The sequence below is a fragment of the Shewanella sp. GD03713 genome (assembly GCF_029843705.1).
Lineage (GTDB): Bacteria > Pseudomonadota > Gammaproteobacteria > Enterobacterales > Shewanellaceae > Shewanella.
Genome location: NZ_JAOCIW010000001.1, coordinates 2,304,185 through 2,419,527, shown reverse-complemented (window position 1 = coordinate 2,419,527; position 115,343 = coordinate 2,304,185). Strand labels below are relative to the sequence as shown.

The following is a 115,343-nucleotide window of genomic DNA, read 5'->3' as shown; positions in this document are numbered from 1 at the left end:
GCGCCCGTTTGGGTATCCACCAATAACGCGCGAACTGAATCTGAGCCGTAATCAAGCCCCAACGCGTAAGCCCCTAAAACATTCGACATTTGCATCCCCGTACATTTTATCTGCGTCCGATCCGGTTTACGCAGGTAGAGTGAATATTATTTAGTACTACAATATTACTACAGCTCAATAGTAATACAATATGATTTTAGTTATTGAGTGATAAAATTTTTAACATTAAGGCTGAGCATGTAACGATTTAGGGGATGAAGCGTAAGGGAGGTAGAAGTAGTGCTGAGCTTGACTCGAGCATGAAGAAGTCGAATAATGGCGCCAGGTTGCAGAGACGCCTATCCGCAGAAGATGACATCACTCTGACTCATATCTCGATGTTCGCATCACATGTATGACACAACAATTGATTAGGTTTGGCTAAGCGGAGATGCCAATAAAACTTAGGAGAATTGTTTGTGATACAACAAATTACCCCAGCACCACGCGCCTTAACCGAAGTTAAAATCCTCGCTAAAAAGCACCTTAAAGCCTGCCAAGCTGGCGATGCAGTGGCGCTAGATAAATTCGCTCCCTTGATGAATAAGCAAGGTTTAACCCTGCAGGATATCCAGCTTAAGCATTGCCAAAGCCTATTGGCTCGTGAGCTCGGTTTTACTGATTTTAATCACTGTCAAAGAGTGTTATCGGGTCAAGCACAAATCGGTGAAGACCTAGGTACCCTCTTCCATAGCAGGCGCTGCGATAGCTTGCTCAATCACTGGTTCAGCGGTTTTGATGAGGCGCAGGCTTTTTTACAGCAATCACCTCAGATGGTGTTGTTGCCCTACAAAAAGCAGTTCTTTGTGGTTAATGGCGCCGACTATCTTGACGCTCTTGGGCTTAAATTGAGTAATCCAGCCAGCATCTACTGTATATCGGTGGGGAGTGAAACGGTTGCTGCCTATGAAGCTTTTTCGCTAAGTCTTATCAGGCATAAGCTCACTTAGCCTAGCCTTAGTTAACCTAGCCTTTAACCTAAGCTGCTTTGCTATTTAAACAACTAGGCTAATAGGTAAACGAAATCCATTGTGTCTCGTCCTAAGATAGGTTGACAGTTTTTAGGCCAGCTCCAGTAGCTGGCCTTTTCTATTGTGCACCTGATTAGGGGAGTCCATATTCAAACTCAGATGCGGTCTCATATTGTTGTATATTGCTATCGATTCTCTAACAAGTATCTTCAGCTCCGCAAATGTCCTACATCGGTGCAGTAAAAACTCCTGCTTCAGTATGCTATTCACTCTTTCTGCTAATGCATTTTGGTAGCAATCATAACCATCCGTCATTGACGGCTGGATTTGGCTCGCCTGAAGCGCATTCTGATAAACGGCTGAGCAGTACTGTAAGCCTCTGTCTGAGTGATGCACCGCGTTGCCGATATAGCGCTTATCTTTGATGGCCATTTTTAACGCTTTCACCACACTCTCGGCTTTCATGTCTTTACTCACGTGATGACCGACTATTTTACGAGAACTGGCATCGGTGATCAGTGACAGGTAGTGCACACCTTGGTCTGACTCAAGATAGGTGATATCGCTGACCAGTACATGCCCTGCATCGTGCAGTCCCTCCTCTTTCAGCAGATTAGGATGCTTCTTCATCCAGTGTTTGCTGAACGTGGTTTTTGTGTAGCTTTTCTTCGGTTTAACCAGTAAACCTTCACTTCTCAAATAGGTAAAGAACCCATCTCGCCCGAGCTTAATATCGTGCTCAACCAGCTTGGATTTTATCAACGTGTAGAGCTTACGGGCCCCTAACCTTGGCATATATTTACGCCAGTACTGGACCCAGTCTTTGATAACCGATAGCTCAGCTCTACGACTTTCCATTCGAGCAACTGCCTGATAAATACCTTGCCTCGACATACCCGCAGCACGACATGCGGCAGCGAGGTTTATTTCTCCGTTGCCTTTTGCTTGCCAGACGTACCGGATAAGTACTTTTTTCTGAGGCCTGCTCCATATTCATTGTCCATGATATCAACCATGCCATTGAGGATTTGGTTACGCAGTTTCTCTTCTGCTAACTCACGTTCAAGGCGCTTGATCGTTTCGGCAGGTGTTTCTTTTGACTTAGTCATAAGAGGATGCTGAAAAGGTTTCGACCAATCGAGTCTACCATGTTTTCTAAGCCAAACGAGTACCGTTGAACGGCCTTGAATACCAAAATGGGCTTGGGCTTGTTTGTACGTCATTTCGCCTTTTTCAACACGCTCTACAACGCCTAATTTAAAGGCTAAGGTGTAATCTCGTTGTGTGCGCTTACGGCTTGAGTTAATTGATGTTGTCATAAAGAAATCCTCTTTATGTCAACGTATTTCAGGACGGGACATTGTGAAAGAAAAAGGCCGCTAATCATTAGCGGCCTTTTTATCTGAATTGGGTGAAGGTACTGTGGTTAGCATGAGGAACCCTAGGGTTTAACTTCCGAAATTTCAAAAACAGAAAAGTCACCATAACAGATGACAAATCTGTGGAATATTGGGCAGGAGCTGCACTTAGCATAAGGAATCCTGGGGTTCAACTTCCGGAACTGCAAAAACAAAAAAGCCATCATTGCTGATGGCTTTTCCGTAGAATATGGCGGAGGAGCAGGGATTTGAACCCTGGGTGGGCTATAAACCCACGCCGGTTTTCAAGACCGGTGCATTAAACCACTCTGCCACCCCTCCGAACGATGCGCATCATATAAGTTAGTTTACTGACTGTAAAGCACAAACTGATAATTCTGCGCTAACTGCTCGTATTACATTCAATCTGCTTGATTTTGCTTCGTATCTGCATTGATCCCAAGACGAGCAGGATCCGGCGCCGTAAAGTGTTTGGCAAAATCAGCCCAAGTTTGTTCGGTTTTTAACAGGTAACCCAAGATCACTACTAATGAACAGCTCAGAATGCCCCAACCTATGGCGACTTCTCCTGAACTTGCCCAGAGTGCGACTAAACTTGAGGTGCCAAAGGCGATGGTGATTTGCAAAAAGTTCTGTAATCCTGCCGCCTTAGCCGCATTTTGAGTGAATTGTTGTAAAGCACTGTTCACCACAATAGGATAAATCGCCCCATTCGCCGCTGCGAGTATCGAGAAGGAAATCAGCAGAGGGAAAATGGTTTCCGCCTTCATTAATAAGGTGAAAAACACAATCGAGATAACGCAGAGTCCAAAAATGGTCAGCAATACGTTGAGTGTACGGTCGGCACCAATGCGTTTTATCAATAACTTACTCGCGTATCCACCCACAATAAACATAATGGTTTGTGGAATAAAGCTCAGCCCAATCTCAGTTGCCTGATAGCCGTGTTGCTCCATCACAATCGGCCATACAGTAAGATATGCGAAAAACGCACCCGAACAGGCACCAAAAATCACCACATTGCCTAGGTAACGGGTATTTTTCAAAATCTGCCCGTAAGAAACAGCGCTTGGCTTAGCATCCTGATGCTCTGCATGGCTCGGCACGAAGTATAAGGTCATCAACACCAATAAAAAGGCAATCACACACAATGAGATAAAGATTGCACGCCATCCAAAATCGTTCAGAATATAAGCGCCAAGGATGGGGGCTAATGCGGGTGATAATGCCACTAACGGCATAATGTTACTGAAAATCCCCTGTGCTTTTTCGGCATCATATTGCTCGACCACAATCGCTTGCCAAATGACCCCTGCGCTACAGGCGCCTACGGCTTGGAAGAAGCGAGCGATGTTTAACATCAATATCGAGTCGCTATTGGCGATGGCCACACTGGCGAGCGCAAAAATGCCAAGGCCGATGATAAGAGCGTAACGTTTGCCTAATTTACTGACCAAAGGGCCATAAATCAGTTGCCCTAATGCTAAACCAGCCAAGAAACAGGTGAGCGACATCGCCACTTGAGACGGTGAAGAATTGAACGAACTTTCAATAGCTTTGAAAGCAGGCAAATACATATCAGTGGCAATAAAGCCTAACATGCTTAATAAGGCCAAATAGAATAAGAATATAAAAAACTTCATATTTACAAAGATATTACTAGACGTTTTCATAAAATAATCATGTCAAAAGACTTAAGGCGTGCAGTCTAAATACTTGTTAATTTGATTGGAAACGTTTATTTTTGACAGATGCTATCAATTATTTTCATCACAATGGATGTCAGCTATGCTCTCGGAACAAGCGTTAGAACTCATTGATATCGTAGCCCGTGTTGGGAGTTTTACGGCGGCAGCCAATCGACTGCACAAGGTCCCTTCTGCGGTCAGTTATGCTGTTAAACAAATCGAAGAAGAACTTGGCGTAGTGTTATTTGAGCGCCACCACCGCAGCGTGACCCTGACCCCCGCAGGAGAGCATTTTGTTAAGCAAGCCAGAAACTTGCTGACTCAAATGGATGAGATGAAACGTGGCACCCAGCGTGTGGCCAACGGCTGGCAACCCACATTGTCTATCGCCTTAGATAACATAGTGCGCGCCGACAGAATTAGCGTATTAATTGCCGACTTTTACCGTCATTTTCATGATATTGAGCTTATCATCCGCATCGAGGTCTTTAACGGTGTGTGGGAGGCGCTTGCGACCGGTCGCAGTGATATCGCCATTGGTGCGACAACGGCGATCCCAGTGGGAGGCGTATACCAATATAAGGACATGGGCGATATTCAATGGGCATTCTTGGTGAGTAAAAACCATCCCTTAGCCAGTATTGACCGGCCCTTGACCGATGATGAACTGCGTCCCTTCCCCTCCATTTGTTTGGAAGATACCTCGCGGGAAATTCCTAAGCGCATGACCTGGTTATTGGAGAATCAACGCAGACTCGTGGTGCCGGATTGGATCCGCGCAATTAACTGCTTTAGAGAGGGATTAGGTATCGGCTATATGCCAGTACATTTGGCCAGCGTATTTATTAAAGCGGGCGCCTTGGTTGAAAAGCAGCTTGAAAATCCGAAATTAACCAGCCCCTGTTGCCTCGCTTGGAACGCAGATAAGATGTCGCCCGCCCTAGCTTGGGTGCTCGAGTATTTAGGGGATACCGATAAATTACACCGTGAATGGCTGGCGTAATATTTCGGTATTACCACAGGATTAAGCTTGTTTTAAAGTCTTTGTGTTGCACTGGTGTAATTAAATACGCCTTAAGCGTTAGGCCGCACAGAAAAATCAGTCATTACAACTTGTTATTTGTGGCGTGAATCCTTTAAGCACAGCGCTGTTTTCGGTAGTATTCACCCAGTTTTACTGGATTTTCGATATTGATGGGAACTCTCGTCCCCGTTAAAAATCAAAATGATCAGTTTGGATTTAAAAGCTAATGGAGAAAGATATGACTCAGCAAACCTTGTACTCAGCGAGTGCATCCACCTTAGAAGTGAATAAACTTCTTAAAAATACCTATTTATTGTTGGCCATGACGCTCGCCTTCTCTGCATTGTGTGCAGGCTTAGCGATGGCACTCAATATCAGCCCTCTGATGTCACTCGGTTTATCTATCGGTGGTTTAGTGCTGTTGTTCGTTACCCTACGTAAAGCCGACTCGGCTGCGGGCATCTTCTGGGTATTTGCCTTTACTGGTATGGAAGGCGCCTCATTAGGTTACATGCTTAACCACTACGCTGGCATGACCAATGGCTCTGAGCTTATCATGCAAGCTTTAGGATTAACCTCGGTTATCTTTATTGCGCTCTCGGCCTATGCTGTCACGACGAAGAAAGATTTCTCTTTCCTACGTGGTTTCCTGTTCGCCGGATTGATTGTGGTGATCGCCGCTGCGCTGATTAATATTTTCGTGGGTAACAGTGTGGCCTTTATGGCGATTAACGCGGGTCTTGCGCTGTTAATGACCGGCTTTATCCTGTTCGATACTAGCCGTATCGTGAATGGTGGCGAGACTAACTATATCCGCGCCACTATCTCCTTGTATCTGGACTTTTTAAACCTATTCATTGCCATTTTGCATTTGCTTGGTATTGGTAACGATGATTAATCCCCTTTTCGGGAAACTTACGCTAAAATGGCCCTACTTTTAGGGCCATTTTTTTTATGATGAGCAAATTTATTATCCAAGTAAACGGGCCAGCCTATGGCACGTCGGCAAGTGTGAATGCCCTACGTTTCACCCAAGCCTCCTTGCAAAGCGGACATGAGATTGTCTGCGTGTTTTTCTATCAGGATGGCGTGTATAACTCGACGGACTTTAACTTACCCACATCCGATGAATATGATGTGGTTAAAGGTTGGAAACAACTGGCAGCCGAGCATCAAGTCTCGTTAGTGAACTGTGTTTCAGCGGCATTACGACGTGGCATAGTCTCGCAGCAAGAGGCGCAGGAAAACGGGCTAAGCCACTGGAATGTTGAACATTCTTTTATCATGGGTGGACTGGGTGAACTGGTCACGGGAATTGAATCAGCCGATCGTTTGATCTGCTTTTAAGCTTCGGAAATGTTATGAAAAAAATCTGTATATTGTTCCGAAGCGCGCCCCATGGCACCACTAAGGGCCGTGAAGCCTTAGACTTTGCCCTGTTAAGCGCCAGCTTTGAGCAAGAAGTGAGTTTAGTGTTTGTCGATGAAGGCGTGCTACATCTGCTCAAAGATCAACAACCCGAGCTAATCGGCGGTAAAGATTACCTTGCGGCGCTAAAAGCGCTCCCGCTGTACGACATCGAATCAGTGTTCGCCTGCAAACAGTCCTTAGGTGACTACGGCTTAAGCCATAGCTTGCTGTCGATTCCGGTGACTATCTTAAACGATGAAGCCATCTCGGCTCACTTAAAAGCCGTCGATGAGGTCTTAGTATTCTAATGATTTTACATCATATCCAAACCTCGCCAAGCCGAGACAATGCCCTCAAACTTTGCCTGCGTTATGCTTGCAAAGAGGATGCGATTTTACTCTCGAGCGATGGCGTTAACGCATTATTACTGCGCCAATGGGCCATGGCGCTTTCGCCCTTTAAGGTGATGGTGCTGAAAGACGATGTCATCGCCCGCGGCTTAACGGAACGTCTTAAAAACATTAGTCAGATTGATTACAACGAGTTTGTCGCTCAATCTTTGCAGCACGATAAGGTGATCACGTGGTAAATCCGCTTATATTCAATGGCGTCGAAATTGAACGCGACCATCAAGGCTATTTGAAGAATATCGCCGACTGGCAGCCGGATATGGCGCCGCTGTTAGCCCAAGAAGAACAGATTGAACTGACCAGTGCCCACTGGGAAGTGATCCATTTTGTTCGAGATTTTTATCTGGAATATAAAACCAGCCCTGCGATCAGGGTGTTAGTCAAAGCCATTGGTCAAGCCTTAGGGCCGGATAAAGGTAACTCTAAGTACCTCTATACCCTCTTTCCGGTTGGTCCTGCCAAACAGGCGACAAAGATTGCGGGTCTGCCTAAACCTGCCAAGTGTATTTAAGGTTTAATCACTTCTGCTAACAAAAAAGGTATATTCCAGTGGAATATACCTTTTTATTTGAGTCGTGCTATTTCACGTTTTCTAACACAACCCAGACGGCTTTACCTAGGGTGGCCAACATCACAGCGCAAAACACGGCGATGACAGCGGTGTAGGAAAGCCAACGAAGATAACGTTGACCTTTATCCATGGTGTTGTGTTACGCCAATTAACCGATCTGAGTCAGTCCGCCCATGTATGGACGCAGTGCTTCAGGAATGGTCACGCTACCATCGGCATTTTGATAGTTCTCTAAAATCGCCACTAAAGTACGACCTACCGCTAGGCCTGAGCCGTTTAAGGTGTGCAGCAAGGCTGGCTTGTTATCGGCCTTAACGCGGTAACGGGCTTGCATACGACGGGCTTGGAAGTCTTTCATATTTGAACATGAAGAAATCTCGCGGTAAGTGTTTTGGCCTGGTAACCACACTTCGATATCGTAGGTTTTGCTTGAACCAAAGCCCATGTCACCAGTACACAGGATCACTGTGCGGTATGGCAGACCGAGGCGTTGCAGTACGGTTTCAGCGTGGCCCGTTAGTGCTTCGAGCGCTGCCATTGAGTCTTCTGGCTTAACCAATTGCACTAATTCCACTTTATCGAATTGGTGCTGACGGATAAGACCACGGGTATCTTTACCGTATGAGCCGGCTTCACTGCGGAAACAGGCGGTATGCGCGGTTAACTTAATCGGTAATTCGTCTTCATCGACAATGCTGTCACGCACTAAGTTCGTTAATGGCACTTCTGCGGTTGGGATCAGGCTTAAACCTTGGCCTTCTTCGGTCGCAGGTTTAGTGTGGAACAAGTCTTCACCAAACTTAGGCAATTGGCCAGTACCCAGTAAGCTTGCTTCGTTAACCAGTAATGGCACGTAAGCTTCGGTATAACCGTGCTCAGTGGTGTGCAGATCTAACATGAACTGACCTAATGCGCGGTTTAAACGGGCGATTTGGCCTTTCATAACGATAAAGCGTGAGCCAGTAATTTTCACGGCGCTCTTAAAATCTAAACCGTTTAGGCCTTCACCTAAGTCAATATGATCTTTAACAGGGAAATCGAAGCTGCGTGGTGTGCCCCAACGGCGGATCTCGACGTTTTCAGTCTCGTCAGCACCGATAGGCGCTGACTCATCCGGCAGGTTTGGCATCGACATGGCAATCGCGTTCACTTCTTCAAGTACCGCAGCCAGCTCGACTTTCTTCGCATCTAATTGCGCACCTAAATCGCCAACCTGCGCCATGATGGCATCCACATCTTCGCCGCGGGCTTTTGCTTGTCCGATGGACTTGGAAATAGCATTACGCGAAGCTTGTAGCTCTTCAGTCGCCACTTGCAGTGACTTACGTTTTTCTTCTAATTGAGTGAGATGAGCGACATCTAAAATAAAACCACGGGTAGCTAATCGCTCAGCGGTAACTGCTAATTCGTTGCGCAAAAATTTAGGATCTAACATGTGATATATTCTTAATAGTTAAATGCGAGAAAAAACCAGTTGTTGGCCTAAGTAAACCATAAACAAACATAGACTTAGGTTCAACACCACATTCAAAGCCGCCTTCAACCAATCTCCTTCTTGCATCAGCAATAAAGTTTCGTTTGAGAAAGTTGAAAACGTTGTCAAAGCGCCTAACAGGCCAACGCCGATCAGGGCTTTGAGTTCTGGGCTGATATGACTCATTTGTCCCAGTGCGTAAATGACGCCCATTAAAAATGAACCGAGGACATTGACCAACAGTGTACCAAAAGGAAAACTGCTGCCAAATACTTGGATCATGAATATTGAAATAAGATAGCGAAAAACCGCACCAATGGAACCACCTAAGGCCACAAGTAGGAGATTATTCATACCTTTTTCTCCCACTGGCTTGATCTAATTGCGCTAATTGCGCCAATTTGTCCTTAATTCGCTTCTCAAATCCGCGTTCAGTCGGGAAATAAAATTGCGATGCTTGTAAGGATTCGGGGAAATAATTCTCGCCGCTGGCATAGGCATTGGGTTCATCGTGGGCATAGCGATATTCGGCGCCAAAACCCATTTCCGCCATGAGTTTGGTCGGCGCATTACGCAGATGATAAGGCACGGCCTCTTGGCCGGTTTCGCGGGCGAGCGCCCTCGCCGCTTTAAAGGCGGTGTAAACGGCATTACTCTTAGGCGCACTGGCTAAATACACAATCGCTTGGGCAATCGCCCGCTCACCTTCGGCAGGTCCGACGCGGTGGAAACAATCCCAGGCATTGAGCGCGACTGTCATGGCATTAGGATCGGCATTGCCCACATCTTCCGAGGCTATGGCTAATAAGCGTCTGGCGACATATAACGGATCGCCGCCGCCTTCAAGAATACGGCAGAACCAGTACAGTGCGGCATCGGGCGCCGAGCCGCGAATCGATTTGTGTACCGCCGAAATCAAATCGTAAAACTGATCGCCATTTTTATCGAATCCCGCCACTTGATGGCCAGCGACTTGTACCAGCATCTCTGTGGTAAAACTGCCGCCATCGGCCACCATATCGCTCATTAACTCAAGCAGGTTTAGCGCTTTGCGCGCATCGCCGTCACAGAGCTGCGCCAGCTTATTGAGCACATCCGTTGGCATAATTAACTGACGCTGTCCTAAACCACGCTCGGCATCCGTTAAGGCTTGGGTGATGATATGCACTATCTCGTCTTGGCTTAAGCGCTTGATAAGATAGACACGTGCCCGCGACAGTAAGGCGTTATTGATTTCAAATGAAGGGTTTTCAGTGGTCGCCCCAATAAAAATCACAGTGCCATCTTCAATAAATGGCAAAAAGGCGTCCTGTTGACTCTTATTAAAGCGATGCACTTCGTCGACAAACAGCAAGGTGCGTTGTCCACGGGATTGAGCAACGGCCTGGGCCTGCTCGATGGCGGCGCGAATGTCTTTTACCCCCGAGGTGACCGCCGAGATGCGTTCAACATGGGCATTGGAATAATGGGCGATAAGTTCGGCAAGAGTCGTTTTACCTGTGCCCGGCGGTCCCCATAACATCATCGAATGGGCACGGCCCGCTTCTAATGCTTGGCGCAATGGTTGGCCTTCCCCCAACAAATGGGCTTGACCGATATACTCGGCAATCGTCCTTGGCCGCATACGCGCGGCTAAGGGACGAAAATCAGGCGCAAAATTAAACGATAAACTGCTCACGCGCTAACCTACTGGGTTTTAAGACGTTGATCATCCACATCAACGTTCTCTGGCAACACAAACTTAAACAGCGCTTTATCCGCAGCGCTAATGCTGTGTTGATTGCTCAAGTCAAACTGGCTCAGGTTGCCTTTATCATCGAGCACATTAAATTTATTCAGTGTGCCTTTGTTAAAACAGACATTGACTGAGGTAATCCCGGCATCCGTGGACTTAGGTTTGATTTCATAACAGTCTTGCTTTTTGGTCACGCTATATTGCGACCAAGTGGCGTCATCGCGGTGAACCAATAAGGCGATGGGCGATGCATTAATGGCTTCGGCAAAATCCATAATCACCACTTCTTCGGCGAAGGGATTGTAGATCCATAAATCTTTACCGTCGGCGACAATTTGGGATTCATCGGGCGCGGTTAAATGCCAATAGAACTGGTTTGGGTGGGCCAGTGCGAATACACCCGCGCCCGTTTGGATAACCTTTTTATTGATATCGGTAACGGTTTGCTTGAAATCCGCCTTGAGTGACTCAGTGCCGTTTAAGGTTTCGCGTAATTGCTTTGCGTCATCGGCCAATACTGCATTGCTGTATAACAATGGTGATAACAACACAGCACACAACAGTTTTTTCATAGGTATCCTTTGGACTAAAAGTTGAACTCGCCGCATTATGGCGAGTTCAAACTGACATCTAGCTTAACATTAATAGTGTTTCGGGGCCGGCGGTGCCAGCACTTCGCGGTTACCATTATGGCCCTGAGCCGAGACCACACCCTGCATTTCCATTTGTTCGATAATACGCGCTGCGCGGTTATAACCAATCTTAAATTTACGCTGCACGCTCGAAATTGAACCACGGCGGGTTTCGGTCACGAAGGCGACGGCCTCATCGTAAAGCGGATCGTATTCTTCATCGGATTCGGCGGTTTCACCCGGCAAGAGCACTTGTTCGCCCTCACTCACGCCATTGAGGATTTCATCAATGTATTGTGGCTTACCACGGGCGCACCAATCGGCCACCACACGGTGAACTTCATGGTCATCGATAAAGGCACCATGAACACGGTTTGGCACTGCGGTTCCGGGTGGTAAATACAGCATGTCACCCATACCCAATAAGGTTTCAGCACCCTGCTGATCCAAAATGGTACGGGAGTCGATACGGGAAGACACTTGGAAGGCCATCCGTGTCGGGATGTTGGCCTTAATTAAGCCTGTGATCACATCCACCGATGGACGTTGGGTCGCGAGAATTAAATGGATACCCGCAGCACGAGCCTTTTGGGCGATACGGGCGATCAGTTCTTCAACTTTTTTACCGACAATCATCATCATGTCGGCAAATTCGTCGACGACAACCACAATCGATGGCAGTTTATCTAAGGCTGGCGCCTCTGGCTCCATGCTGTCAGATGACTTCCACATGGGATCTAAAATCACTTCGCCATTCGCTTTCGCTTCGGCAATCTTGGCGTTATAGCCCTTGATGTTACGAACGCCCATCATAGACATTAGCTTGTAGCGGCGCTCCATCTCACCTACACACCAGCGCAGCGCATTGGCCGCTTCTTTCATGTCGGTAACCACTTCACAAAGTAAATGTGGGATGCCTTCATAAACCGATAATTCCAGCATTTTCGGGTCGATCATGATAAAGCGAACGTCTTCAGGGCCAGACTTATACAATAAGCTGGTGATCATCACGTTCACCCCGACCGATTTACCCGAACCCGTGGTACCGGCTACCAGTAAGTGCGGCATTTTGCCTAAATCAACCACCACAGGCTCGCCGGAAATGTCTTGGCCAAGCACCATGGTCAGGTTCGATTTGCTTTCGGTAAAGGCTTCACAATCGAGTACATCGCGCATGTACACGGTTTCGCGGAACTTATTCGGCAGCTCTAGACCCACATAGGATTTACCAGGAATGACTTCAACCACACGCACACGCTCAGCCAGTAGCGAACGCGCTAAGTCGTTTGCGAGGTTTGAAATCTTAGAAGCTTTAATACCTGGCGCTAAATCTAGCTCAAAACGGGTGATCACAGGACCGGGATAAACCCCCACCACAGTGGCCACAATGTTAAAGTCGGCAAGTTTGGCCTCGACTAAGCGGGCAACTTGCTCTAATTCCTCTGGGCTTATCGGATTCTTTTTACGATTAGGCACATCCAGCAAGCTGATGCTTGGCAGCGGATCCATAGGTTTTGCTGGAACAGGTTTATCTTCTTGTCCCGGTAAAACCACAATACCATCGACAATCTTCGCCTTTGGCGCTTCTTTTTGACGTTGCGCCTGAGTCACAGCGCCCGTTGAGGCTTTAGTATCAAAATCGATGACATCTTCATCGTTGAAACCTAACTCGTCTTCATCCTCGTCATCGAGCATGGTTTCACGATGGAATACGGGTTCATCGTCATCTTCATCTTCGAAAACGTGCGCCTTGAACTCAGTTTCATCATCTAAATCTAACTCGGCCTCTTTGGGCTTGGCGACCCAAGGCGGCGCTTCAAAATGACCATGCTCAGCTACGGCACTGGCTTGATCTAATTGGGGCTCGACTCTTTGTAGGCCTTTAGGTTCAGCCTTGGCTTTATTGCTGTTTAAACTTAAGATTTTTGCGAGCGCCGACAGCTTGCCTTTACTGGAGCTTGCTTCGGTGATGATTTCGTCACTGGCCTCTTCTTCCTTCACGGGGCGAGTCGTAAAGATACGACTCGGTGCCACCTCTGGCTCACGCACTCGGGCTTTTTCAAGTTGATGCTGTGAGTCACGGCGCTGTTTAAACTTATCAACGACCGTCATGAAGCCGCGGGTATCTTCGGTTTCACGCTCGCGTTTTAACGCCTGCGGCAGACGCTTGAGTTTTCTGAAACACCAAATGGAGACAAAGCCAACCTTCTCGACCACTGTCAACCAGCTGATCCCTGTTAACAGCGTAAAACCCGAGCCTAAAAAGCACAGCAGCAACAAGGTCGTACCGAGCTTATTAAAATACGGCAACATGGCTTGGCCGATAACATCCCCTGCCACGCCGCCTGCGGAAAACTCATAGATATTATTGGCATTCATGCTGGCTAATGCTGAAAAACCAAGAATAAGCAGTAGAAAACCTATGATGCGCAGTGCGACTGAAAAGTAGTCAATTTCCAATAAATCATGGGCGCGTTTGAAAAGCAGCCAACCTGTGGAGGCCACAATGATCGGCATGATGTAAGCAGTGACGCCAAAAAAGTACAGCAGAATGTCGGCAATCCACGCCCCGACTGCACCCGTCCAGTTTTTGATATCGCCTTGAAAATGAGACTGGCTCCAGCCCGGATCTGACGGACTAAAACTGGTTAAGGCAAGCAAAATATAGGTGGCTAAAACACAGCAAATGATGAGTCCGCCTTCGAGCAGACGCTGCAGCCCTGAGAGCGTGCGTACACTATTTCCTTGAGACAAACGACTTAATCCATAAAAATGAAAACAGGTGGGCTAACGATACCAGAATCCCACTAAATGTGGAGCATCTTAGGGCGTTTTTATCCTAAGAATTACTGGTACAAGACAAAAAATCGGCGCTAATGAGCTAAAGCACAGGTTTTCAGCACTAACTGGCTATTACGCAACCAATTTACGCGCTGTAAAGAAGATAAAAACCAGATAAAAATTCGCCCTTAAGCTGGCAAACCTAAGGGCTAAGCAAGGTCATTTTTGAGTTCGAAACGGCAAACGTAGGAATAAATAAGGGGCCTAGGCCCCTTATTGTAAACGTTCAGGGTATTAAATATCGGAGAGCAGATGGTTTATCGCGACACGGCTAGTGTGTTTCACTTCTTCCATCACCACGTAAGTACGGGTATCGGAGACTGAAGGTAATTTCAGCAGCGTCTCACCGAGTAAACGGCGGTAAGCTGACATATCAGAAACACGCGTCTTCAATAAGTAGTCAAAGTCACCAGAAACCAGATGACACTCTTGAATATCATCTAACAGTTGCACAGCGCGATTAAACTTATCAAATACTTCGGGAGTATCACGGCTCAAAGTGATTTCCACGAATACCAGTAGGGATGCACCCAAGAAATGAGGATTGACCAAGGCGGTATAGCCATTGATATATCCTTGCTTTTCGAGTCGTTTCACTCTTTCTAAACACGGAGTTGGACTTAATCCTACTCTTTTAGATAGTTCCACATTTGAAATGCGTCCATCAATTTGTAATTCATTAAGAATGTTGCGATCGATGCGATCCAAGTCTTTTACAGGACTCTTTTTATTATATGCCATTTATTTAACCTTGCTTTATCACTAAAACAACATTTTATTCTACGTATGTCAAAAGTTCAGCAGCATAAACTGCGTCGCCGATACTATACTAGATATCCCTGAATTAATCACGTTCAGGTCACGATAAAATAACAATTATGCCCATTAAAAGTGGGTTTTTCAGGCAATTGAGGCTCAAAAATGATTATTGGTGTACCAAAGGAAATTAAAAACCACGAGTATCGTGTCGGTATGGTTCCTTCAAGCGTTCGCGAATTGACCATCAAAGGTCATGAAGTGTTTGTTGAAACTAATGCCGGCACGGGAATTGGTTTTTCAGATCAGGATTATGTTGATGCAGGTGCCAAAATATTAGCAACTGCTGCTGAAGTCTTTGCTAAAGCAGAGATGATCGTAAAGGTAAAAGAGCCTCAAGCAGTCGAACGCGCTATGCTGCGTCATGACCAGATTTTATTCACTTATCTGCATTTAGCGCCAGATTTACCACAAACTGAAGATTTAATTAAAAGTGGTGCCGTGTGTATCGCTTACGAAACAGTGACTGATGACCGTGGTGGCTTACCTCTGCTGGCCCCAATGTCAGAAGTGGCTGGTCGTATGTCTATCCAAGCAGGTGCGATGGCATTAGAGAAATCCTCTGGTGGTCGCGGCATGTTATTAGGCGGTGTTCCAGGTGTTGAGCCTGCAAAAGTCGTGATCATCGGTGGTGGCATGGTCGGTACCAATGCTGCACAAATGGCGGTAGGCATGGGCGCTGATGTTGTTGTTCTTGACCGTAGCATCGATGCACTGCGTCGCTTAAACGTACAATTTGGTTCTGCAGTTAAGGCTGTTTACTCAACTGCCGATGCAATTGAGCGCCATGTACTAGAAGCTGATCTTGTGATTGGTGGCGTATTAATTCCAGGTGCTGCAGCGCCTAAGCTTGTGACACGTAGCATGATCGCACGCATGAAGCCAGGCAGTGCTATCGTTGACGTAGCAATCGATCAAGGTGGTTGTGTGGAAACTTCACATGCAACGACTCACCAAGATCCAACCTACATCGTTGATGACGTAGTGCACTACTGTGTGGCAAACATGCCAGGTGCCGTTGCCCGTACTTCAACCTTCGCTCTGAATAACGCGACTCTGCCTTATATCCTTAAGTTAGCTAACTTAGGTTATAAAGCTGCCCTGTTACAAGACAAACACTTACTGAACGGTTTGAACGTGATGCACGGTAAACTGGTTTGTAAAGAAGTGGCGCAAGCATTAAATCTTGAGTACACAGCGCCAGCAAGTTTATTAGCCTAATCATATGAGAGCCTAGGTCTTTCTGACCTACTCTGCTTTGTTCGGCCTCACTCTGTTGAGGCCGATTTTTTATGCTGATCACAAATATCTTCACCCGTGCGGGTTTTAAGCCAAAGCCTTAGTAAACTCAGGCTGACAATTTGCATTAGGATTCGATTAGCATAATCTAAAAGAATCACCAAACAGCGCTTTACCCCTACAGGTAAATTCCCTACAATCCATGCAATTTGCTAAAGGCACGGAGAGAAAAATGAGCCAAGTCAGACACAGTAACCTATTGATTTTAGGTTCAGGTCCCGCAGGATACACGGCAGCAGTTTATGCTGCGCGCGCAAACTTAAAGCCTGTGATGATCACAGGTATGCAGCAAGGTGGTCAGTTAACGACCACGACTGAAGTTGAAAACTGGCCAGGTGATGCAGAAGACTTAACGGGTCCAGCATTAATGGAACGTATGCAAAAACATGCGGAAAAGTTTGATACTGAAATCCTTTTCGACCATATCAATGAAGTGACGCTGACTGAGCGCCCTTTCCGTTTAAAAGGCGACAATGGCGAATACACTTGTGATGCGCTGATCATTGCGACAGGTGCTTCTGCTCGTTACTTAGGACTTGAGTCTGAAGAAGCGTTTAAAGGACGCGGCGTATCGGCCTGTGCGACCTGTGATGGTTTCTTCTATCGCAATCAGAAAGTTGCCGTCATTGGTGGTGGTAACACTGCCGTTGAAGAAGCACTTTATTTGAGTAACATCGCCGCCGAAGTGCACTTAATTCACCGTCGTGACACCTTCCGCTCAGAGAAAATCCTTATCGACCGTTTAATGGATAAAGTGGCTAACGGCAACATTATCCTGCACCTTGATCAAACCATGGAAGAAGTAGTTGGTGATGCTATGGGTGTAACAGGCTTGAAAATGAAAAGCACCAAAGATGGCGCTATCACAGATCTGGCCGTTGCCGGCGTGTTTGTAGCCATTGGACACAGCCCTAATACTGGGATCTTCGAAGGCCAATTAGAGATGAACAACGGTTATCTGAAGGTACAAAGCGGCCTTCAAGGTAACGCGACCCAAACCAGCATCGAAGGTGTGTTTGCCGCAGGTGACGTTATGGACCAACATTACCGTCAAGCGATTACCTCTGCGGGTACAGGTTGTATGGCAGCATTAGATGCTGAGCGTTACTTAGACGCTAAAAAGTAATTACGCGAAGAACAATCGAGTGTGATTTTTACGTGTGCTCGCCCACTCAAATGAAATAGCAGGCATCAGCCTGCTATTTTTTTATCTGTATCTTGTGACTCGCTTGAAGCAAGCCTCAACGCTATTTATGACGGGTCACAGCAGCAACAAAAAAAGGGACCAAATGGTCCCCTCTTAAGTGCGACAAACTAATTGCTTAGTTTAACGCTTCTTTTGCTTTTTCAACTAAAGTTGCGAATACAACTTTGTCGAATACAGCGATGTCAGCCAAAATCTTACGATCGATTTCGATAGACGCCTTTTTCAGACCGTTGATGAAACGGCTGTAAGACAGACCATTTTGACGAGCTGCAGCATTAATACGTGCAATCCACAGTTGACGGAATTGACGTTTTTTCTGACGACGGTCACGGTAAGCATATTGACCAGCTTTAGTTACTGCTTGAACAGCAACGCGGTAAGTACGGCTACGAGCGCCATAATAACCTTTTGCTAATTTTAAAACTTTCTTGTGACGAGCACGTGCGGTTACACCACGCTTAACTCTTGGCATTTTCTAATCTCCTAAATTAAGCGTATGGTAATTGACGCGCGATTGCTGGAACGTCAACTTTAGCAACTAAACACTTGTTACGTAAGTGACGCTTACGCTTAGTGCTCTTTTTGGTCAGAATGTGACGTAAATGGGCTTGCTTGCGCTTGAAACCATTAGCGGTTTTCTTAAAACGCTTCGCTACACCTCTGTCGGTTTTCATTTTAGGCATTACTAAAACTCCGCATTGGGATGTTAAATAAAAAGCAAGGCGAGCGAAGGCATATAGCCTTCGCTACTTTTATAGGTTGCCCTACTTATTTCTTTTTAGGCGCTAGCACCATAATGGCTTGTCGGCCTTCCATTTTCGGGAAGGATTCAACAATTGCATACTCATCCAAATCTGTTTTGATACGGTTCAGCAGATCCATACCCAGGTTTTGGTGAGCCATTTCGCGGCCTCGGAAACGCAGCGTAATTTTCGCTTTGTCCCCGTCTTCCAGAAAACGTATCAGGTTGCGTAGTTTTACCTGATAGTCGTTTTCGTCAGTTCCAGGACGGAATTTGATTTCCTTAACCTGAACCTGTTTTTGCTTCTTCTTTTGTTCCTTTTGAGCTTTCGCTTTATCAAATAGGAACTTACCGTAGTCCATAATGCGACATACTGGAGGTTCAGCGTTTGGACTAATTTCGACTAGGTCTACACCCGCTTCATCTGCCAAATTCTGAGCATCTCTGATGCTTACCACACCAATAGCTTCACCATCAATGCCAGTTAAGCGTACTTCTGGTACACCTGTGATTTCTTCATTGATTCTATTAGGGGCCAGCTGACGCCCTGCTGTTTTCTTGATCTTTATGACCTATTCCTCCAACAATTTGAGACTACGGAGCGAAATTTGTTGATGGATCTTAGCGGCGAAATCTTCAATTCGCATCTTACCTAAGTCAACGCCATCACGTGTACGCACCGCAACTTCCTTATTTTCCATTTCCTGATCGCCAACGACCAATAAATAAGGAACACGCCTTAAGGTGTGCTCGCGTATTTTAAAGCCTATTTTCTCATTCCTCAAGTCAAATGAGGCGCGAATACCTTGTTCTTTGAAGAATTTGACCACTTCTTCAACATAATCAGCCTGTTTGTCGGTGATATTCATCACGACAACTTGCATTGGAGCCAACCAAGTTGGGAAACGGCCTGCGTATTCTTCGATCAAAATACCTAAGAAACGCTCCAACGAGCCTAAAATCGCACGATGGATCATCACAGGCGTTTGACGGCTGTTATCTTCGGCGACATAAGTTGCACCTAAACGGCTTGGTAATGCGTAGTCTAATTGCACAGTACCGCATTGCCATGCACGGTCTAAACAGTCGTGCAGCGTGAACTCAATCTTAGGACCGTAGAAGGCGCCTTCACCCGGTAAAATGGTGAATTCAATGTTGTTCGCACGCAAAGCCTGCTTGAGTGCTTCTTCGGCTCTGTCCCACATGGCATCGTCACCGATACGTTTTTCTGGGCGAGTTGAGAGTTTTACAACGATGTTTTCGAAGCCGAATGTCGAGTAAGTGTCGTATACCATTTGGATACAAGAGCTCACTTCTGCTTGAACTTGATCTTCAGTACAGAAGATATGGGCATCGTCTTGAGTAAAACCACGTACGCGCATCAGTCCGTGCAGCGAACCTGATGGCTCATTGCGGTGACAGCAACCAAATTCCGCCATACGTAATGGCAGATCACGGTAAGATTTCAAGCCTTGGTTGAAGATCTGTACGTGGCCTGGGCAGTTCATTGGCTTAACTGCATATTCACGGTTTTCACTGCTGGTTGTGAACATGGCTTCTGAATATTTATCCCAGTGACCAGAGCGTTCCCACAGTACGCGGTCCATCATCAACGGACCTTTCACTTCTTGGTAAGTGTATTGATTTAACTTACGGCGAATGAAACGTTCTAATTCGAGGAAGATGCTCCAACCGTCGTTATGCCAGAACACCATGCCTGGTGCTTCTTCTTGCATATGGTAGAGGTCAAGCTGCTTACCAATCTTACGGTGGTCACGTTTAGCCGCTTCTTCAAGACGGGCTAAATGGGTGCTCAGGGCTTTTTTATCCGCCCATGCAGTACCGTAAATACGTTGTAGCATCTTGTTTTCAGAGTTACCGCGCCAGTAAGCGCCGGCAATGCTCATCAACTTGAAATGGTGGCAGAAACGCATGTTTGGCACGTGTGGACCACGGCACATGTCGGTGTATTCTTCGTGATGATAGAGTGCTGGAGTCGCATCTTTGCTGATGTTCTCATCCAGAATCGCGATCTTGTATTCTTCACCGCGGGCAGCAAAAGTATCACGGGCTTCTTGCCAGCTTACAACGCGTTTTACTACGTCGTAATTGGTTTTCGCCAGTTCAAGCATACGTTTTTCGAGGGCTTCGATATCTTCTTGAGTCAGCTTGTGCTCAAGATCGATGTCGTAATAGAAGCCGTTATCGATCACAGGACCGATCGCCATCTTGGTTTGTGGCCATAGTTGCTTAATTGCATGGCCTAATAAATGCGCGCAAGAATGGCGAAGGATTTCAATACCTTCTTCGTCTTTAGCGGTAATAATAGAAAGTTCAGCATCGGTTTCGATAAGATCGCAAGCGTCTTTGAGTTCGCCATTCACGCGACCAGCGATACAGGCTTTAGCAAGACCAGGGCCGATATCAGCGGCAACATCGAGAGTCGATACGGGATGTGCAAACTCGCGTTTGCTACCATCAGGAAGTGTAATTACAGGCATGAAATATCCTTGTCCAGTGGTGACCCACACGTAGGGCCACATGGTGATTAAGTAAAAAGAGAATGCTCGCGAGGTTAAGACAGTACAGGAGTCTTAGCCGCCTTGCGTAGCAGGACAGTTATTCTACGGGATAGTCTTTAAGGCACGCAAGTTAAATGGCCCAATTGCGAGGCTTAGCCCCCAAATCAACTCCTTTATTAACATCAATCCGCAAAGTTTGCCGTGAATTCATCATATTGCAGTCAATCGTTCATGTGGCAGTCATTTAACGCCCCTACGCTATGCGCGTTAAATGATTGCGGGTGGGTTGGAGGTTCACCTCCACGCATACCGCGCAGTCGCATCGCTGTAAATAATGAAGCCAAAGGAGTTGGTATGTTCACGAGTATCCTATTGACGGTTGCACTTAGCCATGTCGCCCAGAACCCAATCCCAGTTAGCCCCACGCCACCCACTCAACCTGAATCCCGAGCGGTTCAACGCCAAGCGGTGCAATTTGACACCATTGGTTTGCAGGACGATATCCACGCCGAGCTTTTGCTGCAGATAGAACTGCTATCACAGGCCATTAGTGACAATATAGAGGAAGGCATATTACCGACGGCGCCTGTCGAACTGATGACAGTAAAGGATTGAGTTAACTTAACTGGTGCGCATGCTTGACGGTTCTTACGCTAGATAAATATCTGTGAAAAAAGTACCAAGCGCTAAGCGGAACAGAAAAATCTAGTTAATGAGATTTTGATACCGACTTTATCTAAGTTGCAATAGCACATTCTTGTATACTCAACTAAAGCCAGTATCAAGGCTTAGCGACAAGTGTCATCCCTAGCATTCGTTAGAGAGGAGTTGCGCCATGAGGATCATGAATAAAGTGATTGTCTGTCCCCACTGCGGACACCATCAACATATAAGTATTGATGCCAGCAGCGGCGATCAGGATTATTACGATGACTGCCGAATTTGTTGTAATCCCATCCACCTGCGTTTACATGTGGATGATGCCCGCCGAACCATAGAGTTATATATTGACTCGGACGACGAGCAAATTTACTAGGCATGTTAATTAAGATTGGCCGCTAAAACGTTTGGCCAGCACGCGCTCGACGGTGTCGACTATGGCTTGGGTTTGGCTGTCAATTTCGATATTCAACTCATCTCCAACCTGACACTGGCCTAAATTGGTCAATTTGAGGGTTTCTGGGATCAAGTGCAGCATAAAACTGCTTTCGGTCACCTCGCCTACCGTTAAGCTACAACCGTTTACCCCGACAAAACCTTTATAAAGGATATAGTTCATCCATTTAGGCTCGACACTTAAGGTCAGATCATAATGCTGCTCGGTATGGCTAATGTGACTCACTTTCGCTTTAGTATGAATGTGTCCCGAGAGGATATGGCCGCCGATTTCGCTGCCAAACGTCAAAGAACGCTCGATGTTCACCCGCTGGCCAACGGTCAAATTGGCAAGGTTTGTCAACCTTAAGGTCTCTTCCACTACATCGAAAAATACCCTATCATCAACGACCTGAGTCACCGTCAGACATACCCCGTTATTTGCCACACTTGCACCAATCGCAAGTCCCTCATGCAAATCAGGTTTAAACGCTACCTCAAGGGTATTTAGGCCATCTTTCTTATGTATTGCAACCACCTCGCAGGTGGCTTGAACTATACCAGTAAACATTTTTTGCTCGCTTATTCGTTAAAGGCTGTATTTATGAATCATTCAGGCTTTCAGGCCAAACGCTTAATTCAACTCGCACTCCCAGTGTTGATCGCCCAAGTAACACAAACCATGATGGGGTTTATCGATACTGTCATGGCGGGCCGCGTCAGTGCTGTCGATATGGCCGCCGTGGCCGTAGGAACCAGTCTTTGGTTACCCGCCATCTTATTTGTCCAAGGGCTGCTGATGGCCTTTACGCCGTTATTTGCCCATCACAATGGCGCAAATAATCAGAAAGCCATTCAACCGCTGGCGTTTCAAGGCGCTTATCTGGCCTTAATTGGTGGCCTTGGCGTGATGGCGTTTCTCGCATCCGCGCCACTTGTGCTCAGCCATATGAATTTAGAGCCCCAATTGTACAACTTAACCATAGGATATATCGACGGTATTTTATGGGGCGCGCCCGCATTTGTGCTCTATCAGGTATTACGCGGTTGCAGTGAAGGGATTTCTTACACATTACCGACCATGATCATCGGATTCGTGGGGTTAGCGGTGAATATTCCGGCGAACTATATCTTTATTTATGGTCATTTCGGTGTGCCAGCCATGGGCGGTGCCGGTTGTGGTGTCGCGACCGCACTGGTGTTTTGGGCCATGTTGATAGCCATGACGATTTATATGCAGTTCCATAAAAAGTTTGCCGCATTAGCGCCCTTTAGCCAGTTCCATCGCCCCGATTTTGCCACGATGAAGAAGATGACGAAGCTTGGGATGCCGATTGCGATGGCACTCTTCTTTGAGGTAAGTCTGTTTGCGATTATCGCCCTGCTGCTGGCGCCATTGGGCGCGACTGTGGTGGCCAGCCATCAGATTGCGTTGAACTTCTCCGCCATAGTATTTATGTTGCCACTCTCGATTGGTATTGCTGTCTCGATTCGCATTGGTTACTACCTCGGCCGCGATCGTGCGGATATTTCTGCGGTGGTGGCAAAGGTCGGATTGTGGTTGGCACTTTCATTGGCCTTGTCGACGGCAATCTTAACTGTGTTATTCCGTTTCCAAATCGCCGAGTTGTATAACAGCGATCCCGAAGTGGTGGTACTTGCGGGCAGCTTGATGCTGATGGCCGCGCTGTATCAATTATCTGACTCAGTCCAGGTGGTCGCCGCCGGCGCCTTGCGTGGATATAAAGATACCCGCAGTGCATTTTACATTACCCTGTTCTCCTATTGGGGCATTGGCATGACCTTAGGTTACACCTTGGCGTATACCGACTTTATTGTACCCGCCATGGGCGCCCATGGTTTTTGGACCGGATTAATTGCAGGTCTCACCTCGGCGGCGCTGCTGTTTTTCATCCGCCTTCGTTATATTCAAAAGCATGGCGTGCATTTAAGTTTGATTGAAGGCGACAGTGTGCATCACTAAGTAGATGGAAAGATAAAACGGCGAGCTAAATGCTCGCCGTTTTATTTCGCGCAGAGTGATTTTGGCCTGCATCTCAGTCTAACTTGCCGTTTTATCAACAACTTTGCTGAAACACTGGACAAGTTGCACAGCAATTCACCATTTGGCAATAAAATTCATTTTTTTGCTTGCCAGCCTTTCGCTATCCCCCTAATATAGCGCTCGTTCCGAAGCACAACGCAAAGTAGTGTTGCCGTAACGATTAAAACAATGCACCCGTAGCTCAGTTGGTTAGAGCACTACCTTGACATGGTAGGGGTCGGTGGTTCGAGTCCACTCGGGTGTACCACTCTCTTCAAAGAGTATAAACTTAGAAATTCAAACAGTGCACCCGTAGCTCAGTTGGTTAGAGCACTACCTTGACATGGTAGGGGTCGGTGGTTCGAGTCCACTCGGGTGTACCATTTCTCGCTTTAACTCCCTATAAAACCTCAATTTAATAAACATCCATCAAGATTCTTATAAACATGCCCCACCCTTCGGCTCTGCCAGATTTTGCCTCTATTGCTTAATCCAGATTTACCGAAATTTCCCTCTAATTCACCGTTTTTCTGAATTTGTGCCCATTTCGTGCCAAACCTGTTGGCACAAGATGCTTTTGACGATTTTTTTGTTGACCCCCACCCTAGTTGGCACACAACAGCAGCTTAAAATTCAAATTAGCTTGAATCTAGCAAAGAAATTATCCAAAAAATGAATAAGGTTTTTGTTTTACCTAAATGTTTGGAAGTGAAAGTCGATTAAAAATTTGAATAACGATTCTTATTTCTTAGTAAGTAGAAATAGATTGTTATGGGCTAACCTGTACGCCACAACTTTAAGAACCAAAAGCGACATTACTTGTCGTTTCGCTGAATACTCGATGTTCATTAATAAGAAGTGTATTGGCATAGTGAATTAGGATCTGCTTTGCGTCCCAACCTTGCTTTTCAGAATGGCGACATCCATTTGTGTATCAAATACAAAAACGCCACTCATTGAGTGGCATTTGGGATTACGACAGCGCTAGCGAGAGTCTACTGTTAGTCCATTCGTTTAATTGCGAAATTAGAGTGCCAGCTTAAGGATTTTGCTCACATCATCAGGTGTGATATCTCCGTGTTCACCCAATTGAATAAATTGGTGTTCTTGCAGCTTAGCAATGATATTCGGAATGATATCTGCCGATAAACCATAATCTGCCAAACGGGTGCGTACCCCCATCGCTTCAAAAAATTCGCGACTACGTACAATTGCTTTTTCTGCTGCCACGAGATCATCGGCTTCGATAATGCCTAATACGCGACGGCCATACTGCGCCAGTTTTTCGCGTTTTTGTTCCACTTTATAAGTCCACACCGCAGGCATGACAATTGCCAAGGTTTGGGCGTGATCTAATCCATAAAGACCAGTAATTTCTTGACCAATCAAGTGGGTTGCCCAGTCTGCAGGTACCCCAGACGCAATTAACCCATTTAACGCCATTGTGGCGGCCCACATCAGGTTAGCGCGAACGTCATAATTTTCTGGTTCGATTAGTGCTCTCGGACCTTCTTCTAAAATAGTTGCTAACAGGCCTTCGGCAAAACGGTCTTGTACCTTGGCATTCACAGGATAAGTCACATACTGCTCTAACACGTGGACGAATGAATCGACTACACCATTACCGACTTGCCGCGCGGGTAATGAATAAGTGGTTTGTGGATCAAGAATAGAAAAATGTGGCCTTACGTAATCAGAATTAAAAAACAATTTATCTTGAGTATCCGCACGGGTAACCACTGCTGTAGGATTCATTTCTGAACCGGTCGCAGCCAAGGTCAACACGCAGCCAATCGGTAATGCACCTTGTACTGCGCCGCCAAAGGATTGAATGATTGCCCAAGGGTCACCCTGATGTTTTGCCGCTGCGGCAATAAATTTAGTCGCGTCTATCACCGAACCACCTCCCACAGCCAGTAGGAAGTCAACGTCTTCTTGCTTGATTTTTTCAACCGCTTTCAGGCACGTATCATAGTGAGGATTCGGCTCGATACCACCGAACTCGACCCATTTTTTACCTTCTAGGGCATTGACGACCTGATCAAAAATACCGTTTTTCTTAATACTACCACCACCATATATAATCATGACGGTTGCGTCTGCTGGGATCTCTTGTGTCAGTTGATTGATTTGACCTTCACCAAAAATAATTTTAGTGTTATTGAAAAAGCTGAAGTTATTCATATTAAATTATTCCAAATTCAGTTAGTTGAAACAGATATAAATCATGTCAATTTTAACTTTTATTAAAACCGCCGTTTAACGTTATTAGAAACCGATAACCGCTGTTAGATAAGGCGCTATACTGAATGCACAATTTGTTATAACACCGTTCAGGAGACTGTACGTCATTTAGACTATTCTGAAGCCTAATCCCTTCGGCTGGCAAGTTCAGGCACGTATCTTACGGCATGGATTAGTACCTGCCGCACTCAACAATTACGATTAAATTTCTTTATTATCAAAATGATGAGAAAGCTTTGCATCTATTGATGAGTTTTATTCATTACTGTTAGCGTTTTAATGCGATTGTTTGTTACATAGATATTTGTATGCTAGTAGCATTGCAAAAACTTTAGCATTTCAGATTACTCTCAAGGGTTATTTTCAACATTAACATCGCATATATCGAAAATATATCAATGATGATTATTTCCTTTTTTATTTAGGCGTAATAAAAACAATTGATGAAGCAACAGTCAAATCTTAAAAGGAATATTTAATATTGGATTCAACAGGCAATAAAACTACATTTTGGGCAGCGTCATCCGCTTTGGCTGCAACTTTTATAGCCTCAGCGACACCGATACCTTTATACGGCACTTATCAAAGAGTGGATGGAATAAGCTATCTGGGTCTGTCGCTCAGCTCCGTTATCTATTTTGTTGGTGCGGTAACCGCCCTACTCATTTTTGGCCGTTTATCCAATCATTTTGGTCGTAAACCCATTTCGTTGATTGCTGTCTTACTGGCGGCACTGGCAAGTAGCCTATTCCTAGATGTACACACAGTAACGCCTCTTCTTATTGGACGACTGTTCCAAGGCTTGTCATGTGGTTTAGCGTCTACCGCGTTAGCCGCCTGGATCGTAGATTGCGCAACAACGGTTCCCAAGTGGGTCGCGCCCGCGGTGATTAGCTGTGGCCCAATGACGGGGCTCACGATTGGCGGCATCGTATCCGGTCTATTAGTTGAGTATTCGGCACTTCCAAGACAATTGCCGTTTTATCTTGTACTTGCGTTACTTTTGATTTGTATTTTCACGCTGATAAAGAGTAAAGAAACAGTACGCCACACCTCAGGTGCAATCAACTCGCTATTGCCACGCTTTGCCCTTCCAGAAACAGCCAAACGTGCCTACCCGATAGCAGCCATTACTTTCGTTTGTACTTGGTCACTTGGTGGTTTTTTTCAAGCTTTTGGCCCCGCCATGGCGGCTGAACAACTACATTCAACGAATGCCGTTGCCGCGGCTCTCGTTTTTGCATCCATCATGGCACCAAGCGTCGTCGGCGCTTCACTGGCAAGTAAAATGACACCTAAATCTGCGCAATATTACGGCATGTTGAGCTTCACCGTTTTTGTATTTGCAGTTTGGCTCTCACTTTATGTAGGAATATTAACCGCTTTCCTTATTTCAAGCGTGCTTGCTGGAATTGCCCAAGGGTTAGTACTCACCGGAAGTATCCAAACCATGGTGGGCCAACTTAAAGCGGAACAACGGGCAAATGTGCTTTCCGTTATCTATGCCACCTCCTATACCGGAGCCGCAATACCGACACTCATAGCAGGGAGACTTTCTGAAAATGTTGGCTTGCTAGGTACGGCTAGTGGTTATGTCGGACTCGCTTTCATTGGCGCCGTGGCAGTCATTCGCCACACAAGATCACCAATAAAAGCATAAGGGAACGGTAATAAAAATGGGAAATGCGCGTGGTTGGTTGATGTTGCTGTCACTATTTTCAACCGTTAGCAGTGCCGAAATTACTTCAAAAAGTCAGGAGAATCTCGTGAAAATTTATATCGATATACAGGGAAACACGATTTCAGGCACATTAAAATCCGACAGTGATGCCGCCAAGAGTTTTGCTGCACTATTACCGCTACAACTCAAGCTGAGCGATTATGCGGCAACAGAAAAAGTTGCAGATTTACCTAAACCGCTATCAACACAAAACGAGCCCGCAGGCACGGCAGCTAAAGTGGGCGATATCACTTACTACGCGCCTTGGGGCAATCTGGCTATTTTTCATAAATCTTTTGGCTATGCCAATGGCCTAGTCGCCTTAGGCACTTTAGATTCGGGCATTGAGTTGATGCGTAAGCCAGGCGAGTTAGATGTAACAATCAGGCTTGCAGATTGACTTGGGTGGCTGATCATTACAAATCAAAAGAACATCAGTTAACTGTTTTTTTAATAAAGAGAAAATTATGGCGCAACCTATTCGAATTGGGTTTATCGGTCTAAATCCTGATAGCCATTGGGCTGCAACCGCACACATCCCTGCACTTTCCACCTTAATAGATAAATTTCAAGTCATAGGTGTGGCAAATAGCTCTGCGGAAAGTGCACAGAGAACCGCTAAAGCACTGAATCTACCCTATGCGTTCAGTGATGTTGATGAGTTAGTCAACTCCCCAGAAATTGACTTAGTAGTGGTAACAGTAAAAGTCCCTCATCATTTAAAGCTCGTCACCGCAGCGATTAACGCTGGCAAACATGTCTATTGTGAATGGCCACTTGCTAACGGTGTAGCTGAAGCAAAGACACTTGCTAACCTCGCGAATTCAAAAGGTGTTGTTGCGGTATGCGGCACTCAGGCTCGAATGGCGCCTGAAATTATCCACTTAACCAAACTCATCAGCGAAGGATATGTCGGAAAGGTATTGTCGACCTCGCTTATCGGATCGGGCGGTAACTGGGCTGGGGAAACGATCAATGAATACTATTACCTATTTGATGCCCAAAATGGTGCCAATATGCAGACCATTCCGCTCGCACATACCTTAGCGGCGATTAAGGACGTTTTAGGTGAGTTCGGTTCATTATCAGCTAGATTTCTAAGCAATTTTGACACGGTAACAGTGACGGACACCAACGAAATAAAGCCTAAAACGGTCCCGGATCAGTTGATGATCCACGGCTGCCTAAAAAGCGGAGCAGCAATAGCCGTTCACTACCGAGGTGGAGTTAATCGTGGGACAAATTTCCTCTGGGAAATTAACGGCACTGAAGGTGATATCCAAGTGTCGGCAGGTTTAGGCCACGCTCAAATGGTCCAATTAACCATCAAAGGTGCCCGAGGCGATGAAACAACACTGAAAACGATATTGCCAGCTCCCTCTTTATATCAGGGAAAACCTGAAGCGGCTGCCGCTCGCAATGTTGCAGGCGTCTATAATGCGCTTTATCACGATATCGTCAATGGCACTCAAACCGCTCCATCATTTAATGATGCGGTAGCGTTGCATCAGCTTATCGACAATATCGAACGCTCAGCCAAGTGCTGCGCTGAATAAATTCCCTCAGTGGTGTTTAATCTCTGTTAAGCACTCCCTTTACCGAACTAGGATACAAACATATGCCACACGTCGACTTAAAATATTTTCCGAGAAATCTGACTACGGAAGACAAAAACGCACTGGCTGATGCCATCGCGCAGGTATTGAAGGAACATCTTGGGACTTCAGATGAGGCAATCTCAATTGCGATGAATGAAATTGATGCCAGCGATTGGAAGGAACAGGTTTATGACCCCATTATTAAACCTTCGCTGGCAAGATTAGCTAAAAAGCCAGGCTATGACATGTAAGGCCCAGTTGTGCTTACAGTGAGTTTTTAGCATCTCGGATCTGAAGTCGCAATTAATGCTGAGCGAGTTTTGTAACAGGCGTTGAAATAACTCAATTCGTACGCTTTAAAATCGGGAGTTGGCTATCTAGTCATCATTTAAAATCGCCTCAGCTTTATGCCGAATATAGCAGCCCAACTCACATAAAAATCCCTCAACTGTTATCAATCAATTGATTTAACTACGGAAAAGGCCAGTGAGTATCACTGGCCTTATTGTTTGTCTGCTTGAGTAAAAAGCGATTTAGTCTTGCAACTCAATAGTTTTAATAAACTTAGCGGGTACGCCGCCCACGATTGTATTGGGCTCCACATCTTTGGTCACCACAGCCCCCGCCGCAACAACCGCGCCATCGCCAATAGTCACCCCAGCCAGCACAGTGGCATTAGAACCAATCCACACATTATTGCCAATTGTAATGGTCGCTGGAATAGTGGCTCCCCGTTTACGTGGGTCTAAATCGTGATTTAATGACGCTAAGACCACGTTATGGCCAATCAAAGCGCCATCGCCGATATCGATGCCACCTTGATCTTGAAAGCTGCAACCACTATTGATAAAGACGCCCTTACCTACGGTAATATTTTGGCCGCAATCAGAATAAAACGGCGGAAACATGGTAAATGAGTTATCTACAGGCTTGTTGATGAGTTTAGCGAACAACTCTCGCACTTCTTCGGCAGTGTGATAACGGTTATTTAGCTCGGCGGTGATTTGCATCGCACGCTGCGACAGCTCATACATTTTTTGATGAAGCGCTGAGCCACCTTCCACGCGGCCACCGCTACGCATGTAATTTAAGAATGTTTGGGTATCCATACGGTTCCTTACCGCTTAGTTTAACGCTTATATCATTTGTTCTTGAGAAGACTTTTATGAATAATCAGTCTTTGACAACTGGGTCGGTAACATACTGATTATCTTACACTGCTTCCATCCGACTGAGGACCATTGCGAGTCTCTTGAATCGCGACATACTGCATGTACGCTTTGTCAGTAGAACCGTGCAAAGACGACCACGGTTATAATCAATCAGGTCGCTTGGTCAAAGCCCTGTGCCCAGCCTTCATCTTGCGTTCAAGGCTAAACCTGCAATCGAATGATTGTGTACATGTCTTAACGTGTTAGTTCAATAATGGTGCTTTCTAGACGCTTCAAACCATCAAGGACTCGAGCACGATTCGTGGCGATATTCATCCTTAGGAAGCCCTCTCCTTCGGCACCGTAAACATTGCCATCTGTGAGCCAAAGATGCTGTTCGCTATAGAGTTTTTCTGATAACAACTTACTGCTAATCGATAATGACCGACAATCAAGCCATAACAAGTAAGTCGCTTGTAAGGGCGTGACTGTGATCATCGGTAACTGACGCTCAATAAACTCAATTACGGTTTTAACATTAGTCGCGAGATAGTCTCTGAGTGCATCTAACCATGGTGCACCGTTTTCATAGGCTGCAATAAGCGCAGTTACTGCAAAAGGGCTAATTTCACAGACTTCGTTAATGTTTAACTGCCTATCTATACGCTCTCGGAAGCCTTCATCATCGACCAGAATATTGGCCACATGCAGGCCTGCCAAATTAAATGACTTACTCGGTGAACTACAGGTTATTGAGTTTTTGAGAAATAAGTCACCTAGCGATGCAAACGGAATGTGGTGTTGACCCGGCATTAGCAGATCGCAGTGAATTTCATCTGAGAGCACAATGACATTATTTTGAAAGCAAATTTCACCCAGCTGAGTGAGCTCGTCTGCTGTCCAACTGCGCCCAACAGGATTATGTGGATTACACAGTAGCAGCATAGTGTTGTTCGGATCTGCGGCTTTAACGGCGATGTCGTCAAAATCAAAACTGAAATCTCCAGCGTCATTTTTCAATGGACTTGAGATTTGCAGGCATTTCGAATTCCGGATCGACGAGAAGAAGCAGTTATATGCTGGCATCGGCACAATCACGCCCTCGCCCGGTTTCACCAGCGCTTGGATAATGGCAGACAGCGCAGGCACGACACCGGTGGTGAATAACACAGATCCGGCGTTGAAGCGAAAATTATGCCGTGTGGCAAACCAATTCGTTACTGCATTATGGTAACGCTCAGGCACCTTAGTATAACCAAAAGCACCGTGCGCAACCCGCTCATGCAGCGCGTCGATAATCACTGGTGCCGTAGGAAAATCCATATCGGCCAACCACATAGGTAGCATTTTCTCGTCGTCGACACTGTCCCACTTATAAGAATTGCTACCTCTGCGGTTAAGCGGTTCATCAAAGTTAAATTGCATATTTATACCGCTTATCCTATCTGTATTCGCATGTTGACTGTGGTTCATGAACTGACTGTGATGTCACAAGCCCCTGGATTAACACAGTGTGCATCAATCACAATTTCACCAATGGCTTTAGCATGGATGCGCCCGCCTGTGGGATTTTTCACACTGATGATATCGCTCACGATATCAGCGTTGACAGTGCTGTATTCAAAGCACAAATCCGTGCCTTCCATAATACAGTTTTCCATCACCAAATTTTGGCAATAACAGAGTGCTTGAGTCCCGCGAATCGTGCAGTTAACTAAGCGTAGATTTTTCGAGTGCCAGCCCATAAACTCGCCATCGATGACAGAATCATACACAGTGACATTTTCTGCGCCCCAAAAGGCGTCTTTCGACGTTAAATGAGAGTTACGGAGCACGACGTTTTGCGCGTCTTGAAAACTGTAATTCCCCTCTAGAGTTAAGTTGTCTACCGTGACGTTGCGGGCATTCACAAAAAAATAATCGCCGTTTTTGACATCGACATTACGTAATTCAATATCACGACAGTTCCAGCCAGTTTCTTGCGCGTCAGCAAATCTCACATTTTCTACGTAAATGTTGTCACACTCACGGAACATCTTGGGAGCATCAACTTGGGTATTCAACACCTTAACATTTTTTGAATACCAAATAGCGGTGCGCCCGGCAATGGGAAATAAGCAGTGATCAATGACTAAATTTTCATTATGCCAGAAAGGATATTTGCCAAAAAACTCGCACTGGAATGCTTCAATGTTATGAGCGTGTTTCATCGCCGATTCACCGACTGCTTCACCAGGATAAATCTTCACACGCTCAAATCGAGTATCATGGACAGCAAAACAAGGACGTTCACCTTCAAAAAAAGTATCTTTAATTACGTTCATAATCCAACAACAGGTTACGACTGAGGGCAAGCACTGCCGATGTCAACGAGCGTGACACACTCAGTGGAGTTATTCAGCACATGCGGCTATGTGGCCGCGAGCAAGGTTTCAAATCAATTACAGAAATGCACCGTTATCCACTTGGATAACCTGACCAGTCACGGCTTTACCCATTTCACTGGCTAAGTACAGCGCGGCGTAAGCTTGGTCTATTGGTTCCGTCATCGGTACACTGGTGTTCACGTATTTATCAGAAAACTCCAGCATCACCGCTCCCCCTTCCTGCTCACCCGCAGCCCAAGCCGCTGCTGCTTCCGTATCCGTGACCCCTGGGGCAATAGCGTTACAACGGATTTTGGTACCTGATAAACGGATAGCGATGTTTTTGGTCATAGTATTAACGGCACCTTTTGTCGACGTGTAAGCAACACCACAAATAGGCAGCGTGGCATTAACTGATGAGACGTTAATAATGCGACCTTCGTTACGTGGTAAAAAATGGTTTACCGCTTCACGGCAATAGCGGAATACCCCAGATAAGTTAAGCTCCACAATTTTGGCAAAATGCTGATCAGTCGCCTCTTCTACAGCGACCATATCGCCTGAGCCTGCGTTGTTGACCATAATGTCGACCTGACCAAACGCCTCTATGGCTTGGGAGAAAACGTTGTGGGGCGCTTGTGGATCACTGGAATCCGCGACAACAGCCAAGGCCCGACCTCCTTGGGCGACGTTATTCACTTCAGATGTTGCTTTGAGGAGGTTCTCTTCGTTTCGTGCAGTTAACACGACATTCGCGCCTTCTTCAGCAAATAACTTTGCAATGGCGAACCCAATGCCTTTACTTGCACCAGTGACGATGGCGGTTTTGCCTTCCAATAATTTTTTCATCTTTACCTCCAACCAATTCAAATAAAATCGGTGAAATTAGGAAACAACTTGCCCTTGTGACACCTACCCTCAAAACGTCACATGGGTTCGCGGATAATCAGTGGTGTAGCCAGCCTTGCTGACAGAAGTTGGAATTGAGCATTTCCAGCTAGCGAAAAAAAGATTTCAATCGCTAACTAAAAACGCAGGGCCTCGCAGGGTGAAACAACGTTGACTATTTACCGAAGTATTGCTCGTCAGTGACTTTTTCTTGCCAATCCACATTTTTGCCTTCGCTTGAATAGGGTTGAACCGCAATATGTGTCATTGACGTTTTATCTGTCGCTCCATGCCAATGTTTTACACCTGATGGTGTCCAAATAGTGTCTCCAGCCTTAATTAGCTGTTTCGTTTCCCCTTCCTGTTGGATCCAGCCGGTCCCAGAAGTCACAATCAGCAATTGGCCTTTTGGATGTGTATGCCATGCTGAGCGGGCACAAGGTTCAAAAGTTACTGTAGCGGCCGACACTTCCTTCCCTGCGGTATCTTTAGGCATATAAAGTGGTTCGATAGTGGCAGCACCAGAGAACACCGCTTCAGGTCCTTTAATCGACTTCAATTCCGCTTAGTGTATGATTTCCATCTTGTCTGTTGTATTGGCGAGCACTGGCATTGATGAAATGGCGAGCCACGAACTGGCAAACAGCAGATGGTGGATAGATTTTGATAGAGTCATATACGCTCCTTACGGCTAAGAAATCAAAAATACAGATTTTCGTCTGTAAAAATTGATTAAAACTTTGTCGCAAAATTGAGCATGAATAAATTGCTATTTTACACTTACAGTTATGAATTATTTTAATAAATACACATAACGCATTAATTATAAAGATGTTTATATGTCTTTTGGCTATTTTGGTTAAATTCATCGACAGCACTAACCGCAAAAGCTTGTTAAAATGTGCCTAGTTCTTGAACGACTAATAAAATCATGGCCAAAGAAAACTATAACGAATTGATTGCTTTTATTGCGGTGGCTAGGGAGTGCAGCTTTACCAAGGCGGCTGCTCATCTGGGTATTACTCAATCAGCTTTAAGTCATACGGTTAAGGGACTTGAGAAACGACTCGGCATTCGCTTACTGACACGCACAACACGAAATGTTTCACTTACCGAAGCTGGCGAGCGACTATTAACAAGAATTTCGCCAAAGTTTGATGAAATTGATGCTGAAATCTCATTGTTAAGCGAATTACGCGACAAGCCCGCTGGCACCATCAGGATCTCGGCAAGTGATCATGCCATTGATACTGTGCTTTGGCCCAAGTTAGATAAGATCCTGCAGGATTACCCAGATATAAAACTGGAACTGTGTGTCGATTATGGCTTTACAGATATCGTCGAGCGCCGATTTGATGCAGGTGTGCGTTTCGGTGAAGCCATTTCCAATGACATGATCGCAATTCGCATCGGCAAAGACCTGAGTATGGCAGCCGTAGCGACGCCTGAATATTTCGCCAAAAATCGTAAACCCACAGTGCCAAGTGATCTGTTAAAACACAATTGTATTAATTTACGCCTACCTACTTATGGCGGCTTATATGCGTGGGAATTTGAAAAAGGTGATCGTCAAATTAACGTTAACGTGGAAGGCCAATTAATATTTAATAGCGTGTCACAAATATTAAATGCCTGTTTATCTGGCCACGGTATTGCGTTTCTCCCTGAGGATATTTTTGAATCTTACTGTAACGATGGCCGCCTCGTTAGGGTGCTAAGTGATTGGTGTCCTCCTTTTTCTGGTTACCATTTATATTTTCCTAACCGCATGCGCTCATCTCCTGCGTTTGACGTTATTGTCAATGCGCTTAAAGGTTAAATAACGCTGTTTATCTATTAAATGGCAGTCGTATTCGTGAAAACGTTTGGGCAGCTTAATCGCTTTTAATGTTTCAAAAGACAAAGCGCTTTACGGTTTTGCTATACCTATAACCTACTGTTATTTCATAAAATAACCGCGCAGCTGTGATCAAATGGAGCCTATCTAGGCAACCATTCATTTCAGCTGTGTCTTGTTATGGTCGGTGTGAAGTAATAGCGCTTGGGGCTTTGTTCGCTGAGTCGATTAAGGAAACGAAAACCGACTTCTCACAAAAGTTCACCATCCTTATCTTCGGCTACTCGATACACTGATCATGGCACTTAACCAAATATGATAAAAAGTCTTTGAGTATATTGAGGTTGATTCCTAGTAAACCAGACGGCATAGTGTTTGCGGTTATTCGATCTAATAAGGGGAAAATTCAACAATCATCTTTGACAAAAAATCCACTATAACTGGCTCAGATCAAGTGAGTGGATGCCAAATTACTGGCTTACAAGTTGGCTTACGGAATAGTAAAGCAAGCGTATAACTTCAAATAATAATACAGGCACAAAAACCTGACCTCGTAGTTACACACTAGTGAACGCTTAATATTAGGGAAACTTTATGATTAGCCATCTTTTCAAGCGCAGTAGAACGTGCACTGTGGTGCTCGGCTTATTGTCATGTGTGCCGTACCAGCAGCTACAAGCAAAAAACCTTAATGACTGGGAAAACCCAGCGGTATTTGCCATTAATTCATTGCCCGATAGGGCTTATTTTATCTCCTACCCTAGTAAGTCATTAGCCATGGCTGGGGAGGAACAAGCCTCAGATCAATACCATTCTCTCAACGGAGAATGGCACTTTAACTTTGTCAAAACGCCCGCCGAGCGGCCATTGGACTTCTTCAAAGAAGATTTCGATGTGTCTCTGTGGCCATTAATCAAAGTGCCATCCAACTGGCAACTGCAAGGCTATGATTATCCAATCTATGTTAATCACGGTTACGGCTTTCCCAAAAACAAACCTTTAGCACCAGAGTATGACCCTGTGGGCTCTTATCGCCGTGATTTTACGGTTGCCGATGATTGGCAGGACAAACGCATCGTTTTGCACTTTGGATCGGTCAAGTCCGCCTTCTATGTCTGGGTCAACGGCAAAAAAGTCGGCTACAGCCAAGATGGCAAATTGCCCGCAGAATTTGATATCACAGATTTCGTCAAAAAAGGTCAAAATAGCCTGTCGTTGCAAGTCTTTCGCTGGAGCGATGGTAGTTACTTAGAAGACCAAGACATGTGGCGCATGAGTGGTATTCAGCGCAATGTGTTCCTGCAAGTTGTCCCAAAAGTACAGTTGTGGGATTTCCATGCCGATACTTCGCTGAAAAACAGCTATCAAGATGGTTTGCTTGATCTTAGCGTTCAACTGCAAAACAGCGATAACAAAACCCAAGACGTATCACTGCACGCTGCGGTATACGACGGTGATAAATTGCTGTGGCAAAACAAAACCGATGTCACCATAGCAGCGGGAAAAACTCAGACTATCGACAAAAGCCACGAGTTTGCCAAAGTGGCTGCGTGGTCGGCCGAAGCGCCCAAGCTCTATGACTTAGTATTAACCCTTAGCCGTAAAGGCGAAGCGGACCAAGTCGTGCGCCAAGGTTTAGGCTTTCGCAATGTAAAAATCGAAAAAGGCCAGCTGTTAGTTAACGGCCAACCCATCATCATCAAAGGGGTTAATCGTCACGAGATTGAGGCGAAACACGGCCAAGTGGTTAGTCGTGAAAGCATGCTGCGTGACATTGAGTTGATGAAGCAATTTAACGTCAACACAGTGCGTAACTCGCATTACCCGACCGATCCTTACTGGTACCAACTGTGCGATCAATATGGATTGTATGTGGTGGACGAAGCTAATATCGAATCTCACGGATACGGCTTCACCCCAGAGGGCAATATCGGCAACGATCCGCAATTTAAAGCGGCGATTCTTGACCGCGTACACGGCATGATTGCCCGCGATAAGAACCATCCATCCATTATCTCTTGGTCATTGGGGAATGAGATTGGCCCCGGCCCGAATATGTCTGCGGCCTATCAGTACGTGAAATCTATTGAAGACAATCGCATCGTGCAATTTGAAACCCGCGAAACTTGGTTCAAAGAGAAGATGACCGATGTGATTGGGTGGATGTACGCCGACAGAAATGAAATCAGCACTCAATACTTGGGCAAATATCCTGAGCAACCGTTTATCTGGGTGGAATATGCCCACACTATGGGCAACGCTGGCGGCAACCTCAAGGAGCTATGGGACTTTGTCTACGAACATCCGCAAGTGCAAGGTGGTAGCGTGTGGGATTGGGTGGACCAAGGGCTAGAGCAAACCGATGCCAACGGCAATGTCTACTACGCCTACGGCGGTGACTTTGAACCCAAAGGTACCCGCAACGCCAATAACTATCTAGCAAACGGTTTGGTTGGTTCAGATAGAGAGCCTCACCCGTCGTTATATGAGCTGAAAAAGCTCTATCAAAACATTGTGGTGACCCCAAAGGATAACGGCCAATATGAAGTGCTTAATCGTAACTTCTTCAACGATTTAAGCGATGTGACAGGCATATGGACATTGCGAGAAAATGGTGTCGCGGTACAGCAAGGTGAACTGCCAACGCTGCTCACTAAACCTCAAACCACGAGCACTTTTAGTATCGATGCGCTGAAGGCATATCCGTATCAAGATGATAAAGAGTATCTGTTGGACTTTAAGTTTGTCAGCAAAGCGAAACAAGGGGTGATCCCAGCAAGCCATGTTATGGCCGCCGATCAGTTCCTCCTCAAAACGCCGTTGGCAGCACCGGTTTTAGCTAGTGCCAAACAGCTTGAACTACAACAAACCGCAGATGAAGTGAGCGTCATTAGCGATACGATTAAAGTGTCCTTTAACAAACAAACTGGCCGCCTGCAAAGCTATCGTGTTAACGGCGTTGAGCTGGTGAACGTGGGCGAAGGGTTATTCCCGAACTTTTGGCGAGCCCTGACTGATAAAGACTATGGCAACCGCCTCGGTGAACAATCAGCCATTTTTAAAGCCGCCGCAGAGACCGCCAAAATCACCAATGTGGATGTGCAGCAAACGAATGGTAAAGCAAAGGTTACTTTCTCTATTAACTTCCCTGCCCTACATAGCGATGCCAGCATCAGCTATCAAGTAGGCGCTAAAGGCGAAGTGTTAGTGGATTACCAAGCTAGGCTTGCTAAAGATCTGCCAGAAATGCCGCGTTTTGGCCTTAAAATGCAGCTACCCGATGGATTTGATCACGTCAGTTGGTATGGCCGTGGACCGTGGGAAAACTATCAAGACCGCAAATATGCCGCTGATTTAGGGATTTACCATGCCGACGTCAGTGAACTGTACACACCGTACATTCGCCCACAGGAAAACGGTAACCGCAGCGATACCCGTTGGCTGACCATCACCAATAAAGCTGGTGTGGGGTTGAAAGTGATTGGCGATCCACAGTTTGATTTCACTGCGCACCACAACACCATTGCAGATTTTGATTATCCAAAAGAAGCACAGCGTCATATCAACGATATTCAGCCACGGCCGATGACCGAGTTGATCCTTGATTTACGCCAACGTGGTGCCGGTGGCGATAATAGCTGGGGGGCAACACCGTACGATAACTACCGTTTATTGCCTGAACAACAGCAAGATTATCGTCTGCAGCTATTACTGCAACCGATTAGTCAATAAAAACCAAAAGAAACGACCCATTAGGGTCGTTTCTTTTAATCCATAGTACTGATACTTGCGACAATCACCATGTAACCCAGCATGAGTCTTTGTGATTAAATCAAAGATCGTCGAGTAGGTGTGCCCCAGGGCCTTCTTTTGCCAACTCATCGTCAGGGTTTCTAAGCGGACAGTCACTGAGTGATAAGCAGCCGCAGCCGATACAACCTTCCATTTTATCTCGAAGCATTATCAATGTTTGTATACGTTTAGTGAGCATCGCGTGCCACTCTTTACTCAGTTCACTCCATTCCTTTGCTGAAATGGCGCTATTAGGCAAGGTGTCAAGGTGCGCTTTAATTTCGTGTAGAGGGAGTCCGGCTTGCTGTGCAACACGGATAATGGCAATTCGGCGTAGGACACTTCGTTCATAGCGACGCTGATTTCCACCATTGCGTGTACTAGTGATCAACCCTTTAGTTTCATAAAAATGCAGCGCAGATACGGCGACACCGCTGCGTTTGGCAACTTCACCCACAGACAAAGCTCCGGTGTTATCCATGATGTAAAATTCCTTATTGACCTCAAGTATACTTGAGGAAATATTATTCGCGTCGGTTAACGCAATCAAGCGTTTATTCATCTCTGACAACTTATTCAGGAGCCGACATGGGTAACAATTCCTCCCTTCGTCATGACTTTTTATTCACAAGCAGTATTGATTCTTTGACTATTTTTTTCGCAGTGGGAGGCCAGCATGAGTAATGGCGTTCAACTGCCTCCTGCCCCTGTCGAAGACAACCAACATTTAAAAACCACATTGCTCATTACGGCGGTTTTCCTCGCCCTAGTGTTAGGTGGCGTTTATTACTTGAAGGCCTACCTCGCGGGTCACCAAAGCCATTGGCAGCCGCAAGCTGTGCCTGTGAGTGCAATGCAAGTCACTGCGGGGCCGTTACCTATGCAATTGACCGCTGTCGGTGAGTTAACCGCGGTGCAGCAAGTGACCTTATCCGCCGATGTGGCTGGGCGCGTAGATGCGATTAGATTTCACTCGGGTGAACACGTTAAACCACAGCAGCTACTGGTGGAGTTATATAACGGCCCCGAACAAGCCACGCTACAAGCTGCGCAAGCGCGCCTCGCGTATGCCAAACATCAACTGGCGCGCTCGCAGCAATTAGCCCCATCAGGTGCCGAATCTCTGGATGTGTTGCAAGAACGTCAATCGGCGTTTGCCCAAGCGCAAGCCGATGTGCAAGCCGCACAGGCGCAACTGCGCCAAAAGCAGATCTTAGCCCCGTTTGCGGGTGAGTTAGGGATCCGCCAAATTGACCTTGGTGAATACGTCAATCCTGGTGCTGCCGCCGTCACATTGACCGCTCTCGATAAGTTGTATGTAGAATTTACTCTTCCACAGCAAAACTTTGCCGCCATTAAGGTGGGCGGCGACATTATGCTCAGCAGTGATGTCTATCCGCAACAACAATTCAGCGCTAAGGTTCATGCCGTTGAACCGCAACTAGACAGCGATACCCGTAACATTCGCGTACAAGGTGAGTTTAATAACGCCGAGCAACTGCTACGCCCCGGTATGTACGTCAATGCAGCGCTGCAATTACCCGCAGCACAAAACACCATAGTGGTCCCTGCTACGGCCGTACAAACCTCAGCCCAAGGCTACAGCATGGTGGTGGTAAGGGGCGATAACGCCAAACAACAAGGCAAAGCCGATATCGTTGCGGTGGAGATTGGTAAACGCATCGACAATCGCATTCAAATCACCAGTGGTATTCAAGCGGGTGACGTGATTGTCGTGACTGGCCAAAACCGCGTGCAACCTGGTGCTGACGTTGTAGTACAAAATCTACTGGCCGCAGGAGAGTAAGCACTATGCACTTTACCGATCTCTTTATTCGGCGGCCGATATTATCGATCGTCGTCAGTTTGATGATCCTGCTGATTGGGATCAGCGCCACCTATAACCTGCCCATCCGCCAGTATCCGCAGATGGAAAGCGCCACGATTACCATTGATACCGCGTTGCCCGGTGCCACGCAGGACATGATGCAAGGCTTTGTCACCACGCCGATTGCCCAAGCAATCTCTACCGCAAGTGGCATCGAGTACATCACCTCTACCTCGAGCCAAGGTAAAAGCCATATCTCGGCCAAATTGGTGCTCAACGCCGATGCGGACCGCTCGATGACTGAAATTTTGTCCAAAGTACAAACGGTGAAATATCGTCTGCCTGAAGGTGTGACCGATCCAGTGATCGCCAAAATTACCGATGGTGCCTCGGCCATTCAATATCTGGCGTTTGTCAGTGACACTTTGTCACCGCCACAAATTGCTGACTTTATCTCCCGTGTGGCGCAGCCACTGATTACTTCGGTTCCTGGTGTCGCATCGGCTAACGTCGTTGGCGGCGCTTCATTTGCTATGCGTATTTGGGTCGACCCCGTCAAACTGGCCGCCCGAGGAATGACGGCGAGCGATGTTGCCAGCGCCTTGCGTAGCAACAATATTCAAGCATCACCCGGACAATTAAAAGGCGATGCCACTGCATTAAATATCACCGCGGGCACCGACCTACGCAGCGTCGATGCCTTCCGCCAGATGGTGTTAAAACAAGGCAACCAAGGTGTAGTCCGACTACAGGATGTGGCGACCGTCGAACTCGGCGGGCAAAACTACGATTCCGCGATGTTGGCCTCTAACCGCCGCGCCGTGTCTGTGGCGATTTCACCAACACCTGATGGCAACCCGCTGGATATCGTAGCTCAGATCAATGACTTGATTGATGATATGCAGAAAGTCGCTCCGCCCGGCTTAGAAGTCATTAGCCAGTTCGATGTGGCGCATTTCGTCGATGCCTCCATCGAGGAAGTCGCCCATACATTGGTTGAAGCGATTGCCATCGTGGTGGTGGTCATTTTCCTATTCCTCGGTACGTTCCGCGCGGTCATTATTCCCATCGTTACCATTCCACTATCACTGCTCGGTACTGCAGCACTGATGTTAGCGTTCGGCTTCTCGCTGAATCTACTGACCTTGCTCGCGATGGTGCTGGCAATTGGTCTGGTGGTTGATGACGCGATTGTGGTGGTGGAGAACATTCACCGCCACATTGAGGAAGGCTTATCGCCCTTTAACGCCGCCCTTAAAGGCGCACGGGAAATTGTTGGGCCAGTTATCGCCATGACCATCACCCTCGCCGCTGTGTATGCACCTATCGGCATGATGGGCGGTTTGACGGGCGCCCTATTCCGCGAGTTTGCCTTTACCCTCGCAGGTTCTGTGATCGTCTCCGGCGTGGTGGCATTAACCCTCTCGCCAATGATGAGTGGCAAGTTATTGGAATCGCGTCAATCCGAGTCGAAATTGGCGCAGTGGATTGAGCGCTACATGGAAGGTCTTACCACCCGTTACGTCAAACTGCTGGATAAAACCTTAGTGTCGCGCCCTGCCGTGCTGCTGGTTGGCGTGGTCATTCTGGCGGCGATTGGCGTGTTGTTCAGTGGTGCAAAACGTGAATTGGCGCCCGCCGAAGATATGGGTTACATCTTCGCGCAAACCAAAGGCCCGCAATATGCCAACGTAGACTACACCGCTAAATACAGCACCCAAGTGGACAAGCTATTCCAAGACTTACCCGAATTTGAACGGAGTTTCTTTGCCATTGCCAACGATGAAGCCAATGTCGGCTTTGGCGGCGTCATTCTCAAAGAATGGTCAGAGCGTGAGCGAAGCGCCGATGAAATCCAAGGCCAATTAGCGGGCATGACCGCAGGCGTGGATGGCGTCTATACCTCCCTATTCCAAGACAGTCCGTTGCCCGCTTCCACGGGTGGTTTGCCGGTACAGATGGTGATCCGCTCCTCAGGGGAATTTGGCGACCTGTACCAAACACTGATGGGGCTTAAAGGTGCGGCTTATGGCAGTGGTTTATTTGCCTTCGTTGATAGTGACTTAGCTTTTGATAGCGCCGAAGCCCATATTGATATCGACCGCGATAAAGCAGGTGAACTCGGGATCAGCATGGCCGAAATCGCTGATACGCTAGCTATTTTGGTTGGTGAGAACTACATCAACCGCTTTAACTGGTTTGATCGCTCATATGATGTGATCACGCAAGTGCCACAAACGGAGCGACTCACGCCAGATAATCTCGGTAATTACTACGTACGTACGGGCGCTGGTAAGTTAGTGCCGTTATCAACTGTGGTTAGCGTAGAGATTAAACCGCAACCGAACAAACTGCCGCAGTTCAACCAGATGAACTCTGCCACACTCTCTGCGGTATTGATGCCGGGCGTCACTATGGGACAAGCCGTGAGCTTCCTACAACAGCAAGCGTTGCCCGATGGCACCACAGTCGATTGGCTGTCAAACAGTCGCCAATTTGTGCATGAAGGCAACCGCTTGACCGTGTCGTTCGCCTTTGCCTTGATTGTGATTTTCTTGGTACTGGCAGCGCAGTTTGAGAGCTTTCGCGATCCCTTGGTCATTTTGGTGACTGTGCCACTGGCAGTTTGTGGTGCATTGGTGCCTATCTATCTTGGCTTTACCACACTCAATATCTACACCCAGATTGGGCTTGTGACCTTGATTGGTTTGATCTCAAAACACGGGATTTTGATGGTGTCGTTCGCTAACGATATGCAGTTGCACGAGAAAATGAGCAAGCTAGACGCCATTCGTCACGCTGCGGCGGTGCGGATGCGACCCGTATTGATGACTACCGCCGCCATGGTAGCGGGCTTAGTGCCGTTGCTGTTCGCGGCTGGCGCGGGCGCAGCGAGCCGTTTCGCTATCGGTATCGTGGTCGTGATGGGAATGTTGATCGGTACGCTGTTTACCTTGTTTGTACTGCCAACGATTTACACCCTGCTGGCAGCGAATCACCAACATGACCAACATCATGATGTTGCCACAACTGATAACACCACGGAGGTGGCTCATGGTTAAGTTACATTCAGCTCATAAGCTGCGTCCGTTAGCATTATTGCTACCGCTCGTTCTTGCCGCATGCAGCACGGCGCCTAATCCACAAGATTACGCACCGCACGCTGTTAATGCTGGCGAGTTTGTCAGTCGTGTTGACGGGCAAGAGTCCGTTCAACCCTTGCCAAATGATTGGTGGCAGTTGTACCACGACCAGCGCTTAAACCAGCTAGTGGCGCAAGCGCTGAGTGCCAACAACGATCTACGCGTAGCAGAAGCGAACCTTCGCCGTGCGCAAGCCGTGTTACGACAATCTAAATCAGACCGATTGCCATCGACTAACCTGTCCGGCGGTGTCAGTTATGGCGATGCCGAGCCAACAGTCACCGATGAACAGTGGTCAGAATCGGCTGGTTTGTCAGTGGCGTGGGAAGCAGACTTTTGGGGACGCATTAGCCAAGCCATTGATGCGGCCAATGCCGATGTCGCTGCGGAGCAAGCCGCACGCGATTTAGTGCGAGTCACTGTCGCGGCGCAGACGACCCGTGCTTACCTCAATCTGTGCGCCTATGGCAATCAGTTACAAGTGGTGCAAGACTCACTCGCTAACAGCCTACAGCAGCGGGACATAGTGGCGGCCCAGTGGCAAGCAGGCACAGTGACCGAATCTGCGCTCGCCAGTGCTGAATCGGTAGTGGAAACCGTAAAGTCGCAGCTTCCGATGGCGCAGGCAGCAAAACAGAATGCGCTGTTTGAGCTAGCGGCGCTGCTGGGGGTAAAGCCAGCTGAAGCCCCCGCTGACTTACAAGATTGTCGGTTACCACCAAACGTGGCACTGGCGTTGCCCGTGGGTGATGGTTCAGAGCTACTGCGCCGCCGCCCGGATCTGCGCCAAGCGGAACAAGCGTTAGCTGCAGATATCGCCCGTGTCGGCGTGGCTACGGCCGATCTGTATCCACGTATCACGTTGGGCGCATCGGCCAACTATCTGCACAACGATGTAATCAAAGGCAGCGATAGCTTTAGTTATGGAATTGGGCCGCTCATTTCGTGGAATTTTCCCAACACTTCAGCGGCAAGAGCACGTTTAGCTCAAGCAAAAGCCCAAGCAGACGCTTCGGTAGCGAGCTTTGATGCGCAGGTGTTAAACGCGCTAAAAGAAGTGGAGCAAGCTTTGACATCGTTAAACGCGGTCACAGAGCAACAGCAGGCGTTAGCACGTGCAGAGCAACAAGCTAATCGTGCCTATATGCTCGATAAAGCGCGCTTTGATGTGGGAGCGATCGCCCATGTGCAGTTGTTGGTGAGTCAGCGCAACATGCTTGATAGCCGCGCTGCAAATGCTGAGTCGCAAGTCGCGTTAACCAACGCGCAGGTCGATCTGTTTAAGGCATTAGGCGGCGGTTGGCAGCCGATATCATCGGCAAGTATTGATTCAGCTAAAGCGAATTAACGGATTGTCTGTCAACTGACATGATTAAAAGCTCTATCTTAAACACAGGATAGAGCTTTTATTTTCTCTAAAGCATCCTATTTAACCACGCTATTAAAATGACTGGTATTAAGCGACTAGCGTTCAAGGTTAATCAAGCACCCCATGTTGACTCGCCTCGATCAGCATATCGACAACATGCCTTATCTTGGGCAACATTTGGCGATTTTTAGGCCATAAAGCATGGATTGGCATTTCTCCACCTGAATGTCCCTCGAGCACCTCACAAAGATTTCCTTGGCGCAGTTCTTCTCCCACCAACCACAAGGGTAATTGCGATAAACCACAGCCGGCGAGCACAGCAGAGAGCATCGCGTCGCCATCGGATAATTCATGGGTCGGTGGCGGCGTGTATCGAGTCACTTCGCCAGTAGGTTGCTTCAGTAGCCAAGAGATGGGTTGCCCACGGCGAAAGCCAACAATACATTGATGCTGTTGTAAATCTTCAGGTTTTTGCGGTGCACCAACGCGTTTTAGGTAATTGGGCGCCGCGCAGATCACTAACTTTTGTGAGGTTAATCGCCGCGCAATTAAGCCGCTACTGTCTGCCAACTCGCCGATACGCACCACGAGATCGATCCCCTCTTCAATCAAATCGACAAAGCGCTCGCTGAATGTCACGGTTAAACTCAACTCAGGGAACTGCTGCGTCATATCCAATAGCAAAGGCAAGATACGCTTGCGGCCATACGCAGCGGGTAAATCAATACGTAATCGGCCAGAAGGACGGCTAATGTGGGAGGTGAGTTCAGCTTCGGCTTGTTCAAGAATTTCCAATGCATTCAAGCAGCTTTCAAGATAACGCTCCCCATCAGGCGTCAAACTTAAACTCCGCGTTGAACGTTGAAACAAGGTTAAACCGAGTCGTTCCTCTAAGCGCGCCACACTTTTACCTACGGCAGATTTTGTGAGTCCCAAGCGTTCAGCCGCTGCGGTAAAACTGCCATGTTGCGCTGTCATCACAAAAGCGTTGATACCGCCCATATGGTCATTTTTTCCCATGAGAAGCCTTATTGCTGTGTCATCAGTTTGGTCATTCTGAGTTTACCTGAGTGGCTAGCCTTTATTGTAGAATGAGTTTCCTCGCTGACCTAAGATTACATTCTTATTCATATTGAGTAACTTAACTAGATATAACCGTCACTAAATCAACTTAAGAGCATAGATGCGCCCGTATATGATGTTATGCAAAATCATGTAGGCATAAGATTTCGCAACCCCATTGCCCCTAGACCTTCCCCCTTTCCTTAACGCGTTTCCAGCGCTGGAATGACATAGCTCCCAAGCTCATCAATCACTTCAGCGGCTGGGCGCGATGAGGGTTTTAGGTTAAGTGCTACATGTTGAACGCCCAAGGCTTGATGACGTCGTAACCTCTCGATGAGTGCATTACGGCCAATACGCACCACATTATAAAAACGCTGATATGGTGCATTTGGATTCTTGTCCAAATCAAAAAAGGTCGAGTAACCATAAGCGGGCGCAGGATGCTCACCCGCAGCCTGTTGCAGCGACGCAATAATATCTGTAATGGCGTTATCATCATCGACCGACCAGAGCCACGCATCCACATTTTTGGCTAACCATTCAATGGGCTGCCTCGAGCGCCCTACTGCCATCATCGGCAGCCGCTGAGTCATTTTAGGATATAAATCGAGCTTGCCACTCAGTTGGCCATAATGGGTCGTTTGTACTCGAGGAAAGGATTGCTGCTGCAGATAACGTATATATTCAACGGCTTCACGATACAGCTCGCCACGGGCATCATAGTCAACACCAAAGGCGGGATATTCTACCGGGCGATCCCCCGTTGATAGACCGAGTACAAACCGCTGATGGCTAAGCAAATCGAGTGAAGCGGCTTGTTTTGCGACCGCTATAGGTTCACGCAGCGGAAGGATAATACCAGCGGTACCTAGGGTAATCTCTTTGGTCACTGCCGCTAGAAATCCTGCATATACCATGGGATCGAGCATTTGCGCGGCATCACCAAAGTTTGGGTCGTAAAACGGTACGTCTCTTAGCCAAATACTGGCGATGCCCGCCTCTTCAGCCTGTTGTGCCAAATGCTGATGTTCTACCAATGTTGGAAAGGGTGAGTCAGGATACGCCTCAAGTGGCGTTAATAAACCTATGGTTAGTCGCTGTGGCGAAAATACCCGGGTAAAACTGCGAGGCGCTTCATCTAATTTAGCGTACATGCCGCCTCCTATCGGTCTTTATTGGTTTTTACATCGCTTTCTGCGTGCGGCCAAATGACATCTAATATCGTTTTAGCAATACGCCACTCACCATTTACACGCTGATATTCATCAAGATAACGCCCTACCAGCAAGAATGGATGCAGGGCGCTTGGCCGATCTGTAACAAAATCGAGTAAGTAGCAACTACCAGTAGCAGTGTTGTTGCCTGTCAGCGTGATCATGTGATTGGTTATCGCATGCACAAATGGAAAGTGACCGCGTTGCTGACTATCAAACTCTTGGTAGGCCTCAGCAAGGCTGTGTTTGATTGCAGGCAAACCCTGCATTGAGCCAACGGTAACCACCACTTCAGCATCTTCGGTAAAGACTTCGCCCATACGCTCGGCATTGTTACCATCGAGCAGGTTACTGTAGTGCTGGCGCAGCGCACGGATCTCTTCTCGATCTAATAACGCCTGAATACGCTGACTATCGATATGATTTGACATAATTACTCCCATTAGCTCATGCGTCTGTGGCGTGTGATTACGGACCACAGACGGGTGACTCAACTGATGGGCATAGTTTATTGCTTTATTTAAGCGAGATAATCACTCTGCAATTCGTTTCATTTGCGAAAAAAACTCTACAATCAACTTGCGTAAGAAGGCACACAGTTAGGTGAGCACCAATTTTTTCTGCTACTTAAAGCGCTAGTGTGCTTTGGCACTGCCCCACATTTATCGCTGTTACTTTAAATCATGTAATAGCCAAAGTTACCTCCGTTAAAACCCAGCAAATAACTACTGTTAATTCAGCGATTAATTATTCGTTGGCATAGCGAAAGTTGAATGTGTGGCTTATATATTTATGGAGGGAATAAGCCTGCATCAGGCGCCGGATAAACACATTTGAGCATAATCATCATTGCTGGGGTTTACATGCGTAATCTAAAGATAAGTCACCTATTACTGGGCGCGTTTGCGATTCCTATTATTGCGATTCTAGGGTTAACCATGATGGCAATTAGCAAAATGCAAGTCATCAATGATCAGTCCACCGTCATATCCAACGACTGGTTGCCCTCCGTGCGGGTCATCGAGCGACTCAACGGTCAAACCGCAGATCTTAGGGTATTAGAATCCCGACATATTCTTTCGTTGGATAGTGATCAGATGCAAGAAACCGAAAGAGAGCTGGATAAAACCAAAGCGCAAATCGATGAATCTATCCGCACCTACGAGCAACTGATCAGCGGCAATGAAGAACGAAATATCTTCAATGATTTTCAGCGCTTATATAAGGAATATCTGGTGGTTCATCAGAAGTTGCTGGTACTGTCACGGGCAAATAAAAACGAAGATGCTAAGCAATTGCTGCTGACGGAATCACTCACTGCGTATAACGAATATTCGGATTTATTGCTGAAGTTATCGGATCTGAATTACAAAGGCGCGCAGGATGCAAGCAACTATGGCGATGTGATTTACGATGAATCGATCACGATAATGGTATCCATCTTAGTCATAGTGTCGCTATTAGTGTTAGCCACCTCCATCTTCATCTCAAAATTTATTATTACCTCGATTAAAACTGTGCAGAGTTTTATTGCCAAACTGGCTAATGGCGATCTTACCGACCGAATTCAGGATACAGGTAGCAATGAATTAGGACTCTTGGCTCAGGGGTGTAATGAGACAGCCGATAAAATTTCTGAGATGACAGAGCAATTGATTACCGTCGCCGACAATACCGCCACTTCGGCCGAAATTCTCGCCTCCACCATGAATCAGGTTGAACATAATTCTCAACACATGTTGGTTCAGGTCGAGCAAATCGCGACGGCGCTCAATGAAATGTCCAGCACCGCGCTAGAAGTGAGTAAAAATGCGACCGAGGCCGAAACCAGCGCCGGCGAAGCAATGGAAAACGTCTCAGAGGGCAATAAATCGCTCGGCGAGTCCGATAATATTTCAGTAAAAATCGGGGCGGCGATCCGAGATTCAGGCTCGATTGTGAATCAGTTGAAAGACTACTCTATTGAGATTGGCTCGGTTATTGATGTGATTACCAGTATTTCCGAACAAACCAACCTATTGGCACTCAATGCGGCGATTGAAGCGGCAAGGGCTGGTGAAGCGGGTCGCGGTTTTGCCGTTGTCGCCGATGAGGTTCGCTCTCTTGCTGCTAAAACCCAGCAATCCACCATTGATATCCAAGAAATTATTTCAAAATTACAGTCTCAGGCGGAAAGGGCCGACCATTATATGAAGGCTAATACCAGTTTGTTGGATGAGTCTCAAATGGTATCGGAAAAAGTGCGTAGAGCATTTCAGGGGATTTCGGCCTCAGTCAATGCGATTTCTAACGTCAATACAGTGGTCGCTACGGCCTCGAGCGAACAATCGAGTGTGACAGAGGATATTTCCAGAAATATCTCTTCTACGGTAGAAATGGTCGATCAAAACGTGGTGGGAGTCGGTAACGCCAGTAAGGCTTGCCACGATGTGTTATCAGAAGCGGGTAAGCAAAAACAATTACTCGCCTTCTTCAAGACCAAGCGTCGCCATTGATTAGGGAATAGGTTTAAGAATGTGGGTCGATTGCGAGTTACACCGAACCTCTCAGCGTTAGCTGCGCTTGAGATTTAGCGCAGCCTAGGTTAGTGGAGTCTAGATCAGTGGAGCCTAGGCTGCGCAACAAAAGAGGATAAATATCTAATCGCAGATACTTTGACGTTCAATATGGAAGCTCGCTGTTGAAGCTTTCTGTTGAAGCTCTGTGTTAACGCAAGTGTCTGCGGCTCAAATGCAGCGATTTATTAAGTTGAACGTTCCGCTTGTTCTTCCCATGTCATCCGTTTGCGATAAATGGTCGATGGGCTGATATCCAGTAGTGCTGCCGCTTTAGGAACATTACCATCACACAGGGCAATCGCCCCTTCTATCGTTTGCTTTTCGGTTAACCACAGTGGTTGGATCCGCGTCTCTTGGATGTGTTGATGCGCCTCTGGCGTGGATTCTGACACTAATTCGCTGTTCATTCGAGGGATGGTGTTATCTATGTTCTGCGAAGCGTGAAGCTGCGTATGGGTTTCAGTCTGGGCACTGTTTTGTGAAAGCATATTGGCATGAACTTGCTGATTGCTCCTCAGTTGCGAGGGCTGCTTCAGCGGTGCGGGGAGCATGCTGGGCTCGACATGACTTGCGTCATTGAGCACAACAATTTGGCGAATAACGTTCTGAAGTTGCCTCACATTACCCGGCCAATCATAGGCTTGCAGCATACTCGCGGCTTGAGGGTTAAAGTCGACAAACTGTTTTCCTTCTTCCTTGCTGTAGGTTTTTAATAATTGCTTGGCCAGTAAGAGCACATCGCTGCCCCGCGCGCGCAAAGGGGGCAGTTCAATGGGGATAACATGCAGGCGGTAGAACAAATCCTCACGAAAATGCCCAAGTTTGACTTCTTCCCAGGGCTCGCGATTGGTCGCGCTGATAAAACGAATATCCACATGCTCTTCCTTGGAGCCGCCCACCCGCTGGAAAGTCCCCGTTTGGATAAACCGCAGTAGTTTACTCTGGAGTTCTAAATCCATTTCGCAGATTTCGTCGAGGAACAAGGTGCCACCGTCGGCACGCGTCGCTGCGCCATCTCGGTTGCTGTGGGCGCCGGTAAATGCGCCCTTACAGTGGCCAAAAATTTCGCTTTCAATCAGATCCTTAGGAATAGAGGCGCAGTTTAAGGCGATAAAAGGCTTGTCGGCGCGGTTACCCACTTGGTGAATGGCCTGAGCGCACACCTCTTTACCCGTTCCGCTCTCCCCCATAATAAATACCGACGCCTTACTGTTAGCGACACAATCGATGGTTTTGTACACGCTCTGCATTGCCAGCGAATCACCGATAAACCCTTGGTAATGGCCTTTCGGTAAGCTGTTTTCATATTGAGTGACGAGCTCTAAGAGTTGCTTTTGCTTGAGTGCATTGCGAACGGTAATAGAAAGCCTTTTACTATCAAAGGGTTTGACTAAAAAATCGAATGCCCCTGAACGCATGGTGTCGATGGCAATATCGATACTGCCGTGGGCGGTGATCATAATTGTGCTGATATGGGGATAGCGCTGCTGCACTTGCTTAAGGATATCCAGCCCCGACATATCCGGCAGCTTGATATCGAGGATCAGCAGATCGGGCTGCCAGTTGGACAATTCGCTTAAGGCGTCTGCGCCGCAATGGGCATGGGTCACTTTTATATCCTCGGCACGCAGATACTCAGTGTAGAGCGCGCTGAGTGACAGGCTATCTTCGACCAATAATGCAGAATAATTCATAGCTATCCCTATTGAATAAAACGTTCCGTTAATACACTGTGTGTCTGCTTACCAAGGGCATCAATTTGTGCCATCAGCTCTGGGATGGCGCCCAGTTGCTGCTCTCGGGCGCAGGTTTCTAATTTTCGGGCAAGTACAAATAATGCTGCGGCCCCAAAGCTTCCCGAGCTGCTTTTTAGAGTGTGGGCTTGATCTTCTATCTCGTCCACTTGACTGGCCGCGAGAGTGCTTAAGTTCTCGAGCCGCTGCGCTAGCTCATCGCAAAAGATACTCATCATATTCGATAGACTCGCCTTGCCTAAGGTTTGCTCAAGCTCCGCAAGTAGCGGCTCATCGAGTAAACTGGCAGTATTTTCAGCGGGTTTTACCGGGCTTTGTAAACTGACAACGGCATTGGGCAACCACTTTTGAATCACCTGCAACAAGGTCTTTTGTTTGACCGGTTTAGCGATAAAGTCCTTCATTCCAACTTGATAACAATGCTCTATCTCTTCTTTCATCACATTGGCGGACATGGCGAGGATCACTTGCTCTGGATGCTGCTGCAAAATAATTTGTGTGGCCTCAAGCCCATCCATCTCTGGCATACGCACATCCATCAAGACGAGATCGAAGGGCTTGTTATCGACTAAGTTAACCGCCTCGACACCATTACAGGCGTAAGTGACATCAAAGCCTGCCTTGGTGAGCATAGTCCCGGCAATGATTTGGTTGGCGGGACTATCTTCCGCCAGCAAAATATGGCCTTGGAATTTCTCCTGAGCCACGTATTCCTCTTCAAATTCGTTTGCCAGCGCATCCTTACTCAAGAGTGCCAACTGCATCGCACGGCTTAACGGCTTATTAATCACTTGATCTAGACCTAAGGTCGCCAAGGTTTGGCCTATCTCAGTGCTCATCCCCGAGACTAAGGCCACCATAGAGCCATCGGGCGCTAAATGCGCTTTTCGTAATTGGTGGACATCTTTTTCATCCACCTCGAAGAAAAAGGTTTCATCGAGCAGGATAAGATTGAACAGCCCCTTAAATTGCTTGGCGCGTTTAATCGATGGCCAATCCTGCACCTCGACCGTTTCCACGCCATATTGCGAGTATTGTTTCGATACTAGCCTGAGCCAGGTCTCATCTTGATGGGCTAGCAGTACCCGCGAGTGGGCGGGGAAGTAATAGCTATGGCAGAAGTTGCTATCGAGCAGCTGCAAAGACACATAAAAGGTAAAGCAACTGCCCTTACCGAGTTCACTGTGTAATTCGATACTGCCGCCCATCATAGTGATAAGCTCGCTACAGATGGCTAAACCTAGGCCAGTGCCCTTGTAGTTGGTATTGTGGGTATCATGGACTTGGCTGAATTCTTTAAATAATTTGCTTTGAGCCTCCGCCGCAATCCCAATACCGGGATCGGTAACACGGCAATAGAGTTGCACCTCTGTTTGATGATTGTCCGGCAGCCACATTTCGACGGTAATGGTGCCAGATGAGGTGAACTTAATCGCATTATCCACTAAGTTATGCAGCACTTGGCGTAAGCGCTGCTGATCGCCAACCACAGTGCGGGGCACATTACGATTTACAAAGCTCACCAGTTGTAATCCCTTCTCAAAGGCCTTAGGCTCCAGAATTTGCAACACCTGGGCGACCAGTTTGTCCGGTTCAAATTCGTGGGACTCGAGCACCATTTGTCCGGCTTCAATCTTAGAGAAGTCCAAAATATCGTTAATGGTATGCAGCAACGCACTGCCCGCTTCCCGTGCGATATTGGCGTGAATGCGCTGATCCTTACTCAGGGATGAATCCAGCAATAATTCCACCCCGCCTAAAATTGCATTCAGTGGCGAGCGGATCTCATGGCTCATGGTCGCTAAGAAGCGCGATTTCACTCGGCTGCCCTGCTCGGCTTGTTCCTTAGCAAATTGCAACTTGAGTTCGTTGGCTTTGCGCTCGGAAATATCCCGTAAAAAGGCCGTAAATAGCACTTCATCACCAAGCTGAATAGGCACCACCTCAAGCTCAATGGGAATTTGATGACCCGCCTTGCAACGGGCCTGCAATTCAACCCGTTTATTGAGGATCTGCCCTTCACCCGTTTGTTTATAATGGACCATCCCTTGTCGGTGCCCATGGTGGTGCTCATCAGGAATGATTAAGTCTTCTAACAAGGCCCCAACCGCCTCTTCGCGGCTGTAACCAAAGAGTCGTGTGGCCGCGAGGTTAAACTCGATCACTTTCCCCGACATATCGATAGTGATCAAACAATCTTGGCTCGCCGCTAAGGTGGCAAGGAGCACGGACTCGGTTTTCGCCGCGGCAATTTCTTTGCGTTTTGCTTCGGATAAGTCTTTGACCAAACCGATAAACATTGCCCGATTGTCGATGCTCATCTGCGACACGGATAAAGCAATGGGAAATAACTGCCCATCCTTACGTTGCGCCGTTAACTCGCGGCTGGTGCCGATGATTTTGGCAACATGGGTCGTGAAGTACTGCTGAATGTAACCATCGTGCAGCGGTCTTTGGTCGAACGGCATGAAAATCGACACATTCTGGCCAATCAATTCATTGTGAGCATAACCAAAGAGTCGACTGACGGCGGGGTTGATGTCGGTGATGATGCCAAATTCATTGATGATCACAAAGCCATCGACTGCTGACTCTAGAATAGTGTTAAGACGGATATTCGCCGCTTCCAACGCCTTGGTCCGCGCATCGACCTTATCCACCATGTTGTTGAAAGCGCGAGTCATCTGGGCGATTTCATCTTTGCCCTTCACGGGGACACGCACCCCCAATTCCCCCGCTAAAATGCGTTTCGAGGCGCTGGTCAGCTGGGTTAAATTACGGGTGAGATAATGCCCCAGCAGCAGTGAAAACAAGGCCACCAGCAACATTTCTACCCCTGCTATCGAGAGGATCTGCTGTGTCACTGTATGAACGAGGTTCTCAAGGCTTTGTGTCTCAAAGCCCATACTGACTGAGCCAAAATGATAGCCGTTGACTTCAATGGATTGCACCAGATCGAAGATCCCATCAACCACTTGATCTAAGTGTTTATCCGCCTGATGGGAGACTTGAATGTATTTATCGGCGCCGCCATAGGCCAAAATACGGTTCTGATCGGACACAGTGACGTACAGCACTTCCTTGTGGCTCAGCAGCTCTTGGATCAATGACTGCAGCGTTGCGAGATCGTTGCTGATCACCGCATCCTGCGCGGCGACCGAAAACAAGGTTAAGGTGGTCTCGGCCCGTTTTTCAATTTGCGACTGATTGGACAATTTAAGGTAGTTAATGCTGGTATACACCAACAAAAACAAGAGTAAGCCTTCGATTAAGGCGATCCCTAAAATGGTTTTCAGTCTAAAGGACACACTATTTCTCCTCGAGCGGCTTGGTTAATGTTCCCAGTTTTAATTCACGAACATCATCCCAATCCTTGTCTTCTGCCGCCATAAAGGCAGAAAAGTCTACGGATTGTAGTAAGGCTTGCCCCTGTGGCGTCGTGGATAGCGCCATTAATTGTTCGAGTAACTGCTGACGCTGCGCCTTTGTCACTCTGGGATGGGTTGCAATGGCGTGGGGCGTGTAGGTTGGCGACTGCCAAAGCACATTTAGCTGCTGTTTTTGTGCATCGGTCAAATTGTTAAAGGTGCGCTGCACCCCGCCACCGGCATCAACGAGTCCTTGAAGTACTGCTAAGTAAACCGAGTCATGGGAGCCAACATATTTCACCTGCACATCGATATTGCCCTGCTTTAAATGCGCTCTCGGTAATACGCTGGCCGCGAATGCGGCAGGTGCGGGAAAAGCTAAGGTTTTGCCCGCAAGCTCGGTTAAGGACTTTATCGGCGAATCCTTACGGACAACGAGCAATCCTTTCAGTTTTTTGTCCTTTTCCCGCGCAAGCGCCTGGTAGCCAGGCGCTTCATGGAACACCACATAATGATAGGGATTCATATAGGCAATATCGTATTGCCCGTCTTTCAGGCGTTGCTCAAAGGTGGGAATATCGGGCGCCGTTGCAAATTGCAATTGATAATTTGCATTTTCGGACAAGGCCGCCAAGATTGGCGGCCACAGCTTAGCCAGTTGAATAGCCGATTGCTGGGGAACTACGCCAAAGGTCAATATGGGTTTTGTATTTTTTGCGGCGAGAGGAGCTTGAGCATTAACCGGTGAAATTAAACTTATCATAAGAATTATCAAACAGATAAATTGCCAATGACTCGCCTTATTCGGTGTCGACTGGGTGCCTAATGTCGAAAACTTATCCATGCTAAATGTCCTTTTGTTAATGATATGCAGGCTACACAGGGTGCCTCAACCTAGCGCGCCCTGAGGTGATATCAGCAACCCCTATGCCACAAAAAATACCACCAATAAAAACAATCACCTTGGAGAACATTGCACAAAAGATAAACTCACTATGGATGACGGATTTGCATTTTGCAACAAACTACAAAAAATCAGTCTTTAGCTTGGCCTTTCCAGCGCATGTAGACAGTATCAACCTCAATTAGCAGGCTTTTTTTAAATGGGCATAGCTCTTGCTATCGAAGAATATTCGCCATTATCGGAGCCAGACTATGCCGCTCTCTTCGTTGTCATCGATGCAAGCCGTTACCTTGTCTGTGCTGGTCGTGGAAGATACGGACAGTGAGCGCCTTTATATCACTCAGCTATTGAGGCAGTTTGGTTGGTTAGTCCAGAGCCTAAGCAATGGTCAGGAGGCGGTGGATTATCTCGCGCACAACGAGGTACATATTATTGTCAGCGATTGGCGCATGCCCAAGATGAATGGTATTGAGCTGTGCCAAATCGTTAAAAATCACCAATTACCGCCCTTTGTGATCCTGTTAACTTCCAATAATCAGACCGCCGACATAGTGCTGGGTATCGAAGCCGGTGCCGATGATTTTATCTGTAAACCGTTTCATCCAGAGCTACTCAAGGTCAGAATGTTAGCCGCGATGCGTATCGTGCAACTGCAACACCATCTGAGCCGCAACAATCAACTGTTACAACAAGGGCTGGCTAAGGAATCCGCCTTGCTCAGTACCCTAAAACAAGATTTAGTTTCTGCCGCGAAAGTGCAGCGGGAATTGCTGCCCCGCAGTAAAACCTTGCCAAGGGGCTGGCTGTTACACCATGAGTTTCAACCCGCCCATTACCTTGCCGGGGATTTATATCAGTGTTTTGATTTGGGTGATGATGAACTTGGGTTTTTCCTGATCGATGCCGCAGGCCATGGCGTTGCCGCCGCGCTGCAGAGTGTCAGCCTTGCCCAGCGTCTCTCGTTGGAGCGAACCGATTGGCGTGGCTTGTCGCCGCAGGAGATAGTCAATCAGCTCAATCGTGAGTTGAGCGACCCCGATAATACTGGCCGTTTTGTGACTCTGCTGCTTGGAAAGATCCATACCCAGACTGGCGAGCTGCGACTGTGCAGCGCCGGCCATCCTGCGCCGTTACTACTGAGTAAAACTGACTGCGCGCCTTTGCCTCTCGATACCGAATTGCCCCTTGGGATCCACGCCGCCGTACAGTATCAAGATCAACTCATAAAGCTTGCACCTGGGGCTCGACTCTTGCTGTTTTCTGATGGTGCCTACGAGTGCCAACACCCTAAATTTGGTTTTTTTGGCTTAGAACGATTACAAACCCTGTGCCGTAATGCCTACAGCCTAAACGACCAAGACTTGCTGCGCCATTTAAGCCACGCCTTAAAGCTGTGGCAAAGCGGCACAACCCAAGATGATATTTCCATGATGTTAATTACTTACCCATCTGCCAACTATGCCAATACGGCTCTGGAGGCCCTATGAACAGCTTGCAGTTTAATCTCACCCATGAACAGTGGCGTCAACATCCCTTCTGTGACGAGTTAGAGCAGTTTATGCTGATGCAAAATGTGCATGAGCGCCAACGCTTTAAAGTGATTACCTGCGTACTCGAAGCGGTAAGTAATGTGATTAGCCATACTCAGGACACCCATGAGCCTATTGTGTTGATCGTGCATTGTAACCACGACCGTATCGTCGTCGATTTACTCGATCATTCCCCCACAGTGCCCAAGGTTGCCTTCGAGGAGTGTCCAAACCAACTGAGCGAGCATGGCCGTGGCCTGTGGATCATGTACAACTGGATGGATGCGGTGCGTTTTCAAACCACAGTGCTTGGCTCACACTTAAGATTAACCTTACTGCGTCATCATTAAACCCACTCGATATCAAACCTAGCGGTAGGCTTACCAACCGCTAGGTTTGGTTTTCGCGTTACACAATCCCCATTGCAAATTGCAATGCATTTTCAAATCTGACTATAGCGCCCAGTTAATAAGCAAATTAACCACCTGATTTTAATCAATAAAAATCTTGGCCTGATAAATGCTATCTGAAGATGCGGTTTCAATACTAACTGGCAGGCAGAGGTGATTATCATGAAATTCTTCCCACTTGAAAAATACAACGCGAGCCTAGTGATATTTCCAACCGAGATGATGATGGCCAACACAGCTACCCATAGAGCCGCACTATTGCGCCATATGGAGCAGAATACCAACCGCTTAATCATCAATCTTGAACAAGTGAAATATATCGACTCTAGCGGGCTGTCGGTGCTGATCTCCGCCCTTAAGCGGGCGCAGCAACAAGATGGTGAAATTCTGCTGTTATCACCCTCGGCCCATGTGCGTGCCCTGATCGAACTAACGCGCTTACATCAGATATTCAGTATTTATGAAGATCAAGACGCAGCCATCGCGCACTTTAGTTGCCACTAGTCGGGCGTGAGCATCAGCTAAGAGGGAGTGACATCATGGAAACCTTATCACACCGCCATGTAGGCAAGATTGAATGCAAACGCCGTTTTTCCTTGAGCCTAGCAACCCTAGGTGCCTCTATTTGCATGTTAACGGCCTGCGTCACTCCCCAGCGCACCACTCAGGACCAACTCTGTCAGCAACAGGCCGGAGAATATTGCCACTACTTTGGGCCGCAAACCTCCTATCTGCGTCAGGCGGATCAACAGTTGTTAACCGCGCAAACGGAAAACATCAGTCTTAATCCAACAGCAGTTCAAAACGTTAGCGCCACATTCAGCGATACTGCCAGCTTAGATGTGCAGCTCTCAGTGGGTGATAAATTGCGGGTAGGCGTTTTACATGGCGAGGATTTCAGTGCCGATGTCGAAATTGATGCCAACGGTCAAATCTATCTGCCCTACTTACCGCCCATCAATGCCCAAGGCTTAACAATCGCCTCCCTCAAGCAGCGCATAAGTCAAACCTTAGTGAGCGAGCAATTGATGCAGGCCAGCAGTGTGCGCGTCAATATCAGCCCCATCGCCTGGGCACCGATTGAAGTGACAGTATTAGGTTCAGTGTTTGAACCTGGGCAGCACTTTATCAATCAGAAATCCGATACCGAAATTAAGGATGACGATAAAAGTCATAGCGGCGATCAGGCCAGTGATAGAACCATAGCCGCCGCCCTTCGCGCATCCGGAGGTGTTAGACCCGACGCCCAGATCCGCCAGGTACGCGTGATCCGCGGCCAGCAACATTTTTTACTGGATTTATCCGGGGTGATTAGCGGCACCCAAGTGCCACGCTTCCTCTTAAGTGCTGGCGATCAAATCTTTGTCCCAAGTACCCGCCGTTTTGAAGATAAACTGGTGCGTCCCTCGCAGATCACCGCGCCTGGGATCCGCGTGTTTATTTCAAACTTAACTCAACCGGCGAGCAGTAACTCACAATCTGCCGTCGATACCGAAGCGACGCGTTTCCCTTACGGCACACGTCTGCTCACAGGTGCGATTGCGGCCAACTGTGTCGGTGGCGCCCAAAGCACCAACGCCAGTCGCTATGTGTTACTGGTGACTCGCAATCCGCTCTCGGACCAAACCGATATCGTCGAACGTTCATTGGACAGCTTGATCCGTGAGTCTTGGCAGCCACAAATGAACCCCGTGTTGCTCCCCGGAGACGGCATCGCCTGTTATGACTCTGGCGTGACCAATGTGCGTGAGATTGCGCGCAGCTTAACCGACTTACTGGTGCCCGCAAGTTTACTCGGTTTGCTGTAGTACGGAACTTGTAGTACGAAACGAGCGCTTGGGTGACAGGTTATGTCACCCCTAGGATGATTCGACGAGGGGACATTGATCATGAAAGCATCTCAGGAAGGCTACCCTCTACTGTGGTTAAAGCGTGCGCTGGTCAATGGCAGCAGCCTGCCCGCCCCCGCCCGCCGTAAGTTATATCTAAAGACAGTGTTGTCGGCATTAGCGGTGATTTGGCTTATCACAGGTCTTGTCATCGTTATTACTCCAACCCGTTACACCTGCAAATGGGTGTTGATTTTACCCGGTGCGGGCGCAGGCGCTGTCGTCAGCCTAGACAGTTTGGGTCAAGCCAGCAGTTCGAGCAGTTCTCCTTATCTGAGTTCTGCCATCGATCCGCGGGAAAACTACAAGGCCATTGCCCTAAGCGATAAGTTACTAAGCGATGCCGCGGCGCAATTAGACCTTAAGGCCTCAGCGCTGGGCACGCCTAAGTTAAAGCTCCCCAGCCAAACTGGACTGATGGAATTCAGCATCAGCGCTAACAGCGCCGAGCTCGCCGAGCAAAAGGCATGGGCACACTATCGCACTCTGCAGGGCACACTCTCACACCTGAGGATCGATGAAATCCATATCCGTGAAAACGGCGTCAGAATGGGACTGGAGAGCTTTGCCGATAAAGTACATCAGAGTCAGGCCAATATTGTCGCCTTCCAATCTGAGACTGGGCTGGTCTCGTTGGATCAATTTAAGGAAGTGGCGGTTACCATTGAGCATTTACGCCAAAGCCAAGTCAATCTTACCGCTAAACTCAATGGCGGCCTTGCCAGCCAGCAACTGTTGGAGGCCGATTTGTCCCTGACGGCAACCCAATCCACTGACTTACTCAAGCTGAAAAACGATCAGCTGTTCCAACAACTCTTACTCAAATATACCGAATCGACCGCGCTACTGGTGGGGCTCAATGGTCATTATGGCGAGCAACATCCGCAAGTGCTGAGCGCCAAGACAGAGCAAAAAACCATGTTGGATGCATTGCATAGCCGCTGCCAAAAATTGTTGGCGCGTTGCGATCCTAAGTTGATGTTGATCCTCTCCGTCGATGATATCGATGGCCGCGCCGCGTTGATGCAAAAACTGATTAATATCACCACAGAAAACGAAGGCTTAGCCCATGAACTAACGTCCTTGAGTACCCAGATTGATGAATGGGAAACCCGGCTTAAACACAGTAATGACGATGCCGCTAAGCTTGAGGATTTACACCGCGACCATCAACTTGCCACCGCAGTGTTTACTTCCGCGATTGCTAAAATTGATGTGGGTAAGGCCGACATCTTCTCCGCTTACCCGTTATTACAGCTGTTTGCAGCCCCGACTCGCCCCGAAAAGCCTGACAAGCTGGGCTTGATTCTAACCTTAGTGGGTGGCATTGCCGCCTCGATGATGGTCATTGTCGGATTGAGCATACTATGGATACGCAAACCTATACTCCAGAAAATTCTGACGAACGACTAGTCTGGTTCGCCATTACGGGCACTTACTTCTTTTGGTTCTTAGGTGCCATGTATTTGATTGCCCCAGTGATTGGTTGGATCTTAGTGCTGCGAATGCTCGGCAGATTGCTGTTTTACGCCGAAGGATGCCGGATATCGTTACCGATAGTAAGTTGGATATTTGCCATGTTGTTGATGCTACTGGCATTAGTCATAGGCCATCTGGTGGAGCATTTAGGCATAGCCCAACTGATTAAATCCTCCATTGGTTGGGCTAAGGGCTGGGCGCTGCTGGCGGTATTTCCACTGATTGGCGGTCTGCACATTCGGCCACAGCTGATTTACCGCGCCTGCTGCGTGGTTGGCAAACATACCTTGATATTGTTTCCGCTGTTTGTACTCGCTTGGCTGCTCCACCTGCCGACGACCTTGTATGTCTCCCCTTTAAGCATTGTCGGCGGACCTGGGCCTGAGTTTTTTGCCGTCAGCCTGTATGAAATCGACCCTGGCAGCGGTATGCCAAGGTGGCGGCTATTTACCCCTTGGGCGCCCGCGCTTGGCATGGTAGGCAACTTTTATTTTCTGTTTGCCCTGCAGGAAACCAACAAGCGTTATCGCTTCTATGGCTTGGCTGGCAGTATCTTGATGGTACTTATCTCCCAATCCAGACTCGCCATCCTCTGCTGCCTTGCCCTCGTCTGTTATTTCAACTTTATTCGCTATGCCAAATCCCCTTGGTTGTATTTATTGGTGAGTCCATGTTTTTTATTGGCGGGCATTTTTGGCGAGGCGGTACTGTCTAGCATTGAAGCCAGTATTCACAGCGTCAAAGCCGCCAGAGCCGACTCGACTCGGGTACGTGAGGCCCTCGGCCAAATCGCCCTCGAGCGCTGGGCAAACGAGGCGATTGTCTGGGGCCATGGCATTGTCGAGCGCGGCCCCCATATGGTGGAGTACATGCCGATTGGCTCGCACCACACTTGGTACGGCCTTTTGTTTGTGAAGGGGATCGTTGGCGCCTTCGCACTGGCGTTGGCCTTGTTTGTCAGCGTGCTCTGCTTGCTACCCAGTTTGATGCAATCCAGACTCTCGGCGGTAGGAATGGCGGTACTGATGATTTTACTGCTTTACACCTTTGGCGAAAATCTTGAGATCCTCGCCTATCTCTTCTGGCCAGGACTCATAGTGCTCGGTATTGCCCACAATCAGGCAAGCCTTCGCCATAAGAGCTCATTTCTGGAACCATCGCAACAATCATCAGAAGCCACTCAACCGAGTGCTCAGTGAGATCCCTTCGCGAGTTTTTCGTTGTCCTTTCAATACTCGCGGCAATTGCATCTTGATTTGCATTTTGCAATGGGCCGCAAATCCTAAAGCTCTGCTAAATTGCAAACTAGTTAAAATAGCTATAACCACCTGTTTTTAAATTAGAAAATAAACATTAAAAAGCTGGCATAGAAACTGAATAGTTAGAGCAGGCACTCTTAACCGATAGGTGTTGCGATGAGCAGATGGGCATTGATACAACCCCTCAGGGACAACCAAGGTATTCGCCAATTGGCCAGCAGCATACTTTGGTTAGGCTCAGCCCAAGTTGGCGGGCGTATCGTGCGCCTTGGCAGCAGTATCATCTTAGCCCGTTTACTCACTCCCGAGGTCTTCGGTCAAGTCGCGATCATTTTGACCAGTTTTGAGATCCTCAGCATTTTCATCCGCAGGATCACTTCGGCGTCGCTGATCAAGATGGACGACAACGCCTTTGCCGCTCACCTTGCCAGCGCCAATCTGATCAATATTTTTGTGTGTGTACTGTCTTTTGTTGCCTTGAGCTTACTCAGTGGATTGCTCGCCCTTTACTATCAAGACGCACAGATAGTGAAACCTATGATACTCATGGCAACAAGCTATTTGCTCCTCCCCTTTGGCATGCTGCATGCCGCCGCCAACCTACGCCAAAATAAGATGCGTATCGTTGCAAAAGCCAACCTGTGGCAGACGGTGGCCGATGGTTTGCTCACCGCCCTTCTGGCGCTGTGCGGAATGGGGATTTGGGGGATTATTCTGCCCAAGGTGCTGGTGGTCTTGATTTGGATAGCCGTGCACAAGCAACATTCGGGCATTAATAATATTCACACCACCCCATTCGCGCATTGTTTCTCCAAGATAGACTTTGGCCAATGTCGCGCGCTATTTCGTTTTGGTACTCAGGTGGCGCTTGGGGATCTTTGCCTCGCCCTGAGACAAAATATTGATTATTTATTAGTGGGTTACTTTTTAGGTGTCGAAGCGCTTGGGATCTATTTCTTCGCGGTCAATACCAGCCTTGGCATGAGTCTTGGTCTTATTCAAAGCTTTGGCACCGCTTTTTACTCCCATCTTTGTCAGAGTGATGGTGAAGATGCGCTGCTAAAGTATCGCCACGCCCTGCTAAGTATCATGCTGGTAACCTTGCCTATCATAGGGTTACAGAGTGCGTTCGCCCCTTGGTACTTACCCTTTGTCTATGGCCAACACTGGCTCGACGCTGGCGCATTGCCGGTCTTTATTCTGCTCTGTTTAAGTGGTTTAACTCGCCCCTTAGGCGAGGCCGCGAGCCAACTGCTGATTTCCTGCGAGCTTAGCAAACTCAACTTAGTCGCCAATGCTAGTTTTATTGGCCTACTGGCCATGAGTATCAGCCTAGGCACCCTGTGGGGGCTAGAAGGCGTCGCCATGGGCATCTTCCTCTGTTACCTGATTTGTATGCCGCTGTTTGCTTATTTTGTGATGAAACCCACCGCACAAAAACTGCGTTTACCCACCTTATCCCCTTCATTAGGAGGTTCATTATGATCCCTACCGTCTCAGTGGTGATGCCGGTCTATAATGTGGAAGCTTTTGTATCAAAAGCTATTTCCTCTGTATTAGCTCAAAGTTTTACGGATTTTGAGCTAATCATAGTCAATGACTGTGCCACCGATAATAGCCTTGCCCGCTGTAAACAATTTTGCGACAGCCGCATTCGACTCGTGCAGCACGCCGTGAATAAGGGGTTAGCCGCCGCACGTAATACCGGCATTCGCCATGCGATTGGTCGCTATGTCGCCTTTATCGATTCGGACGACCTCTGGCATCCAGATAAGTTAAAGCTGCATGTGGATCACCTACAAAAGTCGCCTAAAGTCGGCATAAGCTTCTCGCGCTCAAGCTTTATCGATTATCGGGGCAACCCGATCAATTTTTACCAGATGCCGCAGCTCACAGACATTGATGCTGGCCATTTGCTGTGCCGCAATCCGGTGGGTAATGGCTCAGCGCCGGTGATCCGCCGCGAGACCTTAAATGACATTCGCTTCCAAGCGCTGAACCACAGCGAACATTACACTTGTTATTTCGATGAACAATTTCGCCAATCGGAAGATATCGAGTGTTGGTTTCGCATCGTGGCGACAACCCAGTGGCAAATGGAGGGGATCCCCGAGCCATTAACTTACTATCGCTTAAACCACGGCGGCTTGTCGGCGAATTTAGTGAAGCAACTGGCATCCTGGGAGCAAATGGTCACTAAAGCGCGCCGCTATGCCCCTAAGATATTGTTAATGCATGAAAATGCCGCGAGAGCCTATCAGCTTCGCTATTTAGCCAGACAAGCCATTCGCCTAGGCGATGGGCGTATGGCGAAAAATTTAGTCAATCAAGCGTTGCTGACTTCGCCGCAGATCTTAATCAAGGAAACTAATCGCACCCTGACCACACTGGTCGCGGCCTATTTGCAATGGTTAATGCCACGCGGTTTATATCAAATGTGCGAAACCCTTGGTCAAAAGTACCTAGGCTATCGCCAACGTATGCAAATCAAACGTGATGGGGTGACGGCAAGCTTACTCACGACCCAATTAAAATGAGATAAATGGCAGTATTAACCGTGACACATTTATCGTTTGCAGATTCAAGGCGGCTCACACAGCCGCCTTGCTTTTGTCGTAAGTGGCACTCTATGACTTTGATATTGATTTCTTTGATATCGATTTCGGGCGTTTGTTTTCAAGCATTGATGGTGAAGACAATAGCTACGCCTGAGATAGTCACCCCTAGCCGATACTTCCATCTCAAAAGGATTTGCAGCTTGCAAAGCAAACTGCAAAAAATCACTTAGCCTATCAAACGAAAATATCTTAGTCATTGTTTTTAAATAAGTTATCAATCTGGCCTGCATTATGCTTTGTGACTCTTGCCAAGCGGTGACTCTTACCAAGCGCACAACTAAGCCGTTATCGAGCGTCCCTACTTGGCACTAGGCGTAATGCTAAGCGAAATGCATGGAGGTCATGATGAATACTCAGAACTCGACTCAAGTACGCTGGTCTATTCGACTCTTAGATAGTGCAGTAGCGGCGTTGGCCCTCTTGATCTGCTTGCCCTTTATCTTTGGCGTTTGTGTGTTTCGTAAACTTCAGGGACAAAGCGTATTCGAACGCGTGTATGTGCATGGCGCTCAAGGTCAAGTGGGCCTGTGGCAATTTGCCTATCAAGGTGCGGGTTATCGCCTGCCGCAACTGCTGAATCTACTCAAAGGAGACATTGGCCTATTGGGCGCTGAAGCGCAATTTGCCATTGAACCTTTAGTTCATACTTCACAAGAAATCCGTATTGCTCGGCTCGGGATTTTCTCGATTAGTGCCATGCAGCGCCGCATGGGGATTGGGTTTGAGTCCAGCGAGCAAAGTTTAGTTAACGCCTATAGCAGCCTCAGTCGTTACCTCCTTGCACTAGCGAGCGCCATATTGAATCGTCTTATGACCTCAGAATCACGCTCACACGCAAGCCAAGTCACCATTTTTGGCGTGACCATGCGCAACCTCAGCATGAATCAAATGCTGAATATGCTCGTACAACAAGCGCAGCGGCCAAAGCATCACTTAACTCCGTTTGCCTTTGTGAATGCGGACTGTTTAAACAAAGCCTATTGTGATCCTCAATATCATCAAAAGCTCAATGAATGCGAGGCCGTGTTTGCCGATGGGATTGGCGTACGTATGGCTTGCCGCTGGCAAGGTGTCGATCTTAAAGGCAATTTGAATGGCACCGATATGTTGCCACTCCTATGTGAGCGCCTGATTGAGGGCAATCTGTCACTCTATCTTCTGGGCGGCGCGCCAGAAGTGGCCCACCAAGCTGCTGAACAGTTACAACGCCGTTTTCCCCAATTGCAAATTGCAGGCACACATCATGGTTATTTCCATGAGGCTGATACCAAGCAAGTAATTAAAAAGATTAATCAATCTGGTGCTGCCGTGTTGTTGGCGGCCATGGGCGCACCTAAACAAGAGCTTTGGCTTAATCAATATCAAGCCAAACTCACTCCAGCCGTTGGGATAGGTGTAGGCGGGCTGTTCGATTTTTACTCCAACCGTATTAGCCGTGCCCCGCTCTGGTTAAGACAAATTGGCATGGAGTGGATTTGGCGGTTAATGCAAGAACCCAAGAGAATGTGGCGCCGCTATATTATCGGTAACCCCCTGTTTTTATATCGGGTATACAAAGCGCAGCGCGCTAACGCTAGCCTCAAGGCGACAACTCAAGCAGAGGCACAGCCGCAAGAAACGCTGCTGTATCCTAACTTGAGTGACTCAGGCTCACTCAAACGTTGCAAACGCATCCGCTTGCATCTGCTATTAAACCGCATAGTCAAACGTTGCCTCGATATATGGGTCGCGGCCATCGCCATATTGTTGCTATCGCCTCTGCTCCTCATCGTGGCGTTACTTATCCGTTTAGAATCCCCCGGTGCTGTGCTTTTTTGCCAGCAGCGTGTCGGCAAATGGAATCAACCTTTTACCATGTGGAAGTTCCGCTCCATGTACCAAGACGCCGAGGCGCGGCTCGCTAGCCTACAACAGGCGAACGAAATGCAAGGCGGTGTCCTGTTTAAGATGAAACAAGACCCTCGCATCACCCGTGTCGGTCAATTTATCCGTAAAACCTCCATCGATGAGCTGCCACAGTTATGGAATGTGCTCAAGGGCGAGATGTCACTGGTTGGCCCGCGCCCAGCGCTGCCTAGAGAAGTCGCGCAATACAGCCCAAGCGATCGCCGCCGTTTAGAAGTGAAACCCGGCATTACCTGTATCTGGCAAGTGTCTGGTCGCTCTGACATTCCCTTCGACCGTCAGGTCGAGTTGGATGTGGATTATATCTACCAACAATCTTTAATGGCGGATCTGTACTTGCTACTCAAGACCATACCCGCCGTGATTTTCAGCCGTGGAGCCTACTAAGGGGGTTACTATGCAAGCCATTATTTTTGCCAATCGCCATGGACACGAACTGGCGCCGCTGGATAAACAATACTGTCCAGCATTACTCCCCATGGGAAACCGTGCCCTGATTGAATACACCCTAGAAGATGTCGCCAGTGCGGGGATTGTTGAGGTAAAACTGATTATCTCAAGCCATGCCAAAGCCTTAGAGCAACATCTTGGCGACGGTAGCCGCTGGGGCGTTAAGATTGATTACTTCCTCAGTAGAGAACAAGAACCTGTTAACTGCGTGATGTCGCGCTTAAAACTGGATTTCGACCAAAGCTACCTTGTGGTAAGGGGCGATATATTGCGCTCCCCCTGCATCAAACGTTTTGTCGATTACAGTGTTAACAGACCCAAGCACTTAGTCCTGCCAGTGCTGGCCGATTGCAATCCTGGCATGTTGCTATTGCCAAGTGCTTGTAATCACCTGTATCTGCTCGATTGGCCGTTGGAGCGAGATCCAAATATTACTAATGCCATGATGGAGCCGCTCCATGGACAATGCGCCATGTTGGACAACTTCGAGTCCTACTTAAATGCCAACTTAGCGATCGGCGATGGTTGCTTCGATGGACTCGTGCCCTCAGGCCGTCCTATTCCAAGTGGTCGAAGCGCCAAGTTTTTTCACCTTGGGGCTAAGGCGCAAACGGGCAAATTAGACCAACAAGCAGCTTGGGGCGCAATTGGTGAGCAAACCTGGATTGCCCCCGATGTGGATATGCACGATCAACTGATGATAGGCGATCAATGTGTTATCGAGAAAAACTGCCGTTTGAGTAACAGCGTGATCTTAACCAACAGTTTTGTCGGTGAAGGGCTGAATGTCGATAACTGCATTATCAGTAAAAACCTGCTGATTAATGTTGGCTTTAATACCGCCATTGAAGTTGAAGACCCTAGGCTTATCGCCTCAACCCAAGCACAGTTGCAGGCCAATGTGCCATGGACAAGTCGGCTTATGGCTTTGATATTACTTGGCCTTAGTGTTCCACTCTTGGTAATACTCTGGCTGTGGAGTCTGTGCAATTCATCAATGGCTGGATCATCAAGGCAGGCGCTGAGTATTACGCATCAGCCCATTACACTCTGGCGCGTCAATCTGCCGCAATCCTGCATGGGATTAGCACTGCTGCCACAACTCTATCAAGTGTGTCTGGGGCGCTTGTTTCTGCTAGGCGCGCAATCCCCCGAGGTACATTCAGCCGTCTCGATTAGCGACGCTGCGCCGCAATATGGCGTTTACGGCCCGCTGCAGCTGCTTGGCGCCGAACTGCCAGAGGAAGAACAAGCGCTGATTGAGCAGGAGTTTCTGGCCAAGCCTAAGGCAGCGCAATGGTCCCACATACTCAAACTGTGTTTCGTTTCGCTTTCAACTTCAGTGGCTTCAACAGGCTCAACCACGGCAACACAATCCAATGCAAATAAGCTTACTCCAAACCAGCAAGATATCGCCAATGAATGGGGGAACGGACAATGAAAACCATCATCACTTATGGCACCTACGACTTGTTCCACTATGGTCATGTGAGACTGTTTCAGCGCTTAAAGGCCATGGGCGATAAACTGATCGTCGGCGTATCGACCGATGAGTTTAATGCGCTCAAGGGCAAAGCGGCCTTTTTCAACTATCAACAGCGCGCCGAAATGGTGGCCGCCTGTAAGTACGTCGATGTCGTGATCCCCGAGACGCACTGGCAGCAAAAACCTCAGGATATTGTGGCGTTAGATGTCGATATCTTCGGCATGGGCGACGACTGGCAAGGCAAGTTTGATTACCTAGGCACCCTGTGCCAGGTAATTTACTTAGGCCGCACCGAAGCCATTTCGACGACGGAAATCAAAACCAACCTGGCGATACCGCAAACTCGGGGCAATTTGGCAACGCCTCTATTGGCCAAGTAAGCAGAAGCCAATTACAGGATCTCAATGGGTAAGCGAGGGATATCATGGGCACAAATCTAGCATTAGCCTTAGTGAAGAAATGCATTTTCGCCCTCTCTTGGCTGGTGCCAAGAAACGCCAACAAGGCGGTATTGGGCTGCTACAAGAACCGTTTTGCTGACAATAGCAAATACCTGTTTTTGCATTGGCAGCAGACGCACTTTATGCAAACCATTTGGATAAGCGGCGATAAAGCCCTTATCCATGCCCTCAGGCAACAAGGCTATACCGCCCATTCGCGCTGGAGCCTGCTGGGCATTTACCATGCGCTCACGGCCAAATATTATGTGTACAATAGTTATATTGGCGATATTAATCAGTGGCTTGCAGCAGGCGCGATTCGTATCAATCTCTGGCATGGCTCGCCACTTAAAAAAATCGAGTTTGATATCACCACAGGGCCATTGGCCCCCAAGTATCAAACCCAGTCCCTTTGGCAAGCTGGGCTGCAGGCGCTGCGTTATCATCAGGAATATGTCCGTCCGAGTTTGATGCTAAGCCCAAGCCCATTGGTCGGTCAGAGTTTCCAACGCGCCTTTCGGTTAAAAGAAGATTCCCTGCTATCAAGTACTAATCCGCGCACCGATTACTATCTGCGTTACCCAGAGCAACGCCAAACGTTGCCCTTAAAGGCGGATGCGACGGCCTATCGCCGAGTGATTCTCTACGCCCCTTCTTGGCGGGATGCCCTATGGCAAAATAGTCAGAATGTAGCTTCACATTCGACCCCAGATTTAACGGGAGGTCATAGCGATTCGCCCTACCAAGCCGCCTTTGACTGGCAAAGCCTGTCCCAACATTTAGTCGATACCGATACCTTGTTACTGTTACGCCTGCATCCCAATGAACGCCACTACGCAGCGCAGTTTTGTGCCTATCCCAATGTACTCGATATCAGCGATTGGGACGATGTTTATGGGATTTTGCATCGTGTCGACCTGCTGATCACCGATTATTCGTCGTTATTTATCGATGTACTGCCACTTGAGATCCCTGTCCTCTTCTACCGTTTTGACCATGAGCAGTATCTCAACCAAAGCCGTGATTGCTACGATATAGGTCAAGATCCGCTCAGTATTGGCCAGGTCGCCTATCAATTCGATGACTTATTGGCATTGCTGCAGGAGATGAGTCACCTTAACGCCAAACCCCAGCCCTGCGAGGCCTACCAACAATTACAGTGTTTGTATTGGTCGCAGCACGCTTCGGGTTTATCTGCGGATAGCTTAGCGACTGATGGTTTGTCTATTGATGGTGCATCTATGGTTGGTATATCTATGAATGAAAGGCATGATGATAGTTTTGCACGCTTAGAGCGGCATTTGCGCCAAGGGCAAACTCAATCGTTTAAGTTTGCCTTTGGCACTAATATTAAGCCTCAAATATGAAAGTTCAGATATAAAGGCTCTGGTTTAAAGCCATTTATAAGAAGGTGTCTTTAAACCAATCCCAGATCCCGAGTGAGGTTTCGGGTAGTAAATCGATACCGAGCGCCGATTTGAGCAGATATAACAGCAAGAGGCCGAACAAGGTACACAGCAAGATAAAGGCAATAAAGAACAGGCTAAACATAACCAAGGAGAAGCGTTTTTCTCGGCGTGTATAAACGCGTCTGTTTTTGCCTAAAAGGAATACATAATAAAAGCGCCATTTAATAAAAGGCAGCGCAAACGTACCTCGGTTATCAATAAAGTGTTTACCCCAAGTTCTATCCCCCAAGGCAACACGTATCCCCATTAATTGTTCTTTTGTATAACTGTCGGCAATGTGTGGCGGTAATTTGGCCAATAACTTGAGAATGGTCGGATCCTGTTTAATCTGTTCTACCGTTTCTTGATCCCATGGCTCAAATTCATTCATGCCCTATTTCAACCCGATATTGATTGTTTCTGAACAGATTATAGTCAACAAATTAAGCCGTTTAGAGATATCTCCATCAATCATTCGGTGGATATTCCCGCGCTATTCAGCTCAGGTTAACCGCGATGAAGCTATCATAACGCTAGAAATTTACGCATAGATTAAGTTTTAAAAGCGATTATTTTCATCAGGTTATAGAAAATACCGATCTTTTTTGAAATTTTTTTCAAAAAGATTAACCCTTTTTTGCTGCAACTGCGTTTACAAAGATAGGAATACAGCAAATGATGGTACAACTATCTGTGCTAGGCCTTATCAACATCACTAGGAGACTATTATGAAATTGACTCACATATTTAACACTGCGGCACTTCCCCTTGCCTTTGCATTACTGTCTTTTAATGCCGCAGCAGTGAGCCCACCACATCCAACGGGATTAAATGCACCTATGATCAGTGTCGCGAGTTTTAACCATAAAAATTATGCCGAGCAAGAAGCCACGAAAATGTTTCCTGCACCTGAGGCGGGTATGGTGCAACATATTTTGACCTTACCTAAACTCGAAAATGAAGACGATTACATGGTTGAAATCCAAATTGGCCAGACCCAATTAGTCGACTGTAATAAGCATGGTTTGAACGGCGAGTTAAAAGAACTCTCGGTTAAGGGATGGGGTTATAGCTATTATCAAGTGTCTGAAGTCTCAGAAGGCCCAAGCACTATGATGGCCTGTTTAGAGATGGCAAAAAAAGAAGCCTTTGTCCGCATTCCAGGTGAACTTAAAATGCGTTACGACAGCCGTTTGCCTAAGGTATTTTATCTACCAGAAGGCACAGAGCTGCGCTTTAGAACCTGGAAAGTCGATTCAACTTATCACTACGCTAAATAAACGTGCATCAATATAAGTTGTTTATTTAAAGGTATTACTGCGGTGATATAAAGGGCATATCTCACAAGATATGCCCTTTTTTTATCAGCAAGGTGCGTCGGCTAACTGCGCTAATTTAGCTTTAATTTCTGCATATCTGAGGTGTTCGCAGCGACCAAAACCCGATAATTTCCGTACTTGTAGGCGAGTAAACAGCGGTAATGTCATGCCGGCCAAAAACCGGCATTGAGTATCTAAGGATAATGAAGCTAAACCTTTCGACTCCGCCGTACGCGCCAATTCATGTAAATCGGCCTTAAGCTGCGCATCATCAGGCCACTTTGGCACTTCGGAATACGCCAATTTAGCCATTTGACCACGGCATACACTGCAATGACCACAGGATTGAGGCGCTGCATTATCATCAAAATAGCGGGCCAAATTGTAATTTAAGCAAGTTGTTAGCTCAAAAAATCGCACTAACTGGGCAATACGGGCGACTTCTTTCGTCTCTTTGTCGGTAAAGTATTGATGGAGTTCGTCGGCTAAATGCCCCTGCGCTAACACCTCAGTATTCACTTGATAGACATCCGTCACTCGCTTAGCTTCCAATTCGATAAGCTGTTGACTGGCAAGATATTCTAACGCCGCTAATACTCGAGTACGTTCCGCACCTGTGGCTTGGTAAAGCGCGGAAAAATCTAAACTGCCCCATACTCGTTTCATCTGAGTATGGGTAAAGATGTCATTTAAAAATGCCTGACGCTCGGGGGAAAACTGGCTCAAGATCTGCGCCTGTGGCTCAATAAAACGGTAACTGATATCGGCGTAATAAGCATAAAGCGGCTTAATCACGCCCATCATTTCAAGCTGAACTAGCAAGGTTTTAAGGGGAAGCTGCCTGATATTACTCACATTTGATAGCTGATGAAGTTGCAGCTCCCAACGTCCGTTATGGGTTTCTTCGCGAATGTTATTAATCACAGCAGTAATACTGGCCAGTTCCGGCGTATCGCCGTAAACAAAATTTTCGACCGTGTTTATGCCATCTAAATTCGCCAAAGTCACGCAATGTGAGAGCTGGCCATCCCTTCCTGCACGGCCAATTTCTTGGCAATAATTCTCTATGGATTTAGGCAGATCGTAGTGGACCACAAAGCGAATATTGCTTTTGTCTATGCCCATTCCAAAGGCGATAGTCGCAACCACGATGCGGATCTTACCTTGCATAAAATCCTGCTGAATTTGCTGACGTTTTTCATCCTCAAACCCCGCATGATAGGCACTCGCATCAAAGCCCATTTGGCACAGTTTCGCGGCAACATCCTCCGCAGTATGCTGCAAAGTCACATACACAATCCCCGCACCAGTAAAGTGATTAAGCTGCTGTTGCAATGCCGTCAGTTTGTGTTGGCTCGCTACAGGCAAGACGGTCAAGTCGAGGTTTGAACGATAAAAGCCTGTTTGAACAATATGTTGTGGCTTGATATCGAAACGCGCCGCCATATCCAGTTTCACTTTACGTGTCGCGGTCGCCGTGAGTAACAACACCAATGGAATTGCTAATTCACGGCGATAATCGGGAAGCTTTAAATAGTCGGGGCGAAAATTATGTCCCCATTCCGAGATGCAGTGCGCTTCATCGACAACCAGCATAGAGATAGGAATTGATTGAATAAATTGCCTAAAGCGCTCATTTTTAAAACGTTCAACCGATACCATCAAGAGTTTTAACTCGCCAGAACGAGCATCACGCATGACCTGTTGGGTTAATTCAGGCGTTAAGGTTGAGTCGATACTTGCCGCTTTAATGCCCTTCTCATGCAGGAAACTCAGTTGATCTTTGATCAACGCCAGTAAGGGTGACACCACTAAGGTTAAATGGGGAAGTTGCAGAGCGGTAAATTGATAACAGAGTGATTTTCCTGAGCCGGTGGGGAAAATAGCAAGGCTCGAATGGCCCGACAACAACTGCGAGACAACCTCATGCTGCCCTTGCCTGAACCCATCAAAACCAAACTGTTGCTGTAATAAAGAAGCATAATCCGCGGCGTTCGCTGACGGTGTTATTGAATAAGACATAAACAAATCCTTATGCCACCAAAAGTGTGGAGGCGGTGGCGACCACGCAAACAGATGAATGTACTAGTGAATGCGAGTAAGCGCGTCGCTATGATTTTCTGGCTAAATATAAATTGATAAAGGCGGTGAGTTTGTCATTGAAGGCTTCTTCAAAGGCATCAACATCTTGACCTAAGGTATTGAAATACTGTGTCACTTGCACGCGAGATAAACTTTTGTTGGCGATACTGTATTCCATTTCTGGCAGTGTTTTATCGTAACGGGGCACTAGCGTCCAAGTCACCATATCGGCGGCAAAGTGCTTCATCGCTTGCTGCGCTAAGGCACAAAAAGCTTCAATATGCTCACGCCCATCGGGTCCCAAACACCCAGGCTCCACGCGGCAAAGGACGGCAACAGTTCTATGCTGTGACATGCTATTCCCTGTATAAAACTCATCAAAAATAGAAAGTTACAAAAGAGGTGGCGGAAGCGAATTAGCTATATTCGCGCTTAAGCTCTCTCTTTGAGTGTATGTGCCCCCCGTAAGAAGTCACGTACGCTAAGGTTAAAAATCACACACGAATATTTTAAACCTGACTCTCGTCTTCAACCATGGCAGCTACGGCCGCGGCATGTTCCGATAATAACGTATCGAGCGCTTGATCAAAACTGTCCAAACGTTCGAGTTCCATATAACGCTTCAAACGTAAAATAATATCTTTACTGACTTCGATGTGGGATTTCTTTTGGCGCTTTTTAATTTGTGAAAGTTCTTTTCGCACCATGCGCCAGCCCAAATCACTGAAATATTGATTAAGCATTCGATTTACAGATTGTAGTTGTTGGTCAACGGGCTGATTTTTTTTGCGCAGTTGAACCAGTAAATTTAAATTAGCAATTAATTCGGTATAACTGGATTGAGACTGATTTAACTGAAACCACTCTGCCCGCTCAGTGACACTTTCGGGATGAACCATGCGATAAATTAACGGCAAGGCAAACACTAATTCAGATTTATCTAACAGTAATAATTTTCGGCCCGCGGTGGGCGCGGCATGATGATATTCCCATAGCGTGTTTGTCGTCATTGGTATCGTTTTAGACTTTCTAATAATGGTTTATGAATAGACTCATGATACCGACAAACAGTATAGATTAAAAGAATGGTTACACCATTTTATAAGTTCATTTTTACAGCACAAGGTTAAACGCGCCACTTCACAAACAAACGAGATGGAGCTCGCACTTCTCTTGTCCTCTAATCCCCTGTTTTAGCATGGCTAAATCGATATCAGTTTTACATCAGCAAATCATAAGTTAAATTTATATTCTACTTTTCAACCTTATAAAATGGTTAAACCATCTTTTAAAAATGCAGCTACTCCCCTACAAAGTTAACCGACTAGCAAAATAAATGCAGGTTGTTTTCTCGCCAAATTTAACTCGCACAGCTGTAATTGACGAAATAACAACCAATTAACCAAGTTCATCTTTATCGCTTATTAATCTGTTATCTGAGCCCACCTTATACATTTAATTCGTATTGAGCCCACCTTGCCTACTCGTCCATCTTAAATGGTGCTTTCTTTTTAACCGATACGATTAATTAAAATACAAATAACTGCTCTACCAGTGATAATGACGATTATCACTGGTAGATAAAGGCTGCTTTTACGTATAATTGCGCCAGTTTTATCGGCCGTAAAATACTCCCATGTCTAAATCGATTATCCATTATTCCACTGGTGGAAGTGCTCCTAGCCGTTCCTCTGGCATAGCATCGAATTTCACATCAAGTGATAAACAAATAGATACGCCATTTTTTGAGGAAAGCTCACTGCCCCAATCGGTCCACAGTGATTTTTTTAACGCGGCCGCCGAAACAGAATACGAAATCTCCATCAATACCCGTCGGGTTTATCGGACCAGCTTTGGCCTATTTGAGCAATATTGCGCGACGCATCAGCTGCAGTCCTTACCCGCCGATCCGCGCAGTATTATTTCTTTTATCGGTCATCAAAAAGAATTGCTCCAAGCAAGCAGTGGGACTCAGCTTTCAAAGCAAACCTTAACAACTCGGCTTGCCGCCATCCGTTACTATCATATTCAAGCAGGATTTCCATCCCCCACCGAACACCCACTGGTGATCCGTGTGATGCGCGGCCTGAGTCGTAATCACCATAGGCAAGTCCAAGATTATGATCAGCAACCAATCATGTACGATGAGGTTGAACTATTGATCCAAGCGATAGAGCAACAGCCCCATCCACTGCTGCGCTCAAGGGACAAAGCCATTATTCAACTTGGACTGCAAGGCGGATTTCGCCGCTCAGAATTGGCCAATTTAAAAGTACAATATTTAAGTTTTATGCGGGACAAATTAAAAGTACGGCTGCCATTTTCTAAAAGTAATCAGCAGGGATTAAGGGAATGGAAGAATTTACCCGACTCTGAACCCTTTGCCGCCTATAATGCTGTCAAAGACTGGTTAAATGAAAGTAAAATTACCGAAGGTCATTTATTTCGCTCAATTTCACGAGATGGAAAAACCTTAAGACCTTATCAAGTTAGCGATAATGTTACATCTAAATCATCACTCATCCGAAATAGTGGATTCTTAAACGGTGACGATATTTATCGGATCATTAAGCAATATTGTCTAAAGGCAGGATTACCGGCGCAATATTATGGCGCCCACAGTTTGCGCAGTGGATGCGTTACACAACTACATGAAAATAATAAAGATACCTTGTACATCATGGCAAGAACAGGACATACAGATCCACGCTCATTACGCCATTACCTCAAGCCAAAAGAAGATTAACCACAGTATTATCACTTAATTAACAACACTGTTTTCAGTATTTGTTTTGAGAATATTTTTATTTTTAAGTTATTTTTAATAAACAAGAAAAATTATTATATTGCAGTATTACTGTCATATAAACTCAGCTTTAGTGTCATATTGCTACTTTAGGCTTAGGTTCGAAATTTAATTCATCGAACTAGCTGGAGTAAAATATGAGCAAGGCCACCTTTGACCCGACACTTTATAATAAAAGTAATAACGAACCTTTTAATCAAGTGTTGGATAAACATTTATCCCGCCGTAATTTTGTTAAAAGTGGATTAGGCCTAGGTGCGATGACCGCCTTCGCAGGCATGGGATTAGTGGGTTGTGGTTCGGACAATTCCCCTGCCCCAACACCTATCGATCCCGTGCCGCCACTGCCACCGACTCAAAGTAGCGCCAAATTAAACTTCACATCCGTCGCTGGCGCTCGCTTGGATGCGGTTGTGGTACCCGAAGGTTACAGCGCACAAGTACTCGCCCCTTGGGGAACACCATTAAATTCTAAGGCTGCGCCTTGGAAAGCCGATGGCAGCAATACCGCCGATGACCAAGCAAACTCCGTCGGTATGCACCATGATGGTATGCATTTCTTCCCATTGAATGATGCAGGCGATGACGGTTTACTCTGTATCAACCATGAATATATAGATGAGATAGCCCTGCATCCGAATGGCCCAACCGTGGATGAAACCACTGGATTACGGACCATTATCGATGAGATCCGTAAGGAAATTAATGCCCACGGTGTGTCGGTGGTTAGAATTAAACTCGTTAATAATCAATGGGAAGTTGTTTACAACGACAGCCATAACCGCCGCTTTACCGGCGCAACTGTGATGGACATAGCCGGCCCCCTCGCCTATTCACCGCTACTCGAAACCCGTTACTCGCCCGATGGCAGTCAGGCTCGTGGCACCTTAAATAACTGTGGTAATGGTTACACGCCTTGGGGCACCTATTTGACCTGCGAAGAAAACTGGCCGGGTTACTTTGCCAACCGTGGCACTTTAGCCGCCGATCAAGCCCGCATCGGGATCAGCAAAAGCAGCACTCGCTATGGCTGGGATGATTTAGCGGGTCACGCAGAAGAACGTCTCGATGAATTCGCACGTTTTGATGTCACGCCTAAGGGCAATAGTGCACAAGATGATTATCGCAACGAGGCTAATGGCCACGGTTATATCGTTGAAATTGACCCCTACAATCCAAGTTCACGCGCCATCAAACGGACTGCCCTTGGCCGCTTCCGTCACGAGGGTTGTACCTTCGGAAAATTAGTCGAAGGTAAACCTGTGGTGTTCTACTCTGGCCACGATTCTCAATTCGAATACTTATATAAATTTGTGTCAAATGCGGTGTGGGAACCACAGGATGCCAACAGCTCAAATCGCTTGCAAATGGGTGATAAGTATATGAATGAAGGAATATTATATGCCGCTAAGTTTAACGAAAATGGCGGTGGTGTCTGGTTGCCTTTAACCTTAGATAGCCAAACGACAGTCGGCAAAACCCTAGGTGATAGGTTTGCCAGTCTGGCCGAGATTATCTTAAATACCGCGGGGGCTGCAGATTTAGTCGGCGCAACACCGATGGATCGCCCTGAATGGTGCGCGGTAGATCCCTTCACAGGTTCAGCCTATTTAACCCTGACCAACAACTCTAAACGTACCGAAGCCAACCCAGCCAACCCCAGACTCAAAAACACCTTTGGACATATTATTCGTTGGGATGAAGGTGATAAAGACACTGAATTCACATGGGATATTTTTGTCTTTGGTTCACCGAGTGATGGCAATGCCGAGACCAACCTGTCGGGCTTAACGGATCTAAACCAATTTGCCAGCCCCGATGGATTGGCCTTCGACGCCCGCGGTATTTTATGGGTGCAAACCGATAATGGTGCCAAAGAAGTCGCCGAAGAAACCAACGATCAAATGCTAGCGATTGTGCCATCAACCTTAGTCGACAGTGCTAACAAGCAAGCGAGTGTGACGGCCGAAAACCAAATGGAATTGAAGCGTTTCTTTGTTGGGCCAAACGATTGTGAAGTCACAGGCTTTGCTATTAGCCCCGATTACACTTCGGTTTTTGCCAACATTCAGCATCCGGGTAACTGGCCGTATTCGAATAATGCCGCCGAAATAACGCCTGCTGGTACCGTACTGCGCCCACGTGCGGCAACGGTAGTGATCCGCAAACTCGATGGTAAAGAAGTGGCGGTCTAATCGTCATCCCCTCCAAAACCCGATAAAAATCCCCGCCATGCGGGGATTTTTTTATTCACTGACTGCACCACCACCTAGGGCTCGGTACAAGGCAATTTTGGCCAATTGCTTATCCCTTAAGATCTCGCTGTAGGCTAATTGGGCGCTAAATAATTGCCGCTGCGCATCCATTAAATCCAGCGAAGTAGCGACACCATTTTGGTAACGCAGCCGTGCAAGACGCGCATAAGCCGATGAAGATTCGACTAATTCCCTTTGCGCTTTGATGGCCTCTTGGGCACGTTTAAGATTATTCAGCGCATCGTTCACATCAAAATAAGCGGTCAACACCACATTGCGATAACTTAGCATCGACTGCTTCGCCTCTTCGGTGGCGATATCGTATTCGGCGGCAATTTTCCCACGATTAAATATCGGCGTACTAATGCCGCCAAGGAGCGACCAAGTCACTCCATTACTATCGAAAATATCCTTAAGGTGATTATTTTCCCTGCCATATTGGCCCGAAATGGTGAACTTAGGAAAAAACGCAGCCTTGGCAATACCCACTTGTGCATTGGCGGCTATCATAGCTTGCTCCGACATTTTGACATCGGGCCTTAATGTCAGTAATTCAGAGGGTACGCCTGTGCTGAGCTCATAGGGTAACCCCATATTTTCGGGTAAGCCCTGCGGGGATGGTAAAACGTAATCGTATTCACCGAGCAAGATATGCAGCTGATTTATTTTATACTTTCTTTCGTAGTCTAATGTCGGCAAGGTCACTTTCGTACTCTGCAGCTCTACTTCTGCCTGACGCACATCGAGGCCCGAAATCACGCCATTGGCATGGCGAAGCTTGGCGATATCCAGTTCCTTCTGCCGTAAGCCCACGGTGTCGATAGACACACTATAACGCTGCTCGATATCGAGCCATTCGTAATAACGGCTGGCAATGTCACTGATAAGACTGACATAGGTGAGCCTGAGCTTTTCAACCTCCGAAAGATAATCGGCCATGGCGGCCTCACTCGCCCTGCGGTTTGCCGCCCAGAGATCGAGCTCCCACGAAACAGTGCCCGCCAGATCCACAGCGGTAGTCGGGCTGGGATCCTTACTGGTTGCACCGCTATCGAGACTGCGCTCATAGCCTAGGTTCGCCGAGACTTCTGGCCAAAGCGCACTGTCGACTACTGTCATTTTTGAACGGGCGGCGAGCAGGCGCGACTGCGCCATTTGCAGATCCAGATTGTTCGCAAGCGCATGTTCAATCAAAGAAATCAGCACAGGATCTTGGTAAAAATGCCGCCAAGATAATGCCGAAACGTCCTTTACATTTCCCTGCTCGGCAGTGGTTTGAGACAAGATTTGTGCTTGATACTGACTCGGTAACGCCAGCTCGGGTCGCTGGTAATCTGGCCCCATGGCGCAACCTGCAACACTTAATGCCGTCACTAGCCCTAGATAAAGCGGCTTTACGCGCAAACGAAAACCCAACGAAATGGACTGTATCCAAGGCTGAGTCGCCCTTGATTGAGAGTCGGATAGAGTTAGGCGATTAACCACGGCTCACCTCCTCAACGGTTTCTTGATCTAGGAGTAATTCCTCTTTTGTTTTAATAGGTTGTTTAATGGTTTTCTTTTTTACCCAGCCTGCAGTCGTCACAAAGAATAGCGGCACAAACACTATACCTATGGTGGTTGCCAACACCATTCCACCCAAGATGGGTAACGAAATTGATTGCCGACTCACAGCCCCTGGCCCTTCGGATAACACCAGCGGTAACACCCCAAGAATAAACGCCATTGAGGTCATTAAAATCGGCCTAAAGCGCATGGTCGCCGCTTCGAGCGCCGCCGAAATTCGCGTACGCCCCTGCTGGTGCAACTGATTGGCAAACTCGACAATTAAAATCGCATTCTTCGCCGCCATACCGATCAAGGCGATAAAGGCCACTTGGAAGAATAAGTTACTCTGCATACCACTGATTAAGGTCGTGACCGCCGCACCTAAGAGTGCGATGGGCGCGATCAGCAATACCGCCACCGGGATACTCCAACTCTCATAGAGCGCAGCTAAAAACAGGAATACAAATAACAGGGCTAACCCAATGGCAATACCGGTTTGGTTTGCCGACTGCACCTCTTGGTAGGTAATGCCTGTCCATTCGTATTTAAACTCATCGGGCAGGATTGGCGTTGCGACCCGCTCGATGGCTTGAATAACATCGCCTGTCGCGTAGCCCGTTGCGGGCGTCACATTGATTGAAGCGCTGGAGAATAAATTGTAGTGGGTCACGGAAGACGGCCCCACCGTATAATCATACTTTGCCAACACACCAATCGGCACCATAGCGCCGCTCGATGAGCGCACATAATAATCTTTAATTTGGTGCGGGAATTGACGGTAACTCTCTTCCGCTTGGATCTTCACCCGATACACACGGCCAAAGAGGTTAAAGTCATTCACGGTTGATGAGTCGGTTAAGGTTTTGATTGTGCTGTAGATATCACCCACATTCACCCCAATCGCCATCGCCTTTGCCTCATCGACCGTCAAATGCAATTGCGGGATTGCGCTCTGCAGCGACACGCTGGCACTGGCAACTTCAGGCTGCAGCTTTAGCTGCTCGACTAATTCGTTGGCGGTTTCAATCAAGCCATCAAAATGCGTGCCTGAGGTATCTTGGAGCTGCATTTCCACCCCAGAGCCATTGCCTAAACCGGGGACGGCCGATGGCAAATACAGGTTAAACTCAGCTTCTAAGACATTTTTCAGATCCTTATCTATCGCCTTCATCACGGATTGTACCGTGGCATGACTGGCTTCGCGCTCGGCCCAAGGCTTAAGCACCACTTCAAATTGGCCGTTAGCCTGATTCGCCCCCGAGCGGCGGTTTTCCCCCGCCAGCGTAAATGAATAGGCCACGGCGGGATTGGCGCGCACATATTGCTCGGCTTTCTTTAAAATCGCCTCAGTACGATTCACCGTAGAACCATCGGGCAATGTCATATCGATAAAGAATCGACCTTGGTCCTCATCGGGCATAAAGCTGCTTGGCAAATGGGACATGATGAAATAGGTACCACCAAACATAATCGCAAAAGCTAAGTAACTGCGTTTGGCGTATTTATTGGTTAAAGCGACTAAGCCGACATATTGGTTGGTCCCCAAGTCGAGTTTGCGATTCAACCAATGGAAGAATCCCCGCTGTGGTACCTTGCTGGGTTTTAATAACAAGGCGCAGAGTGCGGGACTTAAGGTCAGAGCCACTAGAGTAGAAATCAACACCGCGACCGTAATCGCCACCGCAAACTCGCGGTACATGATGCCGGTAATCCCCGCTAAGAATGATACGGGCACGAATACCGCGCAGAGCACTAAACTGGTGGCAACCAATGCGCCCGACAATTCTTTCATCGCAATTCGAGTCGCATCGATTGCAGTCATGCCCTTCTCATGGATTAAGCGTTCCACGTTTTCTACCACCACAATGGCATCATCAACCACGATCCCGATGGCGAGAACCAAGGCGAGTAAACTCACGGTATTAATGGTAAAACCAAAGGCCAGCATGGCCGCTAAGGTTCCAATCAAGGAAACCGGTACCGCTATGGCGGGGATCAAAGTGGCGCGCACATTCTGCAGGAACAAGTACACCACCAACACCACCAGTACTAAGGCTTCGATGAGGGTGTGGATCACCTCATCGATGGATTCTTGGATAAAGATGGACGCATCATAAAACACTTCCCATTTTATCCCTTGGGGAAACTTTTGCGACAATTCGGCCATCGCCTGTTTCACCTTATGGGTCACCTCGAGGGCATTGGCGCCGGGGAGTAAGTACACCTGTAAAATGGTGGCATTTTCACCGTTTAACTGGGATTGCAACGTATAGGCGGAGGAGCCAAGTTCTACGCCGGCAATATCCCGCAGCCGGATAATCGAGCCGTCGGGATTAGCGCGCACTATGATCTCGTTAAATGCTTGCACCGAGCTTAATCTGCCCGCCACACTGATGGGCAAGGTTAAACTGATATCGTCATTATTGGGTTGAGTACCAATGGTACCTGCGGGGGATTCTTTATTTTGTGCCTTGATGGCGTTGATCACATCTGTGGTGGTTAAGCTGTACCCCGCCATGGCATCGGGTTTTAACCAAATACGCATCGCATAACTGCGTGAACCCGTGTTACGGGTGCGGCCCACGCCGGGGATCCGCCTGAGCGCCGATTCGATATTAATGGTGGCGTAATTACTCAGGTAAATCTCATCGAACCTTTCATCGTTTGAGGTTAACGCCAGTTTTAGTAATTCCACCGACGCATCTTTAGAGACAGTCACCCCTTCGGTTTGCACATCAATCGGCAGTCCACCCGAAGCTTGTTGAGCGGAGTTTTGCACATCCACCGCTGCCAAGTCCGCATTGGTACCCACATCGAAGGTAATGGTCACACTGGTACTGCCCGAGTTAGTGCTCTTGGAACTCATGTAAATCATATTCGGCACACCATTCACTTCCTGCTCAAGCGGTGTGGCGACGGATTCGGCGGCTGTGGTAGAGCTCGCACCTGGGTATGAGGCAGAAATGGTCACCTGTGGCGGCGTGATGTAAGGATACTGATCGACGGGCAGCTTAAACATCGCAATCACCCCGAGCAGCACGATAACGATAGAGATGACGCTGGCAAAAATCGGCCGATTAATAAAAAACTGCGCCATTATTTTTGCTCCTGCTTTTGCTGCTCCAAGGCTTGGCGCTTAAGTGCCTCGGCTTTTGACATCTCATCTTCCTTCTCGGCGTATTCCTTCGCGCTTAACGGCTCGGCAATTTGCCCATGGCGTACACGGTGCATGCCTTCGGTGATCACCATTTCCCCTGCCTTGAGGCCACTTTTGACCACCACACCTTCAATCCCTTGATGATCGATCACGATAAAGCGCCGCTCTACCGTGTTATTGGGCAATACCACCATCACGTATACCCCGCCCTGATCCACCTGAGTAGCCTTTTGCGGGATGACTATCGCATTGGGGATTTCGGACAGTTTAATCCGCACATTAGTATATTGGCCGGGCAACAGCTCCTTTTCAGGATTGGGCAGAATGGCCCGTACCTCAAAGGTGCCAGTGTTAGGGTTTACCTGAGGATCGGTAAAACTCACATCTCCGAGGTAGCGATATTCACTGCTATCGGGGAGCGTTATCCGCACAAATCCCGCGAGCGCCTTACCTTCAACCTCGGCTTCCTTTTTCGCCGAGTAACTGGTCAGGCGACGCTGGGCATTTAAATAATCCAGCGCCGACATATTAAAGCTGACATAAATCGGGTCGACCTGTTTGACGCGCGTTAGGAGCGATTGGCCCTTACTGCCCACGAGTGCACCAATATCGACCTCGGAGCGGCTCACCAGTCCGGCTATTGGGGCCTTAATTTCGGTATAACTCAGCTCTAATTCGGCTTCTTCCACCTCGGCGCGACTCGCGGTGAGGTTAGAACGCGCCTGCGCCAAAGTGGAGAGCGCGTTATCGTAATCGAGTTGACTGGCGGCATCCTGCTCATACAGCGGCTTTAAGCGTTTCACATCCCGCTCGGCCTTATCGAGAATCGCCTGCTGTGAGGACAGCTTGGCTTTTAAACGATTCACCACAGCTACATAGGGTTTATTATCAATCTGATACAGCAGTTCACCCGCCTTGACCGCACTGCCTTCAACAAAACGTTTTTCCTCCACAAAGCCATCGACCCGAGCCCGAACTTCTACGTCTAATGAAGCTTGGGTCACCCCAATATAATTGCCATAGAGTGGCACGGTTGCCGTGGTGACTTTTTCCACCACAACCATTTTAGGGGAGATTTTGATGTCGGGTTCTTGGCAGCCACTCACAGAGAGACAGAGCAAAACTCCACTCAGATAAAGGGAAAATGAGCTTAAGCGTGGAACAAAAAAACGAGCTGTAACAGATGGTTGAGGCATATGCGAATCCCGCACTCTAAAGACAGTGGAACCACTCGCATAGGCAAAGTGGTCTGAACAATTTTAGTCGGTTCTAGGTAACGTCCTGTGACCAATGCAAAACCAGTGTAAGACAAACGGGATAAAATTGAAATTTTAAAATCAATAAGTTCAATGATTTGTGACGGGAATGCTAAAGCGAGAATTTAAAGGCGTTTACAAGCAAAGCACTCTCCCCAAGTGAGCGAATACGCTTGGGGCGAATGAATAAAGGTTTACAGCTTGACGGAGTTTGCGGCACTGTACGCCGCTTCGAAGGCGTCAGTAAACTCGCTGATAGGCAGAATATCCTCGCGGCAGCGGCGGTTACGCCCGAGCAATGAGGACTCCACAAACAAATCGAACCAAGCCGTTAATGCCTTACCATTGGCCTCCTCGCCCATTGCCGCCAGCGCCAGCGAGGCAACTTCCGCAGTACCCAATTGAAAGTCATGGCTGCCCTTACGTAAGGCATAGGTGGCTAAGGTGTCGGGGTCGAAGGACAGCATAGGCAAGCCCTGTAGATAGGTACTCTTGCGAAACATCTTAATCGCCTCACGCCAGCTGCCATCGAGCATGATAAGCAAAGGTCGTTTCCCCTCGCTAAGACTGGCCATGGGCACCTCAGTCAATACGGTTTGCCCTTGGTCGGCATATTGCGCCGGAAAGACTAAAAAGGGTTGATAGTCGTTTGAAGCCAATAGCGCCAACAATTCTGGGGCGGGTTCAGTACGCGACCAGAGAAAGGCATGGGTATCAGGGATAAGATCGGCAATTAAGCGGCCGCTGTTAGTGGGCTTTAACACCTCATCGTTATACATCAGAAGTAGAAAACTTACCTGAGTCGTCAACTGTTTACGCAGCGAGCAAGTACAAAATTGTTCGCCCAGTAGACACAAATGACAGCGAATGAGTTTTTTACCACGGGCGCCAAAGGGTTTAGTCGATATGGATTTACGGTATTCATATAAGCGGTGTACAGCGTGGGGAGCTAGAGCCATGGCAGCCAATTCTCAATCTATTTCGGTCGAACGGGTTATTAACGGTGGTACTCAGTGCACACCGGCTTTACGCTGCATAAGTGCAATCTGTATAAGCGCAATCTGTATAAGCGCATGCCTGCACGCGGTGGCGCAGTGTATCCTTTGGCCGAGGAAGGTGCAATTAGCCTTATTGAAAAGCGCTATTTCCTACGCTTATGAAAAATAAAAGCCCTTATCACGTTGCCCCACATTAGAACAGCCTGCAACATCAACCCACCTAGTCTGTAACGCTTTAGTACCTTAGCATTCACCGCTTGCTAAACTGTGGCTCAAACTTCAGCAGCTTGGGCTCAAACTTCAGCGGCTTGGGCTAAATCTAATAGTCAGTCGGGTTGTCTTATGTTACACCTTTCATCGGTCTCTGTTTTTAAACGTTACGATTTAACAGAGCCTACTTTTAATCTGCACGCTTTTGAATCCCAGCATTGTAGCCCATTGTCATTAAAGGAATTGTATGCCCTTTTCACCCACGAAAATCGCAAAAAATACGCGCAGCGCATCAGGCTCATTGGGAGTAAAACACTTTGCTCCACTCAGTTTAGTACTGCTCGCAGCGATGCCATTGATGCCATTGATGGCCCATGTAGCGCCGGCTGCGCAAGACGCGACACAGGTACAAGCGCAGGCCATTCAATCCCTCGTCGATTCGGCGATCAATCCCTTAATGACAGAGTATGGGATCCCAGGTGCAATCGTTGGGATCAGCCTCAATGGGCAAACGTATTTCTTCCCCTATGGTGTTAGCTCCAAGACCAGCAACCAAAAAGTCAGTACAAACACATTATTTGAGATAGGTTCTATCAGTAAAACTTTTACCGCGACACTCGCAAGTTATGCTCAAGTTGAAGGCAAACTCACACTCACGGATAAGGTGAGCGAGTATGTACCCGAATTAAGGGGCAGTGCCTTTGACCAGATTAATCTTATCAATCTCGCGACCCATACTGCGGGCGATTTGCCTATGCAAGTGCCAGACAATATCACCAACAATGTAGAACTAATGGATTACTTTAAAACTTGGCAACCCGCTTATGGGGCAGGCACCCATCGTAATTATGCCAATCCCAGCATTGGGTTACTGGGCTTGATTACCGCAAAACAGTTAGGCAAAAGCTTTGCCGACGCCATGGAACATGGTCTATTTCCGCAACTCGGGTTAAGCCACAGTTATATCGAAGTACCAGCTAAAAACATGGCCGAGTACGCCCAAGGTTATAATAAACAAGACCAGCCCGTGCGCCTCAATCCTGGCGTGTTAGCCGATGAGGCCTATGGGATAAAAACAACTGCGGTGGATTTGCTACGTTTTGCTGAAATCAACATGCAGCAGCACGCGATAACTCCTGCATTGCAACAGGCCATCGATGCCACACATGTCGGCTACTTTGATGTGGGTATGATGACCCAAGCACTGATTTGGGAAGATTATCCCTATCCAATTGCACTCGATAAGCTGCTTGCGGGACATACTCAAGAAGTGGTGTTTGGCAGCGTGCCTGTGCACGCTATGATACCACCTCAAGCACCACAAGCTGCTCAATGGGTGAATAAGACAGGCTCAACCGGTGGTTTTGCCGCCTACGTGGCTTATATTCCGGCAAAGAAATTGGCCATGGTGTTACTCAGCAATAAAAATTATCCCGTGCCACCACGCGTGACCGTGGGCTATCAAATACTCACAGGCTTAGAAACCCTGTCGAACTAAAACACTGTCGAACTAAGTCACCATCTAACCGTTTATTCCTGCCTAAATCCGGCAATCATCTTTGTGCTTTGGATGGAGAGCAAGCTCGCTCTTCATCCGTACGCTTTAGGCATCAAATATCTTGTTAATAAAAATCGGCCAATCATTAACTTAGGCTCCGTCCGACGATCAATAATTAAACCTGATTAACAGCATAAACACTAAGTGTAAACTCAGTTTTACAGTCATAAATCGATAGAAAAACTTATGGGTAAGATTAAAAAATATTCCTGTAAATCAATATGATTGCCACTTGAACTGAAATGTTTTGGGGGTAAGATGCGCGCCATCGTTCAACTCTGCTTTTTTAATGGAATTATGATGTCAGACGATGCACCGTCTTTAATCTCACAAAAAGCGCCGACACCCGCCGCAGGAAGCGCCACACAGTTACTCTTTATGCTGGTTTTTATGGTGGCCTGTGGGCAGATGGCACAAACTATTTTTGTCCCCGCACTCCCCCTTATCGCCCAAGGCTTAGCCGTGGATGCCAGTCAATTACAGGCTGTCATGGCTTGCTATTTGCTCGCCTACGGCCTATGCCAGTTTATCTATGGCCCATTATCCGACCGCGTTGGGCGTAAAATGCCGCTGCTTATTGGCATAGGTATTTTTATCGTCGGCGCGTTTATGGCGGCAGAAGCCACAAGTTTTAGCCAACTGATTTTCGCAAGCCTACTACAGGGGCTAGGTACCGCGAGTGCGGGCGCCCTGTGCCGCAGTATTCCGAGGGATCATTACTTTGGCGATAACCTAGTTAGATTTAACAGTTATGTGTCTATGGCAGTGGTATTTTTGCCCTTAGTCGCGCCCTTCTTAGGCAGCTTTGCCTCAGCTTACTGGGGATGGCAGGCTGTGTATTGGGTGCTGTTTGGATTTGGCAGTTTGGTTTGGCTACTCCTTTGCTTTGGTTTTAAGGAATCCTTACCCAAGCATAAGCGAGAGCAACAACCCATATTGGCATCCTATCGACATGTACTGCGCCACCGCAGTTTTCGGGCCTATTTGCTTTCGCTTATCGCGACCTTTGCTGGCATTGCCGCCTTCGAAGCCATTGCTGGCGTACTCTATGGACAATATTTGCAGCTCTCGCCGTTTATGGTGAGCTGTTATTTTGTGGCACCGATCCCTGGATATTTACTCGGCGCCCTGATTGCGGGTAGGCAGAAACAGGCGCAGCGTACGGTTTTGCAAGGTGTTGCACTCCTGGGCACTGGTGCATTGTTTATGTTGATCCCCGGTATTTTTCAGCTGGTCGTGGGTTGGAGTTTATTGATAGGCTCAATGTTGTTTTTCAGTGGCGCTGGTATGTTATTTCCGACATTAACCTCGGCAGCGCTAGAGCCGTTTCCACGCCAAGCAGGCATTGCGGGCGCCCTACTCGGTGGCTTACAAAATTTCGGCGCGGGACTCGCGGCCTTAACCATGTCACTCGTACCAATGGGCGGCCAGTTAAGCATTGGTTTACTGAGCGCGCTGATGGTGCTGTTAGTGATTGTCGCCTTGCATTATGCAAGGGATCAAAACGATACCCACCACACCCTATTACCGCAAAATCCATAGTTGGCAAAACACCCAATAAAAAGCCCACATTCGTGGGCTTTTTATTGGGGCAATTAGAGAATGCGTCTGAGCAGAAAGTCTGCTTTTAGCCTTCTAATACGATTCATAATCTTCTTCACTGGGGCGGGATAGCTTTGTAAGGTATCCACTTGACTGTAGTGATACAGCCGTTGCGTGTGTTCGAGGATATGGCTTTGTTCGGCCTCGAATTGCGCCTTCCAGCTACCGCTTTCATCGTGAATGAGTAACCCATTCTCTAAATCCAGCGCCCATGCTCTCGGGTTTAAGTTTGAGCCCGTGATCAAATGTTTACGACCATCGGCGCTAATCCCCTTGAGGTGATAGCTATTGATACCGTGTTTCCACAGGTGAATATTGAGCTGGCCATTATCGATTGCCCATTGCTGACGCTTAGCAAATTTTCGCAGCGATTGCTCATACAGATACGGCAAGGCCCCAATGGTAGAAAAATCCTGCTCGGGCGGAATGTAAAAGTCATTCGCCGTTTTATCCCCTACGACTATGTCGATACGTTTGCCTTTACGCAGGTGCTTAGCCAAGGCACGCACCAGAATATAGGGAGGATTAAAATAAGGCGTGCAGATAAACAGCCTATCTTTTGACTCTTCCACCATGGCAATTACGGCTTTATTCAGCAGGTTATGTTTGCGGCCTAATCCCAGTAAAGGGGTGACACGGTTGCCACTGCGGGTCGCGTTAAACTCGTACTGTGCCTGTGATAATCGCAGTTTGAAGCTGCGCACATCGGTTTTAGGCGGCAAGACTTCTTGCTGCGCATCTTGAGTGAGCGAGGCAACGGCAGGATCGGCAATAATGTAGCGCTGGATCATAGTGCGCATACTGCGCGCTAACTCGGCCGACTCAATTACATGGTAACGGTCAAAACGGTATTTATCGTTTTGCTGCAGATAAATGTTATTCAGGCTGGCACCGCTGTAAATCACCGCATCATCAATCACGAAGCCCTTAAGGTGCAGCACGCCCATAAACTCACGGGATTTGACCGGCACGCCCATAATGTCGATAGGATACTCTGCCTCGGCCATGACTTTGCGGTACATCAGATAGTTACCGCTGTCGCCCTTGTGACCAATCAAGCCGCGTCTAGCACGGTGAAAATCGACCAAAATCTTGACATCTAACGCGGGGTTATTCGCCTTAGCCGTCATCAAGGCCTGTAAAATTTCGCGCCCCGCCTCATCGTCTTCAAGATAGAGTGCGGCGATATAAATGCTGTCCTTGGCATTTTCGATACGGCTAAGCAATTCTGCCTTAAATCGGCATGGCGTAAGCAACCACGTTAAAGCCTCGGGTTGAACGGCTATTCCACCAAGCTTATCTAGCAAGGCATCCTCCTTTAAACATGCTGACCACCCCGATAGGAAGCGCTTGGGGTCAGTGACAAAAACATCACAGCAATTTGGGTTAATTCTGGATAGGCTTCTGTCACTGCCAGCCTGATCGTTTGTTCTACTTTAAGATGGATATCAGGGTCGACCGGAAACCAAAGCAATTCGATTTGGACAAAGCGTTGATCAATTCTGCCATTACGGTAGCTGATGCTTGGGATCCAATCTAATGTAAAACTCTCTGCATTACCTTTACATATAGCCGCCAAAGACTGCAGTAATGTTTGGCTAAGCTCTGCAACAACTGCCTGTGGCAAACCGCGCATACTAATATGAGGCATGGTTTTAGTGGTTACCTGAGATCCTAAAATCGTAAGGGGTAGAAATTACCGACTTCACTGCAACTCGGCAAGACTTTTCGGCGAAAAGCACGCGGGATAGCGCCTATTTTGCTGGTAATTTGACCTGAAACGACGCATTCCTCACCAGCAGGACTAAAATGCAGCAATTTAGCCCACAAACGGCAGGCTTCTATGCCTGCATTAACGGCTAACTAAATGCTTTTACTGTTTTTCCCCTGAACCTTTTGTCCACAACGGCTAATCGACGCTAGGCAGACCATAAGCAAAATGGTGTGTGAGTCACAAAACGGGGCTTCTGCCGCAGGCAAGCGTGCCTGTGATCGTTGTTTTAGCGTAAACTAAAACATCTTAAGACCCTATTGCCTAACACCATGAACAAAAAAATCCTACTGACCCTCGCCCTCACCTTAGCCTTAGCTTGGGGCATATTTCATTTTAAAGCGCAGCTCGGCTTGCTCATTTTGCCGCTTTTTATCGGATTGGTTTTATTTGTCACCCTAAGGCTGTATCGTCTAATGGAAAAAGACGATGGCAGCAATGACCGCTAATGGTAAAAAGGACATTCAGGACACCTATGACGCACTCGATAAACAAGGATAAGTTGCAGGCATCATTCACTCGCCCCAAGCTTAAGGGGTTACTCTTAGGCAGCATGTTAAGTATTCTGCTGCCAACTCAAGCGATTGCAGCAATTCATCCGCTGGATGAGTCGACATTTGCCAAGCAAATCACCGACATTGCCCCGCGCCATTCGCAAGTCGCTTTGCTGGCCCGAGATTTAAGTACCAACACACTGTTATACAGCCAGCAAGCCGATACCTTATTTATCCCCGCCAGCACGCAAAAAGTGCTGACCGCCGTGACCGCAATGGCCAACCTTGGCCCAGATTTTCGCTATGTCACTGAGCTGTGGAGTGATGCACCCATTCGCCAAGGTCATATTGCGGGCAGTGTTTATCTACGTTTTAGCGGCGATCCGACGCTGACTCAGGACGATCTCAAAGCCTTGTTTGCCCATCTACAAAAGCAAGGCATAACAAGTATTGAGGGGCATCTTTATCTTATCGGGGATAAACAAGAGCAATTACAAGCACCTGGTTGGGTGTGGGATGATCTCGGGATTTGCTTTGCCGCGCCGGTGTCGAGTTACATCATCAATCAAAACTGCGTTTATGGGCAGTTTGCACCAAGCTCAGCCAAGCATGCTTCTGAGGTCAAATTAAGGGCATCCAGTTTTGGGGTAAAAGTGAGTAGCGACGCCATATTCTCCCCCAAAGCAGGCCATGATTTTTGCCAGCTCGATTTAGTACGCCTTGGCCAGAATCAATATCATCTACGGGGCTGCTATCCCGGCAGTGAAGCGATACCACTGGCGATTGCCATTAGCGATCCCGAAAAATTTGCCATGGACACCCTAGCAGCGACGCTCAAGGGTGAAATGTCACTTTCGGGTAAAGTGAAGATAGGCAACACCATCCCTTCGAAGGCGAAACTGATTGCCAGCCATAGCAGCGCACCTTTGCCTGAGCTGTTAAAAACCATGCTGCTTAAGTCGGATAACCTCATCGCCGACAGTTTGTTTAAGCGCGTGGGGCAAAATTATTACAAAGCCCAAGGCAGCTTTACCCATGGTGCTGCGGCGATGCGCCATATTCTGACTGAGCTTGGGATTGATTTAACCAACGCCAATATTGTCGATGGTTCAGGGCTTTCTCGCTATAACCTGTTGAGCGCAAAACAATTAGCCGATGTACTCGCGCTCATTTACCAAGATGCATGCTTTCACACCCTCATTGACAGTTTGCCCGAGGCCGGTGTCAGCGGCACACTGCAATATCGCTTGGGATATACTAAACCGCCCTTAAAACATCTAGTTTTTGCCAAGACAGGCTCGATGCAAGGCGTTGCCAATTTAGCTGGCTTTATGCGTTTAGCGCAGCAGCGGGATATTCTCTTTGTGGTGCTCGAGAATGGCATTAGTCCTGAAACCAAAAAGCAACGTAAACCCGCCTTTAGCGCCGACTTTTTAACTCGGTTGCTAAGCGCTGTCGAAACTCAAACTCAGACCAGCCAAACAACGACCACAGAGCTGAGCACCGTTAAGTTAAGTGATTAATATCCAATAAGGTGCAGAGTCATATACAAAGCAATTAAAACAAAAAGCACTGAATATCAGTGCTTTTTTATTAGGTTAATGCGAACGTTTAACGCGATTAAGCTGGTTAGAACAGCTCTGCTGGCATCGCCATTGTGCTGGTATCTCCCGCGCGCACTTGTGCTAAATGATAGTCAGCCTTAGGCAGCAATTTGTCGAAATAGAATTTAGCGAGGTAGGATTTTTGCTCGGCAAACTGTTTATCTTCAGCCCCCACAGCTTTATCCAACATGGCTAACCAATAAAACCCATAGAGAGTGAAGCCGAAGGCATCCAAAAAGTCGACCGCACTGGCGTTAATGAGCGCTGGTTGAGTCAGCTTTTGCTCATTGATGGATTCGGCAACATTGACTAAGGCATCCAAACGGGCACAAACGGCGGAAACTTTCACCGCATCGACCTGAGTAAATTCACGCATTTGCGCCTTTAACTCGGCCACAAACTCCTTAAGGGTCGCGAGATTATCGCCAGTGACTTTTCGGCCGAGGAAGTCGATCGCCTGAATACCGTTAGTACCTTCGTAAATCTGCGCAATACGAGTATCACGTACTAACTGCTCAATACCGGTTTCGCGAATATAACCATGACCACCAAACACTTGCTGCGCCATGATAGTGGCATCTAAACCGCGGTCGGTTAAAAATGCTTTCGCGACTGGTGTTAACAAGCCCACATAACGAGCAGCCTTGGCTTTGACTTCATCCTCGGCATATTTTGCTAAATCGAGTTGTTTACCGGTAAATACTGAGAGTGCGCGCCCCGCTTCCGTCATCGCACGTATAGTCAACAGCATACGACGCACATCACCATGCACAATAATAGGATCGGAATCGCTGCCCGTAGGCGAGCCGCCAGCGGCAACGCCTTGGTTGCGCTCTTTGGCATAATCGGCGGCCATTTGATAAGCGGCCTGCGCACTGCCAAGCCCTTGAATACCGATGGCTAAACGCTCGTAGTTCATCATAGTGAACATACACACCAAACCACGATTTGGCTCACCAATCAGGTAACCCTTGGCTTCATCAAAGTTCATCACACAGGTAGCCGAGCCCTTAAGCCCCATTTTATGTTCGATGGACCCCACGCTCACGCCGTTCGCCTGGCCTAAACTGCCGTCGGCATTAACCGTGGTTTTAGGCACGAGGAACAGTGAAATACCTTTGCTTTCAGGAAGCTTTGCCAGCACTAAGTGAATGACGTTCTCGGTCAAATCATGATCGCCACCCGTGATAAAGATTTTGCTGCCGCTAATGGCATAACTGCCGTCATCCTGTGGGATAGCACGGGTACGGATATTACGTAGATCTGAGCCTGCCTGAGGTTCAGTCATATCCATGGCACCTGCCCATTCACCGCTGTAGAGTTTTGGCAAATAGGTTTCTTTAATCTCTTCACTGCCGTGGGCATTAATACACAGTGCCGCCCCCGCCGTGAGTGAACCATATAGAGTAAATGCATTACAGGCGCTGTAAGCCATTTCATCGACTAACACACCCAGCATTTTCGGCATGCCCATACCACCAAACTCGGGTTCACCACACAGGCCCACCCAGCCGCCTTGGGAATATTGATCGTAAACGGCTTTATAACCATCGGGCGTAATCACTCGATTATCCTGATGAAGAACACCTTGCTCATCGCCAGCACGGTTAAGCGGATGGATTAATTCAGCACTGATTTTCGCGGCTTCTTCGAGAATCGCGCCGGCCGTATCCATATCGACCATTTCAGCAATATCAGGGAGTTGTGCCCAAGTATTTGGCGCATCAAAAACCTGTTCCAATAAGAAACGCATATCCGCTAACGGAGCTTGGTAAGGATTCATGGGTAGACTCTTAAACGTAGGATTTAAACAGTTGTTTTAATTTATACCAGTTCAATACAGAAAACAATCTCATTACAAATTCACTTTGCAACTCAGAACCAGTAAAACCGTTAATGTGAAATACGGGCAATAAAAAAACCCTTAAGTTGCCTTAAGGGTTTTAGTGTAGCCAGAGATAAGCGATGCGTCGTCGGCTTAGCTCACGATTAACGCATTGATTACCACATTAAATCGTCTGGGATCGCATAATCAGCATAGGGGTCATCTTCAACCACTACCGTCTTCCCTTCATCCTGTTGCCATAGATAACCGCACCATTGTGGCACTAAAAGATTGACGCGCTCAGCCAATTTATGGGGGACAAGGTAGCTCTTATCTTCATATCGAACGATCCCTAACAGTCCTTTAAGCAGTTCCGATTGGATTTTCTCATCGATATAAACTGAATAGATTTTATTATCGAGGGTATAGTTAAACTTAACCTCGGCATGGCTTGGGATCTTAATCGCAAATTGAGTAAATTCACTCACCAAGCCACGTACCTGCCCACGGGCTGTCGCCTCGGCAAAGCGCTGCTCGTTCAATGCCTTATCTTTTTCAGCTTGGAGTCGTTTTTGCTCGGCGATGTCATTTTTCAATGCACTCGAACCATCATCCACCCGCGCCTTTTTATTGCGACGTTTTTGCGTCTTCACATCACGCACTTTTTGTTTACTGGCAAGGCCAGCCTTAAGCAGCTGCTCTTGTAATGCATTCGCCATGGATTTTCACCCGATTTCTCTATCAAATAAATAAGTTACAACGCTTAACTAACGGTTATCACTGCTGAGCTTTAGTCGCTAACTCGCCTAATGCAGTCATTGCAATGCTCGCACCGCCAAGTGACCAGCCACCGTCAACGGGTAACACAACCCCAGTGATGTACGAGGCATACTCTGATCCTAAAAACATCGCGGCATTAGCAATATCCTGCCCTTCACCATTGCGTTTTAGCGGTACAGACTGTGCAACTTGCTGTTGCAGCGCTGCGCTCGGCGCTAAACGGTTAAATCCTTCAGTACCTGCGATTGGACCAGGAATAATGGAGTTTATGCGTATCCCTTCACAGCCCCATTCTATCGCCAATGTCCGAGTGAGCATGTCTACGCCCGCTTTAGCGGCGCACACATGGGCTTGCATTGGCATGGCTATCGATGCCTGCGGCGCCGAGATTTGAATAATATTCCCTTGGGGGCGACGCAGTAAAGGATAAGCCGTCTTTAGCACTTGAAAACTGCCCAGCAGATCAATATCCATCACGGCTTTAAAGCCATTAGCAGAGAGTTTTGCCGCTGTAGCCGGAAAGTTACCTGCCGCGCCACTTACCAACACATCGATAAAGCCAAATTCGGAGGCGATAGTATCAAAGCCCAGCTCTACCGCTGCCAAATCTCTGACATCAAAACTCACCCCAAGGTGGATCCCATCAGGATTTGACTGCTTTAATTGCAACACGGCGGCATCAATCTTGTCTTGGCTGCGACTCGCCACCGCCACATTCGCGCCGGCCTGCGCAAACGCATTGGCTATCGCGAGGTTAATTCCACTCGTACCACCGACAACGACAACATTCTTACCTTGATAATTAAACATCGTAGTATTCAGCATGGGCATTCTCCGTGAACGGTCAAATTAACGCGCGAATAAGTGCTTAAGCCGCAATGGCTTTCATCATTTCTCTCAAGCGAGAGATTGATGAATCGACTGCAGTGCAGCCAGAGGGTCGGCGGCCTTAGTGATTGGTCGACCAATCACTAAATAATCAGAACCGGCTGCAAGCGCCTGCGGTGGCGTCATGACCCGGTGTTGATCACCCACGTCGCTGCCCACAGGGCGGATCCCCGGGGTGATAAGTTTAAAATCTTGACCTAAAAGTGATTTAAGTACGCTTGCCTCTTGAGCCGAACAGACTACACCATCGAGGCCCGCCTGTTTGGTGAGTTTCGCGAGACGTTGCACATGCTCAAAGGCAGGAACATCAATGCCGATGAGTTTTAAATCTTCATCACTCATTGAAGTGAGTACCGTTACTGCGATTAGCATAGGAGCATCATTACCATAGCGCAGCAACGCTTTTTTCGCCGCCTCCATCATGGCCAAGCCACCGCTGGCATGCACGTTTGTCATCCACACACCCAGTTCTGCCGCGGCCGCGACCGCTTTGGCAACCGTATTCGGAATATCGTGAAACTTTAAGTCGAGGAAAAGATCGAAACCACGGTCGTGAATATCTTTCACCAATTGTGGGCCAAACAAGGTGAACATCTCTTTGCCGACTTTGAGGCGGCACATGTTGGGATCGAGTTGATCTATCAGTTGTAAGGCGTGGTTTTTATTATCGTAATCAAGCGCTACGAGGATAGGTTTGGTCGTCATCATCTCTCCAACTGGGTTACACTAACAAGGTATTTCTAAAGGTTATTCACCGTCTAAGCCACGGATCCGTTTAATGGTGCCCCATTTTTTACAGGAGGGGCAATGCCAATACAGGGTGTGGGATGGGAAACCGCATTCTTTACAGCGATAACTTGGACGGAATTTAATTTGTTGTTCAACAAGTTGCTCAAGCATAGTCAAACTTTGTTTGGCTTGCCCTTCTTCAGCTTGACGCAGGTGCATCTGCATTAAGTGCTGAAATCCCTTCATGGTGGGATGACGATACAGGGCATCTAACACCATGTTTTCAGCAGCTTTTATCTCATCGAGACTAATCATATGTTGAGCAAGCGCTACCACTACCGAGGCTCCCGCCCCTTCGGCCATCGCGCCCGCTAATAATTCTTGATAACCCTCTTTATCTTGGGTATCGCGATACACTTGCTTCGCCGTGGGTAAGGCATCGGCGAAGAGTTCTATGTCGGCCTTTTTCAGTGCCATCAGCATAGATTTGCACTGGTTATAATCCTTGGCGTCGAGGAATTTTTTAGCGAGCGTGAGTAAGGCTCGGCCGCACTTAGGATCTTGTTTTAATGCCTGTTGTAATAGCTTGATCTTGTCAGCATCATCACTGGTTTCATCCGCAAGCTGACAATAAAAATGGGCGATAATCGGTTTAAGCACCTGCTGACGCTTGCGACTTAAACGTTTGGTGATATCGATGGCCTTTTGCCATTCCTTAATGACTTGATAAATGGCAATCAGCTGCGTCTCAGACTCTTCGCTATGGTCATCTTGACTCACCAAATTCAGGAAAATTTCTTCTGCGCGGTCGTAAAACCCCGCTGCAAGGTAATCTTTACCCAGTTCCATCATCGCGATATCGCGCTGCTCATTGGTGAGTGTGGGACGTGCGATTAAGTTTTGATGGATACGAATGGAGCGGTCAACTTCACCACGTTTGCGAAATAGTGAACCGAGGGAAAGATGGGTGTCGATGGTTTCATCGTCCACATCGAGCATACTGATAAACAAGTCGACCGCTTTGTCTGACTCGTTCGACAACAGGAAATTCAAGCCAGTGAAATAATCCCGACTTAATTGTTTACGCTGGTTACTCTGGTTTTGCCTTATGCTCCGCCGCCCCATATACCAACCGTAACCGGCAGCAATAGGAAGCAACAGGAAGAGGATCTCAAGCATATTAGGCGTCTACACCTTGAGGAGTTTTAGCGGTTTGGACCGTTAATTTCTTTCTGGTCGCCGCTAAAGCCAATTTCAGTTTGACAATATAATAGCTGGCCACGAGCCAACTCAACATAAAGCCTGCAAAAAAAACCACGGCTAATACTACGGGTAAACGGTACTCACCCTGAGCCACAAAGTAGCTGATCGTCACTACTTGTTCATTACGCGCACCAAAAATCAATGCCACGATAAATAACAGTGCCACAAGGACTGTCGCTACAAAAGATTTCACGTCGCACTCCCTTAAACGCCTTTCAATTTTCTGATTATCCAAGAAATTTACTGAGCTGACCAGCTTTGCCTTGCATTAGATATAAAAAAGCCCCCTTACGGAGGCTTTTTGTAATGCGGTCAATTATACATTAACTGCGTCAACGCGTTCGCGCAGTTCTTTGCCTGGCTTAAAGTGCGGGACGTATTTGCCTTCCAATTCAACTGATGAACCAGTCTTTGGATTACGGCCAGTACGCGGTGCACGATAATGAAGCGAGAAACTACCAAAGCCACGGATCTCAATACGATCACCGCTTTCTAATGTTGTTGCCATTTGCTCCAACATCTCTTTGATTGCGCCTTCAACCTCTTTCGCCGACAGCTGCGACTGCCTGGTGGCGAGTTTTTCGATCAGTTCGGATTTTGTCATCCTAGCTATCCCCTATTATCAAGCCAAACACAGTCACCTAATGGGGAGAAAAACTCCCCATACAACAGGCGATTATTTGCGAGCTGCTTTAAACGCTTCAGCCATTGCATTACTAATAACAGCGTCTTCTTGTTTATTCAAGGTCGCCATTACTTCTTTTTCTTCAGCTTCGTCTTTCGCTTTGATTGACAGGCTGATAGAACGGTTCTTACGGTCAACACCCATGAACTTAGCTTCGATAGCGTCACCTACTGAGTAAACAGTAGATGCATCTTCGATGCGCTCACGGCTGATGTCAGCTACACGGATGTAACCTTCAACAGTGTCAGCTAGTTCAACAGTCACACCTTTAGCATCAACAGCAGAAACAGTACCGTTTACGATAGTACCTTTCTTCTTGTCAGCTAAGTAAGCGTTGAATGGATCGTCTTCAGTTTGCTTAACACCTAAGCTGATGCGCTCGCGCTCTGGGTCAACAGACAGAACCACTGCGTGGATTTCGTCGCCTTTCTTGTACTCAGATACTGCGTCTTCGCCAGTGCCGTTCCAAGAAATGTCAGACAGGTGAACTAAACCATCGATACCGCCGTCAAGACCGATGAAGATACCGAAGTCAGTGATTGACTTGATCTTACCAGAAACCTTGTCGCCTTTGTTGTAACGAGTTGCGAAGTCATCCCATGGGTTGGTCTTACATTGCTTCAGACCTAGAGAAATACGACGACGCTCTTCATCGATGTCCAGAACCAGAACTTCAACTTCGTCACCTAAGTTAACTACTTTAGATGGGTGAATGTTCTTGTTAGTCCAATCCATTTCAGAAACGTGAACTAAACCTTCAACGCCTTCTTCGATTTCAACGAAACAGCCGTAGTCAGTCAGGTTAGTTACGCGACCAGTTAACTTAGTGTTTTCTGGGTAGCGCTTGCTGATTTCTAACCATGGATCTTCGCCAAGTTGTTTCAGACCTAGAGACACACGAGTGCGCTCACGATCGTACTTCAGAACTTTAACGTTGATTTCGTCACCAACGTTGACGATTTCAGATGGGTGCTTAACGCGTTTCCATGCCATATCAGTGATATGTAACAGACCGTCAACGCCACCTAAATCTACGAATGCACCGTAGTCAGTCAGGTTCTTAACGATACCTTTAACTGCTTGACCTTCTTGCAGGTTTTCTAACAGTGCATCACGCTCTGCGCTGCTTTCTGATTCGATAACTGCACGACGAGAAACAACTACGTTGTTACGCTTCTGGTCTAGTTTGATAACTTTGAATTCTAATTCTTTGTACTCTAAGTGAGCGGTGTCGCGAACTGGGCGCACGTCAACTAGAGAACCTGGTAAGAAGGCACGGATACCGTTTAATTCAACAGTGAAACCGCCTTTCACTTTACCATTGATGATACCGATTACAGTTTCAGCATCTTCGTAAGCTTTTTCCAGAACGATCCAAGCTTCGTGACGTTTCGCTTTTTCGCGAGACAGTTGAGTCTCACCGAAGCCGTCTTCAACAGAGTCAAGAGCTACGTCAACTTCATCACCAACAGCGATTTCTAAAACGCCTTGAGCGTTTTTGAATTGTTCAGCTGGGATTGGGCTTTCAGACTTCAGACCTGCATCAACCAGAACCATACCGTTTTCGATAGCAACTACAGTACCACGAACGATAGAGCCTGGACGGAATTCCAGAGTTTGAAGGGATTGTTCAAATAGATCAGCAAAAGATTCAGTCATGTTTAGGTTACTTTAATGTAATAAACCACAGTCAATCCTAGACGTGGAGTCAGTCAAATTATCCGTATCATCCTTAATACGAATACCTATCCAAACAATAACTTAGTTAGTGTTGGATAATTTTTGGTTGATGTAGTTGAGCGCAAGCTCAAGTACTTCATCAATACCTTTATCGCTAGTATCGATAACGAGCGCATCCTCGGCAGGGACCAAAGGGGCCACTGGACGATTCATATCGCGGTCGTCACGCTCGATAATTTCAGCTAAAAGGCGTTCGATATTAACATCGAAGCCCTTGTCCTGCAACTGATTATAGCGTCTTTGAGCCCGCTCCTCTGCAGAAGCAGTTAAATATAATTTAGCCGATGCCGTTGGGAAAACAACCGTGCCCATGTCGCGGCCATCGGCGATTAATCCAGGTGCCGCTCTAAAGGCACGTTGACGGCGTAATAAGGCTTCCCGCACACGGGGAAATGCCGCCACTTTAGAGGCCGCATTTGAGCATTCTTGAGTACGTATCGCAGTAGTGACGTCTTCACCTTCTAAGATCACTTGAACTGGGTCTTTCTCGTTGCCGGTTAAAAATTTCACATCAAGGTGCGCAGCAAGGAGTGTGATGGATTCTTCATTTTCCAGTTCTACATCGTGGTGAATTGCAGCTAACGCAAGCACTCGGTAAATAGCACCACTATCAAGCAGTTGCCATCCAAGATGCTTAGCCAATAATTGGCTAATTGTCCCTTTACCAGCACCACTTGGGCCGTCGATTGTGACTACAGGAGCCCGTTCAGACATACATTCCTCCGCAAAAAATAATCATCATCCGTGAGTTCTTAACTAGAGCCCCGAAAATGAGCGCGCCACATTGTACAATACTATACAAATAAAATCCGTGGATTTTTTATGAAGTTTAGAAGCCGCTCAAATGCGGCTTCGTCATCTTGATATGACCCAAAGTCAGTCTGTTACAGAAAGCAGTTAGGCTTTGAGGCTTGCAAATTGGGCAAAATAGTCAGGAAAGGTTTTCGAGGTACAATCGGGATCATTGATAGTGATCCCGCAATCAGCAAACGCCATCATGGAGAAGCACATCGCCATGCGGTGGTCGTTATAAGTATCAATCTCTGCGGTATTAAGCACAGCTGGCGGCGTGATTTGAATATAATCATGGCCCTCGTCCACTAAGGCGCCCACTTTACGCAGCTCTGTGGCCATCGCCGCTAATCGGTCGGTCTCTTTAATGCGCCAGTTATAGATGTTACGAATGGTGGTTGTGCCCTTAGCAAACAAGGCCGCGGTGGCAATGGTCATCGCCGCATCGGGAATATGATTCATGTCTAAATCAACCGCGGTTAACGGCGCGCCACGGGCGATAATGTAATCATCGCCCCACTCAATATCGGCGCCCATTTTTTCCAGCACATCGGCAAATTTCACATCACCCTGAATGCTTAAACGGCCAACGCCCGTGACTTTTACTTCACCGCCTTTAATGGCTCCTGCGGCTAAAAAGTAAGATGCAGAAGATGCATCCCCTTCCACTAACACTTTACCCGGAGACACATACTGCTGCCCGGCTAGGATTTCAAAGCGGGCATAGTCATGGTTAATCACCTGAACGCCAAACTGCGCCATCAAGGCTAAGGTAATGTCGATATAAGGCTTTGAAACCAGTTCACCTTTGACATGAATGTTCACACTGCCCTTAGCGAGAGGGGCAACCATTAACAGCGCCGTTAAGAATTGGCTAGACAGATCGCCAGCAATTTCCACATCGCCACCGTTAAGGCCGGTTGCATTGATGGTCAGAGGCGGAAACCCTTCATTCTTAAGGTACACAATATTCGCGCCCAATTGTTTTAGGGCATCGACCAAGTCACCAATGGGACGCTCTTCCATGCGCGGTTCGCCCGTTAAGGTAAACTCGCCACGACCTAAGGTCAGCGCAGCGCACAATGGGCGCATAGCCGTGCCCGCATTGCCTAGAAACAGCGTTTGCGCAGTATCCGCCGAGATAGCGCCACCTAAACCAGTGAGCTCGCAGACAGTATTATTTTGCGATAAGCGGTATTCAATGCCCAACTGCTTTAAAGACGCCAACATATGACGAATATCATCGGAGTCGAGCAAATTGGTTAGCGTGGTGGTGCCTTTCGCTAAGGTCGCCAATAATAATGCGCGGTTAGAAATGCTTTTTGAGCCCGGAATGTTGATCTCACCGCGGACTTGCACAACAGGTTCAAGACGTAATTGCTTCATGAATAAATCTTCTTTCTCTTAGGGCGTTACCATCGACGGCACGCAGACTGAAAATAGGTAAATGGCAACCTCACGCTACATGGCGTCAAGTTAAGATTACAAATTAAAGGAGATTGGGGACCTTGTTGGTGCTTCGTCGTTATAAAATTACCGATAGTGACGCAGGATTCAACCGTTTTTTACTAAAAAACGGCTTTTTAAACCGGAAAATTACTCAAGTCAGTCTAAAAATAACAAAAACACAAAATATCTGCGGTTAAATTGTGATCTAAAGCGTTTTTTGGCAGGCTTTTTTGCCAGATTAATTGGCCATAGTTCACAGTTTTTGCTTTAAATTTTTCATCTATCCACGCTATTCTAGGTTTCAAACGATAAATCACGCATATTCTTTGCAATTCATGTTGTCGCAATATAACCAAAAAGGTAGATGGAGCCATGTTTAACTCACTCGTCGCAATGCCTGCGGATCCTATCCTCGGCCTATTAACCCAGTACCGTGAAGACTCACATCCTCAAAAAGTCGACTTAGGTGTGGGCGTTTATAAGGATCCCGCTGGAAACACTCCCATCCTTAATTGCGTGAAAAAAGCCGAAAAATTCCGTTTAGACACTGAAACCACCAAAGTGTATATCGGCCCAACCGGTTCGCCTCAGTTTAATACCCTGATAACAGAATTAGCCTTTGGCAGTGATCACAGCGCGATTATCGCCAACCGAATTCGTACAGTATCCACGCCTGGTGGCACGGGCGCCCTGCGCGTTGCCGGTGATTTTATTAAACGCTGCAATCCCAATGCTGTGCTATGGGTGAGCGATCCCACATGGGCTAACCATATAGGCTTGTTTGAAGCGGCGGGTCTGACTGTTAAAACCTACCCTTACTATGATTACGACACTAAATCGTTAAAGTTCGATGAGATGCTCCGCGCGCTTGCGCAGATTGGCCCGAACGATGTGGTGCTGTTCCACGCCTGTTGCCATAACCCGAGCGGGATGGATTTAACGACAGAACAATGGGATAAAGTGGTTGCCCTCACCAAGGAGCAAGGTTTTACCCCGCTTATCGACATGGCTTACCAAGGTTTTGGTGATGGTGTCGATATTGATGCCTACGGCGTGCGTAAAATGGCCGCTGCGGTCGATAATATGATCCTGTGTAGCTCTTGCTCGAAAAACTTCGGTCTGTACCGTGAGCGTATCGGTTCATGCTCTGTGGTTGCAAAAGACGCAAACACGGCAAACATCGCGCAATCTGTGCTGCTTTACGTGGTTCGCTGCCTCTACTCCATGCCGCCAGCCCACGGCGCGGCGATTGTCGAAACTATTCTAGGTTCGGCAGAATTAAAGCAAGAATGGTTAGATGAGCTCAAAGTAATGCGCGACCGTATCAACGGTAACCGCGCCATTTTAGTGGAAAAACTTAAAACCAATGGCGTGGACCGCGACTTTAGCTTTATCGCACGCCAAAAAGGCATGTTCTCTTTCCTAGGGGTTAATCCTGAGCAAGTCGCGCGTCTGCAGAAAGAATTCAGCATTTATATGGTGGGTTCGAGCCGCATTAGCATTGCTGGCATTAGCGAAGACAATGTGGATTACTTAGCTAAGTCGATTGCCAAAGTACTGTAACGAGACTGTTGGGATGAAGCGCTTAAGTCGGCTTCGTCCCCTCGCCTTACACTTCAGCTCTTACTTAGTGCCAGCTTTTACATAAATGCCGCTTTCACATAAGAGTCTGCTTTAAATAAGCATTTAGCTTTATGCAACCAATAAAAACGAATGCCTAGGCATTCGTTTTTTTCTCACTTTACGCTGTTAAAACTGACTTTAAACGACACGTATCAATCAGCGAGTTAAGCAAGTTAGGTAAACTTCATTACTTGGCTTAGCTATGCTTTGCCGCAAATTCGTTCATAAAGCTCACCAGCGCGGCAACACCTTCAAGTGGCATCGCATTGTAAAGGCTGGCACGCATGCCACCAACGATTCGATGCCCTTTTAAGGCCACTAGGCCCGCCGCTTCGGCCTCTTTTAAGAAGGCGCCATCAAGGGATTCATCCTCCAGTTGGAAAGTCACGTTCATTTGTGAGCGGTTTGCCGCGACGACACCATTTTTATAGAAAGGATTGGCATCGATACAGGCATACAGCATTTGCGCTTTTTGCTGATTGATTTTCGCGATACTGGTCACACCACCTAAGGATTTGAGCCAAGCAAACACTTCAGCTGCTAAGTACCAAGCAAAGGTTGGCGGCGTGTTGAACATAGAGTCATGCTCAACGGCTAAACGGTAATCCATGATGGATGATTGGGTTAAACTCGGCAGTTTCAACATATCATCACGCACGATCACAATAGATAAGCCCGAAGGACCAATGTTCTTTTGCGCACCAGCATAGATTAAGCCGTAACGACTGACATCGATTTCGCGAGACATAATGGTAGATGATAAGTCGGCGACAATCGGCCATGGACTGTCTAACTCATCAAAAATTTCGATACCATCAACTGTCTCATTTGGGCAATAGTGCACATAACGGTAATCGGCATCAATCTTATGCAGATCAGGTAGCACTACTGCATTGAGTCCATTATGTTTTTCAACAATGTTAAGGCTATCAATTTGTGTGTTGCCCGCCAGCTTTTGTGCTTCGGCTAATGCTGCAGAAGACCATTGACCACTGACTAAATACAGGGCTCGGCCTTGGTTGCCTAAAAAATTATTCACAACGGCAGAGAACTGACCGCGACCACCGCCGTGCATAAACAGCACATGATAGTTCTGTGGAATATGCATCAGCTCACGTAAATCCGCCTCAGCTTGCTTGGTCAGCGCGATAAATTCCTTACCTCTGTGGCTGACTTCCATCACGGAGACACCTAGCCCATTCCAATCGAGTAATTCCTGTTGTGCTTTTTTCATTACCGCTGCGGGTAACATCGCAGGACCTGCACAGAAATTATAAATCGCGCTCACTGCCACTCTCCTTATTTACAAACCATGATATTAGAATTCATAAAATAAAACGTTGCCATGAAAAAAACGAGCGTCCAATTGGACGCTCGTTTTCATACTCTCGAATTAGTCTTCGTCTTGCTCGTCGTCAAGCTCTTCGTCTTCATCTAATTCTTCTTCCAGTTCATCCTCTAAAGGCTCTTCTTGAACAGAGTCACCTTCAGCGACAACTGGGACGATTGGCATACCGTTTTCATCCAGCTCGACTTCATCTTCGTCGCCTTGGATCTCATCGATACGTTGCAGACCAACCACTTTCTCGTCACTTGCGGTACGGATAATGGTCACACCTTGGGTGTTACGGCCAATGATTGACACACCGTTCGCCGGCGTACGCACTAAGGTGCCTTTGTCGCTGATCAGCATGATTTCGTCATTGCCGCCAACTTGTACCGCGCCAACAACCGCACCGTTACGCTCACTCACCTTGATCGATACCACACCTTTGGTCGCGCGGCTCTTAGATGGGTATTCAGACAGTTCAGTACGTTTACCATAGCCGTTTTCGGTCACGGTTAAGATAGCGCCATCGCCCTTAGGTACGATGAGAGACACCACTTTTTGACCTTCTTCAAGCTTAATACCGCGAACACCGGTCGCGCCGCGACCCATTGGACGCACGCCCTTGAAGTTGATTTGTGGGTTGCCTTCTTCATCCAGCACTGGGTTGCCGTTTTCATCGAGTACGGCCACTTCTTCGCCTTCTTTAAAGCGAACCACTTTACCTTCGTTCGAGAACAGCATGATCTCATCATCACCGTTGGTGATATCGACACCGATCAGTTGGTCGCCGTCTTTCAGGTTCACGGCGATAATGCCGTTAGCACGTGGGTTGCTGTAAGCTGTCAGCGCAGTTTTCTTCACGGTACCGTTAGAGGTCGCCATGATGATGTACTTATCTTCTGCGTATTCACGTACCGGCAGAATCGCAGTAATGCGCTCGCCATCGGACAACGGCAGTAAGTTAACAATCGGACGACCACGGGAAGTACGGCTCGCCAGCGGTAATTGATAGACCTTAAGCCAGTACATCTTACCGAAATCTGAGAAGCACAGGATGGTATCGTGAGTGTTGGCAACCAGCAGTTTTTCAACGAAATCTTCGTCTTTCACCTTAGTTGCGGCTTTACCCTTACCACCACGGCGCTGGGCTTGATAATCGCTCAGCGGTTGGTACTTGGCGTAACCTAAGTGTGACAGCGTCACAACCACGTCTTCTTCGTTGATTAAGTCTTCAAGACTCATATCAATTTCATTGGCATTGATGACAGTGCGGCGAGCATCACCATATTCAGCAAGAATTTCTTCTAGCTCTTCTTTGATCACTTCCATCAAACGCTCAGGGCTGCGCAGAATAAACAGCAGACCCGCGATGAACTCGAGCAGCTCTTCGTATTCGGCGATGATCTTATCGTGCTCAAGACCAGTTAAACGATGTAAGCGCAGCTCTAGAATCGCCTGAGCCTGTTGCTCAGTCAGGTAATATAAGCCATCACGGATACCGAATTCTGGCTCTAACCATTCAGGACGCGCCGCATCGTCCCCCGCTTTTTCAAGCATGCCCTGTACATGGCCAAGCGCCCAGCCCTGCTCAACCAGTTTGACTTTAGCGTCCGCTGGCGTTGGCGAAGCTTTGATCAGCGCAATAATCGGGTCGATGTTGGCCAGCGCAACCGCTAATGCCTCAAGAATATGGGCGCGTTCGCGCGCTTTACGCAGTTCGAATACGGTACGACGAGTCACCACTTCACGGCGGTGCAGGATAAAGCACTCGAGCATTTCTTTTAAGTTGAACAACTTAGGCTGACCATTGGTCAATGCCACCATGTTGATACCAAAAGAACATTGCATTTGTGTCTGGGCATAGAGGTTGTTCAGGACAACTTCACCCACTTCGCCGCGTTTGATTTCGATAACGATGCGCATACCGTCTTTGTCAGACTCGTCGCGCAGGCCGCTGATGCCTTCAATCTTCTTATCTTTGACTAACTCAGCGATTTTCTCGATGAGTTTCGCCTTGTTCACCTGATAAGGGATTTCAGTAACGATAATACGTTCACGACCGTTATCTTCGGTTTCGACTTCAGCCAGCGCGCGCATAACGGCGCGGCCGCGGCCTGTCTTGTACGCATCGATAATGCCTTTACGGCCATTGATAATCGCCGCCGTTGGGAAGTCTGGGCCTGGAATATGTTCCATCAGCTGTTCGATAGACAACGCAGGATCGGCGATCAGCGCTAAACAGCCCTTAACGACTTCGGTTAAGTTATGAGGCGGAATATTAGTCGCCATACCTACCGCAATACCCGAAGAACCGTTGATTAACAGGTTAGGGACACGTGTCGGTAATACAGCAGGAATTTGTTCTGTGCCATCGTAGTTAGGCACATAGTCAACGGTTTCTTTTTCAAGATCGGCGAGGAGCTGGTGCGCTAACTTGTCCATACGGATTTCGGTATAACGCATTGCCGCTGCGGAGTCACCGTCAACCGAACCGAAGTTTCCTTGACCGTCGACTAAGGTGTAACGCAGAGAGAAAGGCTGAGCCATACGTACGATAGTATCGTAAACCGCCACATCACCATGGGGGTGATATTTACCGATCACGTCACCGACCACACGGGCAGACTTTTTGTACGGCTTGTTCCAATCGTTCTTCAATTCACTCATGGCAAACAGCACGCGGCGATGCACAGGCTTAAGGCCATCACGCACGTCTGGTAATGCACGTCCCACGATGACGCTCATGGCGTAATCAAGGTACGAATTCTTTAGTTCGTCTTCGATATTAATTGGCGAAATAGATGATGCCAGATCAGTCATAAACTGCTCGTTCCCCTGAAAATTAGCCGACAACGTATAATCCGTATCATTGAGCGGCCCAAAAACGTGATTTGGCATTCTAACACAGTTATTTAATGTCGCCAGACCTATCCTACGTGAATTGCGAAGGATGTGGCTTAATAGATGAAAACACTGTCAATTTGCCCTTTTAAACCCGATAAAATCCGTTGTTAATGGCGAAATTGAGGCCAAGACTTGATTAATATCCGAGCAGAAAAACCGCTCTGCTTCACAAAGTGTTTAAGAATTAATGATAATTGTTGAAATTTCACTCAACCACAAAGACTTAGGATCAGCCAATACTGTGTTTATCCCCCATTGTCGTTATAATAGCCGCACAATGACAGCCGTAATAGGTAATAGCATGCAACAGAATACCAACGTAGACCCGCAGGAAATCGCAAAGTTTGAACGTATGGCCGAAACCTGGTGGGATCTCAACGGCGAGTTTAAGCCGCTGCATCTATTAAATCCCCTGCGCCTTAACTATATCGATCAGACGGCGGGCGGGATTTTTGGTAAGAAAGTGCTCGACGTCGGCTGTGGCGGCGGCATTTTATCCGAAAGCATGGCGCGCATCGGCGCGGTCGTTGACGGCCTCGATATGGGTGAAGAACCATTAGAAGTCGCGCGTTTACATGCACTGGAAACTGGCGTGAGCATCAACTACGTCAAAAACACTGCCGAGGCCCATCGAGAAGATCACCGCGAATACTACGATGTGGTGACTTGTATGGAGATGCTCGAGCATGTGCCGGATCCGCAATCAGTCATTCAAGCCTGCTGCGATATGGTTAAACCCGGCGGTTTTGTGTTTTTCTCAACCATCAACCGTAATATTAAGTCTTTTGTCGAGACCATTGTCGGCGCCGAGTACCTATTAAAGATGCTGCCCATTGGCACCCATGATCATAATAAGTTTATCAAACCTTCTGAATTGATTGCCTTAGTCGATAACACCGATCTTATCTGTAAAGATGCACTTGGGATCACCTATAACCCACTGACGGGGATCTTTAAGTACACCCCAAAGGTCGATGTTAATTATATGATTGCGACGCAAAAGGTAGATTAAGATGAGCTTAGCTGAGGTTAAAGGGGTCTTATTCGACCTTGACGGTACCCTTGCCGATACCGCGCCGGATCTGGTTCAGGCCCTTAACCTCAGTTTGTCGGATGTCGGTATCGCAGCAAAACCTCTCGCAGACATGCGTAGCGCTGCCTCCCATGGCAGCTTTGCCTTAGTCGATGCGGCGATTCCCGGTGCGGATGATTCCCTGCGCACTCAAGTACAGCAAGGGCTCCTCGCCCATTATCAAAGGATCAATGGCGACCATTGCCAGTTGTTTGATGGTATCGCCCCCCTGCTCGATTGGCTCGAGTTATGCCGAATACCGTTTGGGGTGATCACCAATAAACCCGCCCGCTTTACACGACCGCTATTGCATAAACTTAAGCTCAGCTCACGTATGCCGGTGATGATCAGTGGCGATTCCACTCGTTATCCTAAGCCTCATACCGCACCTATGCTATTGGGCGCGCAGCAGCTGCAATGCCTACCACAGCAAATCCTCTATTTAGGCGATGCCGAGCGGGATTTACTCGCGGCTCAAGCGGCGGGCATGCTCGGCGGTGTGGCGCTGTGGGGATATTTGGGTGAGGCCGATACGCCCTATGCATGGCCTGCCTATGCGCAGTTTAACTCGCCATCGAGTTTGCATTCGGCATTAAGCCAAGCATTCGCAAAATAGCGGTAACGAATTGACTCGTGCTCATTGCTCAACTGAACCTTTAATGGCGAAATTCTGCCCCCTTCGCTGGTAATGCAATTTAGGCTAAGGGTCAATCCTTGCGATCGCGATCGCTGCTTATTTTAGCGATCGATCACACAGTGAAATTTGCGCAAAAAAACGCCATCAATCTCGCACGCTAATCTCAATTTGAGCTTCAGGGTTAGTCATCACTAACGCTTTTCTTTATCCTCAAGATATCCACAAGATACCCCCTGAATTGAGACTTGCAAATAGCGGCAAACCTCACTATCTTGTATCTCAGATTATTTAAAACACCATATCTTGTGTATAGGTAGCAATCAGACACACTAGAAGTTCCCCGTTAAATCGACTATCTCCTGCATAGTCAGCAGTATTAAGGGTTTTCAGGTTGATTGTTTTACAAGGAAACGTACGGTGACTTAGTTCACCTGAACAGATATCAGAACCAAGGCCTCTCTTCAATGAATAGCAATATGACAGTCACAAAACGCTGTGGTGCACGTGAGACAATCGATCTCGACAAGATACACCGCGTAATTACTTGGGCAGCCAAGGGATTAAAAAACGTTTCTGTTTCTGAAGTTGAACTTCGCACGCATTTACAGTTTTTCGACGGGATCCCAACCGAAGCTATCCACGAAACGATCATCAAATCTGCGGCGGATTTAATTTCCCCAGAATCTCCAGATTATCAGTTTCTGGCTGCGCGCTTAGCCGTATTCCATTTACGTAAGAAGGCCTTTGGTCAGTTCGAACCGCCAAAGTTATACGACCATGTGACTAAACTGGTTGAGCTTGGCAAGTATGATATGCATATTCTGCAGGATTACACCCGCGAAGAACTCGATATCATGGACAGCTATATCGACCATTGGCGCGATATGAACTTCTCTTACGCGGCGGTAAAACAGCTCGAAGGTAAGTATCTGGTACAAAACCGTGTGACCCACGAGATCTACGAGAGCGCCCAGTTCCTCTATATTCTGGTGGCGGCCTGTTTGTTTGCCCGTTATCCAAAGGAAACGCGCCTGCAATACGTTAAAGATTTTTACGACGCGGTATCGACCTTTAAGATTTCGCTGCCCACGCCAATCATGGCGGGTGTACGTACGCCAACACGTCAATTCAGTTCATGTGTACTGATTGAATGTGGCGACAGCTTAGATTCTATCAATGCGACCGCATCGTCTATCGTGAAATACGTGAGCCAACGCGCTGGTATTGGTATCAACGCGGGTCGTATCCGTGCATTAGGTAGCCCAATCCGTGGCGGCGAAGCCTTCCATACGGGTTGCTTACCTTTCTACAAGTATTTCCAAACGGCGGTGAAGTCTTGCTCGCAAGGCGGCGTTCGTGGTGGTGCTGCGACCCTCTTCTACCCCATTTGGCACTTAGAAGTGGAATCCCTGCTGGTACTGAAAAACAACCGTGGTGTTGAAGATAACCGTATTCGCCACTTAGACTACGGCGTGCAGCTCAACAAGCTGATGTATCAACGTCTGATCAAAGGCGAAAACATCAGCCTGTTCAGCCCATCGGACGTGCCTGGTCTTTACGATGCCTTCTTCGAAGATCAAGACGAATTCGAACGTCTGTACCTGCAATATGAGCAAGACAGCAGCATTCGTAAGAAGACATTGAAAGCGGTCGAACTGTTCTCATTAATGATGCAAGAACGTGCTTCAACGGGCCGTATCTACATCCAAAACGTTGACCACTGTAACACCCACAGTCCGTTCGACTCGAAAGTCGCTCCGATCAGACAATCTAACCTTTGTCTTGAAATCGCGCTGCCGACCAAGCCGTTGAACAACATTGACGATCCAAACGGTGAAATCGCGCTGTGTACACTGTCAGCATTAAACTTAGGTGCGATCAAAAACTTAGCCGAGCTTGAGCCATTAGCCGATTTAGCGGTACGTGCACTGGATAACCTACTGGATTACCAAGATTATCCAATCAAAGCGGCTGAAATTTCATCGATGAACCGTCGTACCTTGGGTATTGGTGTTATCAACTTCGCTAACTACTTAGCGAAGAATGGCATGAAGTACTCCGATGGTAGCGCGAACAACCTGACTCACAAGACCTTTGAAGCGATTCAATTCTATCTGCTTAAGGCGTCAATGAATCTGGCAAAAGAGCAAGGTGCGTGCCCATTATTTAATGAGACCACTTACGCCCAAGGTATTTTACCTATCGATACCTACAAACGTGATTTAGATAAGATTTGCAGCGAGCCATTGCATTTAGACTGGGAAACACTGCGCCACGACATCAAACAGCACGGTTTACGTAACTCGACCCTGTCTGCATTGATGCCGTCTGAGACTTCATCACAGATCTCAAACGCGACTAACGGTATCGAACCTCCACGCGGTTTGATCAGTGTGAAAGCCAGTAAAGATGGCCAGTTAAAGCAAGTGGTGCCTGATTTTGATGAGCTGAAATACAACTACGAGCTGCTATGGCAAATGCCAAGCAACGAAGGTTACTTACAGCTCGTGGGTATCATGCAAAAATTCGTTGACCAAGCAATTTCGGCCAACACTAACTATGACCCAACGCGTTTCGAAGGCCGTAAGGTTCCGATGCAGACTCTGCTGAAAGACTTACTCAATGCCTATAAGTTAGGTGTAAAAACGCTGTACTACCATAACACTCGCGATGGTGCATCGGATCAACACGATGACATTACCAACATAGAGAAAGAAGATGACGGCTGTGCTGGCGGCGCCTGCAAAATCTAATCTTCAATGTTAACGGTTGCGGGATCCCTTTGGGATCCCGACTTATTGGAATACTCGTACCATGACCTACTCTACTTTTTGCCAAACACCCAACGATGCCACCCGTGAACCTATGTTCTTCGGACAATCGGTTAACGTCGCTCGTTATGACCAACAAAAATATGAAGTGTTTGAAAAACTGATTGAAAAACAGTTGTCTTTCTTCTGGCGCCCAGAAGAAGTTGACGTGAGCCGCGATAAAATCGATTACAACTCACTGCCAGATCATGAAAAGCATATTTTTATTTCGAACCTGAAATACCAAACGCTGCTCGACTCTATCCAAGGCCGCTCGCCTAACGTGGCATTTCTGCCCTTAGTGTCGCTGCCCGAATTAGAAACTTGGATTGAGACTTGGTCTTTCTCCGAGACCATCCACTCGCGCTCATACACTCACATTATTCGCAATATCGTGAACGATCCTTCAGTGATTTTTGACGATATCGTGGTGAATCAAGAGATCCTGCGCCGCGCGACTGACATTGCTGAATATTACGATCACTTGATCAAGCTGACCCAGGTTTACCACCTGTTAGGCGAAGGCACCCATGTGATCGATGGCG

At 47.5% G+C, this 115,343-nt stretch carries 97 protein-coding genes and 3 tRNA genes (2 of these 100 running past the window's edge); 48 read left to right on the top strand and 52 right to left on the bottom strand.

Annotated features, from left to right (window positions below):
* Positions 1-89, bottom strand: the 5' portion of a protein-coding gene (locus tag N5E87_RS10705) for a ribulokinase (protein ID WP_086904895.1). The gene continues 1,585 nt to the left of window position 1, outside the view; only the first 89 of its 1,674 coding nucleotides appear in the window; its start codon is at positions 87-89; its stop codon lies beyond the left edge, outside the window.
* Between the two features lie 369 nt (positions 90-458).
* Between N5E87_RS10705 and N5E87_RS10700 the strand changes: the two genes are divergently transcribed.
* Complete coding sequence (locus tag N5E87_RS10700; protein ID WP_086904896.1) at positions 459-989, top strand: hypothetical protein; 531 nt, start codon at positions 459-461, stop codon at positions 987-989.
* A gap of 111 nt (positions 990-1,100) precedes the next feature.
* Here N5E87_RS10700 and N5E87_RS10695 read toward each other — a convergent pair.
* The 3 genes from N5E87_RS10695 to punC form a co-directional block, all read right to left on the bottom strand.
* Positions 1,101-2,329, bottom strand: a protein-coding gene (locus tag N5E87_RS10695) for an IS3-like element ISShes2 family transposase (protein ID WP_279775319.1) whose coding sequence is annotated in 2 segments (ribosomal slippage) — positions 1,101-1,978 and positions 1,978-2,329 — 1,230 coding nt in all. Because the reading frame shifts where the segments join, the coding sequence is not laid out codon by codon here.
* Positions 2,330-2,619: 290 nt separating this feature from the next.
* Positions 2,620-2,710: transfer RNA gene (locus tag N5E87_RS10690), tRNA-Ser, on the bottom strand.
* Positions 2,711-2,790: 80 nt separating this feature from the next.
* On the bottom strand, positions 2,791-4,062 hold the full coding sequence (gene punC, locus N5E87_RS10685; RefSeq protein ID WP_126513144.1) for a purine nucleoside transporter PunC: 1,272 nt from the start codon (positions 4,060-4,062) through the stop codon (positions 2,791-2,793).
* A 115-nt stretch (positions 4,063-4,177) separates the two neighbouring features.
* Between punC and punR the strand changes: the two genes are divergently transcribed.
* The 6 genes from punR to N5E87_RS10655 all read left to right on the top strand — a co-directional run bounded on the left by punR (position 4,178) and on the right by N5E87_RS10655 (position 7,432).
* Positions 4,178-5,080 (top strand): DNA-binding transcriptional activator PunR, encoded by a 903-nt coding sequence (gene punR, locus N5E87_RS10680; protein WP_086904829.1) that lies wholly within the window; start codon positions 4,178-4,180, stop codon positions 5,078-5,080.
* A 259-nt stretch (positions 5,081-5,339) separates the two neighbouring features.
* Positions 5,340-5,999: a Bax inhibitor-1/YccA family protein gene (locus tag N5E87_RS10675; protein WP_011717039.1), complete on the top strand. Its 660-nt coding sequence runs from the start codon at positions 5,340-5,342 to the stop codon at positions 5,997-5,999.
* A 59-nt stretch (positions 6,000-6,058) separates the two neighbouring features.
* Positions 6,059-6,448, top strand: coding sequence for a sulfurtransferase complex subunit TusD (tusD, locus tag N5E87_RS10670; RefSeq protein ID WP_164718013.1), 390 nt, complete (start codon positions 6,059-6,061; stop codon positions 6,446-6,448).
* Between the two features lie 14 nt (positions 6,449-6,462).
* Positions 6,463-6,819 (top strand): sulfurtransferase complex subunit TusC, encoded by a 357-nt coding sequence (gene tusC, locus N5E87_RS10665; RefSeq protein ID WP_086904827.1) that lies wholly within the window; start codon positions 6,463-6,465, stop codon positions 6,817-6,819.
* Entirely contained in the window at positions 6,819-7,100 is a 282-nt protein-coding gene (gene tusB / locus N5E87_RS10660) for a sulfurtransferase complex subunit TusB (protein WP_011622736.1), read from the top strand. Before tusC ends, tusB begins: the two co-directional genes overlap by 1 nt.
* A complete protein-coding gene (locus N5E87_RS10655) occupies positions 7,094-7,432 on the top strand; it encodes a TusE/DsrC/DsvC family sulfur relay protein (protein WP_011622735.1) in 339 nt (112 codons plus the stop codon). The genes tusB and N5E87_RS10655 overlap by 7 nt, the downstream gene beginning before the upstream one ends.
* 67 nt (positions 7,433-7,499) lie before the next feature.
* On the opposite strand, the gene N5E87_RS10650 is transcribed toward N5E87_RS10655, so the two are convergent.
* The 7 genes from N5E87_RS10650 to lrp all read right to left on the bottom strand — a co-directional run bounded on the left by N5E87_RS10650 (position 7,500) and on the right by lrp (position 14,915).
* Positions 7,500-7,622 (bottom strand): hypothetical protein, encoded by a 123-nt coding sequence (locus N5E87_RS10650; protein ID WP_011622734.1) that lies wholly within the window; start codon positions 7,620-7,622, stop codon positions 7,500-7,502.
* Between the two features lie 18 nt (positions 7,623-7,640).
* Positions 7,641-8,927 carry a serine--tRNA ligase gene (gene serS, locus N5E87_RS10645; RefSeq protein ID WP_011622733.1) on the bottom strand — a complete coding sequence of 429 codons (1,287 nt, stop codon included), beginning with the start codon at positions 8,925-8,927 and terminating at the stop codon, positions 7,641-7,643.
* An 18-nt stretch (positions 8,928-8,945) separates the two neighbouring features.
* Positions 8,946-9,320: a fluoride efflux transporter CrcB gene (crcB, locus tag N5E87_RS10640; protein WP_011622732.1), complete on the bottom strand. Its 375-nt coding sequence runs from the start codon at positions 9,318-9,320 to the stop codon at positions 8,946-8,948.
* Positions 9,313-10,644: a replication-associated recombination protein A gene (locus N5E87_RS10635; protein WP_086904826.1), complete on the bottom strand. Its 1,332-nt coding sequence runs from the start codon at positions 10,642-10,644 to the stop codon at positions 9,313-9,315. Before N5E87_RS10635 ends, crcB begins: the two co-directional genes overlap by 8 nt.
* An 8-nt stretch (positions 10,645-10,652) precedes the next feature.
* Positions 10,653-11,273 carry an outer membrane lipoprotein chaperone LolA gene (gene lolA, locus N5E87_RS10630; RefSeq protein ID WP_086904825.1) on the bottom strand — a complete coding sequence of 207 codons (621 nt, stop codon included), beginning with the start codon at positions 11,271-11,273 and terminating at the stop codon, positions 10,653-10,655.
* A gap of 69 nt (positions 11,274-11,342) precedes the next feature.
* The gene (locus N5E87_RS10625; protein WP_126513142.1) at positions 11,343-14,087 is read right to left on the bottom strand and encodes a DNA translocase FtsK 4TM domain-containing protein; all 2,745 of its coding nucleotides are present in this window, start codon (positions 14,085-14,087) and stop codon (positions 11,343-11,345) included.
* A gap of 321 nt (positions 14,088-14,408) precedes the next feature.
* Positions 14,409-14,915, bottom strand: a complete 507-nt coding sequence (gene lrp, locus N5E87_RS10620; RefSeq protein WP_007647640.1) for a leucine-responsive transcriptional regulator Lrp — start codon at positions 14,913-14,915, stop codon at positions 14,409-14,411.
* A 180-nt stretch (positions 14,916-15,095) separates the two neighbouring features.
* Here lrp and ald point away from each other — a divergent pair, with 180 nt between their 5' ends.
* Positions 15,096-16,211 (top strand): alanine dehydrogenase, encoded by a 1,116-nt coding sequence (ald, locus tag N5E87_RS10615; protein ID WP_011622728.1) that lies wholly within the window; start codon positions 15,096-15,098, stop codon positions 16,209-16,211.
* A gap of 250 nt (positions 16,212-16,461) precedes the next feature.
* Entirely contained in the window at positions 16,462-17,415 is a 954-nt protein-coding gene (trxB, locus tag N5E87_RS10610) for a thioredoxin-disulfide reductase (RefSeq protein WP_011717030.1), read from the top strand.
* Between the two features lie 196 nt (positions 17,416-17,611).
* On the opposite strand, the gene rplT is transcribed toward trxB, so the two are convergent.
* From rplT to thrS, 4 genes are all read right to left on the bottom strand, one after another.
* Entirely contained in the window at positions 17,612-17,968 is a 357-nt protein-coding gene (gene rplT, locus N5E87_RS10605) for a 50S ribosomal protein L20 (RefSeq protein ID WP_006081652.1), read from the bottom strand.
* Positions 17,969-17,984: 16 nt separating this feature from the next.
* Positions 17,985-18,179: a 50S ribosomal protein L35 gene (rpmI, locus tag N5E87_RS10600; RefSeq protein ID WP_011072303.1), complete on the bottom strand. Its 195-nt coding sequence runs from the start codon at positions 18,177-18,179 to the stop codon at positions 17,985-17,987.
* An 85-nt stretch (positions 18,180-18,264) separates the two neighbouring features.
* Positions 18,265-18,807: a translation initiation factor IF-3 gene (gene infC / locus N5E87_RS10595; RefSeq protein WP_084294816.1), complete on the bottom strand. Its 543-nt coding sequence runs from the start codon at positions 18,805-18,807 to the stop codon at positions 18,265-18,267.
* 3 nt (positions 18,808-18,810) lie between these two features.
* The gene (gene thrS, locus N5E87_RS10590) at positions 18,811-20,739 is read right to left on the bottom strand and encodes a threonine--tRNA ligase (protein ID WP_011622724.1); all 1,929 of its coding nucleotides are present in this window, start codon (positions 20,737-20,739) and stop codon (positions 18,811-18,813) included.
* 375 nt (positions 20,740-21,114) lie between these two features.
* On the opposite strand from thrS, the gene N5E87_RS10585 reads away from it, so the two are divergent.
* Both N5E87_RS10585 and N5E87_RS10580 read left to right on the top strand, forming a co-directional pair.
* Positions 21,115-21,375 carry a hypothetical protein gene (locus tag N5E87_RS10585; protein ID WP_232015290.1) on the top strand — a complete coding sequence of 87 codons (261 nt, stop codon included), beginning with the start codon at positions 21,115-21,117 and terminating at the stop codon, positions 21,373-21,375.
* Between the two features lie 220 nt (positions 21,376-21,595).
* Positions 21,596-21,796, top strand: coding sequence for a CPXCG motif-containing cysteine-rich protein (locus N5E87_RS10580; RefSeq protein ID WP_086904633.1), 201 nt, complete (start codon positions 21,596-21,598; stop codon positions 21,794-21,796).
* A 9-nt stretch (positions 21,797-21,805) separates the two neighbouring features.
* Here the strand turns inward: N5E87_RS10580 and N5E87_RS10575 are convergent, their stop codons facing one another.
* A complete protein-coding gene (locus tag N5E87_RS10575; RefSeq protein ID WP_011622721.1) occupies positions 21,806-22,426 on the bottom strand; it encodes a riboflavin synthase in 621 nt (206 codons plus the stop codon).
* A gap of 33 nt (positions 22,427-22,459) precedes the next feature.
* Between N5E87_RS10575 and N5E87_RS10570 the strand changes: the two genes are divergently transcribed.
* The 3 genes from N5E87_RS10570 to N5E87_RS10560 all read left to right on the top strand — a co-directional run bounded on the left by N5E87_RS10570 (position 22,460) and on the right by N5E87_RS10560 (position 24,282).
* Positions 22,460-23,839 (top strand): MATE family efflux transporter, encoded by a 1,380-nt coding sequence (locus tag N5E87_RS10570; protein ID WP_011626190.1) that lies wholly within the window; start codon positions 22,460-22,462, stop codon positions 23,837-23,839.
* 251 nt (positions 23,840-24,090) lie between these two features.
* Positions 24,091-24,167: transfer RNA gene (locus tag N5E87_RS10565), tRNA-Val, on the top strand.
* 38 nt (positions 24,168-24,205) lie between these two features.
* Positions 24,206-24,282: transfer RNA gene (locus N5E87_RS10560), tRNA-Val, on the top strand.
* A gap of 643 nt (positions 24,283-24,925) precedes the next feature.
* Here N5E87_RS10560 and N5E87_RS10555 read toward each other — a convergent pair.
* Positions 24,926-26,083 carry an iron-containing alcohol dehydrogenase gene (locus N5E87_RS10555; RefSeq protein WP_086904632.1) on the bottom strand — a complete coding sequence of 386 codons (1,158 nt, stop codon included), beginning with the start codon at positions 26,081-26,083 and terminating at the stop codon, positions 24,926-24,928.
* 541 nt (positions 26,084-26,624) lie between these two features.
* Between N5E87_RS10555 and N5E87_RS10550 the strand changes: the two genes are divergently transcribed.
* From N5E87_RS10550 to pptA, 4 genes are all read left to right on the top strand, one after another.
* A complete protein-coding gene (locus tag N5E87_RS10550) occupies positions 26,625-27,803 on the top strand; it encodes an MFS transporter (RefSeq protein ID WP_086904631.1) in 1,179 nt (392 codons plus the stop codon).
* A gap of 106 nt (positions 27,804-27,909) precedes the next feature.
* Complete coding sequence (locus N5E87_RS10545) at positions 27,910-28,263, top strand: cyclophilin-like fold protein (RefSeq protein WP_086904636.1); 354 nt, start codon at positions 27,910-27,912, stop codon at positions 28,261-28,263.
* Positions 28,264-28,330: 67 nt separating this feature from the next.
* Positions 28,331-29,419 carry a Gfo/Idh/MocA family oxidoreductase gene (locus tag N5E87_RS10540; RefSeq protein ID WP_126513089.1) on the top strand — a complete coding sequence of 363 codons (1,089 nt, stop codon included), beginning with the start codon at positions 28,331-28,333 and terminating at the stop codon, positions 29,417-29,419.
* A 62-nt stretch (positions 29,420-29,481) separates the two neighbouring features.
* Entirely contained in the window at positions 29,482-29,712 is a 231-nt protein-coding gene (pptA, locus tag N5E87_RS10535; RefSeq protein WP_086904325.1) for a tautomerase PptA, read from the top strand.
* A gap of 282 nt (positions 29,713-29,994) precedes the next feature.
* Here the strand turns inward: pptA and N5E87_RS10530 are convergent, their stop codons facing one another.
* The 5 genes from N5E87_RS10530 to N5E87_RS10510 all read right to left on the bottom strand — a co-directional run bounded on the left by N5E87_RS10530 (position 29,995) and on the right by N5E87_RS10510 (position 34,398).
* Positions 29,995-30,570: a DapH/DapD/GlmU-related protein gene (locus tag N5E87_RS10530; RefSeq protein ID WP_086904324.1), complete on the bottom strand. Its 576-nt coding sequence runs from the start codon at positions 30,568-30,570 to the stop codon at positions 29,995-29,997.
* A gap of 297 nt (positions 30,571-30,867) precedes the next feature.
* Positions 30,868-32,037: a MalY/PatB family protein gene (locus N5E87_RS10525; RefSeq protein ID WP_086904323.1), complete on the bottom strand. Its 1,170-nt coding sequence runs from the start codon at positions 32,035-32,037 to the stop codon at positions 30,868-30,870.
* Positions 32,038-32,081: 44 nt separating this feature from the next.
* The gene (locus N5E87_RS10520; RefSeq protein ID WP_086904322.1) at positions 32,082-32,936 is read right to left on the bottom strand and encodes a DUF3737 family protein; all 855 of its coding nucleotides are present in this window, start codon (positions 32,934-32,936) and stop codon (positions 32,082-32,084) included.
* A gap of 117 nt (positions 32,937-33,053) precedes the next feature.
* Entirely contained in the window at positions 33,054-33,827 is a 774-nt protein-coding gene (locus N5E87_RS10515; RefSeq protein WP_086904321.1) for an SDR family oxidoreductase, read from the bottom strand.
* 214 nt (positions 33,828-34,041) lie between these two features.
* Positions 34,042-34,398, bottom strand: coding sequence for a cupin domain-containing protein (locus N5E87_RS10510; RefSeq protein ID WP_217895406.1), 357 nt, complete (start codon positions 34,396-34,398; stop codon positions 34,042-34,044).
* 399 nt (positions 34,399-34,797) lie between these two features.
* Here N5E87_RS10510 and N5E87_RS10505 point away from each other — a divergent pair, with 399 nt between their 5' ends.
* A complete protein-coding gene (locus N5E87_RS10505) occupies positions 34,798-35,685 on the top strand; it encodes a LysR family transcriptional regulator (protein ID WP_086904320.1) in 888 nt (295 codons plus the stop codon).
* Positions 35,686-36,297: 612 nt separating this feature from the next.
* Positions 36,298-39,435 carry a glycoside hydrolase family 2 TIM barrel-domain containing protein gene (locus N5E87_RS10500; RefSeq protein WP_086904319.1) on the top strand — a complete coding sequence of 1,046 codons (3,138 nt, stop codon included), beginning with the start codon at positions 36,298-36,300 and terminating at the stop codon, positions 39,433-39,435.
* A 100-nt stretch (positions 39,436-39,535) separates the two neighbouring features.
* Here the strand turns inward: N5E87_RS10500 and soxR are convergent, their stop codons facing one another.
* Entirely contained in the window at positions 39,536-39,976 is a 441-nt protein-coding gene (gene soxR / locus N5E87_RS10495) for a redox-sensitive transcriptional activator SoxR (RefSeq protein ID WP_086904318.1), read from the bottom strand.
* A 195-nt stretch (positions 39,977-40,171) separates the two neighbouring features.
* Here soxR and N5E87_RS10490 point away from each other — a divergent pair, with 195 nt between their 5' ends.
* Genes N5E87_RS10490 through N5E87_RS10480 form a run of 3 tightly spaced genes read left to right on the top strand, consistent with a single transcriptional unit; the run spans position 40,172 to position 45,814 of the window.
* On the top strand, positions 40,172-41,302 hold the full coding sequence (locus N5E87_RS10490; protein ID WP_086904317.1) for an efflux RND transporter periplasmic adaptor subunit: 1,131 nt from the start codon (positions 40,172-40,174) through the stop codon (positions 41,300-41,302).
* A gap of 5 nt (positions 41,303-41,307) precedes the next feature.
* Positions 41,308-44,385: an efflux RND transporter permease subunit gene (locus tag N5E87_RS10485; protein ID WP_086904316.1), complete on the top strand. Its 3,078-nt coding sequence runs from the start codon at positions 41,308-41,310 to the stop codon at positions 44,383-44,385.
* Positions 44,378-45,814, top strand: a complete 1,437-nt coding sequence (locus N5E87_RS10480; protein ID WP_086904315.1) for a TolC family protein — start codon at positions 44,378-44,380, stop codon at positions 45,812-45,814. The genes N5E87_RS10485 and N5E87_RS10480 overlap by 8 nt, the downstream gene beginning before the upstream one ends.
* Positions 45,815-45,943: 129 nt before the next feature.
* Here N5E87_RS10480 and N5E87_RS10475 read toward each other — a convergent pair whose 3' ends face one another.
* The 3 genes from N5E87_RS10475 to N5E87_RS10465 form a co-directional block, all read right to left on the bottom strand.
* Positions 45,944-46,855, bottom strand: coding sequence for a LysR family transcriptional regulator (locus tag N5E87_RS10475; RefSeq protein ID WP_086904314.1), 912 nt, complete (start codon positions 46,853-46,855; stop codon positions 45,944-45,946).
* A gap of 245 nt (positions 46,856-47,100) precedes the next feature.
* Complete coding sequence (locus N5E87_RS10470) at positions 47,101-48,054, bottom strand: TIGR03571 family LLM class oxidoreductase (protein ID WP_086904313.1); 954 nt, start codon at positions 48,052-48,054, stop codon at positions 47,101-47,103.
* Between the two features lie 8 nt (positions 48,055-48,062).
* Positions 48,063-48,545, bottom strand: coding sequence for a nuclear transport factor 2 family protein (locus N5E87_RS10465; RefSeq protein WP_197721447.1), 483 nt, complete (start codon positions 48,543-48,545; stop codon positions 48,063-48,065).
* A gap of 432 nt (positions 48,546-48,977) precedes the next feature.
* On the opposite strand from N5E87_RS10465, the gene N5E87_RS10460 reads away from it, so the two are divergent.
* Positions 48,978-50,609: a methyl-accepting chemotaxis protein gene (locus N5E87_RS10460; RefSeq protein WP_086904311.1), complete on the top strand. Its 1,632-nt coding sequence runs from the start codon at positions 48,978-48,980 to the stop codon at positions 50,607-50,609.
* Positions 50,610-50,857: 248 nt separating this feature from the next.
* Here the strand turns inward: N5E87_RS10460 and N5E87_RS10455 are convergent, their stop codons facing one another.
* The 3 genes from N5E87_RS10455 to N5E87_RS10445 are packed head-to-tail and all read right to left on the bottom strand — an operon-like array spanning position 50,858 to position 56,638.
* A complete protein-coding gene (locus tag N5E87_RS10455; RefSeq protein WP_086904310.1) occupies positions 50,858-52,366 on the bottom strand; it encodes a sigma-54 dependent transcriptional regulator in 1,509 nt (502 codons plus the stop codon).
* Between the two features lie 8 nt (positions 52,367-52,374).
* Positions 52,375-55,734, bottom strand: a complete 3,360-nt coding sequence (locus N5E87_RS10450) for a PAS domain S-box protein (protein ID WP_086904309.1) — start codon at positions 55,732-55,734, stop codon at positions 52,375-52,377.
* 1 nt (position 55,735) lies between these two features.
* A complete protein-coding gene (locus tag N5E87_RS10445; protein ID WP_086904308.1) occupies positions 55,736-56,638 on the bottom strand; it encodes a phosphate/phosphite/phosphonate ABC transporter substrate-binding protein in 903 nt (300 codons plus the stop codon).
* Positions 56,639-56,949: 311 nt separating this feature from the next.
* Here N5E87_RS10445 and N5E87_RS10440 point away from each other — a divergent pair, with 311 nt between their 5' ends.
* The 12 genes from N5E87_RS10440 (at position 56,950) to N5E87_RS10385 (ending at position 71,530) form a co-directional block, all read left to right on the top strand.
* The gene (locus N5E87_RS10440; protein ID WP_086904307.1) at positions 56,950-58,185 is read left to right on the top strand and encodes a SpoIIE family protein phosphatase; all 1,236 of its coding nucleotides are present in this window, start codon (positions 56,950-56,952) and stop codon (positions 58,183-58,185) included.
* Positions 58,182-58,577: an ATP-binding protein gene (locus tag N5E87_RS10435; RefSeq protein WP_086904306.1), complete on the top strand. Its 396-nt coding sequence runs from the start codon at positions 58,182-58,184 to the stop codon at positions 58,575-58,577. The genes N5E87_RS10440 and N5E87_RS10435 overlap by 4 nt, the downstream gene beginning before the upstream one ends.
* A gap of 222 nt (positions 58,578-58,799) precedes the next feature.
* The gene (locus tag N5E87_RS10430) at positions 58,800-59,141 is read left to right on the top strand and encodes an STAS domain-containing protein (RefSeq protein ID WP_086904305.1); all 342 of its coding nucleotides are present in this window, start codon (positions 58,800-58,802) and stop codon (positions 59,139-59,141) included.
* 35 nt (positions 59,142-59,176) lie between these two features.
* Positions 59,177-60,445 carry a polysaccharide biosynthesis/export family protein gene (locus N5E87_RS10425; protein WP_176370357.1) on the top strand — a complete coding sequence of 423 codons (1,269 nt, stop codon included), beginning with the start codon at positions 59,177-59,179 and terminating at the stop codon, positions 60,443-60,445.
* An 81-nt stretch (positions 60,446-60,526) separates the two neighbouring features.
* Positions 60,527-61,939 carry an exopolysaccharide biosynthesis protein gene (locus N5E87_RS10420; RefSeq protein WP_176370356.1) on the top strand — a complete coding sequence of 471 codons (1,413 nt, stop codon included), beginning with the start codon at positions 60,527-60,529 and terminating at the stop codon, positions 61,937-61,939.
* A complete protein-coding gene (locus tag N5E87_RS10415) occupies positions 61,894-63,204 on the top strand; it encodes an O-antigen ligase family protein (protein WP_086904304.1) in 1,311 nt (436 codons plus the stop codon). The genes N5E87_RS10420 and N5E87_RS10415 overlap by 46 nt, the downstream gene beginning before the upstream one ends.
* A gap of 216 nt (positions 63,205-63,420) precedes the next feature.
* A complete protein-coding gene (locus N5E87_RS10410) occupies positions 63,421-64,749 on the top strand; it encodes an oligosaccharide flippase family protein (protein WP_086904303.1) in 1,329 nt (442 codons plus the stop codon).
* Entirely contained in the window at positions 64,746-65,801 is a 1,056-nt protein-coding gene (locus tag N5E87_RS10405; protein WP_086904302.1) for a glycosyltransferase, read from the top strand. The genes N5E87_RS10410 and N5E87_RS10405 overlap by 4 nt, the downstream gene beginning before the upstream one ends.
* Before the next feature lie 426 nt (positions 65,802-66,227).
* Entirely contained in the window at positions 66,228-68,174 is a 1,947-nt protein-coding gene (locus tag N5E87_RS10400; RefSeq protein WP_126513083.1) for an exopolysaccharide biosynthesis polyprenyl glycosylphosphotransferase, read from the top strand.
* Between the two features lie 10 nt (positions 68,175-68,184).
* On the top strand, positions 68,185-69,678 hold the full coding sequence (locus N5E87_RS10395; RefSeq protein WP_086904742.1) for an NDP-sugar synthase: 1,494 nt from the start codon (positions 68,185-68,187) through the stop codon (positions 69,676-69,678).
* Positions 69,675-70,103, top strand: coding sequence for an adenylyltransferase/cytidyltransferase family protein (locus tag N5E87_RS10390; protein WP_086904741.1), 429 nt, complete (start codon positions 69,675-69,677; stop codon positions 70,101-70,103). Before N5E87_RS10395 ends, N5E87_RS10390 begins: the two co-directional genes overlap by 4 nt.
* Before the next feature lie 44 nt (positions 70,104-70,147).
* Entirely contained in the window at positions 70,148-71,530 is a 1,383-nt protein-coding gene (locus N5E87_RS10385; RefSeq protein WP_086904740.1) for a CDP-glycerol glycerophosphotransferase family protein, read from the top strand.
* A 34-nt stretch (positions 71,531-71,564) separates the two neighbouring features.
* On the opposite strand, the gene N5E87_RS10380 is transcribed toward N5E87_RS10385, so the two are convergent.
* On the bottom strand, positions 71,565-72,002 hold the full coding sequence (locus tag N5E87_RS10380; RefSeq protein WP_086904739.1) for a hypothetical protein: 438 nt from the start codon (positions 72,000-72,002) through the stop codon (positions 71,565-71,567).
* A gap of 337 nt (positions 72,003-72,339) precedes the next feature.
* Here N5E87_RS10380 and eco point away from each other — a divergent pair, with 337 nt between their 5' ends.
* Positions 72,340-72,891 (top strand): serine protease inhibitor ecotin, encoded by a 552-nt coding sequence (eco, locus tag N5E87_RS10375; protein ID WP_086904738.1) that lies wholly within the window; start codon positions 72,340-72,342, stop codon positions 72,889-72,891.
* An 84-nt stretch (positions 72,892-72,975) separates the two neighbouring features.
* Here eco and N5E87_RS10370 read toward each other — a convergent pair whose 3' ends face one another.
* From N5E87_RS10370 to N5E87_RS10360, 3 genes are all read right to left on the bottom strand, one after another.
* On the bottom strand, positions 72,976-74,952 hold the full coding sequence (locus N5E87_RS10370; RefSeq protein ID WP_086904737.1) for a RecQ family ATP-dependent DNA helicase: 1,977 nt from the start codon (positions 74,950-74,952) through the stop codon (positions 72,976-72,978).
* A gap of 88 nt (positions 74,953-75,040) precedes the next feature.
* Positions 75,041-75,367, bottom strand: a complete 327-nt coding sequence (locus tag N5E87_RS10365; RefSeq protein WP_086904736.1) for a hypothetical protein — start codon at positions 75,365-75,367, stop codon at positions 75,041-75,043.
* 154 nt (positions 75,368-75,521) lie between these two features.
* Complete coding sequence (locus tag N5E87_RS10360; protein WP_086904735.1) at positions 75,522-76,022, bottom strand: hypothetical protein; 501 nt, start codon at positions 76,020-76,022, stop codon at positions 75,522-75,524.
* A 626-nt stretch (positions 76,023-76,648) separates the two neighbouring features.
* Between N5E87_RS10360 and N5E87_RS10355 the strand changes: the two genes are divergently transcribed.
* Together N5E87_RS10355 and N5E87_RS10350 are read left to right on the top strand one after the other, a co-directional pair.
* Positions 76,649-77,758 carry a tyrosine-type recombinase/integrase gene (locus N5E87_RS10355; RefSeq protein ID WP_086904734.1) on the top strand — a complete coding sequence of 370 codons (1,110 nt, stop codon included), beginning with the start codon at positions 76,649-76,651 and terminating at the stop codon, positions 77,756-77,758.
* A gap of 197 nt (positions 77,759-77,955) precedes the next feature.
* Positions 77,956-80,013 (top strand): PhoX family phosphatase, encoded by a 2,058-nt coding sequence (locus N5E87_RS10350; RefSeq protein WP_086904733.1) that lies wholly within the window; start codon positions 77,956-77,958, stop codon positions 80,011-80,013.
* Positions 80,014-80,064: 51 nt separating this feature from the next.
* On the opposite strand, the gene N5E87_RS10345 is transcribed toward N5E87_RS10350, so the two are convergent.
* The 4 genes from N5E87_RS10345 to N5E87_RS10330 all read right to left on the bottom strand — a co-directional run bounded on the left by N5E87_RS10345 (position 80,065) and on the right by N5E87_RS10330 (position 86,993).
* Entirely contained in the window at positions 80,065-81,558 is a 1,494-nt protein-coding gene (locus N5E87_RS10345; RefSeq protein WP_279775314.1) for an efflux transporter outer membrane subunit, read from the bottom strand.
* Positions 81,551-84,718, bottom strand: coding sequence for a multidrug efflux RND transporter permease subunit (locus tag N5E87_RS10340; protein WP_086903954.1), 3,168 nt, complete (start codon positions 84,716-84,718; stop codon positions 81,551-81,553). The genes N5E87_RS10345 and N5E87_RS10340 overlap by 8 nt, the downstream gene beginning before the upstream one ends.
* Positions 84,718-85,974 carry an efflux RND transporter periplasmic adaptor subunit gene (locus tag N5E87_RS10335; RefSeq protein ID WP_086903955.1) on the bottom strand — a complete coding sequence of 419 codons (1,257 nt, stop codon included), beginning with the start codon at positions 85,972-85,974 and terminating at the stop codon, positions 84,718-84,720. Before N5E87_RS10335 ends, N5E87_RS10340 begins: the two co-directional genes overlap by 1 nt.
* A gap of 254 nt (positions 85,975-86,228) precedes the next feature.
* Entirely contained in the window at positions 86,229-86,993 is a 765-nt protein-coding gene (locus N5E87_RS10330) for a DTW domain-containing protein (protein WP_086903956.1), read from the bottom strand.
* 607 nt (positions 86,994-87,600) lie between these two features.
* Between N5E87_RS10330 and ampC the strand changes: the two genes are divergently transcribed.
* Both ampC and emrD read left to right on the top strand, forming a co-directional pair.
* Complete coding sequence (gene ampC / locus N5E87_RS10325; RefSeq protein ID WP_256657313.1) at positions 87,601-88,740, top strand: class C beta-lactamase; 1,140 nt, start codon at positions 87,601-87,603, stop codon at positions 88,738-88,740.
* Positions 88,741-89,097: 357 nt separating this feature from the next.
* A complete protein-coding gene (gene emrD / locus N5E87_RS10320; protein ID WP_086903978.1) occupies positions 89,098-90,342 on the top strand; it encodes a multidrug efflux MFS transporter EmrD in 1,245 nt (414 codons plus the stop codon).
* A 53-nt stretch (positions 90,343-90,395) separates the two neighbouring features.
* Here the strand turns inward: emrD and pssA are convergent, their stop codons facing one another.
* Both pssA and N5E87_RS10310 read right to left on the bottom strand, forming a co-directional pair.
* Positions 90,396-91,709 (bottom strand): CDP-diacylglycerol--serine O-phosphatidyltransferase, encoded by a 1,314-nt coding sequence (pssA, locus tag N5E87_RS10315; protein WP_086903958.1) that lies wholly within the window; start codon positions 91,707-91,709, stop codon positions 90,396-90,398.
* Positions 91,710-91,720: 11 nt separating this feature from the next.
* A complete protein-coding gene (locus tag N5E87_RS10310; RefSeq protein ID WP_011622704.1) occupies positions 91,721-92,053 on the bottom strand; it encodes a DUF1904 family protein in 333 nt (110 codons plus the stop codon).
* Between the two features lie 392 nt (positions 92,054-92,445).
* Between N5E87_RS10310 and N5E87_RS10305 the strand changes: the two genes are divergently transcribed.
* Positions 92,446-92,622, top strand: coding sequence for a hypothetical protein (locus tag N5E87_RS10305; RefSeq protein WP_011622703.1), 177 nt, complete (start codon positions 92,446-92,448; stop codon positions 92,620-92,622).
* Between the two features lie 26 nt (positions 92,623-92,648).
* A complete protein-coding gene (gene dacB, locus N5E87_RS10300; RefSeq protein WP_086903959.1) occupies positions 92,649-94,190 on the top strand; it encodes a D-alanyl-D-alanine carboxypeptidase/D-alanyl-D-alanine-endopeptidase in 1,542 nt (513 codons plus the stop codon).
* Positions 94,191-94,296: 106 nt separating this feature from the next.
* Here dacB and N5E87_RS10295 read toward each other — a convergent pair whose 3' ends face one another.
* The 11 genes from N5E87_RS10295 to N5E87_RS10245 form a co-directional block, all read right to left on the bottom strand.
* Complete coding sequence (locus tag N5E87_RS10295; protein WP_086903960.1) at positions 94,297-96,054, bottom strand: acyl-CoA dehydrogenase family protein; 1,758 nt, start codon at positions 96,052-96,054, stop codon at positions 94,297-94,299.
* Between the two features lie 218 nt (positions 96,055-96,272).
* The gene (locus N5E87_RS10290; RefSeq protein ID WP_086903961.1) at positions 96,273-96,815 is read right to left on the bottom strand and encodes a DUF2058 domain-containing protein; all 543 of its coding nucleotides are present in this window, start codon (positions 96,813-96,815) and stop codon (positions 96,273-96,275) included.
* Between the two features lie 58 nt (positions 96,816-96,873).
* Complete coding sequence (locus N5E87_RS10285; RefSeq protein ID WP_086903962.1) at positions 96,874-97,701, bottom strand: SDR family oxidoreductase; 828 nt, start codon at positions 97,699-97,701, stop codon at positions 96,874-96,876.
* A gap of 72 nt (positions 97,702-97,773) precedes the next feature.
* On the bottom strand, positions 97,774-98,469 hold the full coding sequence (pyrF, locus tag N5E87_RS10280) for an orotidine-5'-phosphate decarboxylase (RefSeq protein WP_086903963.1): 696 nt from the start codon (positions 98,467-98,469) through the stop codon (positions 97,774-97,776).
* A 42-nt stretch (positions 98,470-98,511) separates the two neighbouring features.
* A complete protein-coding gene (gene lapB / locus N5E87_RS10275; RefSeq protein WP_023267046.1) occupies positions 98,512-99,672 on the bottom strand; it encodes a lipopolysaccharide assembly protein LapB in 1,161 nt (386 codons plus the stop codon).
* A 1-nt stretch (position 99,673) separates the two neighbouring features.
* Positions 99,674-99,949: a lipopolysaccharide assembly protein LapA domain-containing protein gene (locus N5E87_RS10270; protein ID WP_011626213.1), complete on the bottom strand. Its 276-nt coding sequence runs from the start codon at positions 99,947-99,949 to the stop codon at positions 99,674-99,676.
* Positions 99,950-100,072: 123 nt separating this feature from the next.
* The gene (gene ihfB, locus N5E87_RS10265) at positions 100,073-100,360 is read right to left on the bottom strand and encodes an integration host factor subunit beta (protein WP_011072380.1); all 288 of its coding nucleotides are present in this window, start codon (positions 100,358-100,360) and stop codon (positions 100,073-100,075) included.
* A 72-nt stretch (positions 100,361-100,432) separates the two neighbouring features.
* Entirely contained in the window at positions 100,433-102,100 is a 1,668-nt protein-coding gene (gene rpsA / locus N5E87_RS10260; protein ID WP_011622695.1) for a 30S ribosomal protein S1, read from the bottom strand.
* Positions 102,101-102,202: 102 nt separating this feature from the next.
* Complete coding sequence (cmk, locus tag N5E87_RS10255; RefSeq protein WP_086903964.1) at positions 102,203-102,895, bottom strand: (d)CMP kinase; 693 nt, start codon at positions 102,893-102,895, stop codon at positions 102,203-102,205.
* A 183-nt stretch (positions 102,896-103,078) separates the two neighbouring features.
* The gene (gene aroA / locus N5E87_RS10250) at positions 103,079-104,359 is read right to left on the bottom strand and encodes a 3-phosphoshikimate 1-carboxyvinyltransferase (RefSeq protein WP_279775313.1); all 1,281 of its coding nucleotides are present in this window, start codon (positions 104,357-104,359) and stop codon (positions 103,079-103,081) included.
* 224 nt (positions 104,360-104,583) lie between these two features.
* Positions 104,584-104,796, bottom strand: coding sequence for a hypothetical protein (locus N5E87_RS10245; protein WP_140374506.1), 213 nt, complete (start codon positions 104,794-104,796; stop codon positions 104,584-104,586).
* Here N5E87_RS10245 and N5E87_RS10240 point away from each other — a divergent pair.
* Positions 104,795-105,985 carry an amino acid aminotransferase gene (locus tag N5E87_RS10240; RefSeq protein WP_126513076.1) on the top strand — a complete coding sequence of 397 codons (1,191 nt, stop codon included), beginning with the start codon at positions 104,795-104,797 and terminating at the stop codon, positions 105,983-105,985. The two genes, N5E87_RS10245 and N5E87_RS10240, sit on opposite strands and share 2 nt — an antisense overlap.
* Before the next feature lie 256 nt (positions 105,986-106,241).
* Here N5E87_RS10240 and serC read toward each other — a convergent pair whose 3' ends face one another.
* Together serC and gyrA are read right to left on the bottom strand one after the other, a co-directional pair.
* Positions 106,242-107,333, bottom strand: coding sequence for a 3-phosphoserine/phosphohydroxythreonine transaminase (gene serC, locus N5E87_RS10235; protein WP_126513075.1), 1,092 nt, complete (start codon positions 107,331-107,333; stop codon positions 106,242-106,244).
* Positions 107,334-107,438: 105 nt separating this feature from the next.
* The gene (gene gyrA, locus N5E87_RS10230; protein WP_279775311.1) at positions 107,439-110,195 is read right to left on the bottom strand and encodes a DNA gyrase subunit A; all 2,757 of its coding nucleotides are present in this window, start codon (positions 110,193-110,195) and stop codon (positions 107,439-107,441) included.
* A 385-nt stretch (positions 110,196-110,580) separates the two neighbouring features.
* On the opposite strand from gyrA, the gene ubiG reads away from it, so the two are divergent.
* The 4 genes from ubiG to nrdB all read left to right on the top strand — a co-directional run.
* On the top strand, positions 110,581-111,291 hold the full coding sequence (gene ubiG, locus N5E87_RS10225) for a bifunctional 2-polyprenyl-6-hydroxyphenol methylase/3-demethylubiquinol 3-O-methyltransferase UbiG (protein ID WP_086903968.1): 711 nt from the start codon (positions 110,581-110,583) through the stop codon (positions 111,289-111,291).
* A 1-nt stretch (position 111,292) separates the two neighbouring features.
* A complete protein-coding gene (locus N5E87_RS10220; RefSeq protein WP_279775310.1) occupies positions 111,293-111,967 on the top strand; it encodes an HAD hydrolase-like protein in 675 nt (224 codons plus the stop codon).
* 485 nt (positions 111,968-112,452) lie between these two features.
* Positions 112,453-114,741: a class 1a ribonucleoside-diphosphate reductase subunit alpha gene (gene nrdA / locus N5E87_RS10215; protein WP_279775309.1), complete on the top strand. Its 2,289-nt coding sequence runs from the start codon at positions 112,453-112,455 to the stop codon at positions 114,739-114,741.
* Between the two features lie 61 nt (positions 114,742-114,802).
* A protein-coding gene (gene nrdB, locus N5E87_RS10210) for a class Ia ribonucleoside-diphosphate reductase subunit beta (protein ID WP_086903971.1) crosses the window boundary here: on the top strand, positions 114,803-115,343 show its start. It continues 590 nt past the right edge of the window; only the first 541 of its 1,131 coding nucleotides appear in the window; its start codon is at positions 114,803-114,805; the stop codon falls past the right edge of the window.

Excerpts from the sequence above, each read along its gene's own strand:
- N5E87_RS10485 (WP_086904316.1), top strand. The coding sequence starts at position 41,308 with ATGCACTTTACCGATCTCTTTATTCGGCGGCCGATATTATCGATCGTC.
- N5E87_RS10525 (WP_086904323.1), bottom strand. The coding sequence starts at position 32,037 with ATGCAATTTAACTTTGATGAACCGCTTAACCGCAGAGGTAGCAATTCT.
- pptA (WP_086904325.1), top strand. The coding sequence starts at position 29,482 with ATGCCACACGTCGACTTAAAATATTTTCCGAGAAATCTGACTACGGAA.
- gyrA (WP_279775311.1), bottom strand. The coding sequence starts at position 110,195 with ATGACTGATCTGGCATCATCTATTTCGCCAATTAATATCGAAGACGAA.
- N5E87_RS10365 (WP_086904736.1), bottom strand. The coding sequence starts at position 75,367 with ATGTCACAGCATAGAACTGTTGCCGTCCTTTGCCGCGTGGAGCCTGGG.
- N5E87_RS10570 (WP_011626190.1), top strand. The coding sequence starts at position 22,460 with ATGAATCATTCAGGCTTTCAGGCCAAACGCTTAATTCAACTCGCACTC.
- N5E87_RS10425 (WP_176370357.1), top strand. The coding sequence starts at position 59,177 with ATGGAAACCTTATCACACCGCCATGTAGGCAAGATTGAATGCAAACGC.
- dacB (WP_086903959.1), top strand. The coding sequence starts at position 92,649 with ATGACGCACTCGATAAACAAGGATAAGTTGCAGGCATCATTCACTCGC.
- N5E87_RS10480 (WP_086904315.1), top strand. The coding sequence starts at position 44,378 with ATGGTTAAGTTACATTCAGCTCATAAGCTGCGTCCGTTAGCATTATTG.
- N5E87_RS10440 (WP_086904307.1), top strand. The coding sequence starts at position 56,950 with ATGCCGCTCTCTTCGTTGTCATCGATGCAAGCCGTTACCTTGTCTGTG.
- cmk (WP_086903964.1), bottom strand. The coding sequence starts at position 102,895 with ATGTCTGAACGGGCTCCTGTAGTCACAATCGACGGCCCAAGTGGTGCT.
- tusD (WP_164718013.1), top strand. The coding sequence starts at position 6,059 with ATGAGCAAATTTATTATCCAAGTAAACGGGCCAGCCTATGGCACGTCG.
- N5E87_RS10400 (WP_126513083.1), top strand. The coding sequence starts at position 66,228 with ATGAATACTCAGAACTCGACTCAAGTACGCTGGTCTATTCGACTCTTA.
- nrdA (WP_279775309.1), top strand. The coding sequence starts at position 112,453 with ATGAATAGCAATATGACAGTCACAAAACGCTGTGGTGCACGTGAGACA.
- punR (WP_086904829.1), top strand. The coding sequence starts at position 4,178 with ATGCTCTCGGAACAAGCGTTAGAACTCATTGATATCGTAGCCCGTGTT.
- ihfB (WP_011072380.1), bottom strand. The coding sequence starts at position 100,360 with ATGACAAAATCCGAACTGATCGAAAAACTCGCCACCAGGCAGTCGCAG.
- N5E87_RS10420 (WP_176370356.1), top strand. The coding sequence starts at position 60,527 with ATGAAAGCATCTCAGGAAGGCTACCCTCTACTGTGGTTAAAGCGTGCG.
- N5E87_RS10435 (WP_086904306.1), top strand. The coding sequence starts at position 58,182 with ATGAACAGCTTGCAGTTTAATCTCACCCATGAACAGTGGCGTCAACAT.
- N5E87_RS10410 (WP_086904303.1), top strand. The coding sequence starts at position 63,421 with ATGAGCAGATGGGCATTGATACAACCCCTCAGGGACAACCAAGGTATT.
- aroA (WP_279775313.1), bottom strand. The coding sequence starts at position 104,359 with ATGAAGCAATTACGTCTTGAACCTGTTGTGCAAGTCCGCGGTGAGATC.
- N5E87_RS10245 (WP_140374506.1), bottom strand. The coding sequence starts at position 104,796 with ATGGCTCCATCTACCTTTTTGGTTATATTGCGACAACATGAATTGCAA.
- N5E87_RS10500 (WP_086904319.1), top strand. The coding sequence starts at position 36,298 with ATGATTAGCCATCTTTTCAAGCGCAGTAGAACGTGCACTGTGGTGCTC.
- N5E87_RS10380 (WP_086904739.1), bottom strand. The coding sequence starts at position 72,002 with ATGAATGAATTTGAGCCATGGGATCAAGAAACGGTAGAACAGATTAAA.
- N5E87_RS10360 (WP_086904735.1), bottom strand. The coding sequence starts at position 76,022 with ATGACGACAAACACGCTATGGGAATATCATCATGCCGCGCCCACCGCG.
- pyrF (WP_086903963.1), bottom strand. The coding sequence starts at position 98,469 with ATGACGACCAAACCTATCCTCGTAGCGCTTGATTACGATAATAAAAAC.
- N5E87_RS10285 (WP_086903962.1), bottom strand. The coding sequence starts at position 97,701 with ATGCTGAATACTACGATGTTTAATTATCAAGGTAAGAATGTTGTCGTT.
- N5E87_RS10520 (WP_086904322.1), bottom strand. The coding sequence starts at position 32,936 with ATGAACGTAATTAAAGATACTTTTTTTGAAGGTGAACGTCCTTGTTTT.
- crcB (WP_011622732.1), bottom strand. The coding sequence starts at position 9,320 with ATGAATAATCTCCTACTTGTGGCCTTAGGTGGTTCCATTGGTGCGGTT.
- N5E87_RS10580 (WP_086904633.1), top strand. The coding sequence starts at position 21,596 with ATGAGGATCATGAATAAAGTGATTGTCTGTCCCCACTGCGGACACCAT.
- N5E87_RS10240 (WP_126513076.1), top strand. The coding sequence starts at position 104,795 with ATGTTTAACTCACTCGTCGCAATGCCTGCGGATCCTATCCTCGGCCTA.
- N5E87_RS10585 (WP_232015290.1), top strand. The coding sequence starts at position 21,115 with ATGTTCACGAGTATCCTATTGACGGTTGCACTTAGCCATGTCGCCCAG.
- N5E87_RS10430 (WP_086904305.1), top strand. The coding sequence starts at position 58,800 with ATGAAATTCTTCCCACTTGAAAAATACAACGCGAGCCTAGTGATATTT.
- N5E87_RS10505 (WP_086904320.1), top strand. The coding sequence starts at position 34,798 with ATGGCCAAAGAAAACTATAACGAATTGATTGCTTTTATTGCGGTGGCT.
- trxB (WP_011717030.1), top strand. The coding sequence starts at position 16,462 with ATGAGCCAAGTCAGACACAGTAACCTATTGATTTTAGGTTCAGGTCCC.
- N5E87_RS10555 (WP_086904632.1), bottom strand. The coding sequence starts at position 26,083 with ATGAATAACTTCAGCTTTTTCAATAACACTAAAATTATTTTTGGTGAA.
- N5E87_RS10445 (WP_086904308.1), bottom strand. The coding sequence starts at position 56,638 with ATGGATAAGTTTTCGACATTAGGCACCCAGTCGACACCGAATAAGGCG.
- N5E87_RS10310 (WP_011622704.1), bottom strand. The coding sequence starts at position 92,053 with ATGCCTCATATTAGTATGCGCGGTTTGCCACAGGCAGTTGTTGCAGAG.
- N5E87_RS10575 (WP_011622721.1), bottom strand. The coding sequence starts at position 22,426 with ATGTTTACTGGTATAGTTCAAGCCACCTGCGAGGTGGTTGCAATACAT.
- N5E87_RS10675 (WP_011717039.1), top strand. The coding sequence starts at position 5,340 with ATGACTCAGCAAACCTTGTACTCAGCGAGTGCATCCACCTTAGAAGTG.
- N5E87_RS10455 (WP_086904310.1), bottom strand. The coding sequence starts at position 52,366 with ATGAATTATTCTGCATTATTGGTCGAAGATAGCCTGTCACTCAGCGCG.
- serS (WP_011622733.1), bottom strand. The coding sequence starts at position 8,927 with ATGTTAGATCCTAAATTTTTGCGCAACGAATTAGCAGTTACCGCTGAG.
- N5E87_RS10650 (WP_011622734.1), bottom strand. The coding sequence starts at position 7,622 with ATGGATAAAGGTCAACGTTATCTTCGTTGGCTTTCCTACACCGCTGTC.
- N5E87_RS10490 (WP_086904317.1), top strand. The coding sequence starts at position 40,172 with ATGAGTAATGGCGTTCAACTGCCTCCTGCCCCTGTCGAAGACAACCAA.
- ubiG (WP_086903968.1), top strand. The coding sequence starts at position 110,581 with ATGCAACAGAATACCAACGTAGACCCGCAGGAAATCGCAAAGTTTGAA.
- N5E87_RS10295 (WP_086903960.1), bottom strand. The coding sequence starts at position 96,054 with ATGAATCCTTACCAAGCTCCGTTAGCGGATATGCGTTTCTTATTGGAA.
- N5E87_RS10540 (WP_126513089.1), top strand. The coding sequence starts at position 28,331 with ATGGCGCAACCTATTCGAATTGGGTTTATCGGTCTAAATCCTGATAGC.
- N5E87_RS10370 (WP_086904737.1), bottom strand. The coding sequence starts at position 74,952 with ATGTCTTATTCAATAACACCGTCAGCGAACGCCGCGGATTATGCTTCT.
- rplT (WP_006081652.1), bottom strand. The coding sequence starts at position 17,968 with ATGCCAAGAGTTAAGCGTGGTGTAACCGCACGTGCTCGTCACAAGAAA.
- N5E87_RS10460 (WP_086904311.1), top strand. The coding sequence starts at position 48,978 with ATGCGTAATCTAAAGATAAGTCACCTATTACTGGGCGCGTTTGCGATT.
- tusB (WP_011622736.1), top strand. The coding sequence starts at position 6,819 with ATGATTTTACATCATATCCAAACCTCGCCAAGCCGAGACAATGCCCTC.
- punC (WP_126513144.1), bottom strand. The coding sequence starts at position 4,062 with ATGAAAACGTCTAGTAATATCTTTGTAAATATGAAGTTTTTTATATTC.
- N5E87_RS10385 (WP_086904740.1), top strand. The coding sequence starts at position 70,148 with ATGGGCACAAATCTAGCATTAGCCTTAGTGAAGAAATGCATTTTCGCC.
- N5E87_RS10335 (WP_086903955.1), bottom strand. The coding sequence starts at position 85,974 with ATGCCTCAACCATCTGTTACAGCTCGTTTTTTTGTTCCACGCTTAAGC.
- soxR (WP_086904318.1), bottom strand. The coding sequence starts at position 39,976 with ATGGATAACACCGGAGCTTTGTCTGTGGGTGAAGTTGCCAAACGCAGC.
- N5E87_RS10355 (WP_086904734.1), top strand. The coding sequence starts at position 76,649 with ATGTCTAAATCGATTATCCATTATTCCACTGGTGGAAGTGCTCCTAGC.
- N5E87_RS10395 (WP_086904742.1), top strand. The coding sequence starts at position 68,185 with ATGCAAGCCATTATTTTTGCCAATCGCCATGGACACGAACTGGCGCCG.
- N5E87_RS10350 (WP_086904733.1), top strand. The coding sequence starts at position 77,956 with ATGAGCAAGGCCACCTTTGACCCGACACTTTATAATAAAAGTAATAAC.
- N5E87_RS10330 (WP_086903956.1), bottom strand. The coding sequence starts at position 86,993 with ATGGCTCTAGCTCCCCACGCTGTACACCGCTTATATGAATACCGTAAA.
- N5E87_RS10340 (WP_086903954.1), bottom strand. The coding sequence starts at position 84,718 with ATGGCGCAGTTTTTTATTAATCGGCCGATTTTTGCCAGCGTCATCTCT.
- N5E87_RS10515 (WP_086904321.1), bottom strand. The coding sequence starts at position 33,827 with ATGAAAAAATTATTGGAAGGCAAAACCGCCATCGTCACTGGTGCAAGT.
- lolA (WP_086904825.1), bottom strand. The coding sequence starts at position 11,273 with ATGAAAAAACTGTTGTGTGCTGTGTTGTTATCACCATTGTTATACAGC.
- N5E87_RS10305 (WP_011622703.1), top strand. The coding sequence starts at position 92,446 with ATGAACAAAAAAATCCTACTGACCCTCGCCCTCACCTTAGCCTTAGCT.
- N5E87_RS10220 (WP_279775310.1), top strand. The coding sequence starts at position 111,293 with ATGAGCTTAGCTGAGGTTAAAGGGGTCTTATTCGACCTTGACGGTACC.
- N5E87_RS10475 (WP_086904314.1), bottom strand. The coding sequence starts at position 46,855 with ATGGGAAAAAATGACCATATGGGCGGTATCAACGCTTTTGTGATGACA.
- lapB (WP_023267046.1), bottom strand. The coding sequence starts at position 99,672 with ATGCTTGAGATCCTCTTCCTGTTGCTTCCTATTGCTGCCGGTTACGGT.
- rpmI (WP_011072303.1), bottom strand. The coding sequence starts at position 18,179 with ATGCCTAAAATGAAAACCGACAGAGGTGTAGCGAAGCGTTTTAAGAAA.
- N5E87_RS10465 (WP_197721447.1), bottom strand. The coding sequence starts at position 48,545 with ATGTCAAATCATATCGATAGTCAGCGTATTCAGGCGTTATTAGATCGA.
- emrD (WP_086903978.1), top strand. The coding sequence starts at position 89,098 with ATGATGTCAGACGATGCACCGTCTTTAATCTCACAAAAAGCGCCGACA.
- N5E87_RS10530 (WP_086904324.1), bottom strand. The coding sequence starts at position 30,570 with ATGGATACCCAAACATTCTTAAATTACATGCGTAGCGGTGGCCGCGTG.
- rpsA (WP_011622695.1), bottom strand. The coding sequence starts at position 102,100 with ATGACTGAATCTTTTGCTGATCTATTTGAACAATCCCTTCAAACTCTG.
- N5E87_RS10405 (WP_086904302.1), top strand. The coding sequence starts at position 64,746 with ATGATCCCTACCGTCTCAGTGGTGATGCCGGTCTATAATGTGGAAGCT.
- thrS (WP_011622724.1), bottom strand. The coding sequence starts at position 20,739 with ATGCCTGTAATTACACTTCCTGATGGTAGCAAACGCGAGTTTGCACAT.
- N5E87_RS10415 (WP_086904304.1), top strand. The coding sequence starts at position 61,894 with ATGGATACGCAAACCTATACTCCAGAAAATTCTGACGAACGACTAGTC.
- lrp (WP_007647640.1), bottom strand. The coding sequence starts at position 14,915 with ATGGCATATAATAAAAAGAGTCCTGTAAAAGACTTGGATCGCATCGAT.
- ampC (WP_256657313.1), top strand. The coding sequence starts at position 87,601 with ATGCCATTGATGGCCCATGTAGCGCCGGCTGCGCAAGACGCGACACAG.
- N5E87_RS10290 (WP_086903961.1), bottom strand. The coding sequence starts at position 96,815 with ATGGCGAATGCATTACAAGAGCAGCTGCTTAAGGCTGGCCTTGCCAGT.
- tusC (WP_086904827.1), top strand. The coding sequence starts at position 6,463 with ATGAAAAAAATCTGTATATTGTTCCGAAGCGCGCCCCATGGCACCACT.
- N5E87_RS10390 (WP_086904741.1), top strand. The coding sequence starts at position 69,675 with ATGAAAACCATCATCACTTATGGCACCTACGACTTGTTCCACTATGGT.
- N5E87_RS10470 (WP_086904313.1), bottom strand. The coding sequence starts at position 48,054 with ATGTACGCTAAATTAGATGAAGCGCCTCGCAGTTTTACCCGGGTATTT.
- eco (WP_086904738.1), top strand. The coding sequence starts at position 72,340 with ATGAAATTGACTCACATATTTAACACTGCGGCACTTCCCCTTGCCTTT.
- ald (WP_011622728.1), top strand. The coding sequence starts at position 15,096 with ATGATTATTGGTGTACCAAAGGAAATTAAAAACCACGAGTATCGTGTC.